At 51.3% G+C, this 115,343-nt stretch carries 112 protein-coding genes, 1 tRNA gene and 4 pseudogenes (1 of these 117 running past the window's edge); 53 read left to right on the top strand and 64 right to left on the bottom strand.

Translation table 11 applies throughout. The features are described from left to right. The 6 genes from speB to ABVN44_RS20925 form a co-directional block, all read right to left on the bottom strand. A protein-coding gene (gene speB / locus ABVN44_RS20950; protein WP_000105550.1) for an agmatinase crosses the window boundary here: on the bottom strand, positions 1–186 show its 5' end (the start). Its footprint begins 735 nt before the window's first position; the window shows 186 of its 921 coding nt (coding positions 1–186); it begins with the start codon at positions 184–186; its stop codon lies beyond the left edge, outside the window. A gap of 203 nt (positions 187–389) precedes the next feature. Beyond that, entirely contained in the window at positions 390–1,346 is a 957-nt protein-coding gene (locus ABVN44_RS20945) for an alpha/beta fold hydrolase (protein ID WP_077248420.1), read from the bottom strand. 192 nt (positions 1,347–1,538) lie between these two features. After that, the gene (locus ABVN44_RS20940) at positions 1,539–2,033 is read right to left on the bottom strand and encodes a YhcH/YjgK/YiaL family protein (RefSeq protein WP_000965540.1); all 495 of its coding nucleotides are present in this window, start codon (positions 2,031–2,033) and stop codon (positions 1,539–1,541) included. A gap of 38 nt (positions 2,034–2,071) precedes the next feature. Further along, entirely contained in the window at positions 2,072–3,079 is a 1,008-nt protein-coding gene (locus tag ABVN44_RS20935; protein WP_000104231.1) for an Ldh family oxidoreductase, read from the bottom strand. A 13-nt stretch (positions 3,080–3,092) separates the two neighbouring features. Continuing rightward, entirely contained in the window at positions 3,093–4,109 is a 1,017-nt protein-coding gene (locus ABVN44_RS20930; protein ID WP_000853913.1) for a zinc-binding alcohol dehydrogenase family protein, read from the bottom strand. Positions 4,110–4,111: 2 nt separating this feature from the next. Continuing rightward, positions 4,112–5,584: a mannitol dehydrogenase family protein gene (locus tag ABVN44_RS20925; RefSeq protein WP_000379526.1), complete on the bottom strand. Its 1,473-nt coding sequence runs from the start codon at positions 5,582–5,584 to the stop codon at positions 4,112–4,114. A 628-nt stretch (positions 5,585–6,212) separates the two neighbouring features. Between ABVN44_RS20925 and ABVN44_RS20920 the strand changes: the two are divergent. Further along, positions 6,213–6,503 (top strand): annotated as a pseudogene (locus ABVN44_RS20920) (hypothetical protein). Between the two features lie 314 nt (positions 6,504–6,817). Here ABVN44_RS20920 and ABVN44_RS20915 read toward each other — a convergent pair. From ABVN44_RS20915 to ABVN44_RS20890, 6 genes are all read right to left on the bottom strand, one after another. Continuing rightward, complete coding sequence (locus ABVN44_RS20915; RefSeq protein WP_001576357.1) at positions 6,818–7,618, bottom strand: FadR/GntR family transcriptional regulator; 801 nt, start codon at positions 7,616–7,618, stop codon at positions 6,818–6,820. A gap of 153 nt (positions 7,619–7,771) precedes the next feature. Beyond that, positions 7,772–8,503, bottom strand: a complete 732-nt coding sequence (locus tag ABVN44_RS20910) for a hypothetical protein (protein WP_000032796.1) — start codon at positions 8,501–8,503, stop codon at positions 7,772–7,774. Between the two features lie 143 nt (positions 8,504–8,646). Continuing rightward, the gene (gene speA, locus ABVN44_RS20905) at positions 8,647–10,623 is read right to left on the bottom strand and encodes a biosynthetic arginine decarboxylase (RefSeq protein ID WP_001278580.1); all 1,977 of its coding nucleotides are present in this window, start codon (positions 10,621–10,623) and stop codon (positions 8,647–8,649) included. 8 nt (positions 10,624–10,631) lie between these two features. Next, on the bottom strand, positions 10,632–10,763 hold the full coding sequence (gene yqgB, locus ABVN44_RS20900) for an acid stress response protein YqgB (protein ID WP_000729109.1): 132 nt from the start codon (positions 10,761–10,763) through the stop codon (positions 10,632–10,634). An 85-nt stretch (positions 10,764–10,848) separates the two neighbouring features. Then, positions 10,849–10,998 (bottom strand): hypothetical protein, encoded by a 150-nt coding sequence (locus ABVN44_RS20895; protein WP_001751809.1) that lies wholly within the window; start codon positions 10,996–10,998, stop codon positions 10,849–10,851. 59 nt (positions 10,999–11,057) lie between these two features. Then, positions 11,058–11,357: a hypothetical protein gene (locus tag ABVN44_RS20890; RefSeq protein WP_001543499.1), complete on the bottom strand. Its 300-nt coding sequence runs from the start codon at positions 11,355–11,357 to the stop codon at positions 11,058–11,060. A 55-nt stretch (positions 11,358–11,412) separates the two neighbouring features. Between ABVN44_RS20890 and metK the strand changes: the two genes are divergently transcribed. The 8 genes from metK to ruvX all read left to right on the top strand — a co-directional run bounded on the left by metK (position 11,413) and on the right by ruvX (position 18,803). Then, positions 11,413–12,567, top strand: a complete 1,155-nt coding sequence (metK, locus tag ABVN44_RS20885; RefSeq protein WP_001062140.1) for a methionine adenosyltransferase — start codon at positions 11,413–11,415, stop codon at positions 12,565–12,567. A gap of 492 nt (positions 12,568–13,059) precedes the next feature. Next, entirely contained in the window at positions 13,060–14,454 is a 1,395-nt protein-coding gene (gene galP / locus ABVN44_RS20880; RefSeq protein ID WP_001113171.1) for a galactose/proton symporter, read from the top strand. Between the two features lie 78 nt (positions 14,455–14,532). Beyond that, on the top strand, positions 14,533–15,030 hold the full coding sequence (locus ABVN44_RS20875) for a SprT family zinc-dependent metalloprotease (protein ID WP_000856775.1): 498 nt from the start codon (positions 14,533–14,535) through the stop codon (positions 15,028–15,030). A gap of 95 nt (positions 15,031–15,125) precedes the next feature. Beyond that, positions 15,126–15,833, top strand: a complete 708-nt coding sequence (endA, locus tag ABVN44_RS20870) for a deoxyribonuclease I (protein ID WP_023232637.1) — start codon at positions 15,126–15,128, stop codon at positions 15,831–15,833. Between the two features lie 76 nt (positions 15,834–15,909). Further along, positions 15,910–16,641, top strand: coding sequence for a 16S rRNA (uracil(1498)-N(3))-methyltransferase (gene rsmE, locus ABVN44_RS20865; protein ID WP_001675718.1), 732 nt, complete (start codon positions 15,910–15,912; stop codon positions 16,639–16,641). Positions 16,642–16,660: 19 nt separating this feature from the next. Next, positions 16,661–17,608, top strand: a complete 948-nt coding sequence (gene gshB, locus ABVN44_RS20860; RefSeq protein ID WP_023232636.1) for a glutathione synthase — start codon at positions 16,661–16,663, stop codon at positions 17,606–17,608. A 215-nt stretch (positions 17,609–17,823) separates the two neighbouring features. Next, positions 17,824–18,387, top strand: a complete 564-nt coding sequence (locus ABVN44_RS20855; RefSeq protein ID WP_001053167.1) for a YqgE/AlgH family protein — start codon at positions 17,824–17,826, stop codon at positions 18,385–18,387. Next, entirely contained in the window at positions 18,387–18,803 is a 417-nt protein-coding gene (gene ruvX, locus ABVN44_RS20850; protein WP_001285491.1) for a Holliday junction resolvase RuvX, read from the top strand. Before ABVN44_RS20855 ends, ruvX begins: the two co-directional genes overlap by 1 nt. A 46-nt stretch (positions 18,804–18,849) precedes the next feature. On the opposite strand, the gene ABVN44_RS20845 is transcribed toward ruvX, so the two are convergent. Next, positions 18,850–19,536 (bottom strand): IclR family transcriptional regulator, encoded by a 687-nt coding sequence (locus ABVN44_RS20845; protein ID WP_023202165.1) that lies wholly within the window; start codon positions 19,534–19,536, stop codon positions 18,850–18,852. Between the two features lie 129 nt (positions 19,537–19,665). Then, complete coding sequence (locus tag ABVN44_RS20840; protein ID WP_001055642.1) at positions 19,666–20,646, bottom strand: type IV pilus twitching motility protein PilT; 981 nt, start codon at positions 20,644–20,646, stop codon at positions 19,666–19,668. Between the two features lie 17 nt (positions 20,647–20,663). Here ABVN44_RS20840 and ABVN44_RS20835 point away from each other — a divergent pair, with 17 nt between their 5' ends. From ABVN44_RS20835 to hemW, 5 genes are read left to right on the top strand one after another with little or no spacing between them, the layout of a single operon-like run. After that, positions 20,664–21,368, top strand: coding sequence for a YggS family pyridoxal phosphate-dependent enzyme (locus ABVN44_RS20835; RefSeq protein ID WP_000997812.1), 705 nt, complete (start codon positions 20,664–20,666; stop codon positions 21,366–21,368). An 18-nt stretch (positions 21,369–21,386) separates the two neighbouring features. Continuing rightward, a complete protein-coding gene (locus ABVN44_RS20830) occupies positions 21,387–21,953 on the top strand; it encodes a YggT family protein (RefSeq protein WP_001094848.1) in 567 nt (188 codons plus the stop codon). After that, positions 21,950–22,240 carry a DUF167 family protein YggU gene (gene yggU, locus ABVN44_RS20825; protein ID WP_001277203.1) on the top strand — a complete coding sequence of 97 codons (291 nt, stop codon included), beginning with the start codon at positions 21,950–21,952 and terminating at the stop codon, positions 22,238–22,240. The genes ABVN44_RS20830 and yggU overlap by 4 nt, the downstream gene beginning before the upstream one ends. Positions 22,241–22,247: 7 nt before the next feature. Then, positions 22,248–22,841, top strand: a complete 594-nt coding sequence (locus ABVN44_RS20820; RefSeq protein ID WP_001174769.1) for an XTP/dITP diphosphatase — start codon at positions 22,248–22,250, stop codon at positions 22,839–22,841. After that, positions 22,834–23,970, top strand: coding sequence for a radical SAM family heme chaperone HemW (hemW, locus tag ABVN44_RS20815; RefSeq protein WP_023138753.1), 1,137 nt, complete (start codon positions 22,834–22,836; stop codon positions 23,968–23,970). Before ABVN44_RS20820 ends, hemW begins: the two co-directional genes overlap by 8 nt. 91 nt (positions 23,971–24,061) lie before the next feature. Here hemW and ABVN44_RS20810 read toward each other — a convergent pair whose 3' ends face one another. From ABVN44_RS20810 to trmB, 5 genes are all read right to left on the bottom strand, one after another. Then, positions 24,062–25,069, bottom strand: a complete 1,008-nt coding sequence (locus ABVN44_RS20810) for a DUF1202 domain-containing protein (protein WP_000252197.1) — start codon at positions 25,067–25,069, stop codon at positions 24,062–24,064. A gap of 132 nt (positions 25,070–25,201) precedes the next feature. Continuing rightward, positions 25,202–26,248, bottom strand: a complete 1,047-nt coding sequence (gene ansB, locus ABVN44_RS20805) for an L-asparaginase 2 (RefSeq protein ID WP_000394189.1) — start codon at positions 26,246–26,248, stop codon at positions 25,202–25,204. A gap of 188 nt (positions 26,249–26,436) precedes the next feature. Beyond that, positions 26,437–27,156 (bottom strand): DUF2884 domain-containing protein, encoded by a 720-nt coding sequence (locus tag ABVN44_RS20800; protein ID WP_000984827.1) that lies wholly within the window; start codon positions 27,154–27,156, stop codon positions 26,437–26,439. A 49-nt stretch (positions 27,157–27,205) separates the two neighbouring features. Next, positions 27,206–27,532, bottom strand: a complete 327-nt coding sequence (locus ABVN44_RS20795; RefSeq protein WP_001107574.1) for a YggL family protein — start codon at positions 27,530–27,532, stop codon at positions 27,206–27,208. After that, positions 27,532–28,251, bottom strand: a complete 720-nt coding sequence (trmB, locus tag ABVN44_RS20790; protein WP_000786893.1) for a tRNA (guanosine(46)-N7)-methyltransferase TrmB — start codon at positions 28,249–28,251, stop codon at positions 27,532–27,534. The genes ABVN44_RS20795 and trmB overlap by 1 nt, the downstream gene beginning before the upstream one ends. Before the next feature lie 154 nt (positions 28,252–28,405). On the opposite strand from trmB, the gene mutY reads away from it, so the two are divergent. From mutY to ABVN44_RS20770, 4 genes are all read left to right on the top strand, one after another. Continuing rightward, a complete protein-coding gene (gene mutY / locus ABVN44_RS20785) occupies positions 28,406–29,458 on the top strand; it encodes an A/G-specific adenine glycosylase (RefSeq protein WP_001148959.1) in 1,053 nt (350 codons plus the stop codon). Positions 29,459–29,485: 27 nt separating this feature from the next. Continuing rightward, positions 29,486–29,761 (top strand): oxidative damage protection protein, encoded by a 276-nt coding sequence (locus ABVN44_RS20780; protein ID WP_000091706.1) that lies wholly within the window; start codon positions 29,486–29,488, stop codon positions 29,759–29,761. Positions 29,762–29,873: 112 nt separating this feature from the next. Continuing rightward, positions 29,874–30,959 (top strand): membrane-bound lytic murein transglycosylase MltC, encoded by a 1,086-nt coding sequence (gene mltC, locus ABVN44_RS20775; protein WP_000976289.1) that lies wholly within the window; start codon positions 29,874–29,876, stop codon positions 30,957–30,959. Positions 30,960–31,175: 216 nt separating this feature from the next. After that, positions 31,176–32,432, top strand: coding sequence for a nucleoside permease (locus ABVN44_RS20770; protein WP_001049804.1), 1,257 nt, complete (start codon positions 31,176–31,178; stop codon positions 32,430–32,432). A 61-nt stretch (positions 32,433–32,493) separates the two neighbouring features. On the opposite strand, the gene ABVN44_RS20765 is transcribed toward ABVN44_RS20770, so the two are convergent. Then, on the bottom strand, positions 32,494–34,629 hold the full coding sequence (locus ABVN44_RS20765) for an ornithine decarboxylase (RefSeq protein WP_023232635.1): 2,136 nt from the start codon (positions 34,627–34,629) through the stop codon (positions 32,494–32,496). Positions 34,630–35,054: 425 nt separating this feature from the next. Between ABVN44_RS20765 and ABVN44_RS20760 the strand changes: the two genes are divergently transcribed. The 3 genes and pseudogenes from ABVN44_RS20760 to ABVN44_RS20750 form a co-directional block, all read left to right on the top strand. Next, the gene (locus ABVN44_RS20760) at positions 35,055–35,762 is read left to right on the top strand and encodes a DUF554 domain-containing protein (RefSeq protein WP_000234466.1); all 708 of its coding nucleotides are present in this window, start codon (positions 35,055–35,057) and stop codon (positions 35,760–35,762) included. A gap of 105 nt (positions 35,763–35,867) precedes the next feature. Then, positions 35,868–35,943, top strand: a tRNA-Phe gene (locus ABVN44_RS20755). Positions 35,944–36,102: 159 nt separating this feature from the next. Next, positions 36,103–36,330 (top strand): annotated as a pseudogene (locus tag ABVN44_RS20750) (Arm DNA-binding domain-containing protein); the annotation flags it as partial. Between the two features lie 273 nt (positions 36,331–36,603). On the opposite strand, the gene ABVN44_RS20745 reads toward ABVN44_RS20750, so the two are convergent. Next, on the bottom strand, positions 36,604–37,509 hold the full coding sequence (locus ABVN44_RS20745; RefSeq protein ID WP_023232634.1) for a LysR family transcriptional regulator: 906 nt from the start codon (positions 37,507–37,509) through the stop codon (positions 36,604–36,606). A gap of 100 nt (positions 37,510–37,609) precedes the next feature. Between ABVN44_RS20745 and ABVN44_RS20740 the strand changes: the two genes are divergently transcribed. The 4 genes from ABVN44_RS20740 to ABVN44_RS20725 all read left to right on the top strand — a co-directional run bounded on the left by ABVN44_RS20740 (position 37,610) and on the right by ABVN44_RS20725 (position 42,313). Beyond that, positions 37,610–38,233, top strand: coding sequence for an FMN-dependent NADH-azoreductase (locus ABVN44_RS20740; RefSeq protein WP_023232633.1), 624 nt, complete (start codon positions 37,610–37,612; stop codon positions 38,231–38,233). A gap of 25 nt (positions 38,234–38,258) precedes the next feature. Then, entirely contained in the window at positions 38,259–38,522 is a 264-nt protein-coding gene (locus tag ABVN44_RS20735) for a YdgH/BhsA/McbA-like domain containing protein (RefSeq protein WP_001027081.1), read from the top strand. 75 nt (positions 38,523–38,597) lie between these two features. Next, positions 38,598–39,917, top strand: a complete 1,320-nt coding sequence (locus ABVN44_RS20730; RefSeq protein WP_024148531.1) for a ferric reductase-like transmembrane domain-containing protein — start codon at positions 38,598–38,600, stop codon at positions 39,915–39,917. A 1,712-nt stretch (positions 39,918–41,629) separates the two neighbouring features. Then, positions 41,630–42,313, top strand: coding sequence for a LuxR family transcriptional regulator (locus ABVN44_RS20725; RefSeq protein WP_023232630.1), 684 nt, complete (start codon positions 41,630–41,632; stop codon positions 42,311–42,313). 103 nt (positions 42,314–42,416) lie between these two features. On the opposite strand, the gene ABVN44_RS20720 is transcribed toward ABVN44_RS20725, so the two are convergent. The 4 genes from ABVN44_RS20720 to ABVN44_RS20705 all read right to left on the bottom strand — a co-directional run bounded on the left by ABVN44_RS20720 (position 42,417) and on the right by ABVN44_RS20705 (position 46,350). Further along, positions 42,417–42,974: a DUF3156 family protein gene (locus tag ABVN44_RS20720; protein ID WP_023232629.1), complete on the bottom strand. Its 558-nt coding sequence runs from the start codon at positions 42,972–42,974 to the stop codon at positions 42,417–42,419. Then, positions 42,952–44,451 carry an APC family permease gene (locus tag ABVN44_RS20715; RefSeq protein ID WP_000475960.1) on the bottom strand — a complete coding sequence of 500 codons (1,500 nt, stop codon included), beginning with the start codon at positions 44,449–44,451 and terminating at the stop codon, positions 42,952–42,954. Before ABVN44_RS20715 ends, ABVN44_RS20720 begins: the two co-directional genes overlap by 23 nt. Positions 44,452–44,659: 208 nt before the next feature. Then, the gene (locus ABVN44_RS20710; RefSeq protein ID WP_000542984.1) at positions 44,660–45,034 is read right to left on the bottom strand and encodes a cupin domain-containing protein; all 375 of its coding nucleotides are present in this window, start codon (positions 45,032–45,034) and stop codon (positions 44,660–44,662) included. A 14-nt stretch (positions 45,035–45,048) separates the two neighbouring features. Next, the gene (locus ABVN44_RS20705) at positions 45,049–46,350 is read right to left on the bottom strand and encodes an FAD-binding oxidoreductase (RefSeq protein WP_001092825.1); all 1,302 of its coding nucleotides are present in this window, start codon (positions 46,348–46,350) and stop codon (positions 45,049–45,051) included. A 161-nt stretch (positions 46,351–46,511) separates the two neighbouring features. Between ABVN44_RS20705 and ABVN44_RS20700 the strand changes: the two genes are divergently transcribed. Then, entirely contained in the window at positions 46,512–47,996 is a 1,485-nt protein-coding gene (locus tag ABVN44_RS20700; RefSeq protein WP_023232628.1) for an NAD-dependent phenylacetaldehyde dehydrogenase, read from the top strand. Positions 47,997–48,132: 136 nt separating this feature from the next. Here ABVN44_RS20700 and iraD read toward each other — a convergent pair whose 3' ends face one another. The 5 genes from iraD to ABVN44_RS20675 all read right to left on the bottom strand — a co-directional run bounded on the left by iraD (position 48,133) and on the right by ABVN44_RS20675 (position 53,262). Continuing rightward, positions 48,133–48,513, bottom strand: a complete 381-nt coding sequence (iraD, locus tag ABVN44_RS20695) for an anti-adapter protein IraD (protein WP_001543513.1) — start codon at positions 48,511–48,513, stop codon at positions 48,133–48,135. Then, positions 48,513–48,998 (bottom strand): Hcp family type VI secretion system effector, encoded by a 486-nt coding sequence (locus tag ABVN44_RS20690; RefSeq protein ID WP_000338753.1) that lies wholly within the window; start codon positions 48,996–48,998, stop codon positions 48,513–48,515. The genes iraD and ABVN44_RS20690 overlap by 1 nt, the downstream gene beginning before the upstream one ends. A 724-nt stretch (positions 48,999–49,722) precedes the next feature. Beyond that, positions 49,723–50,646: a polysaccharide deacetylase gene (locus ABVN44_RS20685; RefSeq protein ID WP_000540892.1), complete on the bottom strand. Its 924-nt coding sequence runs from the start codon at positions 50,644–50,646 to the stop codon at positions 49,723–49,725. A 38-nt stretch (positions 50,647–50,684) separates the two neighbouring features. Continuing rightward, positions 50,685–51,563, bottom strand: coding sequence for a carbon-nitrogen hydrolase family protein (locus ABVN44_RS20680; protein ID WP_023232627.1), 879 nt, complete (start codon positions 51,561–51,563; stop codon positions 50,685–50,687). A gap of 394 nt (positions 51,564–51,957) precedes the next feature. Further along, entirely contained in the window at positions 51,958–53,262 is a 1,305-nt protein-coding gene (locus ABVN44_RS20675) for an MFS transporter (protein WP_000784371.1), read from the bottom strand. A gap of 403 nt (positions 53,263–53,665) precedes the next feature. On the opposite strand from ABVN44_RS20675, the gene uxuA reads away from it, so the two are divergent. From uxuA to uxaC, 3 genes are all read left to right on the top strand, one after another. Further along, entirely contained in the window at positions 53,666–54,850 is a 1,185-nt protein-coding gene (gene uxuA / locus ABVN44_RS20670; protein ID WP_000815487.1) for a mannonate dehydratase, read from the top strand. Positions 54,851–54,960: 110 nt separating this feature from the next. Beyond that, positions 54,961–56,433, top strand: coding sequence for a fructuronate reductase (locus tag ABVN44_RS20665; protein ID WP_129339428.1), 1,473 nt, complete (start codon positions 54,961–54,963; stop codon positions 56,431–56,433). A gap of 11 nt (positions 56,434–56,444) precedes the next feature. Then, the gene (gene uxaC, locus ABVN44_RS20660; RefSeq protein WP_000190180.1) at positions 56,445–57,857 is read left to right on the top strand and encodes a glucuronate isomerase; all 1,413 of its coding nucleotides are present in this window, start codon (positions 56,445–56,447) and stop codon (positions 57,855–57,857) included. 299 nt (positions 57,858–58,156) lie between these two features. On the opposite strand, the gene ABVN44_RS20655 is transcribed toward uxaC, so the two are convergent. Both ABVN44_RS20655 and gss read right to left on the bottom strand, forming a co-directional pair. After that, positions 58,157–59,215, bottom strand: a complete 1,059-nt coding sequence (locus ABVN44_RS20655; protein WP_000475246.1) for a methyl-accepting chemotaxis protein — start codon at positions 59,213–59,215, stop codon at positions 58,157–58,159. 669 nt (positions 59,216–59,884) lie between these two features. Next, a complete protein-coding gene (gss, locus tag ABVN44_RS20650; RefSeq protein WP_017466052.1) occupies positions 59,885–61,741 on the bottom strand; it encodes a bifunctional glutathionylspermidine amidase/synthase in 1,857 nt (618 codons plus the stop codon). Positions 61,742–61,967: 226 nt separating this feature from the next. Here gss and yghU point away from each other — a divergent pair, with 226 nt between their 5' ends. Next, positions 61,968–62,834, top strand: a complete 867-nt coding sequence (yghU, locus tag ABVN44_RS20645) for a glutathione-dependent disulfide-bond oxidoreductase (protein WP_023232625.1) — start codon at positions 61,968–61,970, stop codon at positions 62,832–62,834. A gap of 67 nt (positions 62,835–62,901) precedes the next feature. Here the strand turns inward: yghU and ABVN44_RS20640 are convergent, their stop codons facing one another. From ABVN44_RS20640 to ABVN44_RS20575, 14 genes are all read right to left on the bottom strand, one after another. Next, on the bottom strand, positions 62,902–63,612 hold the full coding sequence (locus tag ABVN44_RS20640; protein WP_023232624.1) for a molybdate ABC transporter substrate-binding protein: 711 nt from the start codon (positions 63,610–63,612) through the stop codon (positions 62,902–62,904). After that, positions 63,612–64,664: an ABC transporter substrate-binding protein gene (locus tag ABVN44_RS20635; RefSeq protein WP_001630770.1), complete on the bottom strand. Its 1,053-nt coding sequence runs from the start codon at positions 64,662–64,664 to the stop codon at positions 63,612–63,614. The genes ABVN44_RS20640 and ABVN44_RS20635 overlap by 1 nt, the downstream gene beginning before the upstream one ends. 75 nt (positions 64,665–64,739) lie before the next feature. Continuing rightward, positions 64,740–64,988, bottom strand: a complete 249-nt coding sequence (gene hybG / locus ABVN44_RS20630; protein ID WP_000334887.1) for a hydrogenase maturation factor HybG — start codon at positions 64,986–64,988, stop codon at positions 64,740–64,742. A 27-nt stretch (positions 64,989–65,015) separates the two neighbouring features. Continuing rightward, entirely contained in the window at positions 65,016–65,357 is a 342-nt protein-coding gene (gene hypA / locus ABVN44_RS20625) for a hydrogenase maturation nickel metallochaperone HypA (protein ID WP_000544945.1), read from the bottom strand. Further along, on the bottom strand, positions 65,350–65,838 hold the full coding sequence (gene hybE, locus ABVN44_RS20620; RefSeq protein ID WP_000004951.1) for a hydrogenase-2 assembly chaperone: 489 nt from the start codon (positions 65,836–65,838) through the stop codon (positions 65,350–65,352). Before hybE ends, hypA begins: the two co-directional genes overlap by 8 nt. Continuing rightward, the gene (locus tag ABVN44_RS20615) at positions 65,831–66,325 is read right to left on the bottom strand and encodes a HyaD/HybD family hydrogenase maturation endopeptidase (protein WP_001221960.1); all 495 of its coding nucleotides are present in this window, start codon (positions 66,323–66,325) and stop codon (positions 65,831–65,833) included. Before ABVN44_RS20615 ends, hybE begins: the two co-directional genes overlap by 8 nt. Continuing rightward, a complete protein-coding gene (gene hybC / locus ABVN44_RS20610) occupies positions 66,325–68,028 on the bottom strand; it encodes a hydrogenase 2 large subunit (RefSeq protein WP_000083044.1) in 1,704 nt (567 codons plus the stop codon). Before hybC ends, ABVN44_RS20615 begins: the two co-directional genes overlap by 1 nt. Continuing rightward, entirely contained in the window at positions 68,025–69,203 is a 1,179-nt protein-coding gene (hybB, locus tag ABVN44_RS20605) for a Ni/Fe-hydrogenase cytochrome b subunit (RefSeq protein ID WP_023232623.1), read from the bottom strand. The genes hybC and hybB overlap by 4 nt, the downstream gene beginning before the upstream one ends. Next, positions 69,193–70,179: a hydrogenase 2 operon protein HybA gene (gene hybA, locus ABVN44_RS20600; protein ID WP_001081721.1), complete on the bottom strand. Its 987-nt coding sequence runs from the start codon at positions 70,177–70,179 to the stop codon at positions 69,193–69,195. Before hybA ends, hybB begins: the two co-directional genes overlap by 11 nt. A gap of 2 nt (positions 70,180–70,181) precedes the next feature. Beyond that, positions 70,182–71,300: a hydrogenase 2 small subunit gene (gene hybO, locus ABVN44_RS20595; RefSeq protein WP_000145429.1), complete on the bottom strand. Its 1,119-nt coding sequence runs from the start codon at positions 71,298–71,300 to the stop codon at positions 70,182–70,184. A gap of 189 nt (positions 71,301–71,489) precedes the next feature. Continuing rightward, positions 71,490–71,777, bottom strand: coding sequence for a DUF2623 family protein (locus ABVN44_RS20590; RefSeq protein WP_001059119.1), 288 nt, complete (start codon positions 71,775–71,777; stop codon positions 71,490–71,492). Positions 71,778–71,861: 84 nt separating this feature from the next. After that, positions 71,862–73,505 (bottom strand): methyl-accepting chemotaxis protein, encoded by a 1,644-nt coding sequence (locus tag ABVN44_RS20585; RefSeq protein ID WP_023232622.1) that lies wholly within the window; start codon positions 73,503–73,505, stop codon positions 71,862–71,864. A 306-nt stretch (positions 73,506–73,811) separates the two neighbouring features. After that, positions 73,812–74,306, bottom strand: a complete 495-nt coding sequence (locus ABVN44_RS20580) for a TIGR00645 family protein (RefSeq protein ID WP_000439335.1) — start codon at positions 74,304–74,306, stop codon at positions 73,812–73,814. A 70-nt stretch (positions 74,307–74,376) separates the two neighbouring features. Continuing rightward, complete coding sequence (locus tag ABVN44_RS20575) at positions 74,377–74,880, bottom strand: ESA_00282 family adhesion-associated protein (protein ID WP_001534190.1); 504 nt, start codon at positions 74,878–74,880, stop codon at positions 74,377–74,379. A gap of 103 nt (positions 74,881–74,983) precedes the next feature. Here ABVN44_RS20575 and ABVN44_RS20570 point away from each other — a divergent pair, with 103 nt between their 5' ends. The 3 genes from ABVN44_RS20570 (at position 74,984) to ABVN44_RS20560 (ending at position 76,793) form a co-directional block, all read left to right on the top strand. Continuing rightward, positions 74,984–75,394, top strand: a complete 411-nt coding sequence (locus ABVN44_RS20570) for a hypothetical protein (protein WP_023232620.1) — start codon at positions 74,984–74,986, stop codon at positions 75,392–75,394. After that, a complete protein-coding gene (locus ABVN44_RS20565) occupies positions 75,381–75,785 on the top strand; it encodes a hypothetical protein (RefSeq protein ID WP_000665656.1) in 405 nt (134 codons plus the stop codon). Before ABVN44_RS20570 ends, ABVN44_RS20565 begins: the two co-directional genes overlap by 14 nt. Before the next feature lie 123 nt (positions 75,786–75,908). Beyond that, positions 75,909–76,793 (top strand): SDR family oxidoreductase, encoded by an 885-nt coding sequence (locus ABVN44_RS20560; RefSeq protein ID WP_000019032.1) that lies wholly within the window; start codon positions 75,909–75,911, stop codon positions 76,791–76,793. Between the two features lie 111 nt (positions 76,794–76,904). Here the strand turns inward: ABVN44_RS20560 and exbD are convergent, their stop codons facing one another. Both exbD and exbB read right to left on the bottom strand, forming a co-directional pair. Further along, positions 76,905–77,330: a TonB system transport protein ExbD gene (gene exbD, locus ABVN44_RS20555; protein WP_023232619.1), complete on the bottom strand. Its 426-nt coding sequence runs from the start codon at positions 77,328–77,330 to the stop codon at positions 76,905–76,907. Between the two features lie 6 nt (positions 77,331–77,336). Continuing rightward, entirely contained in the window at positions 77,337–78,071 is a 735-nt protein-coding gene (exbB, locus tag ABVN44_RS20550; protein ID WP_000527859.1) for a tol-pal system-associated acyl-CoA thioesterase, read from the bottom strand. A 251-nt stretch (positions 78,072–78,322) separates the two neighbouring features. Here exbB and metC point away from each other — a divergent pair, with 251 nt between their 5' ends. Together metC and yghB are read left to right on the top strand one after the other, a co-directional pair. Further along, positions 78,323–79,510 carry a cystathionine beta-lyase gene (gene metC, locus ABVN44_RS20545; protein ID WP_023232618.1) on the top strand — a complete coding sequence of 396 codons (1,188 nt, stop codon included), beginning with the start codon at positions 78,323–78,325 and terminating at the stop codon, positions 79,508–79,510. A 139-nt stretch (positions 79,511–79,649) separates the two neighbouring features. Beyond that, a complete protein-coding gene (yghB, locus tag ABVN44_RS20540) occupies positions 79,650–80,309 on the top strand; it encodes a DedA family general envelope maintenance protein YghB (protein ID WP_000268444.1) in 660 nt (219 codons plus the stop codon). Positions 80,310–80,372: 63 nt separating this feature from the next. Here the strand turns inward: yghB and ABVN44_RS20535 are convergent, their stop codons facing one another. Then, complete coding sequence (locus ABVN44_RS20535; RefSeq protein ID WP_001078198.1) at positions 80,373–81,272, bottom strand: AraC family transcriptional regulator; 900 nt, start codon at positions 81,270–81,272, stop codon at positions 80,373–80,375. 192 nt (positions 81,273–81,464) lie between these two features. Between ABVN44_RS20535 and yqhD the strand changes: the two genes are divergently transcribed. From yqhD to ABVN44_RS20515, 4 genes and pseudogenes are all read left to right on the top strand, one after another. Then, entirely contained in the window at positions 81,465–82,628 is a 1,164-nt protein-coding gene (gene yqhD / locus ABVN44_RS20530; protein WP_001058722.1) for an alcohol dehydrogenase, read from the top strand. A gap of 105 nt (positions 82,629–82,733) precedes the next feature. Next, a complete protein-coding gene (gene dkgA, locus ABVN44_RS20525; RefSeq protein ID WP_000013100.1) occupies positions 82,734–83,561 on the top strand; it encodes a 2,5-didehydrogluconate reductase DkgA in 828 nt (275 codons plus the stop codon). Between the two features lie 165 nt (positions 83,562–83,726). Next, positions 83,727–85,212: pseudogene (locus ABVN44_RS20520) on the top strand (DASS family sodium-coupled anion symporter). A gap of 43 nt (positions 85,213–85,255) precedes the next feature. Further along, positions 85,256–85,711, top strand: coding sequence for an HIT family protein (locus ABVN44_RS20515; protein ID WP_001527932.1), 456 nt, complete (start codon positions 85,256–85,258; stop codon positions 85,709–85,711). A 150-nt stretch (positions 85,712–85,861) separates the two neighbouring features. On the opposite strand, the gene ABVN44_RS20510 is transcribed toward ABVN44_RS20515, so the two are convergent. Together ABVN44_RS20510 and ABVN44_RS20505 are read right to left on the bottom strand one after the other, a co-directional pair. Continuing rightward, positions 85,862–86,062: a hypothetical protein gene (locus ABVN44_RS20510; RefSeq protein ID WP_023232616.1), complete on the bottom strand. Its 201-nt coding sequence runs from the start codon at positions 86,060–86,062 to the stop codon at positions 85,862–85,864. A 202-nt stretch (positions 86,063–86,264) separates the two neighbouring features. After that, positions 86,265–88,436, bottom strand: a complete 2,172-nt coding sequence (locus tag ABVN44_RS20505) for a YgiQ family radical SAM protein (RefSeq protein ID WP_023232615.1) — start codon at positions 88,434–88,436, stop codon at positions 86,265–86,267. A 487-nt stretch (positions 88,437–88,923) separates the two neighbouring features. Between ABVN44_RS20505 and ABVN44_RS20500 the strand changes: the two genes are divergently transcribed. Genes ABVN44_RS20500 through ABVN44_RS20490 form a run of 3 tightly spaced genes read left to right on the top strand, consistent with a single transcriptional unit; the run spans position 88,924 to position 91,749 of the window. Next, complete coding sequence (locus tag ABVN44_RS20500; RefSeq protein ID WP_000799371.1) at positions 88,924–89,907, top strand: TRAP transporter substrate-binding protein; 984 nt, start codon at positions 88,924–88,926, stop codon at positions 89,905–89,907. Positions 89,908–89,948: 41 nt separating this feature from the next. Further along, complete coding sequence (locus ABVN44_RS20495; RefSeq protein ID WP_001221828.1) at positions 89,949–90,431, top strand: TRAP transporter small permease; 483 nt, start codon at positions 89,949–89,951, stop codon at positions 90,429–90,431. A gap of 10 nt (positions 90,432–90,441) precedes the next feature. Beyond that, the gene (locus ABVN44_RS20490; protein WP_000345259.1) at positions 90,442–91,749 is read left to right on the top strand and encodes a TRAP transporter large permease; all 1,308 of its coding nucleotides are present in this window, start codon (positions 90,442–90,444) and stop codon (positions 91,747–91,749) included. Between the two features lie 44 nt (positions 91,750–91,793). Here the strand turns inward: ABVN44_RS20490 and ftsP are convergent, their stop codons facing one another. The 5 genes from ftsP to ABVN44_RS20465 form a co-directional block, all read right to left on the bottom strand. Then, entirely contained in the window at positions 91,794–93,206 is a 1,413-nt protein-coding gene (gene ftsP, locus ABVN44_RS20485; protein ID WP_000010658.1) for a cell division protein FtsP, read from the bottom strand. 73 nt (positions 93,207–93,279) lie between these two features. Beyond that, positions 93,280–94,017 carry a 1-acylglycerol-3-phosphate O-acyltransferase gene (gene plsC, locus ABVN44_RS20480; RefSeq protein WP_023232614.1) on the bottom strand — a complete coding sequence of 246 codons (738 nt, stop codon included), beginning with the start codon at positions 94,015–94,017 and terminating at the stop codon, positions 93,280–93,282. Positions 94,018–94,273: 256 nt separating this feature from the next. After that, positions 94,274–96,532, bottom strand: a complete 2,259-nt coding sequence (gene parC, locus ABVN44_RS20475) for a DNA topoisomerase IV subunit A (protein WP_001281856.1) — start codon at positions 96,530–96,532, stop codon at positions 94,274–94,276. A 110-nt stretch (positions 96,533–96,642) separates the two neighbouring features. After that, entirely contained in the window at positions 96,643–97,509 is an 867-nt protein-coding gene (locus ABVN44_RS20470; RefSeq protein ID WP_023232613.1) for a GyrI-like domain-containing protein, read from the bottom strand. Positions 97,510–97,580: 71 nt separating this feature from the next. Next, positions 97,581–97,973, bottom strand: coding sequence for a YgiW/YdeI family stress tolerance OB fold protein (locus ABVN44_RS20465; protein WP_000731552.1), 393 nt, complete (start codon positions 97,971–97,973; stop codon positions 97,581–97,583). 151 nt (positions 97,974–98,124) lie between these two features. Between ABVN44_RS20465 and qseB the strand changes: the two genes are divergently transcribed. The 4 genes from qseB (at position 98,125) to ABVN44_RS20445 (ending at position 101,164) form a co-directional block, all read left to right on the top strand. After that, the gene (gene qseB, locus ABVN44_RS20460; RefSeq protein WP_001221574.1) at positions 98,125–98,784 is read left to right on the top strand and encodes a quorum sensing response regulator transcription factor QseB; all 660 of its coding nucleotides are present in this window, start codon (positions 98,125–98,127) and stop codon (positions 98,782–98,784) included. After that, a complete protein-coding gene (gene qseC / locus ABVN44_RS20455; protein WP_000779328.1) occupies positions 98,781–100,130 on the top strand; it encodes a quorum sensing histidine kinase QseC in 1,350 nt (449 codons plus the stop codon). Before qseB ends, qseC begins: the two co-directional genes overlap by 4 nt. A 106-nt stretch (positions 100,131–100,236) precedes the next feature. Then, positions 100,237–100,818, top strand: coding sequence for an NAD(P)H-dependent oxidoreductase (locus ABVN44_RS20450; RefSeq protein WP_023232612.1), 582 nt, complete (start codon positions 100,237–100,239; stop codon positions 100,816–100,818). A 31-nt stretch (positions 100,819–100,849) separates the two neighbouring features. Beyond that, entirely contained in the window at positions 100,850–101,164 is a 315-nt protein-coding gene (locus ABVN44_RS20445; RefSeq protein ID WP_000958587.1) for a putative quinol monooxygenase, read from the top strand. A 124-nt stretch (positions 101,165–101,288) separates the two neighbouring features. Here the strand turns inward: ABVN44_RS20445 and parE are convergent, their stop codons facing one another. The 5 genes from parE to nudF are packed head-to-tail and all read right to left on the bottom strand — an operon-like array spanning position 101,289 to position 105,693. Continuing rightward, on the bottom strand, positions 101,289–103,181 hold the full coding sequence (parE, locus tag ABVN44_RS20440; protein WP_000195318.1) for a DNA topoisomerase IV subunit B: 1,893 nt from the start codon (positions 103,179–103,181) through the stop codon (positions 101,289–101,291). Between the two features lie 27 nt (positions 103,182–103,208). After that, on the bottom strand, positions 103,209–103,790 hold the full coding sequence (yqiA, locus tag ABVN44_RS20435; RefSeq protein WP_000105725.1) for an esterase YqiA: 582 nt from the start codon (positions 103,788–103,790) through the stop codon (positions 103,209–103,211). Beyond that, a complete protein-coding gene (cpdA, locus tag ABVN44_RS20430) occupies positions 103,790–104,617 on the bottom strand; it encodes a 3',5'-cyclic-AMP phosphodiesterase (protein WP_000444734.1) in 828 nt (275 codons plus the stop codon). Before cpdA ends, yqiA begins: the two co-directional genes overlap by 1 nt. A gap of 24 nt (positions 104,618–104,641) precedes the next feature. Beyond that, positions 104,642–105,064 (bottom strand): DUF1249 family protein, encoded by a 423-nt coding sequence (locus ABVN44_RS20425; RefSeq protein WP_000833404.1) that lies wholly within the window; start codon positions 105,062–105,064, stop codon positions 104,642–104,644. Beyond that, positions 105,061–105,693, bottom strand: coding sequence for an ADP-ribose diphosphatase (gene nudF / locus ABVN44_RS20420; RefSeq protein ID WP_023232032.1), 633 nt, complete (start codon positions 105,691–105,693; stop codon positions 105,061–105,063). The genes ABVN44_RS20425 and nudF overlap by 4 nt, the downstream gene beginning before the upstream one ends. 200 nt (positions 105,694–105,893) lie before the next feature. Between nudF and tolC the strand changes: the two genes are divergently transcribed. The 3 genes from tolC (at position 105,894) to ABVN44_RS20405 (ending at position 109,407) form a co-directional block, all read left to right on the top strand. Then, positions 105,894–107,354, top strand: coding sequence for an outer membrane channel protein TolC (tolC, locus tag ABVN44_RS20415; RefSeq protein ID WP_072103650.1), 1,461 nt, complete (start codon positions 105,894–105,896; stop codon positions 107,352–107,354). 212 nt (positions 107,355–107,566) lie between these two features. Then, positions 107,567–108,238, top strand: coding sequence for a DUF1190 family protein (locus ABVN44_RS20410; RefSeq protein ID WP_000831528.1), 672 nt, complete (start codon positions 107,567–107,569; stop codon positions 108,236–108,238). Between the two features lie 5 nt (positions 108,239–108,243). After that, on the top strand, positions 108,244–109,407 hold the full coding sequence (locus tag ABVN44_RS20405) for a glutathionylspermidine synthase family protein (RefSeq protein WP_000442833.1): 1,164 nt from the start codon (positions 108,244–108,246) through the stop codon (positions 109,405–109,407). A gap of 61 nt (positions 109,408–109,468) precedes the next feature. Here ABVN44_RS20405 and ygiD read toward each other — a convergent pair whose 3' ends face one another. Continuing rightward, positions 109,469–110,257, bottom strand: coding sequence for a 4,5-DOPA dioxygenase extradiol (gene ygiD, locus ABVN44_RS20400; RefSeq protein WP_023232031.1), 789 nt, complete (start codon positions 110,255–110,257; stop codon positions 109,469–109,471). Positions 110,258–110,397: 140 nt separating this feature from the next. On the opposite strand from ygiD, the gene zupT reads away from it, so the two are divergent. Further along, positions 110,398–111,171, top strand: a complete 774-nt coding sequence (gene zupT, locus ABVN44_RS20395) for a zinc transporter ZupT (RefSeq protein WP_000115874.1) — start codon at positions 110,398–110,400, stop codon at positions 111,169–111,171. Positions 111,172–111,237: 66 nt separating this feature from the next. Here zupT and ABVN44_RS20390 read toward each other — a convergent pair whose 3' ends face one another. Beyond that, the gene (locus ABVN44_RS20390; RefSeq protein WP_000469259.1) at positions 111,238–111,414 is read right to left on the bottom strand and encodes a hypothetical protein; all 177 of its coding nucleotides are present in this window, start codon (positions 111,412–111,414) and stop codon (positions 111,238–111,240) included. 399 nt (positions 111,415–111,813) lie between these two features. Between ABVN44_RS20390 and ABVN44_RS20385 the strand changes: the two genes are divergently transcribed. From ABVN44_RS20385 to ABVN44_RS20375, 3 genes and pseudogenes are all read left to right on the top strand, one after another. Further along, positions 111,814–113,610 carry an aryl-sulfate sulfotransferase gene (locus ABVN44_RS20385; RefSeq protein ID WP_000460259.1) on the top strand — a complete coding sequence of 599 codons (1,797 nt, stop codon included), beginning with the start codon at positions 111,814–111,816 and terminating at the stop codon, positions 113,608–113,610. 19 nt (positions 113,611–113,629) lie between these two features. After that, positions 113,630–114,301, top strand: a complete 672-nt coding sequence (locus ABVN44_RS20380; protein ID WP_000096232.1) for a thiol:disulfide interchange protein DsbA/DsbL — start codon at positions 113,630–113,632, stop codon at positions 114,299–114,301. Between the two features lie 14 nt (positions 114,302–114,315). Next, a pseudogene (locus ABVN44_RS20375) lies at positions 114,316–114,522 on the top strand (disulfide bond formation protein B); the annotation flags it as partial. Positions 114,523–114,575: 53 nt separating this feature from the next. Here the strand turns inward: ABVN44_RS20375 and ABVN44_RS20370 are convergent. Continuing rightward, entirely contained in the window at positions 114,576–115,280 is a 705-nt protein-coding gene (locus tag ABVN44_RS20370) for an IS6-like element IS26 family transposase (RefSeq protein WP_001067858.1), read from the bottom strand. Positions 115,281–115,343: the final 63 nt, after the last annotated feature.

Below are 115,343 nucleotides of genomic sequence, written 5' to 3'. Positions count from 1 at the left end.
CACCTGACGGATCGCCGCCGGGCCATGACGGCCGCCAGCGCGACCGGACGTTGCCATATCAAACGGTACGCCAGTGATCACCCAGTCGGCATCGCTGTCATACGGCTGGAAGTTCATTGGCAGACGTAAAAAACCAAACGCATTAGAAACCAGTGAGTTATCGTACTGATGACCTAAGGTGCTCATGGCAAAAACCTCTTCTTAGTCAATATAAAAAAACCCTCCCGCGTCGTTAGGCCCGACGAGGAAGGGTTTGAATTTGTTTACGGCTCAAAGTTTACTCTGACAGACCGCATTATTGAAGTCAGTTTAGCCAGGTACAGTAGACAACGCCCGAAAAAATATATATCCAGCGCAAATCAGTAGGCTCATACGTCCATCGCGGTCAGTTAAGAGGCCTTAGGGAGTTGCCGCTGTAAAAACTCAAGCACTAATGCGTAAAACAGCGGTGTTTTTCCTGGCGTCTGGAAAATGGCGTGACCGCTACCGGGAATGAGGGTCATCTCCGCCTGAGGCAGCAGCCGGTACAGCTGCGTTACCTCTTCAACGGTGAAAAATTCATCCCGGTCGCCGTCCAGTAATAGCACCGGAATGTGGATTTTTTTCACCTCTTCTTCCGTCAGCGATGTGGGCGTTGTCCACATTGGCCAGACACCTTTGAGGAACGTGCGCCAGTAGTCTTTTTGCTCTGGATGATGCATGTTCTGATAAAATTTAACCATCCCGGGCGCATCCGAAGCCATTTTATCCAGATCGCGATCCGTCAATTGCCCCTGAGGCATTCCTTTACCATAAAAAATTTCCATCCCCTGCATGTAATGGGTCGTAGCAAAGCGATGCGTTGCGCCGCCGACGATAGCAGCGCGCGCTAGATCCGGGTATCGGCTGGTTAACTTCAGAACGACCATGCCGCCATCGCTGTAACCCATCACCAGCGGTTTTTCCAGCTTCAGCGCTTTAACAAAAGCCGCCATATCTTCCGCCATCAGATCATAGCTAAACGTTCCTTGCGGGTTATTGGTTAATCCATGTCCACGACTGTCCGGCATGATGACGCGAAAATATCGAGATGCCTCTTTCGCTAATCCCTGCCAACTTTTCGCCGTCAGACCACCACCGTGAATCAACAGCAGCGGAGGCCCCTCGCCCTCTTCAACGTAATGAATTTTGATACCATTCGCTTCCACAAATTTATCTTTGTCCATCGTTGTTGCTGAAGCATTTATTAAAAATATAATATTGATAATAAAAATAAATGCTAATTTAAAAATATGATTCATAACACCTCGCCAATCACTTTCCGTGTAAAAGACCATATTATTCAGATTGAACAAAAATAACATCAAAATCGATTTGTATCATTTTCACTTATTTACCGGGGAGACCCCGCATCCTCTTTTTACAGAACGTAAAAAGCCTTTCCGCGATTAGCCTCAACGCGAAAAGGCTCTGAAGTCAGAAAAGTGCCACCTTATTCATTCTGGCTGTAATTCAGGATGACTTGAAGGTCTCTTCCTGAATTGTATTTGGCGCTTTCTTTATTCCTTCGTCTGACAGGGCAAGCTTGACTCGCTAAATGCCGTGGCCGGAATTTTCACAATCGCTTTTTTAACCGGCGCAGGTTTACCACGCGTACAAAGCGGACGGTGGATCTGGTTGGGGTAAAAAAGCGCGAAATCGCCAGGATTTAATGTAACGAACTGCTCATTAGCGACACATTCAGGAAAGATGATGTCATCAGGAAGATGCTCAAGCTCCTTTATCCTGGTATCAATTTTGTTGGAATAGCCAATCTCCTCATAACCGCTTAGTAAAATCTGAACATCGATATATTTTTTATGAAGTTCAGCTTTGCGGTTTAACGAAGAGTGCGTTTCTCCTTCGCTTATCATAAGAAATGATTCCGGGAAAGAAAGTTCATATCTACCAGCAGGCTGGTCTTCAGCTATCTTCACCGCTTCGATGATAAGTTTTTTAATAATGTTGTTAACGTAAGGTAATAAAGTAAGCTGCTCTATATTTCCATATAGCATACTATAGTTATCCTAAATAATGGTCGTGATTATAATTATCAGCCAATCAGGTACTGGTAAATACCTTCAGCCACAGGAATACCTTCTTTTAAACATTTTTCTTTATAGGCGATTTGCGGATCGTTTGGCGCCAGCACTTTATCAACACCGGGCATCGGTTTTACAGCCCTTAGCTCATTGACCATTGTGCTCATTATTGAGGAAAACAGCGGATTGCCCAACATCTGCGGATCAATAACGATAACCAGACTCGCTAACTTGCGCATCTTGTCATAGTCGCCATACATCCGAACAATATGGTTGCTAAAGTTTGCCCCCATCAGGACGCCCGTGAGCGCATCAATCGCCAGGGCAATACCAGAACCTTTGTGTCCGCCAAAGGGCAGCAGATTTTCAATTTTATGCGGATCGGTAGTGATATGTCCCTCTTTATCCAGCGCCAGACCATGACCTATTGGTTTCCCGGTTTCTTTGGCGTGCAGAATTTTACCAAACGCAATGGCGCTGGTCGCCATATCGACGATCATCGGATGGCTGTCTTTAACGGGGAAGCCGAAGGCGATTGGGTTAGTCCCCAGAAAGCGCTCCGCGCCGCCATACGGCGCAACGCAGGTATCCGTTTGCGTCATGGCGATAGCCACCATTCCCTGGCTTGTCGCCTGCTCAATGAACCACGAGAGCGCGCCGCAGTGGGACGTATTTTTGACGCTGACGAAACCCAGCCCCGTCTCTCTCGCCAGACTAATAGCGTGATCTGTCGCCTTTATCAGCGCGCAGTGTCCCATTCCATCATCAGAGTCCAGAATAGCGACTGAAGGCGAAATCTGTTCGATGCTGAATGTTGCTTTTGGATTGAGCCCGCCTGCGTTCAGGCGGGTACAATAGTGCTCTACGCGAATAACGCCGTGGGAGTGAACGCCGGTAATATCGGCATGAACCAAAACGTCGGCTACCTGCTGCGCCGTTTGCGCGTCAAGGCCCGCCTGGGTGAGTTTATTAAACGCCAGCGCTTTCAATTCATTTTCTTTGACTAATATTGTTGACATAACTATCCCGCTATTAAAATTTGATAACGCCTTTAACCAATTTTTTGTTTTCTACCACGTTCTTCTGGTACTGGTTGCCGAACGTATAGAAATCGAATTCCTGGTTTTTCATCATTGTTTCGCTAATAGCGCCCTGAGCCATTAGCTCAATGACACATTCGAAGTCTTCCCGCGTCGCGTTACGGCTGCTCAATAGCGTGGTCTCTTTTTTATGGAAGGTCGGATCGTCAATGACGAGCTCGCCGATATACAGCCCGATGAAGACGATTTTTCCGCCGTGACGAATCAGATCGACAGCGCGGCTCATGGAGGATTTATTGCCGGTGGCATCAAGCACAGTGCCGGCTAATTCACCGGAGAAACAGGCTTTCAGCGCATCAATATAGTCGTCTGACGACGGATCGAGCGTTGCAACGCCTACCTTTTCGGCGACCAGACGACGGCGTTCGGCGTCAATATCAGCTACCGCGACGCGAGCGCCTTTGGCTTTTGCTATCGCGGCGGCGGCCAGCCCAATCGGCCCGGCGCCGACCACCACAATGTTTTGCTGCGGCTTCACGTCAGCGCGGCGTACTGCATGGGCGCTGATGGCGAAACACTCAACCAGCGCGCCCGCGCTGTCGGTGAGGTTATCCGACAGTTCAACCAGATTTTGTTCACGAACGGCCAGATATTCGCTAAAGCCGCCGTCCTGGTGAACGCCATACAGCGAGACGTTCTCACAGCAGTTGGTTTTTCCTTCCCGGCAGGCTGCGCAAGCGCCGCAAGGAATACAGGGAATAACGCTATAGCGTTGGCCGACCTTCGCCGTGCTGCACGATTTACCCAACATTTCTGCCACGCCGCAAATTTCATGACCCAGCACGCGCGGATAGGCAAAAAAGGGCTGGCGGCCGGCAAACGCATGGATATCGGTGCCGCAAATACCAACCGCTTTAATTTTTAACAGTACTTCATCGTCTTTTAAATGAGGAATATCTCTTTCAATGTATTCGATATTTCCCGGATTATTACAGATAAGCGTTTTCATACTTAACCCTTTGAAGATAAACGGTGAATGGTGGCCGTGACGCCATGTAATTCAATATGGTTAAAGGCCTGCTGAATGTCGTTTAAAAAATCTGCGTTGTCGCCGGCCAGCGTTCCAAAGATGCTATTTATCTGCAGCAAAGACAGCGCTTGTTCCCATCGCGTGTTTTTATTTTTAATAGCCGCATTGAAGGTATCATTGAGCGGGTCGGCCACACTCTGCCCCTGAGAGAGCGTATTAATGACGTAATGGAGCCAGCCCGCAATCAGCGTCGCCAACGCCCTGCCCTTAACGCCGCGCGCCTGGAGCGTCAGATAAGGATCGACGGCCCGCTGAGGCAACTTCTGAGAACCGTCCATCGCAATCTGTCCGGTCTTATGTTTAATGTTCGGGTTGCTGAATCGCTCAATGAGCAACTGCGCATATTGATGTACATCTACCGCCAAATTCGGGCGCAGCGATTTTGCCTGCTCTTCCGTCATTAAATGATGTACGGCGGTTTTAAAAGCGTCGTCTTCCATGCACTGATAGATAAACTCATATCCAGCCAGGCTGCCGTTATAGGCGAGAAACGAATGGCTGCCATTCAGCATACGAAGTTTCATTTCTTCATAGGGAAGCACGTCCGAGACGAACATCGCCCCTGCTTTATCCCAGTCAGGACGACCGGCAACGAAATTATCTTCGATAACCCACTGACGGAAATCCTCGCATACGATGCCGCAGGGATCGGCAAAACCGATCTGGTCTTTAATCATGTCAAATTGCTCTGGCGTCATTGCCGGCACGATGCGATCGACCATGGTGCCAGGAAAGGTGACATGCTTCGCTATCCAGGCCGCCAGTTGCGGATCAAGATTATCGGCAAACGTAACGATCGCCGTTTTGGTCAAATGACCGTTTTCCGGAATGTTATCGCACGACAGTACACTAAACGGGGGAAGCCCTTGCTGGCGGCGTATCCGTAGCGCTTCGACGATCAGTCCGAGTGCTGACCGGGGATGTTCAGGATCGGCAAGATCGTGTTTGATGAGCGGATGGCTGAGATCGAGCGTTCTGGACCGTGGATCGGTGCAGTAACCTTTTTCCGTTATCGTCAACGAAACAATTTTTACCTGCGGCTCAGTCAGCTTCTCGATCGCCGCCTGAATACCTGACTTCGGCGTATGCAACGCGCCGGTGATGGTACGAACCAGGCGACTGTTGATGGCGCTGGCTGACGTTTCCACCACTGAAAACAGCCCCTGTTGCGCATTTAGCGCATCCACTAGCTCCGCATCGCCGAACAGATTTAGTTCAAAAATCCCCCAGCGGTTGCCGGTTATCTCATTCGTGAGATCGTTATAAACAGCCTGGTGACCACGGTGAAAGGCGCCAAATCCAATATGTACGATGTTGGCTTCCATTCCCTGACGTGAATAAGTCGTTTTGAATTGGTGCCTTGCGGCGTCTAACTGGCGAGCTATGGTGTCCATGAATTTTTCCCACTCCTGTTTTGTTTACCAATTCTGCTTAAACATCATACCAAAATCCGTGAATATGATCACAATCATGGCACCAGATTCTTTACCCTGGTATGCTGACTAATAACCAATGAATAAAAATAATTTATTTATCAATTGGTTATAAAATGCGCTTGTCAGGATAAATTTTACGATTCACAAAAGCATGATTTTGATTAGAAAAATAGGCCACGAATTGGCATACCACCCATACAACCAGTAATCATTAAACACCATGAAAAACAATATCTTATTGAATAACATGCCCGCTGCGAGCGTATATGTCACGCATGATTGGTTCAATAATTACCCGAAATACAGCAAACCAAACCTGATAATTTGTCTAGTGAATTAATGAACTCAATTTATTATCAGCATCAACGTTAACCTAAGAACATCAGTTACGGTTTTGATCATCCGGGTCGCTGCTAAAGCGATGAGGAGTGAGCCGCCTTTAGACGTAATTGGCAAATTAATCCATTGATTGAAAACAGGAAAAAATTGATGAAGACGCAGATTAGGTACGTTGAAACAAAGCTTTCAAAGCCCCTCTGGCCGAGGTCTTAGTTGACGTGAAACATGGCATAATAGCCATTTCGAACTGGTAACCACGACGATTACGCTGGAAGACGGTTCAACTGGCACCGGATATACCTATACCGGCGGAAAGGGAGGGTATGCAATTAAAGCGATGATCGACCACGATCTTGCCCCGGTACTGTCAGGGATAGATGGCGCTGCGATTGACGATATCTATGACTTTATGGAATAGCATATTCACTATGTGGGTCGCGGAGGCATCGCATCGTTTGCGATGTCTGCGGTGGATATCGCTCTTTGGGATTTGAAAGGCAAACGTGAAAAACTGCCGCTGTGGAAAATGGCTGGCTGAAGGCGGCGCGTCTGTCGACGAATGGCGGTCGTTTGGCATGCTCGCTCGGTATGCAGGAATTACACGTCAGACTGGTTTCCGCATTCGAGACTGGCTGACTGGAAGTTCACAGCTTCCCGATCGATCAATATACCAAACATCCGCTGGTGGTCGACAATTATCGCGCCGTGGCACCGGACACCTACGGCATTGGCGTAGAGTTTGACTGGGATAAACTGAGCGTTTACGAAGCCTGATTCCCTCTCTCCGGGCTTGTTTTTGGCGGCAGGCCCGGTTAATCGCTGACAAAAATGTCATCCGCCTGAAAATAGCCGTCAGGTGGCGAAGAAAAAATCATCAAAATCTTCCAGCGAATCATCCTGTTGGAAGATTTTTACCAGCTCATTTTTACTGTTTTCAAGATGGGTCCACGAGGCCTGTCTGGCCTGCTCAGCATCGCGTTTTTGCAATGCAAGGAAGATACTACGGTGATCTTCCACCCATTTCATTCTTAACTCTTTCTTATGTAAATACTTATAGTTTAACTGCTTCCAGCGCGGATTTTCGGTCCTGACAGCCCGCCACAGCTCGGCAGATTGTTTCATTAATACACGATTTTGCGTGGATTCCGCGATGATATTGTGGAACTGGCGATCCAGTTCTTCAAATTTGTCGCTGTCGCCGCCAATCTGCTTTTCCTGCTGCTCAATAATACGTTTAAGCTGCTTAAGTTCATTAAATCTTATTTGCGTAGCGGCAAAACCGGTGATGTTGCTTTCGATGACCTGCCGGGCCTGTAGCAATTCAAAGGGGCCAATGTCTGAGTAAGGCAAGAGCGCTTTTTGATTGATTTTCTCCAGACTATCAATAAAGTAAGTGCCTGCGCCTTGCTTAACCTCTACCACTCCCTTCAGCTCAAGCATAATAATCGCCTCACGAATCGTCGTGCGGCTGGTTTGAAAACGCTCGCTGAGTTCTCTCTCCGCCGGAAGTCGCTCGCCAGCTTTAAATACCCCTGAATAGAGTAGTTCTTCTATTTGCAGCCCTATATCAAAATAGCGCCGCTTGGTTAAAATTTGTTCCATGCACATACCTATGTAGACAGCAATTGCTCCACTTGAGGGTAGTGTAAACAAATCCTAATGTTTATGGTAAACAATTTCCCTGCCAGAGAGTGGTCGTTTCTTTCCCACAACCTACGGCTATGCGCGTCACACAGTCCTTCCCCACCAGACTCGGCAGGAAAGGCGCTGATTCCCATAACGCATATTTGACGTTTGATGCCGGGTTTATTTGCGGCAGGGCGGCGGCGCATACCCGTTGTTGTCCGCCGGGAAAGCCTGCGAGGAACAAGGCGGTAGCGTATTTGTTGCTTTACCCTGCAATGCAAAGGCGGCAAAGCCGATGACGCCGATGTTGCGTACATCGCCCTGCGCGGAGTGGGCCGCATAAGCGTCAGCTACGTCGGCGAACTGGAATGCCGCCTCAGTGTGTTTATCTTTGCGAAACCCTTTAATCGCCAGTGAATCGCCGGCGTTAACAATATAGCCATGATGATTCAGCGAGCCTGCTTTTCCGTTCAACACGTCCAGGCCATCAACCGTTGCGACGATTTCGTAATTGGTATCATGACTGTAATTACGGATATATAACTGATAGTTCATCCCTGATCTTGCAGGAATACTATATTGCCATTGTCCCATTGATGCGTTGTAGCGACGAGTAATTGGAATCGAATTAAAATTAGCGTCGCGCACAGCATATTCAAGATCGCTGATACGTATACTATAAACTTTATCGTAACCTGACGGATATTGAGTGGAGTAATTTATTACCACCATTTCGGCAGGTTCTCGATCGGCACGTTCTACCGAAACGCTTTGTACCGATGAATGCACGTCGCCGCCCCAGGCGGTGCCGACGTCGGATGAAGAGCCATTATTAGATTGCATTCCGCTGGAACAGCCGCCTAACAGCAAAAACAAGCCAACAATGACGGCGTTAAATTTAAATTTACTCATACTCACACCCCTTTTTAATTATTAGGGGGATTGTAGGCCCATAAAATTACATAGAGAAGCGACGCGCTGATAATTAAGAATTTATAAAATATAAAAGGGTCGATTTAAATAATTAAATCGACCCACAAGCGGAATACTCTTAATTACTCATCTTCAAGATAAGTATAACCGTACAGTCCCGCTTCAAATTCCTCAAGGAACTGCTGCTGCAACGCATCGTCCAGATCCGTCTGTTTTACCTGGTCGCGGAAATGCGTTAACAGCGTTTTCGGATCCAGTTGCACATATTGCAGCATATCCGCAACGGTATCGCCTTCGTCCGACAGCTCAACCTCGACGCTACCATCCGGGAAGACAAACACGTCAACCGCTTCAGTATCGCCAAACAGGTTGTGCATGTTACCGAGGATCTCCTGATAGGCGCCGACCATAAAGAAGCCGAGCATCGGCGGATTCTCTGGATCGTATTCCGGCATCGGCATCGTCGTGGCGATACCGTCGCCATCGATATAGTGGTCGATAGCGCCATCGGAATCACAGGTTATATCCAACAGCACGGCACGACGTTCCGGTACCTGATCTAACCCTTCCAGCGGCAGTACCGGAAAGAGCTGATCGATTCCCCACGCGTCCGGCATTGACTGGAACAGCGAGAAGTTGACGTACATTTTGTCCGCCATCCGCTCTTGCAGTTCGTCGATAATCGGACGATGCGCACGGTTTTGCGGGTCCAGTTGCTTCTGCACTTCATGGCACATGCTGAGATAAAGTTGCTCCGCCCAGGCGCGCTCCTGCAAACTAAACGCGCCGGAAGAGTAGCCGATATGAATATCGTGCAGATCCATTTGGCTATCATGCAGCCATTCACGCAGCGAGCGGCGAGTGCCAGGCTTATGCATCTCCTGCCAGGTTTCCCACAGATTTTGCAGCGCGCGCGGCGCATCTTCAGCAGGGGCAGTCGGATCCGTGTATTCGTTACGCTCCACGCCGATAATGTTAGAGACCAGTACCGTATGGTGCGCAGTGACGGCGCGGCCAGACTCGGTAATCACCGTCGGATGCGGTAAACCATGCTCTTCGCAGGCATCGCCAATCGCCCAGATGATGTTATTGGCATATTCGTTCAGGCCATAGTTCACCGAACAGTCGGACTGCGAGCGGGTACCTTCATAATCCACGCCCAGACCGCCGCCCACGTCGAAGCACTGGATATTAACGCCCAGCTTATGCAGCTCAACATAGAAACGCGCGGACTCGCGCACGCCGGTCGCGATATCGCGAATGTTCGCCATCTGCGATCCCAGGTGGAAGTGCAACAGTTGCAGACTGTCCAGACGCCCGGCGTCACGCAGGGTCTCCACCAGTTGCAGCACCTGGGTCGCCGCCAGGCCGAATTTTGATTTTTCGCCGCCGGAGGATTGCCACTTACCGGACCCCTGAGAGGCCAGACGCGCACGCACGCCCAGACGAGGAACCACGTTCAGGCGCTCGGCCTCTTCCAGCACAATCGCGATTTCAGACATCTTTTCGATGACCAGATAAACCTTATGGCCCATCTTCTCGCCAATCAGCGCCAGCCGAATGTATTCACGGTCTTTATAACCATTACAGACGATCACGCTACGGGTCATGCCGGCATGCGCCAGCACCGCCATCAATTCCGCTTTTGACCCCGCTTCCAGCCCCAACGGTTCACCGGAATGGATAAGGGACTCGATCACGCGGCGATGCTGATTGACCTTAATCGGGTAAACGAGGAAGTAGTCGCCGTTATAACCGTAAGATTCACGCGCACGCTTAAACGCCGCGTTAATTGAACGCAAACGGTGTTGCAGGATCTGCGGGAAGCAGAACAGCGCCGGCAGACGCTGACCTTGCGCTTCGCGCGCTTTCACCAGTTTGGCAAGATCGACACGCGCTTCCGGTACGTCGGGATCGGGGCATACGCTAATATGGCCCAGCTCGTTGACGTCGTAGTAGTTATTGCCCCACCAGGCAATATTGTAAGTGCGCAGCATCTTGCTGGCTTCCTGGGAGCTCATTGCAACCTCCTGCATGGAGCGTAGTACACCCTGTTCGCCTGCTGACGAAGGCGAACCCATAGACATGTCGTCAGACATAGCGAACCTCAATTTTTATTAGCAAGTGTAAAACAGTTGACTACTATCGCAATCCGAAGACGCGATAACAACCCATAGACAAGCGGATTTTCCAGCAGATAGCGCTGATGCTCCGCCTGCGCGACCGGTTTCTTTTTCATATCATTGTAAACACGTAACCGAACTCACAGATAACGGTTCGGCGAAACCACGAGAAAACTCTTGCGTTAACAAGAGCGCCCTTGTTCAGTCTTCAGCGCCATTGCCGGCTCTGGAATCCTGAGAAGCGCCGAGATGGGTATAACATCGGCAGGTATGCAAAGCAGAGATGCAGATTGCGGGGGACATGCGCGCACCAGAACGATGCGACAGATTCAGCAGAATACAACGGTTCATTATCTCGTATCACCTCCACGGCCGCCTCGTAAGACGAACCCACAAGCCAAAGCAACGTTTTAACCCGGCTGGAAGTGGCGACACGAAGAAAACGTCGTGTGCTTTTGTATGAGCCGCGCGTCGCGTTTTATACCCAGAACGCAGAAAAAAAGCAAAGCATAAATGCGCATAATGTCAGCATTATCAGAAACGTTTACCGCTTGATTTTGACCGACATTGCGACGGCCTTCAAAAAAAGCTGGAAATTGGGCGAAGAAGTGACCTAAAATAGCCGTCCAGATGTTAATCCATCCATACTGATTAACACTCAGACTGCCAGTGTCAGTAACCTTCAGACTCATGGTAGAATCTTCTGTCATGACTATTCCGCACAACAGTTTGAGCTAACTAAATTCTCCTTAGGTGAAATTAAATATGGCAAAACACCTTTTTACGTCTGAGTCCGTATCAGAAGGGCATCCTGACAAAATCGCAGACCAAATCTCTGATGCCGTGTTGGACGCTATCCTGCAACAGGATCCGAAAGCACGCGTCGCCTGTGAAACCTACGTTAAAACCGGCATGGTTTTAGTTGGCGGTGAGATCACCACCAGCGCCTGGGTCGATATCGAAGAGATTACCCGTAATACGGTGCGCGAAATTGGCTATGTGCATTCCGACATGGGCTTTGACGCCAACTCTTGCGCGGTACTGAGCGCAATTGGCAAACAGTCTCCGGATATCAACCAGGGCGTTGACCGCGCAGACCCGCTGGAACAAGGCGCGGGCGACCAGGGCCTGATGTTTGGCTACGCGACAAATGAAACCGACGTACTGATGCCTGCGCCAATCACCTACGCGCACCGTCTGGTACAGCGTCAGGCTGAAGTGCGTAAAAATGGCACCCTGCCATGGTTGCGTCCGGATGCAAAAAGCCAGGTCACTTTCCAGTATGACGACGGCAAAATCGTCGGTATTGACGCCGTGGTTCTCTCTACGCAGCACGCAGAAGATATCGACCAAAAATCGCTGCAAGAAGCGGTGATGGAAGAGATCATCAAACCCATTCTGCCGTCTGAATGGTTAAATACGTCCACTAAGTTTTTTATCAACCCAACCGGGCGTTTTGTTATCGGCGGCCCGATGGGCGATTGTGGTCTGACCGGTCGTAAGATCATCGTTGATACCTACGGCGGTATGGCGCGTCACGGCGGCGGCGCCTTCTCCGGTAAAGATCCGTCTAAAGTTGACCGTTCTGCAGCTTACGCTGCGCGTTATGTCGCGAAAAACATCGTGGCGGCAGGTCTGGCGGATCGCTGTGAAATCCAGGTCTCCTACGCTATCGGCGTAGCGGAGCCGACGTCCATCATGGTGGAAACGTTCGGTACTGAAAAAGTGCCTGCTGAACAGTTGATTCTGCTGGTGCGCGAATTCTTCGACCTGCGCCCGTACGGCTTGATTCAGATGCTGGATCTGCTGCACCCGATCTACAAAGAAACTGCGGCTTACGGCCACTTCGGTCGCGAAAACTTCCCATGGGAAAAAACCGACAAAGCGCAACTGCTGCGCGATGCTGCCGGTCTGAAATAATCGCCCGCGCCTGACGCTGTTTTTCAGTCAGGGAAACCATACCGTACTTATCAAGGCCAGCGCTCTGCTGGCCTTTATCATTGCTGATACACGCAACGTTATCAGATATTCCAGCGTGAATTTATACTGACCTTTTTGTGATGCGCAGCACAATCCACTCTCCCCTTTCGTTTCTTCGACTACACTTTTTATCATTCAGTTTCAGTCATTATGAAAGCGGTTACATTCATTTTCATTAAGAACTGACTACATCACTATCGGTATGCTAATTCTGCGATGAAAATATTACATAATTTTTCAACTTTGTCTGAATACCAGGCGATTGATATGGTTATAAGATTATTAAAACTATTATTTTTCAGATAATTAAATAATCACCGAGATAAATAGTAGTGTAAACGATTACACCATTGTGATTAGCCTCACATCTTTTTACGGCGTACTCACCTACTCTTAACATCGATAAAATTGCTAACCCAACCGGAGGGCATAATGCCTGACAATAAAAAACAAGGGCGTTCCAACAAGGCCATGACATTTTTTGTCTGCTTTCTTGCAGCCCTGGCAGGATTACTTTTTGGCCTGGATATCGGCGTTATCGCCGGTGCTTTACCCTTCATTACCGACGAGTTTCAGATTACCGCACACACTCAGGAATGGGTGGTCAGCTCCATGATGTTTGGCGCGGCCGTCGGCGCTGTCGGCAGCGGCTGGCTCTCCTTTAAGCTGGGTCGTAAAAAAAGCCTGATGATCGGCGCTATCCTGTTCGTCGCCGGTTCGCTGTTCTCCGCTGCGGCGCCTAACGTTGAAGTCCTGATTATTTCTCGCGTGCTGCTGGGTCTGGCCGTCGGCGTCGCTTCCTACACTGCACCGTTGTACCTGTCCGAGATCGCGCCGGAAAAAATTCGCGGCAGTATGATCTCAATGTACCAGCTCATGATCACCATCGGGATTCTGGGCGCTTATCTGTCCGACACCGCGTTCAGCTACAGCGGCGCATGGCGCTGGATGCTCGGCGTGATCATCATCCCGGCCATTCTGCTGCTGATCGGCGTCTTCTTCCTGCCGGACAGCCCGCGCTGGTTTGCGGCGAAACGCCGTTTCCATGATGCTGAACGCGTCCTGTTGCGCCTGCGTGACACCAGTGCGGAAGCAAAACGTGAGCTCGATGAAATTCGCGAAAGTTTGCAGGTTAAACAGAGCGGTTGGGCGCTGTTCAAAGAGAACAGCAACTTCCGCCGCGCCGTGTTTCTTGGCATTTTGTTGCAGGTCATGCAGCAATTTACCGGGATGAACGTCATCATGTATTACGCGCCGAAAATCTTCGAACTGGCGGGGTACACGAATACCACGGAGCAGATGTGGGGCACCGTTATTGTTGGTCTGACTAACGTGCTGGCAACCTTCATCGCTATCGGCCTGGTTGACCGCTGGGGCCGCAAGCCGACCCTGACGCTGGGCTTCCTGGTCATGGCGATTGGTATGGGGATTCTGGGTACGATGATGCACATCGGCATCCATTCGCCGTCTGCGCAATACTTCGCTATCGCTATGCTGCTGATGTTCATCATTGGATTTGCGATGAGCGCTGGTCCGCTGATTTGGGTACTGTGCTCCGAAATCCAGCCGCTGAAAGGCCGCGATTTCGGCATCACCTGCTCCACCGCGACCAACTGGATCGCCAATATGATCGTCGGCGCAACGTTCCTGACCATGCTGAACAATCTGGGTAACGCCAACACCTTCTGGGTCTACGCTGGCCTGAACGTGCTGTTTATCCTGCTGACTCTGTGGCTGGTGCCGGAAACCAAACACGTTTCGCTGGAACACATTGAACGTAACCTGATGAAAGGTCGTAAACTGCGCGAAATCGGCGCCCACGACTAATCCCTCCACGCTTCCTCCTGCCACAGGAGGAAGCGTTTTTCTTGCAGTCCCTCTTCCGTCGCACTATTCTCTGCCGCTATGAAAACCCCTCGTCTCCCTATCGCTATCCAGCAGGCCGTGATGCGCCGTCTGCGGGAAAATCTCGCCCAGGCGAACCTCAAGCTCGATAGACATTATCCGGAGCCGAAACTGGTGTATACGCAACGCGGCACCTCGGCGGGCACCGCCTGGCTGGAGAGCTACGAAATCCGCCTCAACCCGGTGTTACTGCTGGAAAACATCGACACCTTTATAGCAGAGGTCGTGCCGCATGAACTGGCGCATCTGTTGGTGTGGAAGCACTTCGGACGCAAGGCTCCGCATGGCAAGGAATGGAAGTGGATGATGGAAAGCGTGCTGGGCGTTCCGGCCAGACGTACTCATCAATTTGCGCTGCAATCCGTACGGCGCAATACCTTTCCCTACCATTGCCAATGCCAGCAACATCAACTCACCGTCCGCCGTCATAACCGCGTAGTACGCGGCGAAGCGGTTTATCGTTGCGTTCACTGCGGCGAACCACTGGTCGCCGGGTAGTTTCCCGAAACGTCCGGGAACTTTCCTGAGCGGACTGATTGCATACAGACACAACTTTCGTTACGTTGCGGGCTCGTTTTGCTATGGAGTGTGCAATGTACCGTAATTTCTCTTTTGCCGCTGTGTTGCTGGCCGCAGCGTTTTCAGGCCAGGCCCTGGCCGATGGCATTAACAATTTTTCTCAGGCCAAAGCGGCGAGCGTCAAAGTCAATGCCGACGCGCCCGGCAGCTTTTACTGCGGGTGCCAAATCCGCTGGCAGGGTAAAAAAGGCGTCGTAGACCTGGAGTCCTGCGGCTATAAGGTGCGTAAAAACGAGAATCGCGCCAGACGCATTGAGTGGGAGCACGTTGTCCCCGCCTGGCAATTCGGTCATCAGCGCCAGTGCTGGCAGGACGGCGGGCGAAAAAACTGCGCTAAAGACCCGGTCTACCGCAAAATGGAAAGCGATATGCATAACCTGCAACCCGCGATTGGCGAAGTGAATGGCGATCGCGGCAACTTTATGTATAGCCAGTGGAACGGCGGCGAAGGTCAGTACGGGCAATGCGCCATGAAAGTGGATTTTAAAGCGAAAATCGCCGAGCCGCCCGCCCGCGCCCGTGGCGCAATCGCCCGCACTTATTTTTATATGCGCGACCAATACCAACTGAAACTTTCCCGCCAACAAACGCAGCTTTTTAACGTCTGGGATAAGCAGTACCCCGTTACCGCCTGGGAGTGCGAGCGCGATGCGCGTATCGCGAAGGTCCAGGGTAATCATAATCCCTATGTGCAACGCGCTTGCCAGGCGCGAAAGAGCTAACCTACACTAGCGGGATTCTTGTTAACCCATGCCCTGGATAGCCAAACGCCGGGGCCATGACGCGGATTTTTTTATTATGCGTATTCCCCGCATTTATCACCCTGAATTGTTGACGTCCGGTACGCAGATTTCGTTATGCGAAGATGCGGCCAACCATATTGGTCGTGTACTGCGCATGGGAGCGGGACAAGCGTTACAGCTGTTTGACGGCAGTAATCAGGTATTCGATGCTGAAATCATTAGCGCCAGTAAGAAAAGCGTTGAAGTGCAAGTGATGAAAGGCGAAATCGACGATCGTGAATCGCCGCTACATATCCATCTGGGCCAGGTGATGTCGCGCGGTGAAAAAATGGAATTTACTATCCAGAAATCGATCGAACTAGGTGTAAGCCTCATTACGCCACTGTTCTCTGAGCGCTGCGGCGTTAAACTGGATAATGAACGTCTGAACAAAAAGCGCCAGCAGTGGCAAAAGATCGCCATCGCCGCCTGCGAACAATGCGGGCGTAACCGGGTGCCGGAAATTCGCCCGCCGATGGCGCTGGAAGCCTGGTGCGCCGAGCAAGATTCCGGGCTGAAGCTCAATCTTCATCCGCGCGCCCATGCCAGCATCAACACTCTGCCGCTGCCGGTTGAACGCGTCCGACTGCTGATCGGCCCGGAAGGCGGGCTGTCGGCGGACGAAATCGCGATGACCGCGCGCTATCAGTTTACTGATATTCTGTTAGGACCTCGCGTTCTGCGTACTGAGACAACCGCGCTCACCGCCATTACCGCGCTACAGGTGCGTTTTGGCGACTTAGGATGAAGCGTTAACGGAGAAAATAATGATCAAGCTCGGCATCGTGATGGACCCCATCGCACACATCAACATCAAGAAAGACACCAGTTTCGCTATGCTGCTGGAAGCCCAACGTCGTGGTTATGAACTTCATTATATGGAGATGGCCGACCTTTATCTGATTAACGGCGAAGCCCGCGCCCGCACGCGAACGTTGAGCGTGGAGCAAAATTACGATAAATGGTACGAGTTCGGCAGCGAGCAGGAGATTAAACTCGCCGATCTGGACGTCATTTTGATGCGCAAAGATCCGCCGTTTGATACCGAGTTTATTTATGCGACCTATATTCTGGAACGCGCTGAAGAGGAAGGGACGCTGATCGTCAACAAACCGCAAAGCCTGCGCGACTGTAATGAAAAACTGTATACTGCCTGGTTTTCCGACCTGACGCCGGAAACGCTGGTAACGCGCAATAAAGCGCAGCTCAAAGCGTTTTGGGAAAAGCACGGCGATATCATTATGAAACCGCTGGACGGTATGGGCGGCGCGTCCATTTTCCGCGTTAAGGAAGGCGATCCTAACATAGGCGTTATTGCCGAAACGCTGACCGAGCTGGGCAACCGCTACTGCATGGCACAGAACTATTTGCCCGCTATCAAAGATGGCGATAAGCGCGTCCTGGTCGTCGACGGCGAGCCGGTGCCTTACTGCCTGGCGCGTATTCCGCAGGGCGGCGAAACCCGCGGCAACCTGGCGGCTGGTGGTCGCGGCGAACCCCGTCCGTTGAGCGAAAGCGACTGGGAAATCGCCCGCCGCGTTGGGCCGACGCTTAAAGCCAAAGGGCTTATTTTCGTCGGTCTGGATATTATCGGCGACCGCTTAACGGAAATTAACGTGACCAGCCCAACCTGCGTGCGTGAAATTGAAGCGGAATACCCGATCTCTATCACCGGGATGTTGATGGACGCCATCGAAGCGCGTCTGGCGAAGTAAACGTTTATTGCCCGGTGGCGTGCGCTTACCGGGCCTGAGCAATCACGCCGCCCCGGTCGGATAAGGCGGCGCATCAGCATCGCCATCCGGCAATCTATTGCCCGATAAGGCCGCCGTCCTTTGGCAAAAGACGGCTTATATGAGTGACAACCGTCCGCTTTCCCCACATACTGAACGCTGTCGTTTTTTTGAACCAGGAAACAGAACCTCTGACAATGAATTTACAGCATCACTTTCTTATTGCCATGCCTGCGCTCCAGGACCCGATTTTCCGCCGTTCCGTGGTGTATATTTGCGAGCACAACCAGGACGGCGCTATGGGGATTATTATTAATAAGCCTTTGGAAAATCTGCAAATTGAAGGGATTCTGGAAAAACTAAAAATTACGCCGGAACCGCGCGATTCGGCAATTCGTCTTGATAAAGCCGTGATGCTCGGCGGCCCGCTGGCGGAAGATCGCGGATTTATTCTCCATACTCCGCCGTCACGTTTCGCCTCCAGCATTCGTATCTCAGACAATACCGTGATTACCACCTCCCGCGATGTGCTGGAAACGTTAGGTACCCAACAACAGCCTTCCGATGTACTGGTCGCGCTGGGCTACGCCTCCTGGGATAAAGGCCAGCTTGAACAAGAGCTGCTTGATAACGCCTGGCTTACCGCGCCCGCCGATCTCAATATTTTGTTCAAAACGCCCATTGCCGAGCGCTGGCGCGAAGCGGCAAAACTTATTGGCATTGATATTCTGACCATGCCTGGCGTTGCGGGGCACGCCTGATGAGCGACACCTTACTGGCCTTTGACTTCGGCACAAAAAGCATCGGCGTTGCAATAGGACAACGCATTACCGGCACCGCCCGTCCGCTTCCGGCAATCAAAGCACAGGACGGCACGCCCGACTGGACGCTCATTGAACGTTTGCTGAAAGAGTGGCAGCCGGACGAAATTATTGTCGGGCTACCGCTCAATATGGATGGTACTGAACAACCGCTGACGGCGCGCGCCCGTAAATTCGCCAACCGTATTCATGGGCGTTTCGGGGTAACTGTCACGCTGCACGATGAACGACTCAGCACCGTTGAAGCACGCTCTGGTCTGTTTGAACGAGGTGGGTATCGCGCGCTGAACAAAGGCAAAGTGGATTCGGCCTCCGCCGTGATTATCCTCGAAAGCTATTTTGAACAGGGGTATTAAAGCCGTTTTTGTCAGCAGGCGGATAACGCGGTCACGGTTGCCAGGCTTACTGGGCAATAAGCTGGTTTAATGCCTTCAACGCCTGTAAACGCGCAGCCGCCTCCGCCTCATCAATCCGCCACATTCCCGCAAAGGCCAGCGCTGCGGCGTGCTTGCCTAGCGGTTGCGCCATAGAAACTTCACCATCAGCGTGATGCCACAGCACGTATCCCCGCTGGCGCTGCTGCGCCACATGCGGTGCCAGATTACGCCACTGCTCCGGAGTAAAACGCTGCATTAGCGCCTCGTCGCTTTCTGCCGCCAGTAACGCCACTCCTGTTACCGACTGCCAGGCCGGGCACATGCGAAACCCCGCCAGCGCCTGACTTCCCTGCGAACCCGGCGTAGAGTGATAAATATAGATAATCTGGTCTTCCCATAGCACGCCTAATGCCACCACGATGTCTCTGGGCGCATGGCGCTCAAGGATAGGCAACGCATGGGAGAACAGCGCTGAACCGCGAATCGCCTGCGCCGCCAAAGCATGAATGCCTGGCCCGGGTAAATAGCGTCGGTGCTCATCCTGCATCGTGAGTCCAATAGAGGCCATCGTCATTAACAGGCGATTAACGCGCGTGGTATTAATATCCATCAGCCGGGCAAGCTCGCGACATCCGATAGCACGGTCGCTGGAGACCAGATATTGCAGACAGCGAATGCCATCTATCAGGCTTTGATTCGGTTGTGATGACATCGTTAAATGGCTTCGCTGTGGTTTTAACAAAGCTGCGATTTTAACGCCGGTTCGCCAGGATACAAGCCTGTATGCCGTTCAATCCACCGCGCCAGTCAACACTTCCCCTTCCCTACGCCGCCATCTTCGCTACAGCCGTCCCTGCGCCTGACGCCATTGCGCGCTCTGGGCGAATGTCATCATCCCCTGCTGCTGCCCGGTTTGTATCACGTGGGCCAACTGATGGAGTTTGCCTTCACGGATCAAATTCCCTGTGGCTGGCGTATTAATCAGTAATTCAAACAACGCCACGCGCCCATCCTGTCTGTCGACCTCCAGTTTTTGTGATAGTACGGCGCGCAGACTACCCGCCAGTTGGCTGCGTACCGGTTCTTTTTCCTGCGCCGGAAAACTATCCACTAATCTTTCCACCGCCTGCGCCGCACCGCGAGTATGCAGGGTTGCCAGTACCAGATGCCCCGTTTCCGCCGCCGTCAGCGCCAGGCGAATGGTCTCGCTGTCACGCAGCTCTCCCAGTAAAATGACATCGGGATCTTCACGTAACGCCGCGCGCAGCCCGGCGGCAAAAGTGGCGCAATGCTGGCCGATTTCCCGCTGCTGTATCAGGCAACGCTTGCTGGTGTAACGGTACTCAATAGGATCTTCCAGCGTCAGGATGTGTTTATCGGCATGTTGATTAAGATGTCCCACCATCGCCGCCAGCGTAGTGGATTTCCCGCAGCCAGTAGCGCCAGTGACCAGAATCAGTCCGTTCTCGCTGGCAAGCAGTGCGGGTACTATCGGCGGCGTCTGGATTTCCGCCAGATCAGGACAACGCTCGGGCAATAGCCGTAGCGCCAGCGACGTTCCCTGTTGATGTGTGAACGCACTGGCGCGCAGGCGCCGCGTGCCAGACAGCGAGACGGCGAAATCAAGCTGGCCGTGCGTTCGCCACTGATATTGTTGCGCATCATTAAGCCAATCAAGCAGAAGCCTGTCGACATCAGGTGCGGTAAAAGGCGCGTTCTCCATGCGTCCTTGTTTGCGCCATCGCGCAGGCCAGGCGTTACACAGGTGTAGATCCGAGACGTTATGCTTTACACTAAGCGTCACAATTTCTTCCATATTCATATAAACATCCTCGGAAAATGAACGATATCGCGCATAACCTGGCATACATCCGGGACAAAATCTCCGCCGCGGCGACGCGTTGCGGCCGCTCTTCAGAAGAAGTTACGTTGCTTGCAGTGAGTAAAACCAAACCTGCGAGCGACATCGCAGAAGCCATTGCCGCCGGACAACGGGCATTTGGTGAAAATTATGTACAAGAGGGGGTGGAAAAAATCCGCCACTTTCAGGAAGCGAAAGTGGAAGGCCTGCACTGGCACTTTATTGGCCCTTTACAGTCCAACAAAAGTCGGCTGGTGGCCGAGCATTTTGACTGGTGTCATACCATCGATCGCCTGCGTATCGCCTCGCGACTGAGCGAACAGCGTCCGGATAATCTGCCGGCGCTAAATGTTCTGATCCAAATTAATATCAGCGATGAAAACAGCAAATCAGGCATTCCGCTGGCGGAACTGGATGAGCTGGCCGCTGCGGTGGCAACACTGCCGCGTCTGCGGCTTCGCGGACTGATGGCGATCCCGGCGCCAGAGTCAGATTATGTAAGGCAGTTTGAAGTCGCACGTCAAATGGCTGTAGCATTTGCCGGGCTGAAAGCGCGCTACCCTGACGTTGATACCTTATCTCTGGGTATGAGCGACGATATGGAAGCCGCGATTGCGGCAGGTAGCACAATGGTGCGCATCGGCACCGCTATCTTTGGTGCTCGTGATTACACAAAAAATTAAGGAAAACTGAGGAACGCCATGAATACGTTGACCTTCCTGCTCTCAACGGTAATTGAGCTGTATACCATGGTGCTATTATTGCGCGTGTGGATGCAGTGGGCCCGCTGCGACTTTTACAACCCTTTCTCCCAGTTCGTGGTGAAAATTACGCAGCCCATCATCGGACCGCTGCGTCGTATTATCCCGCCAATGGGGCCGATTGACAGCGCTTCCCTGCTGGTGGCGTTTATTCTTAGCGTTATTAAGGCGATAGTGCTGTTTAAGGTAATTACGTTTCAGGCGATTATCTGGATTGCCGCTGTGCTTATCTTGCTTAAAACAATCGGCCTGCTGATCTTCTGGGTGCTGCTGGTCATGGCTATCATGAGCTGGGTGAGCCAGGGTCGTAGCCCGATTGAATATGTATTGATTCAGCTTGCCGAGCCGCTGCTCAGCCCGATTCGCCGTATACTGCCTGCGATGGGCGGCATCGACTTCTCGCCGATGGTTCTGGTGCTGCTACTGTATGTCGTTAATATGGGGATCGCTGAAGTCTTACAAGCGACAGGCAACATGTTGCTGCCGGGGCTGTGGATGGCGTTATGAGTGCTGTGACTCGCTGCGAAGACGGTCTGGTGTTACGGCTTTATATTCAGCCGAAAGCCAGCCGCGACAGTATTGTGGGCTTACATGGCGACGAGGTGAAAGTCGCCATTACCGCCCCGCCGGTTGACGGTCAGGCAAACAGCCATCTGATCAAGTTTCTCGGTAAACAGTTTCGCGTGGCGAAAAGTCAGATCGTCATCGAAAAAGGCGAGCTGGGCCGTCACAAACAGGTAAAAATTATTCACCCGCAACAGATCCCGCCGGAAATTGCGGCGTTAACTGAGTAGGTATTCCATGCAAAAAGTTGTTCTCGCAACCGGCAACGCCGGTAAAGTGCGCGAGCTCGCGTCGCTGTTAAGCGATTTTGGGCTTGATGTGGTAGCGCAAACGGAACTGGGCGTTGACTCCGCGGAAGAAACCGGCCTGACGTTTATTGAAAACGCGATTCTCAAAGCGCGCCATGCCGCTAAAATGACCGGTCTGCCCGCCATTGCCGATGACTCCGGTCTGGCCGTTGACGTTTTAGGCGGTGCGCCGGGTATCTATTCCGCGCGCTATTCTGGCGAAAACGCGACAGATCAGCAAAATCTGGAAAAACTGCTGCATACTCTACGAGATGTTCCGGACGACAAACGCCAGGCGCGATTCCATTGTGTGCTGGTTTATTTGCGTCATGCCGAAGATCCCACACCGATAGTCTGTCACGGTAGCTGGCCTGGCGTCATTACTCGCCAGGCGGCCGGAAATGGCGGATTTGGCTATGATCCCATTTTCTTCGTACCGTCTGAAGGCAAAACCGCCGCAGAACTGACCCGTGAAGAAAAAAGCGCGATTTCCCATCGTGGACAAGCGCTCAAGCTGCTGCTGGATGCGTTACGCAATGGCTAAACTACCGCCGCTCAGTCTTTATATTCATATTCCCTGGTGTGTACAAAAATGTCCATATTGCGACTTCAATTCCCATGCGTTGAAGGGCGAGGTGCCGCATGACGACTACGTCCAGCATCTGTTAAACGATCTGGACGCCGATGTCGCCTGGGCGCAAGGGCGTGAAGTAAAGACCATTTTTATTGGCGGCGGTACGCCAAGCCTGCTTTCCGGGCCGGCGATGCAAACGCTGCTGGACGGCGTGCGTGCGCGCCTGAATCTGGCGGCGGATGCGGAAATTACCATGGAAGCGAACCCCGGCACGGTCGAAGCCGACCGCTTCATCGACTATCAGCGCGCCGGCGTAAACCGGATCTCCATTGGCGTGCAGAGCTTTAGTGAGCCTAAGCTGAAACGTCTTGGCCGTATTCACGGTCCACAAGAGGCGATGCGGGCAGCAATACTGGCAAATGGGCTTGGGCTACGCAGCTTTAACCTCGACTTGATGCATGGATTGCCGGATCAAACGCTGGAAGAGGCGCTGAATGATTTGCGACAGGCGATTGCGCTTAATCCGCCGCATCTCTCATGGTATCAATTGACGATTGAACCCAACACTCTGTTCGGTTCGCGTCCGCCGGTTTTACCGGACGATGACGCACTGTGGGATATCTTTGAGCAGGGCCACCAGTTATTAACCGCCGCGGGCTATCAGCAATACGAAACGTCGGCCTATGCCAAACCCGGTTATCAGTGCCAGCATAATCTGAACTACTGGCGCTTTGGCGACTATCTGGGTATTGGCTGCGGCGCCCACGGTAAAGTCACCTTCCCGGGCGGCAGGATCCTGCGCACCACCAAAACCCGTCACCCACGCGGTTATATGCAGGGACGTTACCTGGAAAGCCAGCGTGACGTGAGTGATGACGATAAACCCTTTGAGTTCTTTATGAATCGTTTTCGGTTGCTGGAGCGCGCGCCTCGCGCCGAATTTGTCGACTACACCGGGCTTACGGAAGCGGTTATTCGTCAGCCAATCGACGAGGCTATTGCCCAGGGCTACCTGACCGAATGCGAGCAATACTGGCAGATTACCCGGCACGGTAAACTGTTTTTAAACTCTCTTCTTGAGTTGTTTCTCGCGGAATAACAAGGAATAAGCCTGTCGCGCCAGCGGGTAAAATACCTGATGGCGCGACGCTTACCGACCTGTGGCGGTTAATGCGCCGCCGGCAAGCGCATTATTTAATAACCCCTTTACGACGCAAATCGTCGGTATCTTTTTTCCAGCGCTCGTAACCGTCATTAATATCCATAATTTTCACACGGATATCACTCTGTTGCATCTGAAGTTTCTGTACCGCTATATTCAGCGGATATTGTCCTTTCTCTAACGTTATCCAGTCATTCTGCGCTTTTCGACGCAGCTCTTCTGATTTCAAAAATACCTGCCGCCGTTGCTCGTGTATGTCTAAATCTCTTTTCTGCTGAATAGCCGCTTCATTGCACGGCTCACTCTGCTTACGGCACGCGTCTAATGCCGGTTGATAGACCTCTTTTTCGTATTTCTCGGCATATACGCTGCTATCGTTGGCTTTTACATAATCATCGCGCTCTTTTAACGTCTTTTTAAACGCCTCGGCGCGGGTCAACGGTTTCCCATCAGCGCCTTTTCCCCAATACGCGTCCGCTTCTTTTTTAGCTACCGCTATTTTCTTATCCAGGGCAGAGAGTTGTTCTTCAAGACCGGGGATCGACGCTTTCTGCGCACGCCAGGAGGCTTCAATGTTGCCAAACCGATAGTTAAAGTCATCACTGTTGACGATCAGGTATTTATCATTCGTTTTAATGTCGTCAATAGCCCGGCCCTGATCGCTGGCTGCCATTTGTAATGAGTAATAGTTCACCGTCCAGCCAGAGGCTGGCGTCCCTTTACTGGTTAACATGGCAGAAAATTTAACAGGACGATCTTTGGTCCAGGTTTTTTCAACAAAATAATAATCCGCCGCCATACCAACGCCGGTATACATATCTTCACGGGAAGAAATATCCCCTTCGGCAGACCAGGTGGCCTGATTGCCCGTCGAATCAAGATTTTTTAAGGTAATGGAATCCAGTTTAAGTATGCCGTGGTACTGCTTACTAAACTGTTCTTTTAAGATGTTATCGGAGGGTTGAGCAACCTCTGCCCAACTATAGCCTGAAATCAGGGCAAACAGCGCTGCGCCAGCAATCCATTGTCGAACCACTTGTGGACCTCCCGTCCAGAGACATGACGCCCACAATTATCATAACCAGGATGATAATTAGCAAGATAATAGTGTTGGTTGTGCGAGAGGTCTTCCAAAGATGGCCCCGGCCTTCCGACCGGGGCATTATCTTTAATACTGATTGAACATCGTCTGGATCTGTTTTGGATCTTTAGTCTGGGTTAACGCCAGTTGCAGTAAGACACGCGCTTTTTGCGGGTTCAGCGTGCCGGAAGCGACAAAGCCGTATTTTGCATCGTCAACTTCCGCATCCTGCGTGGTTGCGCCAGTCGGCACACGTGAAGAACGCACCACTACCGTACCGTTGTGCGCGGCGGTCGCCAGGGTATCAAAGACCGTTTTATACAGGTTGCCGTTACCCACGCCTGCGCTCACGATCCCGTCATAACCCGCGTCTACCAGCGCTTTTGCCGGCAGATCGGACGCATTCGCATAGTTATAAACGATACCGACTTTCGGCAACGCGGTCAGCTTCGACACGTCGAACGGGGTGGAGGTGGTATGTTTACGCTCTGGCGTACGCTGGTAGTCAATTTTACCGTTGTGGATATAACCCAGCGGGCCGTAGTTAACCGCTTTAAACGTCGCCACGTCAGTCGTATTGGTCTTAGTGACGTCGCGTCCGTCCATGACGGTATCATTCATTACCACCAGCACGCCGCGGTTGGCAGACTGTTTATCAGCCGCTGTTACTACCGCATTATAGAGGTTGAACGGGCCATCTGCGCTCATTGACGTGGAAGGACGCATCGCGCCGACCAGTACCACCGGTTTATTGCATTTCACGGTCAGATCGAGGAAATAAGCGGTCTCTTCCATCGTATCAGTACCGTGGGTGATCACGAAACCGTCGGTGCTGTCGCACTCGGTATTGATTTTTTTCGCCAGCGTGAGCCAGACTTCATCGTTCATATCCTGCGAGCCAATGTTAACGACCTGCTCGCCTTTCACTACCGCAATGTCCTTCAATTGAGGAACGGCATCCACCAGATTTTCGACGCCGACTTTACCTGCCGTATAATTTGATTTTGTTGCTGAATCACCACCGCCAGCGATCGTTCCGCCGGTCGCTAAGATGGTGATATTCGGTAAAGCGAACGCTGCGCCGCTGAAACCCATTACCAGAGCAGCTAATGCCGTTTTCCTGAAAAACTCCATGTTATATCTCCAGTTATGTCAACTGGTCGCATTATCTCTATATTGCAGACGAATAATGTGACGACATACGATTAACCAGCGATATATATCCGACAGAGAGTATTTTTTAGAGATGGATAACAAAATGCAGGAAAAAACAGAATAAAAAGGCGCAGATACGATCTGCGCCATTGTTTAAAAAGGAAAGATTACTTCAGGCTGCCAACCAGCGCTTTGCGGCTATCTTCTAAGGTCACTACGCGGCTACAGACATCTTTGCCAAACTGCTGGAAATCTTTCTCCTGGTTTTTCCATTCGTTCTGGATAGCGGTTTGCAAACCACCGAGGCTGCCCATCACACCCTGTAAAGGATTACCGCCGCCTTTAAGCACCGCTTTGGCGCCCATTTCGTTAATGCTGTCCTGCAAAATACCGCCCATCGCCTGATTCACCAACTGCTGACCGTCGGCACGCACCTGGTCGATAGCCTTATAGTGGAACGTCAGGCCGTCCGTACGATGTTCGATAATGCGGTTCATTTGCGCTTTTAATTGCGCATCAAGCTTCGTCAGACGGCTACGCATGTTGCTGCTTTCGCCCACCTCTTTAGCGATAATTTTATCCAGCGCCACGCGGCCTTTTTCGACGCGCGATCGGGCTCCCTCATCAATCCACGGCAGCGCGCTTCGCAGTTCCGCCTGGTAATCTTTCGCTTGCTCGCGCTGCGCGGCGCTAAGGGTGTACTGCTTACCGTTGTACATCACATTGCCGTCCGGCGTGATCACCAGGTTGCCATTTTCACCTTTCACCTGCACCGTTTGTGGACTCAGGATCACATCGTCACGCGGCGTGACGCTGCATTTGTAATCTGCATGAGCGGCCATCGCCGTAAACGTTAGCACTGCCGCCAGCAGCGTTTTGCGCATCATAACTTTCCCTCAAGACAAAGCGGGCCGGCATTTGCCGACCCTGTACTTATTAGTCCCACCAAACGTCGAAAAGTTCGCTGGTTCGGACTTCTTCAAGGTTGCGCGCTTCCAGCCATTTACGCACAATCGCCTGATGTTCTTCGGTACATTTACCGATTTCCTGCATACAAATCAGCCCTTCCCAGGCCAGGTAGCCGCTGCCGTCAAACGCCAGTTTATTAGGCTCAATAACATCATTAATAAAGTCATCGACAGTCTTATCGACCTGCTCTTCAGATGTACCTTCCGGAAAACGCCATGCCACCGAAAATCCTAATTCCTGGAATTCGTCAATGTGCATTTTTTTACGCAGACGACGACTACGGTTCTTTGCCATTATTTCACCCTCTCGAACATTAAGTCCCATACGCCATGACCAAGACGATGGCCACGTTGTTCAAATTTCGTTACCGGGCGCGATTCCGGGCGCGGTACATAATCATTGCTCTCTGACAGATTTTTGTACCCGTCGATAGAAGACATGACTTCAAGCATGTGTTCCGCATACGCTTCCCAGTCGGTCGCCATATGGAAAACGCCGCCCAATTTCAGCTTGCTCAATACCAGTTCAGCAAACGGCACCTGAACGATACGGCGTTTATTATGACGCGCTTTATGCCACGGGTCAGGGAAAAAGAGCTGAACCATCGATAAAGAATTGTCAGGAATCATTGTATGCAACACTTCTACCGCGTCGTGGCACATGACGCGCAGGTTTTCAACGCCCTCTTCATGAGCGGACGCCAGACACGCGCCGACACCGGGTGAATGCACTTCAATGCCGAGGAAATTCTGCTCCGGGCGCGCTTTCGCCATCGCCACGAGAGACGCCCCCATGCCAAAACCAATCTCCAGCGTCACCGGCGCTTCGCGACCAAACAACGTGGCGAAATCTACCGGCGCTTCGCTGAACTCGACGCCCATCACCGGCCAGTAGTTTTCCAGCGCGTGCTCTTGCCCCTTTGTCAGTCGCCCCTGGCGACGAACAAAACTACGAATACGGCGCAGCGGGCGACCGTTTTCATCAAATTCCGGTGAAATGACGTCGTTTTTCATAAAAGTGTAGTCTGCTGTGTTTGAGTTCTGAAAACGGGCATTATCCAAAGTTAGTTGCCGGATGCAAGCATGAAGCGCACTGCGGAAAGTTCCGGTTTACACCCTGCGGCCTCTGTGCTGCAATCTTGCCCCCGGCAATAATGAATGAGTTTCCATGCAAGCGTCTCAATTTTCAGCCCAGGTTCTGGACTGGTACGACAAATACGGGCGGAAAACGCTGCCCTGGCAAATTAACAAGACGCCTTACAAAGTATGGCTCTCGGAAGTCATGTTGCAACAAACGCAGGTGACGACGGTGATTCCTTACTTTGAGCGATTTATGGCGCGCTTTCCCACGGTAACGGATTTAGCGAATGCGCCGCTGGATGAAGTGCTCCATTTATGGACCGGGCTCGGCTATTACGCCCGCGCGCGTAATTTGCATAAAGCGGCGCAACAGGTGGCGACGCTTCACGGTGGAGAATTCCCGCAAACTTTTGCCGAAATCGCCGCGCTACCCGGCGTCGGGCGTTCAACCGCCGGCGCGATTCTCTCCCTCGCGTTAGGTAAACATTATCCGATTCTTGATGGAAACGTTAAACGTGTGCTGGCTCGCTGTTATGCTGTTAGCGGCTGGCCTGGAAAAAAAGAGGTGGAGAATACGCTGTGGACGTTGAGCGAGCAAGTGACGCCCGCACGCGGCGTGGAGCGTTTTAATCAGGCGATGATGGATCTGGGCGCGATGGTTTGTACGCGTTCAAAACCAAAGTGCACCCTGTGTCCGCTGCAAAACGGTTGTATCGCCGCTGCGCATGAAAGCTGGTCACGCTATCCGGGCAAGAAACCGAAACAGACGTTGCCGGAGCGGACGGGTTACTTTTTATTGTTACAGCATAATCAGGAGATTTTCCTGGCGCAGCGCCCTCCCAGCGGTTTATGGGGCGGACTCTACTGCTTTCCGCAGTTCGCCAGCGAAGATGAATTACGTGAATGGCTGGCGCAACGGCATGTTAACGCTGATAATTTGACCCAGCTTAACGCGTTTCGCCACACATTTAGCCATTTCCACCTGGATATTGTGCCTATGTGGCTTCCCGTGTCGTCACTGGACGCCTGCATGGATGAAGGCAGCGCGCTCTGGTATAACTTAGCGCAACCGCCGTCAGTCGGACTGGCGGCCCCCGTGGAGCGCTTGTTACAGCAGTTACGTACCGGAGCGCCAGTTTAACGCCCCGGTCGATGAAGAGGATGACTTATGAGCAGAACGATTTTTTGTACTTACCTGCAACGCGACGCTGAAGGGCAAGATTTTCAGCTCTACCCTGGCGAACTGGGAAAACGTATCTATAACGAGATCTCTAAGGACGCGTGGGCGCAGTGGCAGCATAAGCAGACCATGTTGATTAACGAGAAAAAGCTCAACATGATGAACGCCGAGCACCGTAAACTGCTGGAACAGGAGATGGTGAGCTTCCTGTTCGAAGGCAAAGACGTTCATATCGAAGGTTATACGCCGGAAGATAAAAAATAGGCCCGTTGCTGAATGACGCTGCGCTTATTCGGCCTGTGAGTTATGCCGGATAAGCCCTTAGCGCCGCTGCCCGGCAACATGGCATAACGACAACACAACATGCACTCCCGGAATGATGAAAAAATTACTCGCGCTTGCTGTTATTGCGCCGTTGCTCATCTCCTGCTCCAGTTCGACCAAAAAAGGCGAGACGTATAATGAAGCCTGGGTCAAGGATACCAACGGCTTTGATATTTTGATGGGGCAATTTGCCAACAATATTGAAAATCTGTGGGGATATAAGGAAGTCCTGATCGCCGGGCCGAAAGACTACGTCAAATATACCGATCAGTTCCAGACCCGTAGCCACATCAACTTTGATGATGGGACCATTACCGTTGAAACCATCGCCGGGACGGAACCTACCGCACATCTGCGCCGGGCCATTATTAAAACGTTGCTCATGGGTGACGACCCAACCTCCGTCGATCTTTACTCCGATGTCGATGACATAAAAATTTCTAAAGAACCCTTTCTGTATGGTCAGGTCCTCGACAATACCGGCCAGCCTATTCGCTGGGAAGGCCGCGCCACGACATTCGCGGATTACTTGCTGAAAACGCGGCTCAAAAGCCGCAGTAACGGCCTGCGTATTATTTACAGCGTCACCATTAATCTGGTGCCGAACCACCTTGATAAACGCGCGCATAAATACATTGGCATGGTACGCCAGGCCTCCCGTAAATACGGCGTTGACGAGTCGCTGATTCTGGCGATTATGCAAACGGAGTCCTCGTTTAACCCGTATGCGGTCAGCCACGCGGATGCGCTGGGCCTGATGCAGGTGGTGCAACACAGCGCCGGGAAAGATGTTTTCCGTTCTCAGGGTAAGTCCGGCACGCCAAGCCGTAACTTCCTGTTCGACCCCGCCAGCAATATCGATACTGGCACAGCGTATCTGGCGATGTTGAATAATGTCTATCTGAGCGGTATTGAGAATCCGACGTCGCGGCGCTATGCGGTCATTACTGCCTATAATGGCGGCGCAGGCAGCGTATTACGCGTATTCTCGAACGATAAGATTCAGGCCGCGAATATGATTAACCGCATGTCGCCGGGGGATGTGTACCAGATATTAACCACCCGACATCCATCTGCGGAGTCGCGCCGCTATCTGTATAAGGTGAATTCCGCCCAGCGATCGTATCGCCGCCGATAAACCATCGCATCCCGCCTCTGGCTGGCAAATGACAGAGGCGGGAAAGGTAAAAGTGTTAACTCCGTCACCCTTTTGCTTTGCAATCAGAAATTGTTTGCAAATATTTGTCACAGGTAACAAAAAAAGCCCGCCTCTCATTGATAGAATCACACCAAATCACAACGGCAAATGTGCCTTTTAAAACATTCATCCGCTCTCAGGTGTGAGGAAATTAACATGAATCTTAAGCTGCAGCTTAAAATACTCTCTTTTCTGCAGTTCTGTCTGTGGGGAAGCTGGCTCACTACCCTGGGCTCGTATATGTTCGTCACCTTAAAATTTGACGGCGCATCTATTGGCGCAGTTTATAGTTCACTGGGGATTGCCGCCGTCTTTATGCCGACCTTGCTAGGCATTGTGGCTGACAAATGGCTGAGCGCGAAATGGGTCTATGCCCTGTGTCATGTTGTCGGCGCCATCACGCTATTCATGGCCGCGGAAGTCACTACGCCTGGGGCGATGTTCTTTGTGATCCTACTTAACTCGTTGGCCTATATGCCGACGTTGGGCTTGATCAATACCATATCGTATTACCGCCTGCAGTCTGCCGGCATGGATATTGTGACTGACTTCCCGCCTATCCGTATCTGGGGCACCATTGGCTTTATTCTGGCGATGTGGGGCGTGAGTTTCTCCGGTTTCGAGCTGAGCCATATGCAGCTTTATATCGGCGCGACGCTTTCCGTTCTGCTGGTACTGTTTACCTTTACCCTGCCGCACATTCCGGTGGCGAACCAACAGAAAAACCAGAGCTGGACATCAATGCTGGGCCTTGACGCTTTTGCGCTGTTTAAAAATAAGCGGATGGCGATTTTCTTCATCTTCTCCATGATGCTGGGCGCGGAACTGCAGATCACTAACATGTTTGGCAACACCTTCCTGCATAGCTTTGATAAAGATCCGCTATTCGCCAGTAGCTTTATCGTGCAGCACGCCTCGGTGATGATGTCGATTTCGCAGATTTCTGAAACGTTATTCATCCTGACCATTCCGTTCTTCCTGAGCCGTTATGGTATTAAGAACGTTATGCTTATCAGTATCGTGGCGTGGATGCTGCGTTTCGGCCTGTTCGCTTATGGCGACCCGACGCCGTTCGGTACCGTTCTGCTGGTATTGTCGATGATTGTGTACGGCTGCGCCTTCGACTTCTTCAACATTTCTGGCTCGGTGTTTGTCGAAAAAGAAGTACGCCCGGAAATCCGCGCCAGCGCGCAGGGGATGTTCCTGATGATGACCAATGGCTTCGGCTGTATCCTGGGCGGCATTGTGAGCGGTAAAGTGGTGGAGTATTACACTCAAAACGGCATTACCGACTGGCAGACCGTGTGGCTCATCTTCGCAGGCTACTCGCTGGTGCTGGCCTTCGCGTTCGTAGCCTTGTTCAAATACAAACACGTTCGCGTTCCGGCAAGTTCGCAACCCGTTGCACATTAATCCTTGCCCTGTTTCGCAGGCCGGATGAGGTGTAAATGCCTTATCCGGCCTGCAGGCAACGTTACTTTAAAACATATCCGTACAAGCGTTGAATTCCATCGGCATCGGTCTCGCTATACACTCCCTGCAATTCCGGCGAAAAACCGGGCAACAGATTGATGCCCTCTTCCAGCGCCAAAAAATAACGCTGCGCCGCGCCGCCCCAAATCTCCCCCGGCACCACGCACAGTACGCCCGGCGGGTATGGCAATGCCCCCTCGGCAGCAATACGCCCGCCCGCCTCGCTGATACGCACCAGCTCTACATCGCCGCGAATAAAGGCGCTGTTGGCATCCTGTGGGTTCATCGCCACATGCGGCAGGCTTTCTTTGCGGAACATCGCTTTTTGCAGATCCTTAACGTCAAAGCTAACGTACAGGTTGTGCATCTCCTGACATAGCTCACGCAGGGTGTAATCGCGGTAGCGCACCGGGTATTTCTGAAAAACCGTCGGCAATACATCCGCAAGCGGCGTATCGTCTTCAATGTGTCGTTCAAATTGCGCTAGCATCGCGACCAGTCGCGCCAGTTTCTCTTCGCTCTCGGCAGGTGTCAGCAAGAACAGAATCGAGTTGAGATCGCACTTCTCAGGCACAATACCGTTCTCACGCAGATAGTGGGCGAGAATGGTCGCCGGGATGCCGAATTCGGTGTACCGCCCACTATCGGCATCAATACCTGGCGTGGTCAGTAACAGTTTACAGGGGTCGACAAAATACTGGTCATCCGCATAACCCTCAAAGCCATGCCATTTCGCCCCGGGTTCAAAACTGAAGAAACGACGATTGCTGGCAATGGTCTCCGTCGGATATGCCTGCCACGGCTTGCCGTCAACCACCAGTGGAATAAAGGGCTGAAGCAGTTTGCAACGGGCGAGAATGGCTTTACGCGCGTCAATGCCCAGCGCAACGCACTCCGCCCACAGGCGGCGACCGCTCTCCCCTTCGTGGATTTTGGCATTGATATCCAGCGCCGCAAACAGCGGGTAGAACGGGCTGGTCGAGGCGTGCAACATGAAGGCGTTGTTCAGGCGTTTGTGCGGGCAAAAACGCGCCTGGCCGCGAATATGGTTATCTTTTTTGTGGATCTGCGAGGTTTGTGAGAACCCCGCCTGTTGCTTATGTACCGATTGGGTCACAAAGATCCCTGGGTCGTTTTCATTAAGCTCCAGCCGCAACGGCGAGGTATCCGCCATCATATTGATAAACTGCTCATAGCCTACCCACGCGGAGTCAAACAGAATGTAATCGCAGAGATGTCCGATTTTATCCACCACCTGACGGGCGTTGTAAATAGTGCCGTCATAGGTACCCAGCTGAATGATCGCCAGGCGGAACGGACGCGACGCATCGGCGCTTTCCGGCATCACGTCACGAATCTGGTCGCGCAGGTACGTTTCATCAAAACAGTGCGCATCAATACCACCGATAAAACCAAACGGGTTGCGCGCCGCTTCAAGATAGACCGGCGTCGCCCCGGCCTGAATCAGGGCGCCGTGGTGGTTGGATTTGTGATTATTACGATCAAACAGCACCAGATCGCCGCGCGTCAGCAGGGCGTTGGTGACCACTTTATTCGCCGCCGAAGTGCCATTCAGCACAAAGTAGGTTTTATCCGCATTAAACACTTTTGCCGCAAATTTCTGCGCGTGTTTGGCAGAACCTTCATGTATTAGCAAATCGCCAAGTTTCACATCGGCGTTACACATATCCGCACGAAACAGGTTTTCACCAAAAAAGTCATAAAAATGGCGGCCTGCGGGATGTTTTCTAAAAAACTCGCCATGCTGGTGCCCCGGACAAGCAAAGGTACTATTCCCCATGTCGACATACTGGGTCAGGGTGCCATAAAAGGGCGGCAGAAGTTCCGCTTCGTAGCGACAGGCAGCGTTTTCCAGCTCCAGCCATTCCTGCGCGTTCCCGACTATTACCGCCGTAACGCCGACAGGCGCGCTGACGGGTTCATCCGCAAGCATAAACACCGGCAGGTGAAAACCGGTGCGTTTAAGCAACGCCAGAATACCGCTACGGCTGTCGGCAGGGGTAATGACGACTGCGGCCACATCGGTAAAGTCGGTACTGTCCAGCGCCACTACGTTTCGGTGGGTGGAGAGACGGGGGATGAGTTCACCGCTGGCGGCAATATTCATTGATTTCATAAGCGCAAATACCCGTTTCGGGAGTAGAGTAACCCCAGACAAGGCCCGATGCCTTGCCCAACGAGATGCCGGGGCAAACTGGATACCAGCTCCGACCGCCAGACATCAGTAAAAACAGACTGTTTCTGATTTTACTGTTGTCCTGCAGTGAGCGTGCGCTGCCCTCACCGCATAGCGGGGATGACAAAAAAAAGGAAAGAAAGGGGCAAACCTCGCGCAGTCAGGCGACAGTGAAGACAATATAAAGGCGCTATGTTCATCCCGGCGAGCCCCATGCTGGCAGGAGAAATTTCGCGCAATCATGGCACCTTTCACCAGACGGCGCAAGGTAAAATCAGCGCTCTATACGTCACAGATAGTCAAGCTATTAACAGCTTAATCGCGTGATAATAAGGCAATTTGAAAGACAAATAACAGGAGTCATTGTGGTAATTGGACCTTTTATTAACGCTGGCGCAATTTTATTCGGCGGCGTTATTGGCGCGCTGTTAAGTCAGCGTCTGCCAGAACGGATTCGCGTCTCAATGACGTCTATTTTTGGTCTGTGCTCTCTGGGAATTGGCATTCTGCTGGTGATGAAATGCGCTAATCTTCCGGTGATGGTGCTGGCGACGCTGGTCGGCGCGCTTATCGGCGAGTTTTGTTTGCTGGAAAAAGGCATTAATGGCGCAGTCGCGAAAATCCAACAATTATTTATGGCATCGGGTAAGAAGCCGACACACGACTCATTTATTCAAAGTTACGTCGCTATCATTGTACTTTTTTGCGCCAGCGGCACCGGTATTTTCGGCGCGATGCATGAAGGGATGACCGGCGATCCAAACATTTTGATCGCTAAATCTTTTCTGGATTTTTTCACTGCCATTATTTTCGCCTGTTCGCTTGGCATCGCCGTTTCGGCGATTTGCGCGCCGATGTTGATTATCCAGTTAACGCTTGCCGCCTGCGCCACCCTCATTCTTCCTCTGACCACGCCGGCAATGATGGGCGACTTTAGCGCCGTGGGCGGACTGCTGCTGGTGGCGACCGGCTTGCGTGTATGTGGAATCAAAATGTTTCCGGTAGTGAATATGCTCCCGGCGCTGTTGCTGGCGATGCCGATTTCCGCCGCATGGGCGATGTTTTTTGCCTGATTCTGCGTGCAATAACAACAAAGTGGTGATAGATTGTGCAGTCTACGTTGATTTGAAGAAATTTCGTTGACGAAGCGAGGCGATTACGGTTTAATGCGCCTCGTTGCCCGGATAGCTCAGTCGGTAGAGCAGGGGATTGAAAATCCCCGTGTCCTTGGTTCGATTCCGAGTCCGGGCACCACCTTCCCTTTTTTATGCTTCCTTAAAAATCCCCTTGTGTTTTTAATTCAACGAGTTAGCGTGGAAATCTTTTCAGGTGCGTTTTGATTTATCCCTACGTATCCGGAAAATAGTGGGTCAGATTAAGGGTTCATTCAGTTCGATGAACGGAGAGACCCTCATGTTAACTGATAGCAAGATCTGCGCCGCGCCCCTCGAAAAACCCTACAAAAATCACCGATTCACAAATTCTGTACCTGACGGCTCTAAGCTATGGTATTTCCGCTATCGCTTCGGCGGTAAAGAAAATCGTCTGACTTTCGGCCCCTATCCGCAGGTTACGCTGGCAAAAGCCCGCGAAAAGCGCAATGCCGCGCGTAAGCTGCTGGTATCGGGTATCTGCCCTTCTCTGATGCCAGTGAGCGTCAAGGAGCGCAACGGCGTGCGGGCGGCGTATGTACATGGAGGCGCGTATGGAGATGATGCAGTGGTGGTCAGATTATCTGGACGTGAGCCGCGAGGGGGACGTTGCGCCCTATATTTATGCCCGGCAACATAGCGTATATTTAAGACTTATGAACTGATTGCAGAATGTCTAAGCCGGGATTATCTGCCACAGTCATGTCTGGTCATTTGTTACAACAACACGGCGACAGTTTCCTGCCGCTATGAATTAACCTTTTTAATGTCCTGAATTTAGTTTCTCCTGCCGCATGGTTAACTCGTCCATAAAATAGCGTGCAACTGCGGGCATTCCTTTGTTCGCTGGGAATAGTGCATAAATCTGTCTTGGCTGGCCAGACCACTCGGGGAAAAGTTGTACCAGTCCCCCGTTTTGCAATTCTTCCTTGCAGGCCGGAAACGGTAATAAAGCCACACCATTGCCGCCAGCGACTGCCTGTAACAGAACCCGCAGATTATTGGAATACAAACGGGGGGAAAATGACAGAGTGATTTCCTGACTCCCATTGATTAAATGCCACGATTGCATACGACCGTCGGCCAGTCTCACCATTGCCGGAGCTCTGTGAAGATCTCCAATGGTCTTTAAATCAGGATGTTGCTCGACCCACTGGGGGCTGGCAACCAAAATATCGTATAGCGTATTGATTTTTTTATAGTGCAACGAAGAATCAGGCAATGCCCCTGAACTTACTGATAGCGCAATATCAATACCTTCTGCAATCATATCCACCGGGCGATTGACAGCAAGGAGCTGCACATTTGCCAGCGGCCAACGGGCAATAAATTCGTTGATGAGTGCTCCCAGCCACGTTTCTGCCATGAATACCGGCGCACTGATCCGTAATGTCCCCTGTGGATACTCCTGTACCGCCTGAACAACAGCGCGGGCTCGCTCACTTTGATTTACCAGCTTCTGACACTCCTGCGCAAATTTCTCGCCGACTTTGGTCAGCGCAAGGCGTCGGGTTGTCCGCTGAATCAGATGTACACCAAGCTGTTCCTCTAATGCCGACATCCGTCGGCTTAGCACCGATTTGGACACTTGCGCACGTATTGCCGCCCGGCTGTAGCTTCCTTCTTCTGCAATCAGGGCAAAATACCAGTAATCATTCCAGTCAATCATGATTGTTCTTTTATCGCAACAATGAAGTTCAATTTCGTCTATTTAAACATCATTTTAAGAACGGTTAAACTAGCCACACGTTTTAAATGAGACGAACACCATGAAGATCCTCCACATTGACAGCAGCCCTATGCTCTGCAACTCCAGCTCACGAAAGCTGAGCCTGGCGCTGACAAAAGCTATCTGCCAGCGCTTTCCGAATGCCAGCGTGACATACCGCGATCTCGGACGGACACCGCCACCCCACTTACGCGAAGAGACATTTCTGGTGCTTGGGGGAAAGTTAATGTCTACAGACGCACAAACGCAAAGTGAAGTGGAGGGTATCAGAAACGCGATCGCGGAGTTGAGCCTCTGCGATATATTAGTAATAGGTGCACCGATGATTAACCACTCTGTCTCTTCGGGTCTGAAAACCTGGATAGATCAGGTTTGCCAGGCTGGTCTGACATTTCGTTTTACCTCTACGGGTGCAACGGGGTTACTGGCCGACAGGCCAGCATTTATTGTCTCCACGCGTGGTGGAATTTATTCAGATACCAGGCATCGGGAATTGGATCATCAGGAAAGCTATCTGCGGTCAACGTTAAATTTGATGGGGATCACTAACGTCCATATATTGCCCACCGAAGGAGTGGATAAAACCATACCAGGCAGATCTCTGGCAGAAAAAAACTCGCTGGCGCAAATTCCCTGTATGCTGGCTCATGCTTTTAATCGATAAGTTTATTAATATGAAAGGAATTCTTATGAATATCAGTAAAAAAATTGTCACCTCTTTTTTCTTACTCTCTTTATTTGGGCAGACATCCATTGCTGCAACAGAAATTAGTCATCCAGAAACAGACATGAAAGAAGTTGCTCATGTTAGTGTATCATCCATAAATACAAATCCTGAAAGCATCATACAACTCCTTCAGAATAAAACTGAAGCGTCAGGTGCTCATTATTATCGAATCACTTCATTTCATATCGATAATCAATCACACGCCACCGCTATTCTTTATAAATAATCACAATTACAATCAATCGTAATTATTATCCAGGACACGGGTAATTGCCCGTGCCTGCTAAAAAAACAGGCCATTATGAAAATAACGTATTTTGTGAGTAGCTTAACATTACTCACAGCAAGTCTTATTTTTGTCTTATCAGGTGAAATATTCCACGCCGAAACATCTAAAATCTTTTGGCTGTTTCGGCAAAACTTTCTCTTTTTTAGTGGGTGCGTCGCATGGTGTTTTATGACATTAGCTATGTGTCTGATTTTGCGTTCACCCTGGTTGAATCGGATTCTGAAAGGTCTGGATAAATCGTGGGGGTTACACAAACAAGCTGGTATTATCGCGACAGTCTTTACGCTGGCGCACTGGCTGGACGAAAAAATACCTCACTGGCTGGTGCAAAATGGCTGGCTTGCTCATCCAGGATCACTGGGAAGTATTCAGATAAGCTCATGGCAATCTCAACTGATCTATGCAGGATTGTTAGCTGCTGAATGGTCTACATACCTGATGATAGGATTGGTGCTGGTTTCTCTTGTAAAAAAAATCCCTTATAACATTTTCCATTTTATACATCGTCTGTTTCCTGTTTTTTACCTGGCTACTGCTTTCCATATTTTTACCGTTCTATTTAAAACATATTGGTGGAATTCACCTGCGGGCATTCTGCTGGTAATAGTGAGTATCCCTGGTATTTATGCTGCCGGCCTTTCGCTATTTAATATGATTGCTTATAAAAACAAACGCGTTGCGATCATCACAAACATCGACTATTACCCAAATGATATTATAGAAATAACTCTACATACTGACACCCCTCTATTGCATACACCAGGGCAGTTTTCATTTTTAACATTTCAACATGATGCAGAGGCACACCCATTCACTATAGCCTCTTATTACCAGGATAAAAAACACTTGCGTTTTGCCATTAAAGCATTAGGGGATCATACACATTCACTAAAGAAAGAATTAAAAATTGGACAGGACGTGATTGTTGAGGGCCCCTGGGGTTATTTAGACTTTAATATTCAATCTGAGCGTCAGGTCTGGGTTGCGGGAGGGATCGGTATCACTCCTTTTATATCTCAGCTGGAATATTTAAAAAACTCAGACCACCAACTCTGCCCTATTGATTTATGGTATTGCGTTGGTCAGCATGATGATTTGCAGTACCCTGTAAATCTCGATTTATTATGTACAGCAGCAGGTGTGACTTTACACCGTATCGATGCCGGGATGAAACTGGAAGCCAAACATATTATGATGGAAAGCGATAATAGCCAAAACGTTCACGTCTGGTTTTGCGGGCCAGCAGGTTTTGCGAAAAGTCTACTATCCGGACTACAAAAGTACGGGATATCAGAGAAAGCCTTCCATTATGATCGTTTTAATATGCGTTAATTATTGATGAGAAAATTCATATACATATTTTTCTCAGGCTACCTCGGTATTGGTTTACAACAAATCGAAGAAACCTAATCTCAGAAATAGCTCTGTAATTTACTTTTCGGACTACTGGCACAATGCGATCCGGATGCTGAGATAAGTAAAGAAGCTCATGAGTGGGTTAATACTCCTCTGGTCAGAAAAGGGATTATGTAAATATTTAAGGGACGCCACTACGGCGTCCCTTAGATATGAAAAAGAGGTGCGCCCCTCCACACCGTTTCCATTACTACGTAATGATCGATAAATACGGGTTATCTTCGGCTTTGTTGAATAAATCGAACTTTTGATGAGTTGAAGGATCAGTTCACAGATTACCATCCCCCCGCACTTAATGCGGGAAAAGATTAATAGTATATGATAGAATTGATGCTATTAATGGTGAACCACGATATGATAATGATGGTTTCCAGTGCTTGCCTATATCCGGGGAAGTAAAAAATATACACAATAGTTTAAACACTAATGAGATTACATTTTCAACATTGGTCACAGAAAACGGCCCCCACAAAATGATACTATCCTAAGAGAGCCGGTTTGCTATCAGGTAGCAGAAAAACCCATTAGAAATATAATTGCTCGTTTTTCTGTATTTTTATGCCCTTTCCTATTTATATATGTATTCTATCAAATGGTGAAACGTATTATCAGATTTTTTAAATGGCGACACAAAAAGAAAAACTATGAAATATAATGAAGGCACTTTTAAATATATGCTCAAAAAAATCATTGGCGCTCTCGCGTCAATTATTGGCGGGCTACTTGCTTTTTTATGTGTCTATTGGTTATTTCGTCTGGATACCTGGACAGAACGAGGGATTTATACAGGCATCTCTATATTTTTGGCTCTTATTCTCATAAAAATACTATCATTTTTCAATGATGAATAGACGGCAGGAAAAATCGTGAGTGTCTCACACCGATTCTTGCTGGATGTCAAATTTCGAAAGTCTGCTCTGCTGATACCCTATACAGAAGAACTGGTTCAACAATTATCAGACAGTAGCAGGAATCGAACCCACACCAGGCAAATCACGTAGATAATTCTGTAAGGGTTAGTTTTGTGGTGGTCTTGATAAACGGTAAAAAATAGCTTTAACAGTCCATTAGCCCAAAGGACTTCTCCAAGCCCGGGCACCAACCATTCAGATGCGGACGCCCTATGGCGTCCGTTTTTTATTTATAAAATCAACAAGTTACCCCGCTCTTCATGTTCACTACTGTTCATTAAAATATACTGGCAACCACCGCTTTTTGTGGGTAAAAACCCCGGTTTTCTGCATAGCGCATGACGCTATTGAAACGTTATGTAGCAAATCCTGTCTGAACCAGAAATTAAGTCTCTGTTAACCTGCGCTATTACAGAAAATCATAGAACAGTCGTCTCAAAAGAATATCGTCCTGAAGGACGAGAACCCACGGCATTTTCAGGAGATGAGTCAACCGCGACAGAAAAAAATTATATTAATAATTCTTAATTATTTTTTAGAAATTCAGACAAGATTTAAATTAAAAGCATTTATTTTCAATCGGTTATAAAAAATATCGCAACACACGTCACATTATTAACATGTGAATGATTGTGTTAACTGAATGTAAATTGTATGTTTCAACATACCACTATTTTACTGCGTCCCGGCGCGCTCATCCGGATGGAAGGAGATAACATGTCAGCCTTATCAACTACTGGCCATAATGACGGGATCACTCTCCATTGCCTACAGAGCATTGCGCAACTCATTCCTCTGTCGTCGGCGGTTTTTTATCGTGTTAATGCTTATTTAAAGCCAGAAGCCTATGTTTTACATAACATTTCTAATAGCACACACCAACAATATCTGGAGCATTTTCAACCATTAGACCCGCTATCGCCTTCCCGGTTCGGCCAACAGGTTGTTACCGTAGCGACGATGACGCCCGGTATTTGTGCCCGTCATCGCCATTATTATCATGAATTTATGCTACCTAATCATGTGTGCGACATGATTGAGATCTTTATTCGTCGGGGCCATCGTATTATCGCGGGCATTTCATTAATGCGCGATATACCTTTTTCCAGCGAAGAGCGTTTGCGAGCCCAGGCAGTACAACCATTACTGGGGCTGGCAATTCATGATTCTCTTCAGGAAGACAACAATCTGGCGTCAATATTGACCGCAAAAGAGCGTGAAATTGTGGGAATGGTCTGCGAAGGGGCCAGCAACAAATTGATTGCCCGTCAGTTGAATATTTCTCTCTCAACAGTGAAAACGCATTTACGTAATATTTTTGCTAAAACAGAAGTGATAAATCGCACGGAACTGGTTTCCCGAACCAGAATGTCTTCGGTACAACATTCACAGCATATGTGAAAGCGTGCTTTTTAACCCGCGTCAATTGCGGGTCTTTTCCCCATTGTCATATATGCCTGAATTAATACCACTCTCTGAGCTGATGCCGCAATAAAATGTCATATTATCTGGCGTCGGTATCCTGTTGCAGCCATTGATTCATGGCCTGATTGATCATATTTATCACACTAAGCAGAAGAACACGCTGGTGCCGCTCAAGCCGCAGATAACGGCGCAGCGGCGGCATTTTACAAACCACTTCGCTAGCAGCCCATAGCTCAATGCTGCAATACCATTCCTTATGATGTAAAACCAGCGTAAACCGACGATAATCCAGTTCACTCAGTGCCTGTTGTAAATTGGGGAAACGATTGAGATAGTTAATCAGCCCGGCGGTACTTTTGCTGCCAGTAAAAATGACGGGATAACGTTTCAGCCATCCGGGCTGATGAGCGCGAATTTTGCCCTGCAAAGGATAATTGATTGTGCCTTTCACCCTGAATTCACAACTGTGAATACTGGCCATGAATAACCGTTTTTGCTGAACATGGCAGATAACCTGGGTAAATGCATTCAGATGCAGCACGGCGCTATGTTCGGTCAATTTTTCACAACGCCAGCCGCTCAAATCACGTAACACCATGTTCATTAATGTGCTCTTAAACCAGGGGACGGAGGACATCTGGCGTCATCTCTTCATTGTTTCGCTTTTCATAATTGCCCATCGCCCGTTCCACGACCTCTTCTACCGGAAGCGGGAGGAAAGGATTAACCCGTTGCACACATAATGTCCAGAATAAGGCATAGGCGGCAGTCAATCCAAGCATAATACCGAATGGTATAAGTACATCCCGACTGTTCATTCCTGGAGGCGCGATATTAATAATGGCGATAATAATACCCACGCTCGAAATAATCTGAGGTAAGGGAAACCAGGGGGCCCGGTAAGCGCGTGGTAAATCGGGGCGCCGAATACGTAAGATAACGACCGATAACGTTACCAGCAGATAAGCGACTCCCCAGGCGCAGACCGCAGCGAGGATCAGCGGAACAATGTGGTCGATATCACCGTTCAGATACCAGGCGTGTAAACAGGGAATCGCAACACCGAATGCGATGGCGATGACCGGTGTTTTAAAGCGGGGGTGCAACCAGGTCAGAAACCGCGGCAAAGCGCCGTCCAGCGCCATGCCGTATATAATACGCGGTACTGCCGCCATCAGCGTATTAATCGTCGCACATCCCGCTAACAACAACCCCACGCCCAGCCAGTATTGCCCGACATGTCCCATGACACGATTGGCAAAGGCGGGAATAGCCATCGGCGTATCCAGTAAAAAGATATGGTTTGCCGCATCGACCACCACATTATTTACCTGCCGGTTAATCGCAGCGCCATAGAGGAACATACAACCTGCCACCGCTAAAAGGCCAAGCGCCATCGCTCTGGGAATCGTACGATGCGCTTTTTTAATTTCCGGCGCCATTGGCGTGACCAGTTCACAACCGACGAACATAAACATCGCCATGCCAATATAACCAAACAGACCAGAAAGATTACTGACATCAAGCGGTGCGCCAAACCACCCGGAATGATGAGTGACCGGGGATAACAGGATCCCGCATAAACCGAAGATGGTCAGGGTAGTCCACATACCGAATGTAAGAAACACTTCCACCTTGCCAAATACTTCAACACCAATGGCATTCAATAACCCGAAAACCACTACCATGCCGACGCCAACCATCCAGGTATTGTGCTGCATGGCCACGTGTTCGCTAACAGACTCAAAGTTCACCAGCGCCATGACGCCAGCGAGAATCGTTTCTGCCGTGCCGGCAAAAATGTGTACGATCAGGTAAGCGCAAAGCGCACCGGTGATAGCGAAAAAACGCCCCATCCCGCAGGAGATATAGTCGTAGACGGAGCCAGTCGTGGGAATGAGCGTTGCCGCTTCGGCAAAGGTGGTAATCTGCGCTTGCATCATAATAAATGCCAGTAATACCGCAAGAGCAAAGGTATCTCCCCCTGAGCCAAAACCACTGGTCACGGTCAGGATCACCGGGCTTGCCATAATCAGCCCGACGGAGCTGGCAAGCGTCGTGGGGAAACCAATAACGCCACGTTCAAGATGGCTGGCAAGTCTGTTTTTAAACATGGTCAACCTCTTCACTATTATTACAACAATAAATTACCGCTCCGGAATAACGCTTATTTATGGCAGGCAGCGCATCTAACAGGTATCGTCCTGAAGAGGGATAACGGTAAATAACGTTGTGACGCCGTCCCCGCATGCGCTAATAGCAAGTGGGGAGCGCGTTATTCTCCCCAGTGATGCCAACGCTACTGACGAACAATTAAAGGATTCAACCCTGTTTATGGCTTTCAACGTTTGCCAGATAATGTTTTACAAAACGGGGCGTTAAAACTTTCCATGCCACTTCGGTTCCCTGTTCAACAAACCAACTATCGCCCGGTGAAAAACGTATCGGTTCCTGACCCGCGACAGTGAGTTCCACTTCCCCTTCCAGCACGGTTGCGTGCTCGGTAAAGGGATAAATCATCGTGAAACCGCCGCGGGTCGATGAAAACAGTCCACAGGTAAATACGTCCTCAGGTTTACCGTAAATCATCGCAACGGCGACCTGGGGATCGCCTTCTGTTGGCAACGCCCCTAACAGGCTGACACTCCCGACTGGCTGTAATTCAGGAACAGGTTGATTGAGTTTAAAAGCGTGCATTAATGTTCTCCTGGTTAATTCCGGCCTTTCCAGAAACCGGCTGTTTGATGTATCAGTTTTCCCGCACTGACCAGCAATAGACGTAGACTGTCGCGACCATAAATTGTCGCGTGGGGAATGCTACTCATCAGACGATACCGCTCGGAACCGCCATTTATTCCTTCGGCCAGGATTTTGCATACAATATGGGAAGGCGTGACGCCAAATCCGGAATAACCCTGAACATAAAAAACATTATTGTGTTCACGAAGCGTGCCAATCTGCGGAAACAGATTCGCGCTACAGGCCATCGGTCCGCCCCAGGCAAAATCGATTTTAACGTCTTTCAAATAAGGGAAGACCTCCGTCAACAGAGTGCGGTTCCAGGCAGCAAAATCGTGCGGGGTATATTCAAGAAACCTTGTGGCGCTGCCAAAAAGCAGACGGTTTTCTTTTGTGAGACGGTAGTAATTTATCACCGGGCGGATATCACTAAAAGCCCCGCGCAAGGGACTGATCCGCTCAACAAGCTCGCTGGAGAGAGGTTCTGTAGAGACCTGATAAGAATAAGTAACCAGCGTTTTCTTATAAATTTCTGGTTCCAGATTATTGAGAAAACTATCACAGGCCCACAGCAATTTGGCCGCTTTTACGCTGCCCATCGCAGTACGTACCCGCACAGTTTTACCGTAACTGACCTCAACCACAGGTGAATATTCGAATATCTTCACCCCCAGCGAATTCGCAGCCTGAGCGGAGCCCAGCAATAAATTCAGCGAGTGGACATGCCCTCCCCCCATATGCTTGAGAACACCGCAGTAAACGTCGGAACCGATAACCTGCTGCACGTCTTTACCGGTATAGAGTTCAATATCATCTTCCGGCGTAGCGGCTTTGAATTCTTTTTCCCATTGTTGCAGCGTTTTTAACTGCCGCTGGTTGTAGGCCAGATAACCATATCCGGGGACAAAATCAGCATCAATATGGTATTTACGAATTCGCTCCCGAATAATACCTGCGCCGAGGTTCGAGATTTTAAACAGCGTCTCCATTCCCGCTGCGCCTACATATTTTTTAACGGCTTCGATGTCGTGACCTATACCGGCCATCACCTGACCGCCGTTTCGCCCGGTGCCGCCATACCCAAGATGGCGGGCCTCCAGAACGACAACATTAGTGATCCCCTGCTCCGCCAGTTCCAGCGCGGTATTGATGCCTGAAAAGCCACCGCCAATGATCACCACATCGGCATCAATATCCTCTTGCAGAGCAGGAAAATGCAACGGGTATTTTTTCGTCGCGCCGTAGTAATTCAACGCATCGATTTTTGTATTCATCGCGTTACCTTGTCATCACGCTTGACTAAGACCGCTATCACAGCACGGTAACGTTTTACAAAATATCGTCCGGAAGAATGACGTTCTTTGGAACGATATTCAGCCCCGAAAAAGTATGTTGGGATGGAAAAACGTACATTCCTGACCTACAGGCACTTCTGATGAGCGATGTGACATTACTTGCCGAAGTAACGACTTTTTTACGCCAACGACACGGACAATTTATTGCAGGTGAACGTCAGGCCGGAAACGGCACGAACTTCTCGGTCACTAACCCAGCCACCGGCAAAATCATCGCCGACGTTGTGTCGGCAACCCCTGCGCAGGCAGAAGAGGCCATGCAGAGCGCCAGACGGGCGCTTGATGTCTGGCGTAAAATGCCCACGTTACAACGCGGCGCATTACTGCTGAAACTGGCTGATACTCTTGCCGCTCATCGTGAAGAGTTAGCTCAACTGGAAAGCGTCTGTTCAGGTAAAACGATTATGCTGTCGCGCGGTCTTGAACTCGATCAGTCAGTGGCCTTCCTGCGTTACTTTGCCGGTTGGGCAGGAAAAATAACCGGTGAAACGCTGAATGTCTCCCTGCCATCAATGGGAGAAGAGAGATACACAGCGTTTACCCAACGCCAACCCATTGGCGTGGTCGTCGGTATTGTGCCGTGGAATTTCTCAATTATGATTGCTATCTGGAAACTGGCCGCAGCGCTGGTATGTGGCTGCACCATCGTCATTAAACCAAGTGAATATACCCCGCTGACACTGCTGCGAGTCGCTGAACTGGCTAAAGAGGCAGGTTTCCCTGATGGCGTAATTAACGTGGTAAACGGTGCTGGCGGTGAGATAGCGCAACAGCTGATCGCGCATCCAGATTGCGCCAAAGTGAGTTTCACCGGGTCAGTTGCGACAGGTGAGAAAGTCCGGCGTTCGGCAACATCGTCAGGAAAACGCGTTACCCTCGAACTGGGAGGGAAAAATGCGGCGCTGTTTCTCAATGATCTCTCGGCACAAGCCATGGTCAACGGTATTCTTGAAGCCGGTTATCTGAATCAAGGACAGATTTGTGCTGCCGCAGAGCGTTTTTATCTGCCCCAGGAAAAACTGGATACGGTCATGACGCTCCTCAGGCAACGGTTATCGGAGATCGTGCCCGGCTCGCCTTTAGATGAAAAAACGGTGATGGGCCCGCTGGCGAATCAGGTTCAGCTTGAAAAAGTGCTGCATCTGATTCAACGCGCACGGGAAGAAGGGGATACTATTGTTTACGGCGGTGAAACTTTACCCGGCGAAGGGTACTTTTTACAGCCGACGGCGGTAAAAGTGCGTAGTAAAAACAGTACGCTGATGCACGAGGAGACCTTTGGCCCTGTCTGTAGCTTTATCGGTTATCAGAATGAAAAAGAGGCGCTTTCGCATATCAACGCTTCGCCATTTGGCCTTGCAGCAAGTGTGTGGTCGGAAAATATTTCTAAGGCATTACGCTACGCTGAAGATATTGATGCTGGCATGGTGTGGGTCAATATGCATACCTTCCTCGATCCTGCGGTACCCTTTGGAGGGATGAAAGGATCGGGCATTGGTCGTGAATTTGGCAGCGCGTTTATTGATGACTATACCGAACTTAAATCTGTCATGGTCCGTTATTAACCATCCTGAAAATGATGCAGGCAGATCAAACCATACCGAAAGGTGGACTGTCTGCCTGATTATCAGGTTCGCTCGCTGCGTTTTATTGCTTTTGGGGTAATGTAAAACGCCCGGCCCGGCGTTCTTTTCTGCATTACTAGCGCCATCTACCGTTAGAGTAGGCTATCTCCAGTCTTAACGGTTCAGACTCATCCTGTAACATCGCTTCCAAAGACAACGCCAGCGTCTGATGATGGGCATCTTTTACACTGACTTTCAGCATGTTGATGCTCGGTTCATAACGTAAAATAGCAGCGCGAAGCTCACGGCAAAACCAGTTGAGAACCCGTTTGTCACCCACATTCACCTCGTGCCATTCCGGCATACCCCGAGTGAGCAGCGGCGGTAATGTCTCGCCACCTGCCACAGCGCAAGAGTTGAATAAACACATTAACTTGCGGCGTACCAATTCATGTGGGCTTATCCCCTCAACCAAGAGCCTGTCGAATAGCGCGACCGGAATGGTTGGCGTCATCATCATTTCCCTATCTGGTCCATCGCCAGATCCCATACTGACGTTCTGGACTCCTGTTGAGCGCCGTCTGATTTCTCGGCAGTGATTTGCCATTCGATTTTCGTGAAGTTCAGCGACATCGTTTCCACCGGCTTACCGCCGGCGCCGCCGCTAACACTGAGTTGTGATATCAGCACGTTTGTCAGGGTATAAACGATAAGCGACCGCATTTTGCCGTCGTCATTGCGGCACAACGTCAGCACCGCGGTTCTAATTAGCCTCCCGCTACAGCAGTACTCATTGAGCACAGGCGTGGCGAGGTCGACAAATTTGGTGAGCGACATTTCACCAACATGCGCGCGCCCGGAAGTCCGCTCAGTGAGGCTAACATCGTTATTTACCTGCATTGCCACATTGTGGCTATAAGACATAATCTCTATCTGATCTTCAAAGCCTTCAACCTGGCTTTCGCCTTTGATATTGTCGAGCTTTAAAAAAATCGCATCCATGATTTATCTCCTTGTTGATCAGGTGGCAGTTCAGCAGCCAGACGAATACCGGCGGCCAGCGCTTGTGACTCTTATTAAAAGCGCAACGACCAAAAAACACAGCGTGAAAAGCGCCAGGTTTGCAGGGATTTTGCCGACGTTTACCCACGTCTGATGAACGTTATTCCGCTGGTTGCAAAGCAATAGAGGGTTTTGGCCCGCTGTGGCCAAATACAATTGAGGTTATACTGAACGCTCTCTGCCATATTCAATCCCTTTTATCGCAAAGTATCCCTGGTGCCGGTATCACAGCGTCGTTATTCAAAAATTGACATTTCAGAATAATAATCAGCTATATATAAAAAACACATCAAAAAGCAAATATCAACTTAATTTTTACTTATTTAATAAAAAAATCCAAATTGATTTACATCAACTAACACATACAAAAGAATTAAAAATCAAAGCATTAAATAAAAATAATCACTATGGAAAATTTTATTTTTCTTAATACTCACATTATAAATGTTATTTGCTTATTTTCCTGTGAACACAAAAAATGATTTAAATCAAAAAACAAACTATTCTCGTTGATTAACGTTTTGACCGAAATAAAAAAGATTTTATACGTCCCGGGATAGTCTCCCTTTCTGATGGACAATATGCATTAACAAGCGGGCAAACAGGTAACTTCTGCCCGGGTAATCCGTTACCCGACTGATATTAACATTGTCATGAGGTGATATCATTTGCCTGGCCAGCCATAATCATCCGGAACCGGCGCTACGCCACGAACATCAGGACGGAGCATTTTTTGTCGATCCTCTTCGTCATCCACCCAGACACTGGCTATCTCTTCACAGGTTGCAAACCATACGCCATCATGCCCTTTAATATGTTCAATCAAACGTGACAACATCATCATATGATGCCCATGACCGATTATCTGCGGATGAAGGGCCATCGCATATAAACCGTTTTCCTGATGGTTATAAGCATAGGTAAAAATATCCTTCCAGCGTCGCAGAACACCGTCAGTATCGCTCATCCCCTCCTGGTTGCCGGTATACGCCAGTGCGGGAAAATCATCCAGATACCAGCTAACAGGAATTTCCAGAATCGCGCTGGCCGGGCCTGCGATATTTCCCGTTTCCCAATTCACCTGCCAACGTTGAGGATGGTAAGGCACAAGATCTCTCGCCATCAGGCTACTGTCATAGAGAAAACCGGCTTCCTCCAGAAGATCCAGCGTATTCTCGCTATAATCCCAATAGGGAGAACGGTATCCCACAGGGCGTATGCCGAAATGTCTTTTATAACAGGCGAACGCCAGATCCATAAGTCGGCGTTCTGTATCACGATTCACCAGCGTCGGATTTTCATGATAGTAGCCATGGTGAGCGATTTCATGCCCGGCATCAAAAATCGCTTTACTGATTTCCGGGAAGGTGTCTACAGTGTGTCCGGGAATAAAAAAGGTGGTTTTGATATTATTTTCTTTGAACAATTTCAGAAGCCTTGGTACGCCAACTTGTGCACCAAACTCTCCTCGTGACATAAAGGATGGCGACGGTCGATTAAATCCGCCCAGCCATAAAGACTGAGCATCTACATCGACACCAAGATTGACCGCAATCCTTTTACCCTCAGGTAATTTTAAATATCCCATAACGACCTCCAGCTAATACATAGAAGGGACACATTCTGTTATTTAATGTGTGATGGCCAGATATTATATATGCCTGCTTTTCTGCGTCTGTCCTTGAACGTTGTTGCTGCCCCCCCAAGTCTATTTTCATATAGAACATCGAGGTTAATTTCTCCTGAAATGACATCCTCTTGATTGACGTGCGCCTCTGCGATAATACCTTGTGGATTTTTCCACACGACATCACAGGGGCTTAAAATTGAACTTCGGGCCCAGCAGCCTGGCAGTGGCCCGCCCGGGTTTCCGCCCAGGCAACAGTGAACAAGATAAATTTGATTTTCAATACAACGTGCGTGGCAACAATGCCTGGCTCGCCAAAATCCCTGTTCAGTAAACGTAGCGGAAGGCGTTAAAATTAACTCAGCACCCTGTTCCGCCAGCGTCGCAGCACACTCCGGTATTTCTGCTTCATAACAAATATTAAAACCCACCTTTGCAAATGGCAGTTGAAAAACAGCCATTTTATCGCCTTCCTGAGTATACCAACCCCGTTCAGCCGGGAAGATATGCGTCTTACTGTGAGCATAATGTTCGCCATCGGGTCCCCATATATGCGCAACATTCTCATAGCGATCTGCTCCAGTCTGCTCCAGATGAGAGCCAGCAATAATGAACTGTCCTCTTTCTTTCGCTTCCTGTTGAAAAAGCTGCTTATAGGCATCCGTAAACTGATCAATTAAAGTTAGGTGTGAAATGGGTCTTTCTTGCCATTTTTTCAATAGTGTAAATAGCTCAATGGTAAATAGCTCCGGGAAGATAACGACATCAGCCCCCTGACTTTTATTAAGAAGCATCCTTACCTTTGTTATGAAATCTTCAAAAGTGTTTATTTCGGTAACAATATACTGACAGGCTGAAACAGTAAAATTACGTGACATCGTGATATCCCCGGCATGAAATTTAAACTTAAATTAACGTATAGCGCATGGAGAATATTAGGGAGTGGACATTACGACATCAGGTTATTTTTTGTGAAGCTGCGCAAAATATATGGAGAAAAGAGTAGAAGCATTGAACCTTTATTTACATAAAGGGACTTTATCGATGATCGCAGCGAGACAGAGAGTCGATAAAAATCCAGGCGAAAAACAATAACCCTTACCACAATATTATTTTCAGCATCTGAAAATAATCAGGCAAACTAAATGATAACGCGCTGGTATAAAACCAACGCGTATTTTTACCGATAAGGGTAATGAAGACGGCCACCCGAAGGTGGCCGTTAGAACCCGGTAGCGCTTCGCTTATCAGGCCAGTGAAACCGAGACAGCTTTAGCGGTGAGACGCCAGCGGCTGTTCCGTCATTGGCGGGTGGTGCTTTTCTGGATCTTTAATCAGTACCCACAGGATGATGGCGCCGATAATATCGAACAGACTGAGTGCAATGAAGAACGGGCCGTAACCGATAATAGCGACCAATGCCCCCATAAACAGGTTGAAGCTTAACTGTCCCATCCATGCCGCAGATCCTGCCAGACCGGCAACCGTCGCGACCTCATTTTTCTTGAACAGGTCAGCGCTCATGGTAATCACGACGGTAGACAGCGTCTGGTGCGCAAAACCGCCAATACTCATCAATGCAATGGCGACATACGGGTTAGTCGTAATGCTGACAAAACCGATCGAAATCATCAAAACCGCGCCGATGGTAAAGCTACAACGACGCGCATTGATAGTGGTCATGTGCATCTTTTCCATGAAGAACTTCGCCAGGAAACCGCCTGCAACGCAGCCAAAGTCCGCCGCCAGGAACGGCAGCCAGGCAAACATGGCGATCTCTTTTAACGGCAGATGCATCACGTTAATCAGATACAGCGGCATCCAGAAACTCAGCGTTCCCCATGCCGGGTCAGCCAGAAAACGGGTAATCGCCAACGCCCAGAAGTTACGCTTTTTAACGATCTCTTTAACGGCCGGTTTTTTATTATCGTCCTGGAGATAGCTTTCCTGGCCGTCTTCGATATAACGCAGCTCTTTGTGGGTGATCCACGGGTGTTTATTTGGCGAGTTATAAATCAGGAACCAGGTGATGGCGAACAGCACGCCGATCCCACCGGTAATCACAAACGCCATTTCAGTACCGATGCCGCTATCAGCAAAGGTCAGCATCGCCCAGACCACCAGCGGCGGCGCCAGCATCGCACCAATCGAAGTACCGATATTAAACAGGCCCCCCGCAATACCGCGTTCTTTCGTCGGGAACCATTCGGCGCTAGCTTTAATCCCGGCCGGAATCGCTGACGCTTCGGTTAGCCCCATCAGACCACGCAGAAATGCCAGACTTATCCAGCCGCCGGCCAGCGCGTGCGCCATGTTGATCAGCGACCACAACAAGGCAAAGATAAAGAAGCCGATTTTCAGTCCGATGACATCCATCAAATAGCCGGTGATCGGCTGCGCAATGGTGTAACAAAGCTGGAAGGCGCTCACCACCCAAGAATATTGTTGCTCATCAAAATGGAGTTCTTTCATCATCGCTGGCGCCGCAACGCTAAGCGAGCTACGGGACAGGTAGTTTACGATGGTCCCTACGCAGACCAGGCCGATAATCCACCATCTTAATTTTGTCATCTTCATGATAAAGCCTCGTTAAAAAACATTAGCTCCGCGCCGTCTGACCTGTAGCGGGAAAACTGAAATCACAAAATTGGTTGACCAATCAATATTTTCTCATCCGGACCGGTCAAAATCTGGCGGCAACTCCCGCCCTTAATATTCTTGAAATAAATACATCAACTCATTTCAAGTTGAATGGTGAATGCTTTTCACCCAGCAAAAATTGACACAGATCAAATAAATAAAATTGGCAGACCGTGAATGATGATATTTGTGATTTGGTTAGCCAATTTAGACAATAAGGTTGACATGAGAAAAATTTTGGTTGAATTTAGGGGGCAGAACGGGTTTACAAAGCACGTTTCGAAGTTGGCTGGCAATGGGTCAACCACGAAGACGTTATCGCAAGAAGAGGAAACGAGATATGAAACAAACCTGGCGCTGGTACGGACCTAACGACCCGGTAACGCTGTCAGATGTACGCCAGGCTGGCGCAACCGGCGTGGTAACGGCGTTACACCATATCCCGAATGGAGAAATTTGGTCGGTAGACGAGATCCAGAAACGTAAAGCTATCGTTGAAGAGGCGGGTCTGGAGTGGTCTGTGGTAGAGAGCGTACCTATCCACGAAGACATCAAAACCCACACCGGTCAGTACGATTTATGGATCAAAAACTACCAGCAAACGCTGCGTAACCTGGCGCAATGCGGTATCTATACGGTTTGCTATAACTTTATGCCGGTGCTGGACTGGACACGTACGGATCTGGAATACGTATTGCCGGATGGTTCAAAAGCGTTGCGTTTTGACCAGATTGAATTCGCCGCGTTCGAACTGCATATCCTGAAGCGTCCGGGAGCAGAAGCCGACTATACGGCAGAAGAGATTGCTCAGGCAGAGCGGCGTTTCGCCACCATGAGCGAGGAAGACAAAGCACGTCTGACCCGCAACATTATTGCCGGTTTACCTGGCGCGGAAGAAGGCTATACGCTGGATCAGTTCCGTCAACACCTGGCGACATATAAAGATATCGATAAAGCAAAACTGCGTGAACATTTTGCCTATTTCCTGAAAGCCATTATTCCGGTTGCCGACGAGGTTGGCGTGCGTATGGCCGTTCACCCTGACGATCCGCCGCGCCCTATTCTCGGCCTGCCGCGCATTGTCTCTACCATTGAAGACATGCAATGGATGGTGGAAACCGTTAATAGCATGGCGAACGGCTTCACCATGTGTACCGGATCTTACGGCGTGCGCGCTGACAACGATCTGGTTGATATGATCAAACAGTTTGGTCCGCGCATCTACTTTACGCATCTGCGTTCTACGCTGCGCGAAGAGAATCCGAAGACCTTCCACGAGGCCGCCCATTTGCACGGCGATGTGGATATGTATGAAGTCGTTAAAGCGATTGTGGAAGAAGAGCACCGTCGTAAAGCCGAAGGTAGCGACGATCTGATCCCAATGCGCCCGGACCACGGTCATCAGATGCTGGACGATCTGAAGAAGAAAACGAATCCGGGTTATTCCGCCATTGGCCGTCTGAAAGGGCTTGCGGAAGTCCGCGGCGTCGAACTGGCTATCCAGCGCGCTTTCTTTAGCAAATAACCTTCTTTCGCATGGCGCGACGCGTCATGCGATTTCCCCTACTCAATGCAATAGCAACATGCCTCGCCCCGGAGATCGCGGGCGAAGACGTCGAATGACAGGAGTTTGCAATGGAACAGAATATCGCCACCGCCCAGGTTTCCGTCGCCCGCCCAAACTGGGACAAATCACGTCTGGTATCCCGTATTGTGCATCTGGGCTGCGGGGCGTTTCACCGCGCGCACCAGGCGCTCTTTACCCATCATCTACTGGAAAAGAGCGACAGCGACTGGGGCATTTGTGAAGTGAACCTGATGCCGGGTAACGACGCGCGGCTGATCGCGAACCTGAAAGCGCAAAATCTGCTGTACACCGTTGCAGAACGCGGCGCAGAAAGCACCGAACTGAAAATTATCGGTTCAATGAAAGAAGCGCTGCACCCTGAATTCGACGGCCATGCAGGGATTCTGGCGGCAATGGCGCGCCCGGAAACCGCCATCGTCTCCTTAACCGTGACCGAAAAAGGCTACTGCACCGACCCCGCCAGCGGCGAGCTTGATGTCAATAACCCGCTGATCAAAAACGATCTTGCCCATCCACAGCAGCCTAAATCCGCCATTGGCTATATTGTCGAAGCGCTAAACATGCGCCGGGAGCAAGGACTGAAAGCTTTTACCGTGCTGTCGTGTGATAACGTACGCGAGAATGGTCACGTCGCGAAGGCTGCCGTCCTCGGCCTGGCAAAAGCTCGCGATGCCGCCCTCGCCGCATGGATTGCCGACAATGTGACCTTCCCCTGCACCATGGTTGACCGCATTGTTCCGGCGGCGACCGAAGAGACGCTACAACTGGTTGCCGACCAGTTAGGGGTTTATGATCCTTGCGCTATCGCCTGCGAACCCTTCCGCCAGTGGGTCATCGAAGATAACTTTGTGAATGGTCGCCCGGACTGGGACACCGTCGGCGCGCAATTCGTTGCAGACGTCGTACCGTTTGAAATGATGAAGCTGCGTATGCTTAACGGCAGTCACTCTTTCCTCGCCTATCTGGGTTATCTCGGCGGGTATGACACTATCGCCGATACCATGACCAACTCGGCTTACCGGCGCGCGGCGCTGGCGCTGATGCTTGATGAACAAGCGCCGACGTTGTCAATGCCGGAAGGCACCGATCTGGAAGGGTATGCGAATTTGTTGATCGCGCGTTTCACTAACCCCTCGTTGAAACACCGCACCTGGCAGATCGCGATGGATGGCAGTCAGAAACTGCCGCAGCGTTTGTTGGACCCGGTGCGCCTGCACTTGCAACAGGGCGATGACTATCGCCGCCTGACGCTGGGCGTCGCCGGATGGATGCGTTACGTCGGCGGTGTCGATGAGCAAGGTAAAACCATTGATGTCGTCGATCCGCTGCTCGCGCAGTATCAGGCGATTCATCAGCAATATCAGACACCGGAAGAACGCGTTCGCGGGCTACTGGCCATCGAGTCTATCTTTGGCAACGACCTGCCGAAGAACCACGAATTTGTGCAAGCCGTTACCGACGCTTACCAACAGCTATTGCAGAATGGCGCGAAAGCCACGGTAGAAGCGCTGGCTAAGTAAGGAGATAAATCATGGCTACGTTTATGACTGAAGATTTTCTACTTAAAAACGACATTGCCCGCACGCTGTACCATAAATACGCCGCGCCCATGCCGATTTATGACTTCCACTGCCATTTAAGTCCGCAGGAAATCGCCGACGATCGCCGTTTCGATAACCTCGGTCAGATCTGGCTGGAAGGCGACCACTATAAATGGCGAGCGCTACGAAGCGCAGGCGTGGATGAGTCGCTGATCACCGGCAAAGAGACCAGCGATTATGAAAAATATATGGCCTGGGCCAATACCGTACCAAAAACGCTGGGCAATCCGCTGTATCACTGGACGCACCTTGAACTACGCCGTCCATTTGGCATTACAGGTACGCTGTTCGGACCGGATACCGCGGAAAGTATCTGGACGCAGTGTAATGAGAAACTGGCGACGCCGGCCTTTTCCGCGCGCGGTATTATGCAGCAGATGAATGTGCGGATGGTCGGAACCACCGACGACCCGATAGATTCTCTGGAATATCACCGCCAGATAGCCGCCGACGACAGCATTGATATTGAAGTCGCGCCAAGCTGGCGCCCCGACAAAGTTTTCAAAATCGAACTGGACGGCTTTGTCGATTATCTGGGGAAACTGGAAGCGGCGGCAGATGTCAGCATTACCCGTTTCGACGATTTACGTCAGGCGCTCACTCGCCGTCTCGACCATTTCGCCGCCTGCGGCTGCCGCGCGTCCGATCATGGCATTGAAACGCTGCGATTTGCGCCGGTGCCCGACGACGCGCAGCTTGACGCCATTCTGGGCAAACGTCTGGCTGGCGAAACGCTGAGCGAACTTGAGATCGCCCAGTTTACCACGGCGGTGCTGGTCTGGCTGGGCCGTCAGTACGCCGCGCGCGGCTGGGTGATGCAGCTACATATTGGCGCGATCCGTAATAATAATACCCGGATGTTCCGCCTGCTGGGGCCGGATACCGGCTTTGACTCCATTGGCGATAATAACATTAGCTGGGCGCTCTCCCGTTTGCTCGACAGTATGGATGTGACCAATGAACTGCCCAAGACTATCCTCTATTGCCTGAACCCACGTGATAACGAAGTCCTGGCGACCATGATCGGTAACTTCCAGGGACCGGGAATTGCCGGAAAAGTGCAGTTTGGTTCCGGCTGGTGGTTTAACGATCAGAAAGACGGGATGCTGCGCCAACTGGAGCAACTGTCGCAAATGGGACTGTTAAGTCAGTTTGTCGGGATGCTGACCGACTCCCGCAGTTTCCTTTCTTATACGCGACATGAATATTTCCGTCGTATTCTCTGTAACCTGCTGGGACAGTGGGCGCAGGACGGAGAGATTCCTGATGATGAAGCGATGCTAAGCCGTATGGTTCAGGATATCTGCTTCAATAATGCCCAGCGTTATTTCACGATTAAATAATCGCTATTAATCTGTGAGCACAGGTCTCAGGTATTTCGAGGGGCAGGAAGGCGGTAAGAGAGTGAGAAATTTAGCAGTAACGCACTTTTCCAGCCAAAGTCTGGCCGCCGATAAAAAGCAAAGATGTTGCTGATTAATCCCGAATCACTTACTAAGGTAAGTGATTCGGGTAAACAAACACAGCCATCTTCTGCGTCATGCTTTTTTTCTCTGTCCGGAATAACTCCAGTGCAGAAAGTGTGATACATCAGTCCTGTTGATGATGGATCCTGTTGGTTATACGGTAATAACTTATGACTTCACAGTGTGGTTTCTTTTAACAAATCGACAGCCAGCATTTCCAGCTGGTTAACCACCTCATTACTGGATCGCTCCATTCTGTCGAGTTCTTGCGACATCGCATTCATATCGCCTGCGGCAAAATAGTTCAGCGCAGAGTGGCCAGCGGTATGCACCTCTTTATGAGGCGCTTCCAGACTACGGAAACTGTAGTAATTGCTAAACTGCTGTCCTTCAAAGCCGTAGTACCATTTCCCCAGCCGACACTGATCGTGCATCGTTATTTTACTGTTTATGTCTTTATTTAAGAGTAATTTGTAGACTTCCATTTTCCAGATAACATGGTCAACTTTGACAATATTCAAAAACTGCACCGTAGAGATGTACTGCATGACCGATTTCATGCTCAGCGATTTATCGATGACGATGCCAATAGACTCCACAATTTGATTTATGTTAGTCGTAATATTATCAATAACCGGCTGTTGGTTATCCAGTACCTCACTCACTCTGGCCGTATTATCTTTGATTACAGAGGTTAACGTACTGACGCTTTTCGAACTGTGTTTAACATCTTCGGACAGGTTTTTCACCTCTTTCGAAATAACGCTAAAACCACGCCCGGCATCCCCTACGCGCGCGGCCTCGATCGCGGAGTTAATCGCTATCAAATTGGTCTGGTTAGCGATCTTCTGTATCTCTTTAATACACGCATTAATTTGCGTTAAGGAGGTATTTAAGTCGCCCATACGACAGCCAATATCCGATGAAGTCGTGCCAATTTCGGTGATAAATTCCACGAGCGATTTTAATGAACTTCTGGCTTTATCATTCTGTTCGTTAAGTTCATTAATGCGTTCTTTTTCAATGTTGAGCTGCTCACAGGATTTAATGATGGCATTACGAATGATATCGATCGTCGAGATCCCCATCAGAATTTTTTGACACAGTATCCGCTCATAAGGCTCAGGAGTATCCACCACCACGTCAGACGCATTAGCGCCAGATTCTGCTGCTGGCGGCGGTATTTTTACAACATTATTATTCCAGTGGCGCAAGCCTAATACTTTTTTAAACATATACCATTCTCCTTATTATATGTGGACATCCTGATCTATGCCTGGATAAAGTATTATCGACTCATGCTAACATAATGAAAAATCGGCTGTCATCTGCCATAGCCATACGCTCACCAGAATAAGACAAAACGTCCACCAAACTTAAATAATTACAAAGTAAACTATTCAACAATACCATTAATAGTCATGATGGAAGTCGCTTCACTTTATACGAAAATATCATTTACAAGGCTGACAACAATAGCTGAATAATAATTAACTGCATTTACTTAGGTGTATCTATATCTCGCCACGAAGATTGCAGACAGGGTTTAAACGCAAACTTTTGCAATAGAAAAATAACCTAACGTAAACTTTTTATATGACCAATAATATCATTTGGACTCATCAATATATTATGCTGTCCGTTTACCAGCCAAACAGGCATGACCTAAATCCAAAGGAATGGGGGCAGCGTAACCAGCCGCAAAAAGTATCGATTAGTCGAAAATCAGGAAACGGATGCGCCAACGCGGCGAGCGTCACCGCCTGCGTCAGAAAAGTTAAGAATAATTTGTGATATTATTTCTCATATGTTACCAGTAAATGGCAGGCTGATAGCCGTTCGCTGGTAAACACAACAGGCGGGATATCGGCACCCACGCCGATATCCCGACGAGAATGACCCCGTTACGCTTTGATGACGATTAACGGTTCAATATCGCTCTCTTTTTTAATGACTAATGAATCATCGCCGCGCAGGCACGTACCGCCGTAGTTACCGCCCACGGTAAACGTACAGACCTGAATATACTTCCCGGCGACCTTCGGCAGGCACCACAACTGCTGATAGATATTTTTCTGCGTGGCGAACTTGCCGCTGGTTTTATCCAGGAGCTCTTCCTGATGGCTCACCAAATCAATATTACTACCGCAACGTCCGGCAATCGGTTTTACCGCATAGCCGGTCTGCACCAGCTCATCGTTAACGGTAAAATCCGTGTCGAGCAAATAGCGATGATGCGGGAAGAGCGACCACAGGATGGGCAGGATCGCTTTGTTACCCGGGATCACCGTCCACAGCGGTTCAAACACCAACACTTCCGGGCGCAGTAATACATCAATCAGCCGGACTTCATTTTCCGGGTGCCCGGTACGAATAGGCACTGCGGCATACTCCGTCTCGCTGACTTCGCGTATCTGCTCCATCGCCGTTTCCCACGCCCAGGTTTTCCAGACACAATTCACCAGCCGCCCGTCGCCATCGATCAACTGCCCGGCGTCATCCCAGCGCAACTCGCCCAGCCCGCGGAGAATTTTGCTCGCGAAACCAGCCTGATGCAGCGCCTGCTGCATAAACTGCGCGTGATAGTCCTCCTCGATATCATCATCCTGCATGATATGGACGAAAGGACGCGCTTTACTGTGTTTCCAGGCGCCTGCCAGCTCGTTAATTAAGCCCTCTGCCGGGTTATGCCCTTTACCGGTATAGCCCTGCTCAGCCCATTTTTCGAGAATTAATCCCGCTTCGGTATGGCATGATGCGGAATCGGCATTGTATTCATAGACTTTCAGCCCGCGTTCATCCATGCAGAAATCCATACGACCGGTGATCATATGGTGACGACGGCGCTGCCAGGAGAGACGCAGGCGCGGCCAAAGAATTTTGGGGATATCGAATAGCGCCAGCAGATTATCGTCTTTTAAAACTTTGTCCGTGGCGTGCAGGTACATCAAATGCAACTCATTGGTCGCTTTGATAAGCTCCTGTTCAGCGCTCTCGGTGATGGTAAAATACTGGTACGGGTCCTGATTGATAACGTGTCCGTTCGCCTGTACATAGGCTTTTTGTAACGGATCGCGCTCATCCAGCCACGGACCGTCAAACTGACCTTTCTCTGGCAGTCTTGCGCTGCGAATCGCCAGCGACTGATTCGCGATGTCAGGCTGTGACAAACTGTATTGCGTGTCGTCGGTCTGGATCATCCAGCCTAAAATCGTCGTGTCATCAAAGGTGTCGCGCAGGGTGTAACACCCGTTTTCTACGACCATTTCCAGTTCGCGAGTCCACTGCTGCCCTGGCGGCAATGGCGTGTGGATAACGTTTTGCTCAGCAATACGAATTTTGTTATCCAGGAGCTGGGTGATAATCGCAACGTGCCCGGTTTCGTTAAACTCGCCGCCCTTTTGCCAGATGAGCAGCGCCCCGGCCTCCGGCGCGCGCGGCGAACCGTTCGGGAAGGCCTGCAAAGGCAAAATATTGTCATTCACGACCTCGCGCAGAAAACGCAGCGAGAAAATTTCCCAGGCCATGCCGACGTCAGTAAAAACAACGCCATAATTCAGAAAGAGAAAACGGCGGGCAAATTCCACGCACTGCCATTTATGCCCCATGTATTCATCGTCGATGTAGCTACGAAAAGCTGCGTCGTCGTCGTCCCACGGATCGAGGGAATTGTAATCTGAAGAGTAGATCGCTACGCCGCCGGGGGCGTAACCCAATAATGTCCCGAAGGGGGCATCCTGACTGGTGGTTCCTTTGCTCATGCACTTACCTCAAAACAAGACCGCCTGAGCAGCCTGGCGTGATTTCGCTCTGATTGTCTGCTCTGTGACACTAACCGGACAGAGGTCGACATAATCATACACCTCAATAAGGCACACTGAGTCCAGAAGGTTAAAATTTCACTCGGCGGAATGTCCCAATCGGTTAAATGTCAGGTTAGCAAGCTGCTACACTGCTTCAACACCACCACTGTGAAGGCAGGTCAATATGGCAGATAATACTTATCAACCCGCAAAAGTCTGGACGTGGGATAAATCCGGCGGCGGCGCGTTCGCTAACATTAATCGCCCGGTTTCCGGCCCGACGCACGACAAAACGCTGCCCGTCGGCAAACATCCGTTACAGCTTTATTCGCTGGGGACGCCTAACGGCCAGAAAGTGACCATTATGCTGGAAGAACTCCTGGCGCTGGGCGTAACCGGCGCCGAATATGACGCCTGGTTGATTCGCATCGGCGAGGGCGAGCAGTTCTCCAGCGGCTTTGTTGACATCAATCCGAACTCAAAAATTCCGGCGCTGCGCGATCACTCACACAACCCGCCGATTCGGGTTTTTGAGTCGGGCGCAATTCTTGTTTATCTGGCGGATAAGTTTGGCCATTTCCTGCCGCAGGATCTGGCTAAGCGCACAGAAACCCTTAACTGGTTGTTCTGGCTACAGGGCGCGGCGCCGTTCCTCGGCGGCGGTTTCGGTCATTTCTATCATTATGCGCCGGTAAAAATTGAGTACGCCATTAATCGCTTCACCATGGAAGCCAAGCGTTTGCTGGACGTGCTGGATAAGCAATTAGCTCACCACCCGTATGTCGCGGGGGAAGAGTACACTATTGCCGATATGGCCATCTGGCCGTGGTTCGGCAACGTGGTGCTGGGGAATGTCTATGATGCAGCGGAGTTTCTGGATGCCGGAAGTTATCAAAACGTACAACGCTGGGCGAAACAGGTAGCCGAACGTCCGGCGGTAAAGCGGGGGCGCATTGTCAACCGGACCAACGGCCCATTGAACGAACAGCTTCACGAACGCCATGACGCCAGCGACTTCGAAAACCATACCGAAGATAAACGTCAAAGTTAAACCATAATGCCGGATGAGGTAGTAATGTCGTCATCCGGCATGGTATTCCCTGCTGACGATTCGCTTATCAGTTCTGCGAGTGTGTCATATTCGGCGCTTCACTAAACCCATGTTGCATGAGAATCAACCTCGCCCATGCTGACAGTAAAAAGTCGGCAAGCGTTTTTCCCTGCTCGCTCAGGCAGGCAAAGCCATATTCAGCCACGGGATTATAAGGTTCCGGGATATCAACCACTCGCAGCGAATTAACCTGCCGTAGCCTGGGAGCATAGCTGGCATAGCCGATAAAGATATCGGTGTAATCATGATTGATGAGCCATTCCGCCGCCAGCCGGCCCGCCGGTAACGGCAAAGTCTGTCTGCCGCCAACCAGCGCTACCGCGCGTTTTCGGATCGCTTCGCCCTCCTTGCCCATCCGCGAAAAAAGCTGCTGCGTATAATCGCCGGAAGGATCGCAACCTGCTGTTGAGGTGCCGATCCGCAGATCCCGCCGGGTTAATAGCGACAGCCAGTCCTCGCCTTCACGCATCGCCTGAGCCCGCACGCTCAGACACAAACGGTTCGTCGTAAAAGGCGCGACCCGCAGCGCCCGCCCGCTTTCCAGCAGCGCCTGCGGATGCGCCAGGTTCGCCGAAGCAAAAAAGTCGCACGCTTCGCCCGCTTCGATGCGTTCACGTAACAGCCCCGCCGGACCGAAATCACATACCGCATCCGCCTGAAACGCCGCCATTAGCTGCGGCCAGACGACGCGCAAGCTCCCCGCAGCCAGTATTCGCATCACTGTACGCCCTGATAGTCAGTACGGTAAAAACGTTGATACCAGTCGTTAGCGGCCTTTTGCATGTCAATATCGTGGAATTTTTCCGGATAGAGTTTTTTCGCCATCCACAGTTCGCCGATTCCCACCGCCTCCGGCATCGGATATCCCCAGGCTTTGGCATAATCTGGCATCAGGTAAACCCGATGATGCTTCACCGCGTCAATGACCTGCCACTGGGGATTGTGCAGGATCTCATTGACGACCTTTGGATAGCGATTCTGGACAAAGATCACCTGCGGATCCCAGGCGATCACCTGCTCCATTGTCACCTGCTTAAAGCCTTTCACCGAGGATGCCGCTACATTCAGCGCCCCCGCATGGGCCATCATCAGACCGGTATATTTACCGGAACCGTAGGTGGTCAGCTCCGGATTCGCCATATAGGCACGAACTCGCTCATTTTCAGGAACCGACTGCAAACGGTCGCTGACCATCTTGCGACCTTTATCCATCGCCTCAATCAGCGCTTTCGCCTCCTGCGGTTTATTGACGATATCGCCAATCAGCGTTATTCCTTCACGCAGCCCGCGATTATAAGCCTGCTCTTCATCGGCCAGGGTCGGGTTCATTTTAGCCTGCTCGCCAGCAACATCATGGCGCAGCGAAATCGCCACCACCGGAATGCCAAGACGGCTGATCTTGTCGATCATCTCCTGCGGAGCGTAATTCGTGACAAACACCACCTGCGGGCGCAGCGCCACCAGTTTTTCAGGATCAACGTGCGTTAGATCGCCCAGCGAGGCTTTTTGCGCCAGTTCCGGCGCCAGACGCGCATAGCCGTCGCCTAATTGCTGTTTCCAGTTCGCCATGACCCCAACGATTTTGTCAGTGGCATTCATCTGTACAAGGAGATTGAGCGTTTGATGCTGGAGCACCACCACTCTGTCGACGGTGTCGGGAACCGTGACCTGGCGGCCAATTTGATCGGTAAAAGTACGCGCCGCTTGTGACATTAACGGCCAGCAAAAAAGCAACGCCAGCAGAGAGAGCTGGCGCAAAAATTTATTCATAGGTTTCGCCCCACAATCGATATATAAATAATTATACAACGATTATAGAGCGATATAATAGAGGTGATTAAGGGATCACGCGCTGGTGATGTCGTACTCCATGCGGCGCAGCGCATCTAACGTGGCTTTCGCTTCGTCTTCGTCAATGATGCTCATCGCAAAACCAACGTGTACCAATACCCATTGCCCTATCAGATCGGCTGGCTTACCTTCACAAATCAGAGCAATATTGACATCACGTTTGATGCCACACACTTCCACCTGCGCAAGCTGGTGAATATCATCTCCGACGGCCAGCACCTGACCGGGGACGCCAATACACATAATTAACCACCTGAAATAAAATGCGGGTTATTCGACCTCAATACTTTTTACTTTCAACGAATCGCCGGTATCCACCCGCAGGCGATCGCCATGACAATGCGGACATTGCGCGTCATGCCTGAGAATTTCCACCACCTGACTGCAATCCCAGCACCAGGCCTGGGCCGGTCTGTAGTCGATGTGCAATTCGCACCCTTGCGCTAAAGTCCCCTGGCAGGCGATGTCAAAGCTGAAACGAACCGCGCGCTCTTCAACGCACGAAAGCGCGCCTATCTCCAGCCATACGCCGGTGACGCGCGCCACGCCGTGCTGTTCTGCCTGCTGCTGAATAATTTCAACGGCGCTTTGGCAAAGAGACAGCTCATGCATTCTCACAGCTCCGACGGCCAAACAGCAACGCACGCCGGCTTGTCTGCGGCGCATCAGGATTGCTTACCGGCAGGGATAACAGCATCCGCGCGCAGTCATCCGCCAGCCGGACGCCCTCTTCCGGCGACAGGCTACGGGAAAGCGGCGACATCAACGAGCAGGCAAGATATTGCGAAACGCCTTCCAGTTCGCCAACGGTAAAGGTCATCGTGCCATAAGGCAGTTGCAGACCGAGTTTTTCACCGACGGTACGCCCGGGCCAGATCTGGTCCGGGCCAGGGAAGATTAATGCGCTTAACATCCACGGCGTAATTACCGTGCCCGTCCATTGTCCTTCAAACAACGTAAAATCAGAGACATGCACAGGCATAGTCGGATGCAGAAACGAAAGATCGTGCATCGAACGATGGGCTATCTCTTCAAATGCCGCCTGAACCCGGGCGACGGGCGCCGTGTCGAATCCGGAAAACGTTTCAGACATGCGCCGTCTCCTTAGGAATTGCTTCGACGCCGGACTCACGCAGCGCAGCAAGAACCTGCTCAAGCGCAGGTTCAATCATCGCTTCTACGGTTGGCGTTAAGCCGATGTGCGGTTCCAGCGACTGTGGAATAACGCCGACCAGGGTCAGTTTCTTCGGAAACTCGCCGGTAAAGCGGAGGGCCGACAATACGTCGGCCAGTCCAAGCTGATGGGGGGAGATTTTGTTGGTGAACAACGCCGGAACTTCATCGTCGCGCAGTACCATAATGGTTCCCGGCGCGTTCTTTTTCGACACGATGGCGTCGGCAATGATCAAATGATCCCGATTCGCCATATCGCCAAGAAGTTCCATTCCCGCCGTACCACCATCCAGAATCTCAACGAAATCCGGCAGGGTGTATCGTTGCTCTAACGCTTCAACAATACGCACCCCGATGGCTTCATCGGTCAGCAAAATATTGCCGACCCCTAAGACTAATATCCGCATTACAAAACCTTCACCGAGACCACTTCATTGCCATCGGCGTCCACCACGTGTACCGCGCACGCCATGCAAGGGTCGAAGGAGTGGATGGTACGTACCACTTCCAGCGGCTTCGCCGGATCGGCGATCGGCGTACCGACCAGCGACTGTTCGTACGGCCCCACGTCATCGTTGAAGTTACGCGGACCTGAGTTCCAGGTCGATGGCACCACCGCCTGATAGTTACTGATAATACCGTCTTTAATCACCATCCAGTGAGACAGCATACCGCGCGGCGCCTCCAGGAAGCCCACGCCTTTGAACTCGCCCGTCGCCGGAATGTTCGGCTTCACAAACGTGGTGTAATCGCCTTTGCCGATATTTACAATCAGCGCGTTGTATTGATCCTGCAATATGTTTTGCAGTTCACAACAGTGAACGGTACGCCCGATGATACGACCCAGCGTAGAGTGAAGTTGCGCCATTTCCAGCGTTTTGCCGGTCAGCTTCTGATAAAGCGCAATGATTTCATTGAGCTTGGTCTGCGTGGATTCACGACCTGCAGCCAGTTTACACAGCATGTTCGCCAGCGGCCCGACTTCGACGGTTTTGCCGTAGAATGTCGGCGACTTGACCCATGAGTATTTACCGTCATCCGACCAACCGTCGTAAGCCGGGATCGTGGTGCCTTCCCACGGCGCCTGCGGCGCTTCATCTTTATACCAGGCGTGCTTCGCGCTCTCCTGAATACCTTTAATCAGGAATTCGTCGGAGTGAGAGGTGATCGGACGGTATGTCGACAGATCGGCATTGGTAATGTAACCGCCCGGGAACAGGAAACTGCCGTTTTTACCGTCGGTCGGGAATTCCGGCGCGCTCAGGTAGTTCACCGCGCCTTTGCCGCGCTCCAGCCATTCCGGATAGTAGGCCGCGATGACTGCGGTATCCACTTTATACACCTGCTCGACAAAATCGCTCAGCTTATCGATAAACGATTTGATGTACATCAGGCGTTCAAGGTTCAACGTACCGATGCTGTCGAGATTGATCGGGTTCGCCACCCCACCGACCGCCAGGTTCTGGATATGCGGCGATTTACCGCCCAGCAACGCCACCACGCGGTTAGCGTCACGCTGACATTCCAGCGCCTGCAGATAGTGGGCGACCGCAATCAGGTTGACCTCCGGCGGTAACTGCATTGCCGGGTGCCCCCAGTAGCCGTTGGCGAAAATACCTAACTGACCGCTGGCGACAAGATCCTTGATCTTGTTCTGAACTTTCGTGAACTCTTGCGCGCTGTTCAGGTGCCAGCTCGACACACCATCCAGCATCGCGGAGGCTTTTTCCGGATCGGCTTTCAGCGCAGAGGTAATGTCCACCCAGTCCAGCGCAGAGAGCTGGTAGAAATGGACAATGTGGTCATGGGTGGTATGCGCCGCCAGAATAATATTACGGATATACTGCGCGTTGACGGGAACATCAATATTCAGCGCGCTTTCTGCCGCACGAACGGAGGAGATCGCGTGAGTTGTCGTACAAACGCCGCAAATACGCTGCACAATCATCCACGCATCGCGCGGATCGCGGTTCTTCACAATCTCTTCCATACCGCGCCACATGGTGCCGGACGCCCATGCTTTGGATACGACGCCGTTCTCAATTTCGCAGTCAATGCGTAAATGACCCTCAATACGGGTTACCGGATCAATAGTAATTCTCTGGCTCATGCTTTGCTCGCCTCATGACGATTATGATCGTTTTGTTTTAAAGGAGGAAGTATCGGCAGTAGACGAATGAGTACGATGTATGCACAAATCTCAATAGCCACAAAACCAATAGAAATCAACAGCTCTTCCCAGGTTGGGAAGTAGTGGTAGCCGCCACCCGGGTTGAATGCCACCAGCGAATAGGTCAGACGCCACGTCGCGCAGCCCAACAGCGCGCTCAGCGCCGACAGGTACAGCATACGAGAGTCATTACGCAGTTTCGCCACACGCAGCACCACTAACGGGAAGACCATCAGGACGACTTCAATCCAGAACATAGCGGAGTAAAAATCGCCGGCAAACGCATAGGACAGCTTGTCGCGATAAATCAGTTCGCCAAAGCGCAGGACGACGAAAATCGCCAGCAGCACGCTGATGGTATTCGTCAGCTTAACAAACAAATTTTTCTCATCCGGACCGCTTCCTTTCAGGCCAGCCTGAACCAGCGAACCCTCAAATATGACAATAGAGAAGCCCATGATAAACGCGGTCAGAACCGAGAACAGCGGCAGCATTTCATAGCTTTGCCATAGCGGATGCACTTTATAGCCCGCCGAGATCATCAATGACCCCATTGAGGACTGGTGCATCGTCGGCAGCAGCGCGCCCAGCGCGATAATAAAGAACATCACCTTATTCAGACGCTTGAGCGACACTTTCCAGCCCAGACGTTCAAACAGGGCAGGCGCAAACTCCAGCGCCATCACGCCGATGTAGATGGTCATACAGACCGCCGTCTCAAACAGTACCGAGTTCACGTTGAAGTGACCTGGAATGTAGAAGTACGGCAGGTTCCAGTAACGACCGACGTCGATAGTGATCGACAGGCCGCCCAGCGAGTAACCAAACAAGCTTGCCAGCAACGCCGGGCGCACCAACGGATGGTATTGCCCACGGTTAAAGACATACACCGCCCATGCCAACGCCCAACCGCCGCAGGCAAAGCCGGTGCCGATCAACAGGTCAAAGGCAATCCAGACGCCCCACGGGAAACCGCCGTTCAGGTCGGAAACGGAGCCCAACCCGAAGACCAGACGCTTCACGATAAGGAGCATACACAGGACGATTAACGGTCCAAAAATAATGACCGGTTTACTGATGATTTTTCCGCCCAGCGGTTTTGGATCATGACTCATGATCGTCTCCTCCATCGTGATGGTCGTTTTTGCTATTACGACGAACCAGCACGGTTAAGCCCGCCAGCGCAGCCAGGGGTAGTATCATGCCTTTATAAAGCGTGTGTTGAACATGCTCGGAGCGCGCTCCGGTTGAAAGGTCATCCAGCTTCGGCAGATCCAGATCTTCATAAGGAACGCCTGTCAGCACCAGCACCTGAGTACCACCGCCCTCTTTTTCACCGTAGAGGTGTGGGTAGTATTTAGGCACCGTATGCAGATAGGTGTCGTCCGTTTTCAACGTCTGGCGCGGATAGTGATATTCACTGCCTGGTTTGAGGGCCAGACGTTTTTTCGCTTCCGCCATCAGCTCTTCACGAGTACCGAAAATGACGGCCCCTGCCGGACAAACTTCCACACACCCAGGCAAACCGCCTTTATCCAGACGCTCAACGCCTTTCTGGTTACACAGCTCACATTTGTGAAGCGCGCCAAACGGGTTGTTGTAGTCGTACTTAGGTACGTTGTACGGACAGGCGACCATACAGTAACGGCAGCCGGTGCAGACATCTTTGTCATAGTGGACGATGCCGGTTTTCGGATCTTTTTTCAGCGCCGACACCGGGCAAACGGAAACGCAGTTAGGATCGACGCAGTGCATACACTGTTTCTTGATGTAGGCATAGCCGTTCTCTTCCTGATCTTTGTTCACGCCCGTACCGCTACGCCATACCTGAATAATGTTATTGGTATACGGCGACAGCTTGTCGTTGTTCGACCAGGTCTGCTCCCCTTCCGGGTTACGCGCCGGGAAGTTGATATCCTGACACTTTGTGACGCAGGCCTGACAGCCCACGCACAGAGTGGAGTCATACAGCATGCCCAGCGAACCTGGAATCGGCGGACGGTTTTCTGCAGCCGCATGGCTGACAGACGGCGCGGCGCCCAACAGCAATGCTCCACCGGAGGCTGCTTTAATAAAGTCACGTCTGTTCACGGTTATTCTCCCCGTGAGTCAGCGTTATCTTTCTTCTGCTGACGCCCCAGTTCACGTACCGCCATCACGCTGACGCCGGCAACCAGACCGACTACGCCGCCAAGCAGACCGACAGCGCCCGCAGAGATATTGCCGCCTTCTTTCATATTGACGTCAGGTTTCTCTGAACGCGGAGTTTGGTTTTCGACATGAGCAAGCTGGTGAATGCCCTTATGGAAGCCGATACCTTCTTCGTTACAGCCATAGCAAGGATGACCGATCGCCACTGGCCAGACGCCGCCAACGTCACAGAACTGTAACGTAGAACAGTTGCCCCAGGTTTCCGGCCCTTTACAGCCAAGATGGTAGAGACACCAGCCCTGACGGTGGCCTTCGTCGCCAAATTCTTTGGCAAAACGGCCTGCGTCGAAGTGTGGACGACGTTCGCAATGCTCATGAATCAGACGGCCATAGGCAAAGGTTGGACGATTTTTCGCATCCAGCTTCGGCGGCGTGCCGTAAGTGATGATATGCGCGACGGTCGCCAGGAAGTTATGCGGGTTTGGCGGACAACCTGGAATATTGATAACCGTTTTGCCCGGTAAGACTTCCTGCAGACTGACAGCGCCGGTTGGGTTTACGCCAGCCGCAGCAACGCCACCCCATGCCGAGCAGGAACCGATAGCGATAATCGCGGCTGCGCCGTCGGCGGCTTTGCGGATGTGATCCACGATCGGCTCGCCGGCAACCATGCAGTAGATACCGTTATCTTTTAGTGGGATAGAACCATCCACCACCAGAACATATTGCCCTTTATACTTCTCCAGAGCGTTATGTTTGTTTTCTTCGACCTGGTGACCGAATGCGGCGGAAAGCACCTCGTGGTATTCCAGAGAGATGGTCTCCAGAACGAGGTTTTCAACGGTTGGGTGTGTAGCACGAAGCAGTGATTCGGTACAACCGGTACACTCCTGAGCGCCAATCCAGATAACGGGCGGACGCTGTGGATTGGATACCGATTCAGCCATTTCTGCGGCGGCTTTGCTACTGAGCCCCATAGTAGCGGCCAGTGCTGCACAAAGCTTCATGAAATCACGACGGTTAATGCCGTGAGAAGTGATGAGAGTATTATCTCCAGTCATTTTATAGTTATTCCGTTACGAAGACCTGGCTTTTATTTTGCACTGTTCGCGAAGAAGTTATTGCGATCGGTACGCCATTTACCACACTTTTTTTATGGTTATGTGCGCCATAATACTTCGACGGAACAGTAAAACGAAGGGAAGAGGCGATAGTGTAATTAATTAAAGCAAGATAATACCCCTGTTGGATCAACCTTCGAGTCGATAACCGGCCATAAAGAAGCGAACCGCCATCCCGGAATGATTCTCTTTAAAGAAATCCATCACCATTTCTTTATCCAGACCATAGCGACGCGTCAGAATTCCGGCCTCCCACGCGCTAAGTTGACGATCGCCGGTCTTTTCGAACATACGGTGTGTAAAACCCAATACAAAGCCACGTTTATACTCAGAACAGAAATTCACCGCATGATGCGCGCTATATGCATATGGCGCGTGCAACCCAGCCATTAACCCTTTCCCAAAATGATTATTCATCTGACCTCCTTAGTCGCTATATAATAAATTATATAGCGACTAGTTAAATGAAGGCCAGCGCATTACGCGCTTTTTTGCTTCACATCAGAAGGAAACCCATTCATCAGTAGACTGTGCGGGAGTCGACGCCATTCTCTGAACGCCAGGCGCCGCTTTCGCCGTTACGCGTTGTTGCGGCTCACTAGCGGAAAGCCGGAACTGCTGTACGGAGCGTTGCAAATCCTCCGTCTGCCGTTCCAGCGCCGCCGCCGCCGCGGAAACCTGCTCAACCAGCGCGGCGTTTTGTTGCGTAACGCTATCCATTTGCGTGATCGCCACGCCAACCTGAGAAATACCTTTACTCTGTTCTTCGGAGGCGGACGCGATCTGTTTCATAATCGTCGTCACTTCCGTGACGCCGCGCAGGATGGCGTCCATCGTCGCGCCGGTCTCCTGGACCAACTGCGCGCCCTGCGCTACGCGACGTACCGATTCGCCAATTAAAGCTTCAATTTCTTTCGCCGCCCCCGCGCTGCGGCTGGCCAGGTTACGTACCTCACCGGCGACCACCGCGAAGCCGCGTCCCTGCTCGCCCGCTCTGGCCGCTTCTACCGCTGCGTTCAAGGCCAGAATATTGGTCTGGAAAGCAATACTATTAATCACGGTAGTAATTTCGGCGATCTGCTGCGAACTGGCGGAAATACCGTTCATTGTTTCTACCACATCGGAAACCAGTTCACCGCCTTTTCCTGCCGTTAGCGAGGCGGCATCCGCAAGCTGACTCGCCTGGCGAGCGTGTTCGGCGTTCATTTTCACCGTTGCGGTAAGCTGTTCCATGCTGGCGGCCGTCTCTTCCAGCGCAGCGGCCTGTTCTTCCGTTCGGGAAGAGAGATCGTTATTACCGGTAGAAATTTCCGTCGCGCCGCGCCAGATATTGTCGCTTCCGGCGCGGATCGTACTCACGGCTTCGCGTAAACTGTCCTGCATCGCGCGCAGTAGCGGCACCAACCGGCCTACGCAGTTACGCCCCAACGCTTCAATCGGCTGGCTAAGATCGCCCTGCGCGATGCGCTGAAATTGCTGGCGGATGCGCTCCAGCGGTTTCACCATCATTGTAACCAGATAGCGATCGGTAAAAATCAGGATGGCAATGCCCAGAATCACCGCCGTGATAAGCAGGATGCGGATGGTATAGGTTTTACCATCGACCATCACACGTGTGTTATCCAGCATGGCGCCAGCTTCATGACTAAACCGTTCCGCGCTGGCGCCGAACGCGCGACTGAGTGCGGGCGTGACCGTACTGGCATGTTCGCTCCAGGCGGTTAGCGATCCTTGCTGCGCCAGTTGCATTTGAGGAACGACGCCTTTCTCCAGCAAGGCCTGCCAGTTGGACAAGACCTCCCTTGAGATATCAGGGTTCATCGGCCCTGGCGATAGCGCTTTCATCTCCTCCAGCTTCTGACGCATATTCTCGAGCGACTGCCGGGCGGGCGCAAAATCGGGCGTGCCGCCGCCGATTTTTACATCCATCGCGCGGCTAAGGCGGGTAACAAAGCGGAAATATTGATCGTTACCCTGGCTTAGCACCGTCATTTGCCGCACAAGATGCCGGTCAATATCATTTCCTTCCGAAACTTCGGATAAAGCATGGACGCTGTATAACCCCACCCCCGACCAGAGTAGACAAAAAAGTCCCAGTATCGTCAGCATGACCATACGAATAGTAAAGTTTTGCAGCAAACGCATATGAATTTCCTTGCTGAATATAAGAGATTAGTCATCAGACGATGACGCACTCTCGTTATCGGCAAGGCGCGGAGAATATATAATGCATTCTCCATTTTTTTACAGTTATCGCCGTTTACGTACCCGCAGATGTTATATATCTGTGAACGCAGAGAAAATCTTTTAGTCTTATTACTGAGTAAATGAATAGATGTAGTAAAAATATTGCGTAAGGCTGCAGGGAGGCGGTTATCCGCCGTTAAAGAAGCGCTGTTTTACAGCCGGGCTCAGCGTCCTTTGCCCGACTGCCCCGCCGTTGACGGCGGCTCAATGGTTATGCCGCGTCAATCTGTCCAGATAGCCCATCACGAACGCCGACAGGACAAAGGTCAGATGGATGATGACATACCACATTAATTTGTTATCCGGGACGTTTTTCGCATCCATAAACACGCGTAACAGGTGAATGGAAGAGATAGCGACTATCGATGCCGCCACCTTATTTTTTAGCGACGTCGCATCCATTTTCCCCAGCCAGTTCAGCTTCTCCTTGCCCGCAGAGATATCCAGCTGAGAGACAAAGTTTTCATACCCGGAGAACATGACCATTACCAGCAATCCGCCAACCAGCGTCATATCAACCAGCGATAACAGCACCAGAATCAGATCGGCCTCCGCCAGGGCAAAAACGTTCGGCAGAACGTGTAGAATTTCCTGGAAAAATTTTAGCGCTAAAGCGATCAGCGCCAAAGAGAGGCCAAAATACACCGGCGCGAGCAGCCAGCGAGACGCATACATTACATTTTCAAGAAAGCGTTCCATAGGGACCTGTCAGGTAACTAAAACCAGCAACAGTATATCTCAACCATGCAACATCAGATCAACATGTCAGTTAAATCTCATCCGGTTTAACCTGTGGTCGCTGATATTCCGGCCATACCAGCGCGACCAACGCCGGGTAGGCTTCAAGACTGAACTCACGAAAACACTGGCGTAAATTAAGGACGTCCAAATCCGAATACGGCACCTTTTCTCCGTTCAGACAACGCTTCTTTATATTGTCGTAATACTTATAAACGGCAGAGTTAAGGTCGCTGCAACGACGCTGTGCGTCAAATAATCCAGGCGTTTCATTCAACTCAGTCATTGTCATTCGTTTTATCGTTGCATGAAGGAAATCGATATATTCATGGTTAACGCGCCAGTACCATACCGGCGTTATCGAATTCATTAATACTGAGAAATGATCTTCGCCCTCTTCCTTTGTCATGGGTTCAGTTTGATTTAAATTTACGACTTTTCCACCAGGACGTTTTTTATTAACCTCCCACATCAGGAAGAGTATCGCGCCGGTCAGTAATAGCAATATAATAACAGAATAAAAAATACTGTTCATAGCAGGCTCCATTTTTTTTGATTTTAAAATTACGCCATGTTATTGTCAACGAAACCTACACTATTAAAAATAGTATACCACTGATCGTAAAGGATATTTAGTCATGCTTCCTGAGCATCTGGTTTCCTCTCATTTTCGCCTGTCATCGCCGCCCCCTGAAGCCACAGAAAACAGTAAAAATTTGCCTAAGGGAAAGACAAAACTCAGCGATTTCGAGCCCGATATTTTAATTAGCGCTAACGCTGCCGGGCAACACAGAAACGTATTATTTGAAGAACGCGACCGTCATATTAAAGAACGTCTGTATTGTGTGGCTAAAATTGAAACGTTTGCCCGCCTGATAAACGCACTACAGTCAGAAGGCGATATTGATGCCCAAACGCTAAGTAAAATACTGGCGGATAAAACCGCAATGATAAATGAAAAAGGCAATGCCATTTGGCTTAATTTAATCACTCGCGAAACCAATATGCCGCTATTTTATTCACTGGAAGATAAAGATGAAAGAAGTTGAAGACAATAACGTTTATTTGGCTTTAGACAACCATAAAAGTGATGAATTTATCTTAAAGCAAAATCTTGCAGCGCTAATCGCCAGTAAAAATGCCACCCTGGAAAAGGTAACGCAGGAGGTGGTATCCATACCGGCGGCGTTAGTGCGCCTGAAGTGGCAAAACCGACGGGAGATGTATGCGTTACAGGTCAAAGAGGAGATTTATGGCGCGACCATCAATGCCATTATCGAGCAGCATCCTGAATTACGAGACAAAATTATGTCTCGTCTTGAAAGTGACTGGCAGCATCTGCTGGCTCGCGAGACGGCAACCTTACGTCTGATGCGTAAGCTTTCCGATGGCGACTACCGGACGCGCAACGTCACCACCGTCGCACGGCAAGAAAAATAACCTTCATGGCTAGTTAACTCTGTTGTGAATACGGGCGAAGCATAAGGATCGTTCTGATTCTCCCTCTTACGGTAGTAAAAGTGTCTACGCTTAAAGGGTGTTCAACCTGAAGGGAGAAGCTCAATGTCTCATCTATACGACCCTACCACGCAGTATTACACCGGCGAGTATCCTAAGCAAAAACAGCCGGCGCCCGGCGTCCAGGCGAAAATGACGCCTGTTCCTGACTGTGGTGAAAAAAGTTATGTCGGCAGTGGTCGCCTTAAAGATCGTAAGGCGCTGGTGACAGGGGGCGACTCCGGGATTGGGCGCGCTGCCGCTATCGCTTACGCGCGTGAAGGCGCAGATGTCGCGATCAACTATCTGCCAGCGGAAGAAGAGGACGCCCAGCAGGTTAAAGCGCTGATTGAGGAGTGCGGCCGTAAAGCGGTGTTATTGCCAGGCGATCTTAGCGACGAATCTTTCGCCCGTTCGCTGGTCCATAAGGCGCGTGAAGCGCTGGGCGGTCTGGACATTCTGGCGCTGGTGGCCGGTAAACAGACGGCAATCCCGGAGATAAAAGATCTGACCAGCGAGCAATTTCAGCAAACCTTCGCCGTTAACGTTTTTGCCCTGTTCTGGATAACCCAGGAAGCGATTCCGCTGCTGCCAAAAGGCGCCAGTATTATCACGACGTCGTCTATCCAGGCGTATCAGCCCAGTCCGCACCTGCTGGATTATGCGGCAACCAAGGCGGCAATCCTCAATTACAGCCGTGGCCTGGCGAAACAGGTGGCGGAAAAAGGAATCCGTGTGAATATTGTCGCGCCTGGTCCTATCTGGACAGCGCTGCAAATTTCCGGCGGTCAAACCCAGGATAAAATTCCGCAGTTTGGTCAGCAGACGCCAATGAAGCGGGCCGGCCAACCGGCAGAGCTGGCGCCGGTGTATGTCTATCTGGCAAGCCAGGAATCCAGTTACGTTACCGCAGAAGTGCACGGCGTGTGCGGCGGGGAACATTTAGGCTAACGATGAAGTCGATTACGATGGCGCACTTCTGTTAAGCAAGGCGCCATCTTATGCAATAAAAAAGCCGGGTGGCGACTTCGCCTTACCCGGCCTACAGCATCAGCAAAATACTTATTTCGCTTTCGCGGTCTCTTCGCCGACCAGACCAATCTTGAGATAGCCCGCCTGATGCAGCATATCCATCACTTTCATCAGGGTTTCATACTCTACGGTTTTATCCGCGCGGAAGAAAATCGTAGTATCCTTTTTCCCTTCCGTCAGGGCCGTTAGCTCGGCAATCATCGTATCATCCGTCACCGGATCGTTACCGATAAACACGGTGTTATCCGCTTTCACCGACAGATAAACCGGTTTTTCCGGACGCGGCTGTGGCGTACTGGTAGAAGCTGGCAGATTCACCTTGACGTCCACCGTCGCCAGCGGCGCAGCCACCATAAAGATAATCAGCAGAACCAACATGACATCGATAAACGGCGTCACGTTGATTTCATGCATTTCGCCGTTGTCATCCAGGTTCTCGTTAAGACGCATTGCCATGACGCATTACCCTACCCGTAATTTCTGCGCGGCGCGTACCGGCTGCGCACTGGCGCTCGCATTCAGATCAAGATCGCGGCTTTGCAGCAGCAATACCTGCGCCGCCACGTCGCCCAGCGTTGCTTTATAACTGCCTATCTGACGTGCGAAGATGTTGTAAATGACGACCGCCGGGATCGCGGCTACCAGCCCAATCGCCGTCGCCAGCAGCGCTTCCGCAATCCCAGGAGCAACCACCGCCAGGTTGGTGGTCTGCGTTTGCGCAATACCGATGAAGCTATTCATAATGCCCCATACGGTGCCAAACAACCCGACGAAGGGGGAAATGGCGCCGATCGTCGCCAGATAACCGTTGCCTCGTCCCATGTAGCGGCCAACTGCCGCGACGCGACGTTCCAGACGGAAGCCGGTACGTTCTTTAATCCCTTCGTTATCTTCGCTGCCCTGAGAGAGTTCCAGTTCATTCTGCGCTTCATTGATGAGTTGTGCGCTGAGGCTTTTTGCGCTGAAACCTGCCGCAATGTCGGAAGCCTGATCTAAGGAGCGCGCATCGGCTAATTGCAATTGTTCGCGCTTTAAGCGGCGCTTTTGCGTGAAAAATTCAACGCTTTTACTGAAGAAGATAGCCCAGGTGACGACTGACGCCAGAATCAAACCAATCATCACGCACTTCACGACAATATCGGCGTGCTGATACATGCCCCAGACGGAAAGATCCGTCTGCATCAAATTATTACCCACTCTGTATCTCCAGGACGCAAATCACAAAATCTGAGCATAATAATATCAAAACAACGTCGAATTGATAGTCGTTCTCATTACTATTTACATACTGCCGCACCTTTACTGCTTTTTCTTTGCGCTTACGCATTAAAAAAGCCACCTGTTTTTATTTTGGCAAAATTTTCATCTGTATCACACGTCGCCAGGGTGCAGATGGTTATATTCATGCTAGTTTAGACATCCAGACGGTTAAAATCAGGAAACGCAACATGACGGATAAACAGTTGGATACCAAACTGGTAAACGCAGGACGCAGCAAAAAATACACGCTTGGCTCAGTGAATAGTGTGATTCAACGCGCTTCTTCACTGGTGTTTGACACCGTCGAGGCCAAAAAACACGCTACCCGCAATCGCGCCAACGGCGAATTATTTTACGGACGCCGGGGAACGCTGACCCACTTTTCGCTCCAGGAAGCCATGTGTGAACTGGAAGGCGGCGCCGGATGCGCGCTCTTCCCGTGCGGCGCGGCGGCGGTCGCCAACACCATTCTGGCATTCGTTGAGCAGGGCGACCACATCCTGATGACCAACACAGCCTATGAACCCAGCCAGGATTTCTGCAGCAAAATTCTCGGCAAACTGGGCGTGACGACAAGCTGGTTCGACCCGCTCATCGGCGCTGATATCACGCAACATATTCAGCCGAACACGAAAGTCGTTTTTCTGGAATCCCCCGGTTCTATTACCATGGAAGTACATGATATTCCGACCATTGTCAGTGCGGTCAGACGCGTCGTGCCAGAAGCCGTCATCATGATTGATAATACCTGGGCGGCTGGCGTTCTGTTCAAAGCTCTGGAGTTCGATATTGATATCTCTATCCAGGCGGGCACTAAATATCTGATTGGTCATTCTGATGCGATGGTCGGGACTGCCGTTGCAAATGCGCGCTGCTGGGAACAATTGCGGGAAAACGCCTATCTGATGGGGCAAATGCTCGACGCCGACACGGCTTATATGACCAGCCGCGGGCTGCGCACGCTCGGCGTCCGACTGCGCCAACATCAAGAAAGCAGCCTCAAAATCGCCGCGTGGCTGGCGAACCATCCTCAGGTCGCGCGCGTTAATCATCCGGCCCTGCCGGGTAGCAAAGGTCATGCGTTCTGGAAACGAGACTTTACAGGCAGCAGCGGCCTGTTCTCCTTTGTGCTCAATAAAAAGCTGACCGAGGCAGAATTATCAGCCTATCTGGATAACTTTTCGCTGTTCAGTATGGCCTACTCCTGGGGAGGCTACGAATCGCTGATTATTGCTAATCAGCCGGAACAGATCGCCGCGATTCGTCCCGCAGGCGGCGTAGATTTTACCGGTACGCTGGTTCGGGTGCATATTGGTTTAGAGAGTGTTGATGATTTGATCGCTGATTTAGCCGCCGGCTTCGCCAGAATTGTGTAAAGTTGCCGGGGATGGACATATATGCAGACAATTTCCGTGGAAAAGTCTGCGTTTGTTGCGTCCGGGATCAAGGCATCCCGGACGATTCAGGAGTACAATAGGCGAATAAAAGCATAAATGCTGTTCCACAGGAAAGTTCATGGCTGTCATTCAAGATATTATCGCTGCGCTCTGGCAACATGATTTTGCCGCGCTGGCGAATCCACACGTTGTTAGCGTCGTCTACTTTGTCATGTTCGCCACGCTATTTTTAGAAAACGGTCTGCTGCCAGCATCATTCTTACCTGGCGATAGTCTGCTGCTACTGGCAGGCGCGTTGATCGCCCAGGATGTGATGCATTTTTTGCCGACGATTGGCATTCTCACCACCGCGGCCAGTCTCGGCTGCTGGCTAAGTTATATCCAGGGACGCTGGCTCGGTAATACGCGTACCGTCAAAGGCTGGCTGGCGCAGCTTCCGGCAAAATATCATCAGCGCGCCACCTGCATGTTTGACCGCCACGGTTTGTTAGCGTTGCTTGCCGGGCGCTTTCTGGCGTTTGTCCGCACTCTGCTGCCAACAATGGCGGGTATTTCCGGCCTGTCCAACCGCCGGTTTCAGTTTTTTAACTGGTTAAGCGGCCTGCTGTGGGTGACTGTCGTGACCAGCTTCGGCTACGCGCTCAGTATGATCCCGTTTGTTAAGCGCCATGAAGACCAGGTAATGACATTTTTAATGATCCTTCCCGTCGCGCTACTGGTCGCCGGACTGTTAGGTACGCTGGTCGTGGTGATTAAAAAGAAATACTGTAACGCCTGACGTATCCATAATCGGCCAGGATGGCCCGGTTACGCTTCGTTGACCCGTGGCGGGATGCCCCACTTAGCTCCCTTGCATTGTCCGCATTCTTGCCGCATCTTCGCCCGGCGTAACGCCAAAATAACGTTTAAACTCCCGGCTAAACTGCGATGCGCTCTCATAGCCGACCCGCATCGCCGCGGCGCTGGCCTTCATACCGTCGTGAATCATCATCATTCGCGCTTTATGCAGTCGGTAGCTTTTTAAATACTGCAACGGCGAGGTGCTGGTGACCGCCTTAAAATTATGGTGAAACGCCGACACGCTCATGTTCGCTTCTGCCGCCAGTTGCTCAACATTCAGGTTCTCGGTGTATTTCATTTCGATCTGTTTAAGTACGCGACTGATCAGGCTAAAGTGCGTCTGGCGACTAACCAGTGCAAGCAGCGCCCCGCCGCGCGGCCCCATCAGCACATGATAAAGAATTTCGCGAATAATTTGTTTTCCCAGAATCCGCGCATCCAGCGGGCGCTCCATCACATCCAGTAATCTTTCCACCGCGCATAAAATCTCGTCCGACAGCGTGGCGGAGTTAATCCCACTGGCCGCCATCGGCAACTGGAAACGCTCATCTTCGCCAATGTCCATGAGCAACTCTTGCAGTTGCAGCACATCAATGTCGAGCCGAATACCGGCCAGCGGTACCTCCGGCGTTGCCCAGGTCTCGCATTCAAAAGGGAGCGGCACGGTCAGTAAGAGATATTCATTAGCGTCATAACGAAACTTGCGCTTGTTAATATAGCCAATTTTATGGCCGGAAAAGAGAAATATGATGCCAGGCTGATACATGACCGGCGTGCGCGGCCCCGGTTCAACACCATACAACAGACGAATGCCCGCCAGCCGCTCGCTGATTATTTTATCATTATTTTTTAAATGATTAATTTTATCCGCCAACTGTAAGCAAATTGCTTCACGATTCATAACGCGCCATTTTTTCATCAAATCCACTCCGCTGGATTGTGCGCATTTTTAGCGATTTTCTCCAGCATTCTGGAGAAATAGGCAAAACATTGGCAGAAATGTGCATTGAGAGACATCCCTCACAAGACCACAATGATGACCATCAGGCAGACAGCCGCCTGCCCTCTTTTTACCCACATAAGGGAATGAGCAATGAACAATTTCAAATTACATACCCCTACCCGCATTCTGTTTGGTAAAGGCGCTATCGTCGATCTTCGCGATCAGATCCCGCAGGACGCCCGCGTGCTGATTACCTATGGCGGCGGTAGCGTGAAAAAGACCGGCGTACTGGCGCAAGTTCAGGAAGCGTTAAAAGGACTGGATGTTCGGGAGTTTGGCGGTATTGAACCGAACCCGTCCTATGAAACGCTGATGAAGGCCGTGCAGCTTGTGCGCGACGAAAATATTACCTTCCTGCTGGCCGTTGGCGGCGGTTCCGTACTGGACGGCACCAAATTTATCGCCGCAGCGGCGCAGTATACGGACGGCGTCGATCCGTGGCACATTCTGGAAACCGGCGGTACTGAGATTCGTAGCGCAATCCCGATGGGGTCTGTGCTGACCCTACCGGCAACCGGCTCAGAATCGAACGCCGGCGCAGTCATTTCCCGTAAAACCACTGGCGACAAACAGGCCTTCCACTCCTCGTTCGTGCAACCGGTGTTTGCCGTACTGGATCCGGTCTACACCTATACATTGCCGCCACGCCAGGTTGCGAACGGCGTCGTGGATGCTTTCGTCCATACCGTTGAGCAGTACGTCACTTACCCGGTTAACGGCAAAATTCAGGATCGTTTCGCCGAAGGCATTTTACTCACACTGATCGAAGAAGGTCCCAAAGCGCTGCAAGAGCCTGAAAACTATGACGTCCGCGCTAACGTGATGTGGGCCGCTACTCAGGCGTTAAATGGCCTGATTGGCGCTGGTGTTCCGCAGGACTGGGCGACGCATATGCTGGGCCATGAGCTTACCGCGATGCACGGTCTCGATCATGCCCAGACGCTGGCTATCATTCTGCCTGCGCTATGGAACGAAAAACGAGACGTTAAACGTGCAAAACTCCTGCAATATGCTGAACGTGTATGGAATATCACCGACGGTTCCGACGACGAGCGTATTGATGCCGCCATTGCCGCCACCCGCCGTTTCTTTGAACAGATGGGCGTGCCTACCCGTCTGTCCGATTACGGTCTGGATGGCAGCACTATTCCGGCGCTACTGGCTAAACTTGAGGCGCATGGATGCACAAATTTAGGTGAAAATCAGGATATTACGCTGGATGTCAGCCGTCGGATTTATGAAGCGGCGCGCTAAGGTTTTTTCGCCTCTGACTTTCGTTTTTGGCCATTTCGTCCAGACTTAAGTCACTTAGTCTCGCCGGACCCGACTCCGGCGAGCCAATTAAAAGAGGAACACATCATGGCTAATCCAACCATTATCAGGCTACAGGATGGCAACGTAATGCCACAACTTGGGCTGGGAGTCTGGAAAGCAAGCAATGAAGAGGTGATCGCGGCGATTCATAAAGCGCTGGAGGTGGGCTATCGATCGATTGATACCGCCACAGCATATCAGAATGAAGAAGGCGTCGGCAAAGCGCTAAAAGCAGCGAGCGTAGCGCGGGAAGAGCTGTTTATCACCACCAAGTTGTGGAATGACGATCAAAAACGTCCCCGCGAAGCCCTGCAGGAGAGTCTGAAAAAACTGCAGCTTGATTATCTCGATCTCTATCTGATGCACTGGCCCGTACCGGCTATCGATCACTATGTCGACGCCTGGAAGGGCATGATCGCGCTGCAAAAAGAGGGGCTGGTAAAGAGTATCGGGGTCTGTAACTTTCAGATCCATCACCTCCAGCGTCTGATCGATGAAACCGGCGTTACCCCTGTGATCAACCAGATCGAGCTTCACCCCTTGATGCAACAGCGCCAGCTACATGCGTGGAATGCGACGCATAAAATCCAGACCGAGTCCTGGAGCCCGCTGGCGCAGGGCGGCGAAGGCGTATTCGATCAGAAAGTGATTCGCGAACTGGCGGATAAATACGGCAAAACGCCCGCCCAGATTGTTATTCGCTGGCATCTGGACTGCGGGCTGGTCGTCATTCCGAAATCCGTCACCCCTTCCCGTATCGCGGAAAACTTTGCTGTCTGGGATTTCCGTCTCGATAAAGATGAATTAGGCGAGATCGCAAAACTGGATCAAGGAAAACGCCTCGGCCCCGATCCGGATCAGTTCGGCGGTTAAGCCGGATTTATCGCACGCCATGCCCGACGATGTCGTCGGGCTTTTTTGCATTCCGAAACATTAAGAAACAATTACGCGCATTTAACAGTATATTTCCCCCACACACAAGCGCAGAATTATTCTGATTTTGTGAATATTTATTCATATTTATTATGAATTTACTTAATACATATAAAATATTTATGGATGTGTGATTGTGGCGGAAAAAAAATCTCAGGGCGTCAAATGGCTCCCATTAATTCTTATTCTGGTTATCGCCGCCGGACTGTGGCAGCTAACGCCCCCTTCCGGGTTAAGCGCGCCGGCCTGGCATTCCGCGATTATTTTTGTCGCAACGATCGCCTCTATCGTGGCGAAAGTGCTGCCTATTGGCGCGGTCGGTATTATTGGTATCACCGTCTTTGCGCTCGCCTATGCTGCCGGCGACAAAACGGCCAGCGGCGCGATTACCACGGCGTTGAGCGAGCTGAACAGTTCGCTGATCTGGCTTATCGTCGTCGCCTTTATGATTGCCCGTGGGTTTATCAAAACCGGGCTGGGTCGGCGTATCGCCCTACAAATGATCCGTCTGTTAGGTAAACGAACGCTGGGTCTGGCTTATGGTCTGGCGTTTGCCGATCTGATCCTCTCCCCCGCGATGCCCAGTAACACCGCGCGCTGCGGCGGCGTGATTTACCCGATCGCCGACTCGCTGGCGCGCAGCTTTGATTCACATCCGGAAGATGAGTCTCGCAGCAAAATCGGTACCTTTCTGATCACCTGTATTGGCAATGTTAACGACGTCACCGCCGCACTGTTTATGACCGGTTATACGGGTAACCTGCTGGCGGTAAAACTGGCGGCGAACGCCGGCGTTACGTTGAGCTGGGGAAGCTGGTTTATCGCCGCGCTCCTGCCTTGCCTGGTCTCTTTTCTTATCGTCCCGCTGCTGGTCTACTGGCTGACGCGTCCGGAAATTAAACATACGCCGGATGCGCCGGATTTGGCACGCAAAGAGCTGGCGCAAATGGGCAGTATGACGCGCGGCGAGTGGCTCATGCTGGCGACCGTCGGCGTGTTGCTGGTGCTATGGATTTTTGGCAGCTCGCTCGGCGTGGATGCCACGACGGCCTCTTTTGTCGGTCTCTCGATTTTATTACTGAGCGGCGTGCTCACCTGGGAAGACGTTAAAAGCGAAAAAGGCGCCTGGGATACGTTGATTTGGTTTGCCGCGCTGCTGATGATGGCTAACCAGTTGAAGAAACTAGGATTCACCAGCTGGTTTGGCAACCTGATTGGCGACAGCATCGGCAGTACGATGCATGGAACTAGTTGGATAATCATTCTGCTGCTGCTTAACGCAGCCTATTTTTATACCCACTATTTTTTCGCCAGCGGCAACGCGCAAATCGCCGCGCTGTATGCGGTGTTTCTGGGTGTCGGTCTGCATCTGAATATACCGGCGGCGCCGATGGCGCTTATGCTGGCGTTTACCAGCAGCCTGTACTGCTCTCTTACGCAGTATACCCACGCACGCGGCCCCATTCTTTTTGGCGCCGGATATGTACCGACGGGCGTCTGGTGGCGAACGGGATTTATTATCAGCCTCTTTAATCAGGCGGTCTTTTTGACAGTCGGCCTCGCATGGTGGAAAGTGTTAGGGTTGTATTAAACGCTTAACGCATCGATAAGCCCTCGGTTAACGGAGAAATGGAATGACCTGCATTTTCTGTCAAATAGTTGAAGGTAAAGCACCTTGTCATAAAGTTTGGGAAGATGAGCATCACCTGGCTTTTTTGTCGATTTTTCCGAATACCGATGGGTTTACCGTAGTGATCCCGAAAAAACATTACCCCAGCTACGCGTTCGATCTACCGCCGCAGGCGTTAGCGGACCTGATGCTGGCGACCCAAAAAGTGGCGAAGAAACTGGATAAGGCTTTCCCGGATGTCAGTCGTACGGGAATGTTCTTCGAAGGTTTCGGCGTAGACCATGTGCACAGTAAATTAAGCCCCATGCACGGTACTGGCGATTTAACCCACTGGAAACCGATTGAATCGCGGCAGAATAAATTTTTCGAACAGTATGAAGGATATCTGTCGTCACACGATCATGAACGGGCGGATGATGAAAAACTGGCCGCGCTGGCGGCCAGAATTCGTGCGGCATAAATACGGAGCACTTCTGCCGGATGGCGGTGTAAGCACCTTATCCGGCCTACAAAACTGTGCTATTCATAAGCCTGATAAGCGCAGCGCCGTCAGGCATTATACCTTAGATTATATACTTCTTATCTATTTTAATATATCAACCCTGGTAGGTTAAATATTACGGCGCGTGGCTAAATATTTCGTACAAAACCATCCAGGAATAGCGGCAATAACACCCATTAAAATTATCCCTGCAAGAGTCATTTGCCTGTCTTCACGTTTTTCCATACTACATGCTTTAATAGCCATTATGAATATAACAACAGCTATTATAGCAATTACAATAAAACAGGGAATAATAATCATACCCATGATATCCCCTCCTCTGGGGCTGTATACAAGCATCATGCCTTAATCATTAAGGTAATATATAATTAATTTATACAATCAATAACATTGAAATAAAATATAAAGTTCCCCATAATTTAGCAATTACTAAAGACCGACACAATATATTTAGATGTCTGTTACTTCCAGAAACATTAGCTTCCAGAAGCAACAGATTCAAAGGTAATTAACGCCCTGCGCCTTTCCCGCGCCTCTTATTCGCAGCAAGCCCCTGCCGCTGATGTTCCACCGGCGTATGCTTGGTCAACGCCGGGCGCGTGTTGCGGTTCTGGCGACGCGCTTCGCGCATCTCTTCAATGGTCGGCGCAGGCACCAGACACTCACGGCGACCGCCAATCAAATGCTTTTTCCCCATCGCTTCCAGCGCCTGGCGAATCAGCGGCCAGTTCGCCGGATCGTGATAACGCAGCAGCGCCTTATGCAGGCGACGTTGCCTGTCTCCCTTCGGCACCACCACATCTTCACTCTTATAACCAATTTTACCCAGCGGGTTTTTGCCGGTGTAATACATGGTGGTCGAATTCGCCAACGGCGACGGGTAGAAGTTCTGCACCTGATCCAAACGGAAGCGGTGGCGCTTGAGCCACAGCGCCAGATTCACCATATCCTCGTCCCGCGTGCCCGGATGCGCGGAGATAAAATACGGGATCAGATACTGCTCTTTTCCGGCCTGTTTAGAGTAAAGGTCAAATAACTCTTTAAAGCGATCGTAGCTGCCCATACCCGGCTTCATCATTTTCGACAGCGGACCTTCTTCAGTATGCTCCGGCGCAATCTTCAGATAGCCGCCCACATGATGGCTTGCCAGCTCTTTAATATAGCGAGGATCTTCTACGGCGATGTCGTAGCGCACGCCGGAGGCAATTAAGATTTTCTTAATGCCTTTCAGTTCACGGGCGCGGCGATAAAGATTGATCGTCGGCGTATGGTCAGTATCCATATGCGGACAGATATCCGGATAGACGCATGACAGGCGACGACAGGTCTGCTCCGCACGCGGCGACTTACAGCGCAGCATATACATGTTCGCGGTAGGACCGCCCAGATCGGAGATCACGCCGGTAAACCCCGGCACCGTGTCGCGGATCGCTTCGATCTCGTTGATAATAGAGTCTTCCGAGCGGCTCTGAATGATGCGCCCTTCATGTTCAGTGATCGAGCAGAAAGAGCAGCCGCCAAAGCAGCCACGCATGATATTGATCGAAAAGCGGATCATCTCATAGGCCGGAATACGGGCATTGCCGTAAGCCGGGTGCGGCACACGCTGATACGGCAGCGCAAACACGCTATCCATCTCTTCAGTGGAGAGCGGTATGGCGGGCGGATTGATCCAGACATAGCGGTCGCCGTGTTTTTGCATCAGCGCCCGCGCGCAGCCAGGGTTAGTTTCGTGATGCAGAATACGCGACGCATGGGCGTACAGCACCTTGTCGCCTTTCACCTTTTCAAAGGATGGCAGCAGGATATAGGTTTTTTCCCACGGCTTCGGACGCGGCGGCTGCACGGTAATCGCTTTAGCTTCCTGCTTTTTCGGCGCGACCGGCTTGTTATCCGCGCACGGCAGATCCTCGCCATAGGGATGGGGAATTGGATCGATTTTACCCGGCGTGTCCAGACGAGTGGAGTCGACGCCGCTCCAGCCTGGCAGCGCTTCTTTAACCATAATCGCAGTGTTACGCACATCACGAATCTGATCGATGGTTTCGCCCATTGCCAGACGATGCGCCACTTCCACCAGCGGACGCTCGCCGTTGCCAAACATCAGCATGTCGGCTTTGGAATCAACTAACACTGAACGACGCACAGTATCAGACCAGTAGTCGTAATGCGCGGTACGGCGCAGACTGGCCTCAATGCCGCCAAGGATCACCGGGACATCTTTCCACGCTTCTTTGCAACGCTGGGTATAGACCAGCGTGGCGCGGTCCGGGCGTTTGCCCGCGACGTTATCTGGGGTGTAGGCGTCATCGTGGCGCAGCTTACGGTCAGCGGTGTAACGGTTGATCATCGAGTCCATGTTGCCGGCGGTGACGCCGAAGAACAGGTTCGGTTTGCCCAGACGCATAAAGTCGTCTTTGCTGTTCCAGTCAGGCTGGGCGATGATCCCCACACGGAAGCCCTGCGCTTCCAGCATACGACCGCAAATCGCCATGCCGAAGCTCGGATGGTCGACGTAAGCGTCGCCGGTTACCAGAATAATGTCGCAGCTATCCCAGCCAAGTTGATCCATCTCGTCACGTGACATCGGCAAAAACGGCGCCGGCCCAAAGCAGGCGGCCCAGTACTGCGGCCAGGAGAAAAGGTCGCGATCCGGTTGGATCAGGGAGATAGCGCTCATATTGCTTCCAAAACGATTGGCAAAAAAATAATCAAAGGTCGGGGATTATAAGCCGTATCTATAGCGAAAATGAAGGAGATTATCGCCTTATATGCAGGGCTGGCGCGAAATAGAAACAACTTTCAACGGCCTGGCCTGAGGTGTTTGAAATTGGTCTTATGAATATCTTCAAATTGGTATGCAATTAATTATACCCACGTCTAAAAACGTGGTATCATCATAACAACAAAAAGTAAAAAAACATCATATTATCAGCAATATATAAAAAAACTTCGCTGAATTGCTCACGATACTGTTTTTATCATGACTTTCTTCTGTGAACCAGATCTCTTTCTTTGGTCTATTGATTAAATTAAATTGGCTGACAGAATTCAGGGGATAAAGAACACCATCACCACGCCTTTCCCCTACGCAATACCTTACGTATCAGCAGGTTATTAATTAATCAACGATAACCACAGGAATCCCAACCTATAAGGAAGCAGATATGAAAAACACACGTTCATTCACAACATCAGCGGTATTACTGGCCGGCTGTTTGCTGCTGGCATTTCCAACGCTCGCCAAAACGACGCTGAAACTGAGCCACAATCAGGATAAAAGCCACGCCGTTCACAAAGCGATGAGCTATCTGGCCGACAAAGCGAAAGCCTATTCGGACGGCGAATTAAATATTCGTATTTACCCCAACGCCACGCTGGGCAACGAACGTGAATCGCTGGAATTGATGAACTCCGGCGCTCTGCAAATGGTGAAAGTCAATGCGGCATCGCTGGAGTCTTTTGCGCCGGAATATAGCGTGTTTAGCCTGCCGTTTTTATTCCGCGACCGCGATCACTACTACAACGTACTGAAAAGCGACTTAGGGAAACGCATTCTCGCGTCCTCCGAAAGCAAAGGCTTCGTCGGCTTAACCTGGTACGACGGCGGCGCCCGCAGTTTTTACGCTGGTAAGCCCATCACTCAACCCGACGATTTAGCCGGTATGAAAATCAGAGTGCAGCAAAGCCCCAGCGCTATCGCGATGGTGAAAGCGCTCGGCGGCGTGCCGACGCCGATGGCGCAAGGCGAACTCTATACCGCGCTCCAGCAAGGCGTGGTCGATGGCGGCGAAAACAACCCCGTGGTTTATGCCGATATGCGTCATGCGGAGGTGGCGAAATTCTATTCCCGCGACGAGCACACGATGGTGCCGGATGTCCTGGTCATCAGTACCAAAGTACTTAACAAATTGAGCGATAAAGAGCGGAAAGCGTTATATAAAGCCGCAGATGAATCCATGCAGCAAATGAAAGACGTCATCTGGCCCGCCGCGGAAAAAGAGGCTTATGAGAGCATGAAGGCCATGAACGCGACTGTTGTTGATATTGATAAATCCGCGTTCAAACAGCGTGTTAAGCCCTTGTTTGATGAGTTCCGCGCAAAAGACGCTCAGTCAGCGAAGGATCTGGAATACATCGAGAATATGTAAATCTGCCGGGCAGGGTTCTCCTGCCCTTTACAGGATGTAATATGCGAATACTCACCAATGCACTGAACAAAATACTGGCCGGGTGCTGCTGTATTATTCTGGCGGTCATGGTTGCCTGCGTATCCTGGCAGGTGGCGGCGCGCTTTATATTCAACGCGCCAAGCAGCACGCTCGACGAATTCACCCAGATTCTTTTTATGTGGATGATTCTGTTAGGCGGCGTCTATACCGCCGGATTAAAAAAACATTTAGCTATCGATTTGTTAGCGCAAAAACTCTCCCGAACGCCCGCCCTCGTGCTCGACAGTATCATTCAGGTGATTATTACCGTGTTCGCGCTGATTTTTATGGTGTACGGCGGTGATATTATTGTTGAAAAAGCGGCGCACGTCAGCCAAATGTCCCCGGTATTAAAATGGCCTATGGATAAAGTCTATTGGGTCATGCCGATTAGCGGCGTCATCCTGGTGTACTACACCATTGTGAACGTTATTGATAATTATCATCAGCGCCATCTTCGCTAACGAGGGATATATGGACTTTGAATATATTTACCCAATAATTGTTTTATTTGGCAGTTTTGCCATTATGCTGGCGGTCGGCGTTCCTATTACATTCGCTATCGGGCTGTCGTCCTTATTCTCAATCCTGATAGCCCTTCCCCCGGATGCGGCAATCTCGGTTATTTCACAAAAAATGACCGTCGGTCTCGATGGCTTTACGCTGCTGGCGATCCCCTTTTTTGTGTTAGCCGGCAATATCATGAATACCGGGGGAATCGCCCGGCGCCTGGTGAATCTGGCTCAGGCGTTAGTTGGCCGCCTTCCCGGTTCGCTGGCGCACTGCAATATTCTGGCGAACACCCTGTTTGGCGCGATATCCGGCTCGGCTGTCGCTTCTGCGGCCGCGGTGGGCGGCATCATGTCGCCATTACAGGAAAAAGAGGGCTACTCTCCGGCGTTCTCTACGGCGATCAACGTCGCTTCGGCGCCGATTGGCTTGATGATCCCGCCCAGCAACGTGCTAATTGTCTATTCGCTGGCTAGCGGCGGCACCTCTGTCGCCGCCCTGTTTTTGGCGGGCTACCTGCCCGGCATCTTAACCGCGCTGGCTTTAATGACGGTAGCGGCGCTGTATGCCCATCGCCACCATTACCCGGTTGCCGAACGCATCAACCTGCGGCAGTTTCTGTCGGTATTCCGCGATTCGTTGCCCAGCCTGTTGCTGATATTTATTATTATCGGCGGCATTATCGGCGGCGTATTTACGCCAACAGAGGCCTCTGCGATCGCGGTAATCTATAGCCTGGCGCTGGCGGCCATTTATCGAGAAATTAATGTGAGTAAGTTGCGCGATATTCTGCTGGATTCGGTAGTAACCAGCTCTATTGTTCTCTTACTGGTCGGCTGCTCAATGGGAATGTCATGGGCGATGACCAATGCTGATGTTCCTGAACTGATTAATGAAATGATTACCAGCGTGTCCGAAAATAAATGGGTCATCTTGCTGATTATCAATCTCATTTTGTTATTCGTCGGGACGTTTATGGATATTACCCCGGCTATTCTAATCTTTACGCCTATTTTCCTTCCCATTGCTCAACATCTGGGAATCGACCCTGTCCATTTTGGCATTATTATGGTTTTCAATTTAACCATCGGACTGTGTACGCCCCCGGTAGGCACTATTTTGTTCGTCGGTTGCAGTATCGGCAAAATCAGTATTGATAAAGTCGTCAAACCGCTATTACCGATGTTTCTGGCACTCTTTGTGGTCATGGCGATGATTTGCTACTTCCCGCAGTTGAGTCTGCTGCTTCCCACGCTGTTTGCTCCTTCCTGAAAACCCTGACGGGTCTGCGCTATTCAGACCCGTACTCGGACGCTTTACGACGCCGGATTCACCAGCATTTGCCCAATCGAGCCGCGGTCAGCCATTTCCAGCGTCTGGCTGTTGAAATAGAACGGGAAGTGCGGCCAGGACGGCTGACCGTAGTAGACCAGCAATTCGACTTGCCCATCCACCCAGACGGTATCTTTCCAGCCTCTATCTTCCGGGAACGGCATAGCGCCGTTGACGTTACGAATCAGGAAAGAGACGCCCTCAATATGGAACGACTGCGGCATATCGGCGCGTACCGTCCAGCGCTCCCAGGTGCCTTGTTGGGCGGTAATATCAATGCGATTCACATCCCACAGTTGGCCGTTAATCCCCGGATCGTCGCCAAGACTGATGTCCCGACTGCGGACAGGCGCGCCGCTCATGATCTCCGTCGGCAACAGACGCATCGGCAGATTATCGGTCACCAGCGGCAGCAATCCGGTTGGCCGTAACGTCAGCACCAGGGTAGAAACCAGAATACTGGAAGGCTCAAAGAAACCGCGAATCCGATCGACTATGCTGGCCGCCTCCCCGCAGGTGATCGAGACTTCGTCGCCGTTGGTCATATCAACCAGGATTTCACGTCGCTCGCCGGGCGCCAGTGACAACTGTTTGACGGAAACCGGCGCAGGTAAAAAGCCCTGATCGCCTGAAATCACATGCAGCGCCCGGCCATCGCTCATCTGAAGCTGATAGCGCCGCGAGTTCGAGGCGTTCAACAACCGTAACCGCACCCACCCGCGGGACACTTCGACATAGGGGCTTTGCGCGCCGTTCACCAGCAGCGTATCGCCGACAAAACCACCGCTTCCCGGTTCGCTGTACTCCGGCGTCCCAAAGTTATCCAGCCGTTTATCCTGGATAATGACGGGAAAATCATCCACGCCGTAATGGTTCGGAATGGGCAGCGTTTTACTGATGTCGTCTTCGACCAGCCACATTCCTGCCAGGCCGTTATACACCTGCTGCGCGGTGCGGTTAGGCGTGTTAGCGTGATACCACAGCGTCGCGGCGCTCTGACGAATCGGCAACACCGGCGCCCAGTCCGCGTTCGGCGACATCATACGCGCCGGGCCACCCATCAGCGGCCCCGGAACCAGTAAACCAGCAACCGTCATGGAGACATTTTCCGCCAGGCGGTTGCTATAGATGAGTTTAACGTCATCGCCTTTCCAGACGCGGATTGTCGGCCCCAGATAACGACCGTTCACTCCCCAGACCGGCGCGCGCGTGCCTTGCGTAAAGGACCAGTGCGCTCGCTGTAGCGTCATAAACAACGGCTGCCCGCGACGGGACTCCAGCAACGGCGGAACAGGCAACGGCTGTTGCTGACCGGCAGCATTCGCCCTGAGGGGAATCGCGCCTGCACATAGTGCGATTCCCGATGCCTGAAGAAACTGACGCCGACTGAATGACATATAAGCTCCATGTAAAACAGGCTAAAGAGTTGTGCCTGAAAAAATGATTTCTACAATAACAGAGTAAGGCTGCTTAAACCTTACCGGTCGCTTCACGTTCCGCAACCTCTTTATCAAGTTCCGCGATTTTTTGCTCCATTAACGCACGGCAGTGGGCCGCCAGCTCGCGAACCTGATCTTTACCATATTCGCTGACGTCGACTGGCGGCAGCATTTCCACAATAACCAGTCCGTTGTTCAGGCGGTTTAGATTGACTTTGTTAGAGGTGTTGGAAACGCAGACAGGAATGATCGGCACACCAGCCGCGATAGCCGCATGAAACGCGCCGGTTTTAAACGGCAGCAGACCGCGTCCCCGGCTACGCGTACCTTCAGGGAACATCCAGATAGAAATACGGCGCTTTTTAAAATGGTTAACCACTGCCGCAATGGTGCTATGCGCTTTGGCGCGGTTATTACGGTCAATCAACAGATTACCGGTCAGCCAGTACAGTTGCCCAAAAAACGGGATCCAAAGCAGGCTTTTTTTCCCCACCGTCACCGTTGGCGGCTGCACAATATTCGCCGCCGTGACCATATCATAATTATTCTGGTGGTTAGCAATATAGATAGCATTGCCATAGTTTACCGCGTCGGCGGGTTTGCGGCACTCCACTTTCAGGCCAAACAGCGGGGCCAGACGGCCGAACATATGCCCAAACGTCGCCACGTGTTTTGGGTTACGTGGGCTGAAAAGGCAGTAAATAGAACCGAAAACACAGACCAGAATGGAGTAAATAACGGTAACAATAAGACGAAAAATATATAGCATAACAACCTCTGAAGGCCTAAGAGCCCGGCATTCTACGTCACCTGAAATTCAGGTTAGGATTTTGGTAAGTGTGGCTCTCTGGAAAAACGTATTGTTAATCGCAATGCACGAATAAACAACGGTTTTACGGGAAATTTTAATGTTAATCCGATCTGAAACCGTAGGCCGGATAAGACGCTACTGCGTCGTCATCCGGCAACGGCAGAGCGCCGGATGGCAGCTTAAATGCCTTGTCCGGCCTACGGGCGCCCCTCTCTTACTCTTCGCTGTCGCCATGACTTACGCGATGCGGCGAATCAATCTCAATGCGATCGATACGCTGCAGGCCGCGCATTAATGTGCCACGGCGTCCGCGTTCGCCGACCACCTTCTGTAACTCTTCAGGGCGCAGTTTGATTTTGCGCTTCCCGACATGGATAGTCAGAGTGCTTTGTGGCGGCAGCACGTACAGGTGCGCCAGTCCATCATCGCCTTTCGCCGCTTCTGCAGAGGGGATATTAATGATCTTATTCCCTTTGCCTTTCGACAGCTGCGGCAGAGAGTCTACCGGGAACATCAACATCCGTCCGGCCTGGGTAATCGCCAGCAGCATATCGTGCTCGTCTTCAATCACCAGCGGCGGCATGACGTGCGCATTTTCCGGCAGTGTAATCAACGCCTTACCGGCACGGTTACGGGCAACCAGATCGTTAAACGTACAAACGAAGCCGTAGCCCGCATCCGACGCCATCAGCAGTTTCTGGTCATCGCCTTCCATCAGCATATGCTCTACGGTCGCCCCCGGCGGCAGCGTGAGTTTGCCGGTCAGCGGCTCGCCCTGCCCACGCGCCGAGGGAAGCGTAATGGGATCAATAGCATAGCTGCGCCCGGTGGTATCAATAAACACCACCGGTTGATTGCTCTTACCTTTCACCGCGGCTTTAAAGCTGTCGCCCGCTTTATAGTTAAGCCCCGGCGCATCAATATCATGACCTTTGGCGCTGCGCACCCAGCCCATCTGCGACAGCACGATAGTCACCGGTTCGGACGGCAGCATGTCGTGTTCGCTCATCGCTTTAGCTTCTTCGCGCTCACGCAGCGGAGAACGGCGATCGTCGCCATAGGCATCGGAATCTGCCTGTAGCTCTTTTTTCAGCAAGGTATTCATTTTGCGTTCGGACGCGAGAATGCCCTGCAACTGGTCACGCTCTTTTTCCAGCTCGTCCTGCTCGCCGCGAATTTTCATCTCTTCCAGTTTGGCGAGATGGCGCAGTTTCAGTTCGAGAATCGCTTCCGCCTGGGTTTCGCTGATGCCGAAACGCGACATCAGCGCGGGTTTCGGCTCGTCTTCGCTACGGATAATCTCAATCACTTCGTCGATGTTGAGAAACGCCACCAGCAGACCTTCGAGGATATGCAGGCGTTTAAGCACTTTCTCCAGACGATAGTTCAGACGACGGCGTACCGTGTCGCGACGGAACGCCAGCCACTCGGTGAGGATCTCCAGCAGGTTTTTCACCGCCGGACGACCATCCAGACCGATCATGTTCAGGTTAATACGGTAGCTTTTTTCCAGATCGGTGGTGGCGAACAGATGGTTCATCACCTGCTCCATATCCACACGGTTGGAGCGCGGGACAATCACTAAACGCGTCGGGTTTTCGTGATCTGATTCATCGCGCAGATCGTCCACCATCGGCAGTTTTTTATTACGCATCTGCGCAGCAATCTGCTCCAGCACTTTCGCGCCAGAGACCTGATGCGGCAGCGCGGAAATTACCACGGCGCCGTCTTCTTTGGTCCATACCGCGCGCATACGCACGGAGCCCCGCCCGTTTTCGTAAATTTTACGAATTTCCGCACGTGGGGTAATGATCTCCGCTTCGGTCGGGTAATCCGGCCCCTGGACGATATCCAGCAACTGATCCAGCGTCGTTTTCGGCTGCTCAATCAGCGTAATCGCCGCTTTCGCCACTTCGCGCAGGTTGTGCGGCGGGATATCTGTTGCCATCCCCACCGCAATACCGGTGGTGCCGTTCAGCAGGATGTTCGGCAGACGCGCCGGTAACATTTTCGGTTCCTGCATCGTGCCGTCGAAGTTTGGCACCCAGTCCGCCGTCCCCTGGCCGAGTTCGCTTAACAGCAGCTCGGCATATTTGGACAGGCGAGATTCGGTATAACGCATTGCCGCGAATGACTTCGGATCATCCGGCGCGCCCCAGTTTCCCTGGCCATCGACCAGCGGGTAACGGTAAGAGAACGGCTGCGCCATCAGCACCATGGCTTCATAGCAGGCGCTGTCGCCGTGCGGATGATACTTACCCAGTACGTCACCGACGGTACGGGCGGATTTTTTAAATTTAGCGCTGGCGTTCAGCCCCAGCTCTGACATCGCATAGACGATGCGGCGCTGTACCGGCTTCAGGCCGTCGCCAATAAACGGCAACGCACGATCCATGATCACGTACATGGAGTAGTTTAAGTAGGCGTTTTCCGTAAATTCATGTAGCGCAAGGCGCTCTGCCATATCGCTCATTAACAGGGGATCCTCAATCTGCATGCTGACCGTTCGGACGGCAATATTGCCGCAGATAATACCCTATCTCACGGTCTGAGTCACAAACCGTGAGACAGGTTGCGAGGAAGTTAACGAAGCGGCAGATAGATATCCGTCAGCAGCTCATGTTCCGCCACCTCATTGACGAAATTCAGGTACTGGAAGAAGACCGGAAAATCGCGCAGCGTCTCGCCGCTGGCCGGTAGCCATTCGCGGAATAAATACCACACGCTCTCCGGGAGGCTGTCGAGCGATCCCTGATGGCGCACCACCGCGCAGCGCCCGCCAGGAATCTCGCTATTCACCACGCCAACGTCATTTTCGGCTATCGGCTGGCGGACGCTGCCGCAGATATCAAAGCGGAATTGATCCGGCGGCGTCGTCTGCGGGTCGTGCCAGGCAATACCAAAAGTTTGACTGCTGGCAATCGGCGACTGGCCCGTTTCGCGCCGCCATGCAATAAATTTCGCCGCGCTGGCGTTGACTTTATCCGGATGCCCCAGATGCGTCAGCATCGCGACGCGGGTAGGTGGAAATTCAACGATTTTTACGTCCATGACATGCTGCTCCTGTAACGCAAGTTTAGGAACGCGTTGGTGCCAGGCCAGCCAGTCCGGCGATTGCCGAAACCGGCGCGGGCTTTGACCAAACGCGGTTTTGAAAGCACGTGTGAACGACTCCGGATTCTGGAACCCGGCATCCAGCGCGATATCGATAACTTTATCCTGCGGGTTAAACGCCAGCCGCCATGACGCACGGCGCAAACGCAGCCACTGGATATAGCGATAGAGCGGAAGCCCGCTCCAGGCGGTAAACTGCCGATGAAAATGAAACGGCGAGCTGTGCGCCATCCGGCTTAACGCCTCAATCGACAGAGGCTCATCCAGATGACGCTCAATGTGGTCGCAAACGCGCCGCAGACGTTCGGAATAAGCCGCGCTGATCAGGCCATTCATCACTGCCTCCTTGTGGCCTATTCTGCCCACCGGGCGGCTGTGAATCCTGACCGATCTTGCGCAATGTGGGATTACGGATTCACTTTACGAATCTGTTTTACGTCGATTTCGACAGAGTTCCAGTCTTTATCCACTTCACCCTGAATTTCAACGGTATCCTGCGGGGTTACGGTCAGGCCGTTCCAGCGCTTGTGGTCAATATCCACATTGATAGTACCGGTCGCATCTTTAAACACATACAGGTCGTCGGAAATGCGCTCGACGATATTCCCGCGCAGCGTTACCCACGCATCGTCACGCAGCGATTTAGCGCTCTCTACCGTCGTGCTGCTGCCGTTCGGGCCGACAAATCCGCCGCCTTGCGTTTGCGTCGCCGACGGGCCGGAGAAACCGCCCTGCTGAGCCGCCAGAACCGGGGTAGAACACAGTGCCATAACGGCAACGATTGCAGCTAATTTTTTCATGATTACTTTTCCCTTTCATGTCGTTTCAGATCCATTTAATAAGGTAATCCTTAACAACTTCTTAAGGCAAAAAAAGAATCTTTTTTTCTGTACATCGCCTGCGGCGACAAGGTTAACTGACGGCAACGCGAGTTACCGCAAGGAAGAACAGATGCGAATTTTACTGGTAGAAGATGACACACTTATTGGCGATGGCATAAAAGCGGGCCTGAGTAAAATGGGTTTCAGCGTCGACTGGTTTACCGAGGGACGTCCGGGCAAAGAGGCGCTTTACAGCGCGCCTTATGATGCGGTTATTTTAGATTTGACGCTGCCAGGCATGGACGGACGGGATATTTTGCGCGAATGGCGCGAAAAGGGTAAACAGGAACCGGTACTGATCCTGACGGCGCGCGACGCGTTAGCAGAGCGCGTCGAGGGGCTACGTCTGGGCGCCGATGACTATTTATGTAAACCTTTCGCGCTCATTGAGGTCGCCGCCCGTCTGGAGGCGCTGGTACGCCGCGCCAGCGGTCAGGCCAGTAGCGAATTGCGCCACGGCCAGGTGACGCTCAATCCAGGCAATCTCGTCGCGACGCTTGCCGGCGAACCGCTGGCCCTAAAACCAAAAGAGTTCGCGTTGCTGGAACTCTTACTGCGCAACAAAGGTCGCGTGCTGCCGCGCAAGCTTATTGAAGAGAAGCTGTATAACTGGGATGACGACGTGTCCAGCAATGCAGTGGAAGTCCATGTTCATCATTTACGCCGCAAGCTCGGCAGCGAATTTATTCGCACCGTACACGGCATCGGCTACACCCTGGGTGACGCATGAAATTGACGCAACGTCTCAGCCTGCGCGTCAGGCTGACGCTTATTTTCCTGATTCTGGTCTCCATCACTTGGGCAATTTCCAGTTTTGTGGCCTGGAGAAAGACGACGGATAATGTCGACGAGCTGTTTGACACACAGTTGATGTTGTTCGCCAGACGGCTTAGCACCCTTGATCTTAACGAGATCAACGCCCCGCAGCGCATGGCGCATACGCCAAAGAAATTAAAACATGGGCATATCGATGACGATGCGCTGGCGTTCGCCATCTTTTCCGCTGACGGCAAAATGTTGCTGCATGATGGCGACAACGGCCAGGATATTCCGTATCGCTATCGTCGGGAAGGTTTCGACAATGGCTATCTGAAGGATGACAACGACCTCTGGCGTTTTTTGTGGTTGAACTCGGCGGACGGCAAGTATCGTATCGTCGTCGGTCAGGAGTGGGATTACCGCGAAGATATGGCGCTGGCGATCGTAGCGGCGCAATTAACGCCGTGGCTGATCGCCCTTCCCTTCATGCTACTGATTTTATTGCTCCTGCTTCACCGCGAGCTCAGACCGTTGAAAAAACTGGCGCAGGCGCTACGCTTCCGGTCGCCGGAATCGGAAACGCCGCTCGACGCCAAAGGCGTACCGAGCGAGGTTCGCCCACTGGTCGAAGCGCTTAATCAGCTTTTTAGCCGCATCCACTCCATGATGGTGCGCGAACGGCGATTTACCTCCGACGCCGCCCATGAATTGCGCAGCCCGCTGGCCGCGCTGAAAGTACAAACCGAGGTGGCGCAGCTCTCGGGCGACGATCCGCTATCGCGTGATAAAGCGCTGACCCAGCTCCATGCGGGGATCGATCGCGCCACGCGGCTGGTCGATCAGCTACTGACGTTATCGCGTCTCGACTCGCTCAATAATTTGCAGGATGTAGCGGAGATTTCGCTGGAAGAGCTGCTGCAGTCCGCGGTAATGGATATTTATCATCCGGCGCAGCAGGCGAATATCGACGTGCGTTTACAGCTTAACGCCCATGACGTCATACGTACCGGCCAGCCGCTACTCTTAAGCCTGTTAGTGCGTAACCTGCTGGATAATGCGATTCGCTACAGTCCGCAGGGCAGCGTCGTCGACGTTACCTTACATGCCCGCAGCTTCACCGTCAGAGATAATGGCCCCGGCGTAGCGCCAGAGATTCTGACGCATATCGGCGAGCGTTTTTACCGCCCGCCTGGCCAAAGTGTGACCGGCAGCGGTCTGGGATTATCAATCGTCCGCCGCATCGCTACGCTGCACGGCATGACGGTATCGTTTGGCAACGCCGCGGAAGGTGGATTTGAGGCCGTAGTAAGTTGGTAACAGAGACTTTTGCCAAAAACGCAAAAGACTTTGCACATTTTGCTAATTTCACCGCACCGCCCGTGAGCGTAGAATCAGCAGCAAATGCATTTCTTGAGGACACAAAATGAGTAACATCCTGATTATCAACGGGGCGAAAAAATTCGCGCACTCCAACGGCCAGTTAAATGACACCCTGACCGAAGTTGCCGATGGGCTTCTGCGCGATCTGGGTCATCAGGTTAAGATCGTCCGCGCCGACAGCGACTATGACATTAAAGAAGAGGTGCAGAATTTCGTCTGGGCTGACGTGGTGATTTGGCAGATGCCAGGCTGGTGGATGGGCGCGCCATGGACAGTAAAAAAATATATGGATGATGTCTTTACCGAAGGTCACGGTACGCTCTATGCCAGCGATGGCCGCACGCGTTCCGATGCCGCTAAAAAGTACGGTTCCGGCGGTCTGGTGCAGGGGAAAAAATATATGCTGTCACTGACGTGGAACGCGCCGATGGAAGCATTTACCGAAAAAGATCAGTTTTTCCACGGTGTAGGCGTAGATGGCGTCTATCTGCCATTCCATAAAGCCAACCAGTTCCTGGGCATGGACGCGCTGCCAACGTTTATTGCCAACGACGTGATTAAAATGCCGGATGTTCCGCGCTATACCGCAGAATATCGCAAGCATCTGAGCGAAATTTTTGTTTAACTGGTCATCCTGGAATTAGAAGGAGTTAACCATGCTTACCGTCATTGCCGAAATTCGCACGCGTCCGGGCCAACATCACCGTCAGGCCGTCCTCGACCAGTTTGCGAAAATTATTCCAACCGTTCTTAAAGAAGAGGGGTGCCACGGTTACGCACCGATGGTGGATCATGCCGCGGGCGTGAGTTTTCAGACTCTGGCGCCTGACTCGATCGTGATGATTGAACAGTGGGAAAGCGTTGCGCACCTTGAGGCGCATCTGCAAACCCCGCATATGAAAGCCTACAGCGACGCGGTAAAAGACGATGTGCTGGAAATGAATATTCGTATTCTGGAATCCGGCGTTTAAGTTATTACCCTCGTCTGACGTCGCCCTGATGCGATGCGCAAGTGTCGCCATCAGGCTGCGGCGTCATGTCGGATTCGCTTATCCGGCCTGCGCCACGCAGACCAGATAAAGCGTGCAACAACCGTTACACGTCGAGATCCGCGAGATCGCCTTTTTCCTGTAGCCAGTTGCGTCGATCTTCAGAACGTTTCTTCGCCAGCAGCATATCCATCATCGCGTTAGTACGCTGATCGTCTTCATCGCTAATGGTGAGCTGCACCAGGCGGCGAGTATTTGGATCAAGCGTGGTTTCGCGTAACTGCATCGGGTTCATTTCACCCAGGCCTTTGAAACGCTGTACGTTCGGCTTGCCTTTCTTACGCTTCAGTTGTTCCAGTACGCCCGCCTTCTCTTCTTCCGTCAGCGCGTAATAGACCTCTTTACCCAAATCGATACGGTATAGCGGCGGCAGCGCGACGTAGACATGACCATTCTTCACCAGCGCGCGGAAATGTCTGACAAACAGCGCGCAAAGCAGAGTAGCGATATGCAAACCATCGGAGTCCGCATCCGCCAGGATACAGATCTTGCCGTAGCGCAGCTGACTCAGATCGTCGCTGTCCGGATCGATACCGATCGCCACGGAAATATCATGCACCTCTTGCGAGGCAAGCACTTCATCGGAAGAGACTTCCCAGGTGTTAAGGATCTTACCTTTGAGCGGCATGATCGCCTGATATTCGCGATCGCGCGCCTGCTTGGCGGAACCGCCTGCCGAATCCCCTTCCACAAGGAACAGCTCGGTCCGATTAAGATCCTGCGCGGTACAGTCCGCCAGTTTCCCCGGCAACGCCGGACCGCTGGTGAGCTTTTTGCGCACCACTTTTTTTGCGGCGCGCAGTCGCCGCTGCGCGCTGGCAATCGCCATCTCTGCCAGTTGTTCCGCCGCCTGCACGTTCTGGTTCAGCCACAGGCTGAAGGCATCTTTCACCACGCCGGAAACAAATGCCGCACATTGACGCGACGACAGACGCTCTTTGGTCTGCCCGGCAAATTGCGGGTCCTGCATTTTCACGGAGAGCACATAAGCGCAGCGATCCCAGATATCTTCCGCCGACAGTTTGACGCCGCGCGGCAGAATATTGCGATATTCGCAAAATTCGCGCATCGCGTCGAGCAGGCCCTGGCGCAGACCGTTGACGTGCGTCCCCCCCTGCATGGTCGGGATCAGGTTGACGTAGCTTTCTGTCAGTAATTCGCCGCCTTCCGGCAGCCACAATAGCGCCCAGTCAACCGCTTCCGTTTCACCGTTAAAATTACCGATAAACGGTTTTTCCGGCAGCGTCGGCAGGCCGTTTACCGCTTCGCCCAGATAGTCGTTCAGACCATCCTGGTAGCACCAGCGCTGCTCGCTGTTATTCACTTCATCTTTAAAAGTGATTTCCACACCGGGACACAGCACCGCTTTTGCTTTCAGAACGTGCATTAAGCGAGAGACAGAAAAACGCGGGCTGTCGAAGAAACTTTCGTCGGGCCAGAAATGGACGCTGGTGCCAGTATTACGTTTACCGCAAGTGCCGACAACCTGCAAATCCTGCACTTTTTCGCCGTTTTCAAACGCGATGTTATAGACCTGACCGTCGCGGCGCACGGTCACTTCCACGCGCTTTGACAGGGCATTCACGACCGAAATCCCCACCCCATGCAGACCACCAGAGAACTGATAGTTCTTATTGGAGAATTTACCGCCGGCATGAAGTCGGCAAAGGATCAGTTCTACCGCCGGAACCCCCTCTTCCGGATGGATATCCACCGGCATCCCGCGTCCGTCGTCAATCACTTCCAGCGATTGATCGGCATGTAAAATGACATCCACGCGTTTGGCGTGACCTGCCAGTGCTTCATCCACACTATTATCAATCACTTCCTGACCCAAATGGTTGGGGCGGGTCGTATCGGTGTACATCCCCGGGCGGCGGCGTACCGGCTCAAGCCCAGTGAGTACCTCAATGGCATCAGCGTTATAAGTTTGCGTCATGGTTTAATTAGCAATTCGAATTGATTGTCAGCAACTGTGCAGTCCAAGAAAATCGACAATCTGGTTGAAATAATCTTCGAAGCCCGTGAATGCGTGATTACCCCCCTCGGTCACTGTCTGACGGCAGGAGGCGTAATATGCCACCGCCTGGCGGTAATCCAGCACTTCATCGCCCGTCTGTTGCAGTAGCCAGATCAGGTCCGGCGCTTCCAGCGGGTCAATCTGCATGACTTTAAGATCATAAATATGGCGAGACTCTAGCACATATTGCTGCCCGGTGTAGGGGTTCTCGTTCTGACCGAGATAGTCGGTCAGTAATTCAAAGGGCCGCACGGCGGGATTCACCACCACAGCCGGCAGCATAAAACATTGCGACAGCCAGGTGGCGTAATAACCACCCAGCGACGATCCTACCAGCCCTAATGGCGCACCGCCATGCTCAAGCACGAGAGATTCCAGCAACTCCGCCGCATCGGCAGGATACGGCGGTAGTTGAGGGACGATCATCTCAACATGCGGATGACGCTCCGCCAGCCAGTTTTTTAGCTGGCACGCTTTTGCCGAGCGAGGGGAACTGTTGAATCCGTGCAAATAGAGAAGCGTAGACATCAGTATCCTTCCGAAGCGGTATCGGGTCGGAACCGGGTATCCTGCAGGCGATGCACTTCCGTCTCCAGGACGCCGTTCGCCTGGAGCTCCAGCGTACGCCAGCCCGGCGCGATAGTATCCAGCGTAAAGTTCGCGCAGTGCGGTTTGAACTGTACGCAGGTTGACGGCGACGCCAGCAGACGGCGACCGTTCCAGTCAAGATCCAGCTCCTGGTGAATATGTCCGCATAACAGATATTTTACACGCGGGAAATTCGCCAGCACGCTATCCAGCTCACCGGCATTACGCAAGCTGTGCTGATCCAACCAACTGCACCCTGCCGGCAACGGATGGTGGTGCAACAGGAGCAATGTCTGTCTCTCTGGCGCATCGGCGAGCTTACGCTCAAGCCATTCCAGTTGGAACTCGCTCAGTTCGCCATGCGGAACGCCAAACACCTGGCTATCCAGCAACAAAATCTGCCATTGTTCACCGATTAACACGCGTTTAGCCGGGGAAATCCCCGCCTCTTGCAGCGCGCTGTACATTGCCGGCTGAAAATCATGATTGCCCGGTAGCCAAACGCAAGGCGCGCGAAAGCTTGCGATACCCTCAGCAAAATGCTGATAAGCCGCAGCGGATTGATCCTGCGCCAGATCGCCGGTGGCCACGATCAGATCATATTCATACTGTTGCGCCCGAATAGCCTCCAGCACGGCCTGGTAACTTTCCCAGGTATTGACGCCTAACAGCGTTTCATGCTTTTCGGCAAACAGGTGAGTATCTGTAATTTGTAAAATCCTGACTCGGGCCTCACCAGCCAGAGGTAGGGTTAACAGGCTTTCCAAATGGTGTCCTTAGGTTTCACGACGCTAATAAACCGGAATCGCCATCGCTCCATGTGCTAAACAGAATCGTAGCCAGTCGGCCAGAAACTGATTAATTTGATGCTTTTCGTCGCGTTGATGCAACTTTTTATTTGGATAATCATACCGCGCTTTGAAGCGAAAGATCTGCTGGCTTGAACACACTTCAGCCACCATCGCATCATGGTAGAGGCGCACCGTCAGCGACGGCAGGCTCCAGTAGGTGATGGCTGGCGCCGTTTGCTCGATCGTTACAAGCGTAGTGTATCGGGTCGATTCCACAATCGTTAACCGATATTGTACGTTGCCCACCTGATAGCTCACCGTTTCACCGGGGGCGTCATTGCGCGGCAGCAGGCGGCGCAATTGCGAAAAATTGGTTTCGCACAAACGCATCATTTCTGGGAAGTCAGGTGTATAACGCTTCATTTTTTCCACTCGTTTTTTAACTCTTGATGATGCAACTGAAGCCATTGCAAAGCGATGACTGCGGCTGCGTTGTCGATTTTCCCCTCTTCTACCCACTGGTATGCCTGTTCCCGGCTTACCACATGAACCCGAATATCTTCGTTTTCATCCGCCAGACCATGAATACCTGCCGCGGTCGTGGCGTCCACTTCACCCACCAGAATAGATGAGCGCTCGCTGGTTCCTCCTGGACTCGCCAGGTAACTGATGACCGGTCGGGTGCGGCCCACGGTCAGCCCCGCTTCTTCCATCGCCTCCCGCCGGGCGACCGACTCAATGGTTTCGCCTTCTTCTATCATGCCGGCGACCATCTCCAGCAGCCACGGCGTAACGCTTGTGTCATACGCGGCAATACGAATCTGTTCGACCAGCACCACCTCGTCGCGTTCAGGGTCAAAGGGTAGCAAGACGGCGGCGTGCCCGCGCTCAAAAATTTCGCGCTTTACCTCGCCACTCATTTCTCCGTTGAATAAACGATGGCGGAATCGATACACATCCAATGAAAAAAAACCGCGATAGCGCGTTTCCCGTGCAATAATTTCTACATCGCTTTTGGTGAAAGTAACTGGCAAGTTGTCTGATTTACGCATTGTGCTGCCCTGCTAGCAATAATGATTAAATGATGAATTTCAAGGGTGGTTGACTGCTGTTTTATCACCCTTGTGGTAAATTGGTGCCAATTAAGGCTCGTATGGCACGTAACGCCAACTTTTTGCAGTGGCGGATTCTGCTAGAATCAGCAATTATTTTTACAAATTGATCAGCGCTAAATACTGCTTCACAACAAGGAATGCAAATGAAGAAATTGCTCCCCATCCTTATCGGCCTGAGCCTGTCGGGGTTCAGCACACTAAGCCAGGCAGAGAACCTGATGCAAGTTTATCAGCAAGCACGCCTGAGCAACCCGGAATTGCGTAAATCCGCTGCCGATCGCGATGCTGCATTCGAAAAAATTAACGAAGCGCGTAGTCCTTTACTGCCGCAACTGGGTTTAGGTGCCGACTACACCTACAGCAACGGTTATCGCGATGCGAACGGTATCAACTCCAATGAAACCAGCGCTTCCCTGCAATTAACGCAGACGCTATTTGATATGTCGAAATGGCGTGGGCTCACCCTGCAAGAAAAAGCAGCAGGCATTCAGGATGTCACCTATCAGACCGATCAGCAGACGCTGATCCTCAATACCGCGAACGCGTATTTTAAGGTATTGAACGCTATTGATGTGCTTTCCTATACCCAGGCGCAAAAAGAGGCTATCTACCGTCAGTTAGATCAAACGACGCAACGTTTTAACGTGGGTCTGGTCGCCATTACCGACGTGCAAAACGCCCGTGCGCAATATGATACCGTACTGGCGAATGAAGTGACTGCCCGCAACAACCTGGATAACGCGGTAGAAGAACTGCGCCAGGTGACCGGCAATTATTACCCGGAGTTGGCGTCGCTTAACGTCGAGCATTTTAAAACCGACAAACCCAAAGCTGTTAATGCGCTGCTGAAGGAAGCGGAAAACCGTAACCTGTCGCTGTTGCAGGCGCGTTTAAGTCAGGATCTGGCGCGCGAGCAAATCCGTCAGGCGCAGGATGGTCATCTGCCGACGCTGAATTTAACGGCCTCAACCGGCATTTCTGATACCTCTTATAGCGGTTCTAAAACCAACTCCGCCCAGTACGACGATAGCAACATGGGGCAGAATAAAATCGGCCTGAACTTCTCCCTGCCGCTGTATCAAGGCGGGATGGTTAACTCGCAGGTAAAACAGGCGCAGTATAACTTCGTCGGCGCAAGCGAACAGCTGGAAAGCGCGCACCGTAGCGTGGTGCAGACCGTACGTTCTTCCTTTAACAATATTAACGCCTCCATCAGTAGCATCAACGCGTATAAACAGGCAGTCGTTTCCGCGCAAAGTTCTTTGGATGCAATGGAAGCCGGTTACTCGGTCGGTACACGTACCATTGTTGACGTACTGGATGCCACCACCACTCTGTATGATGCCAAGCAGCAACTGGCCAACGCGCGTTATACCTATTTGATTAATCAGTTAAATATCAAATATGCGCTCGGTACGCTGAACGAGCAGGATCTGCTCGCGCTTAACAGTACGTTGGGTAAACCTATCCCGACGTCGCCGGAAACGCCAGAGCAGGATGCTGCCGCAGACGGTTATAATGCTCATAGCGCCGCGCCGGCAGTACAGCCGACCGCCGCTCGCGCCAACAGCAATAACGGCAATCCATTCCGGCATTGATAAGTTATTCGCTGGCGCTGCGTTTATCAGACCTATGCCCTTGTAGGTCTGGTAAGCGCGGCGCTACCTGTCATAAAGCCGCGCCTGAACGTAAGACAACGTAAAGATCCTGCTATTCCGCCGCATTCTCGCCTTTTCTCGCTTCAATTTCGACCAGTCATCCTCTATTCTGAACGCATGTTGTATTTACCACTGGGTCCTGGAAGACAAATATGAAACGGACAAAATCCATCCATCACGCATCATTTCGCAAAAGCTGGAGCGCGCGGCATTTAACGCCGGTCGCCCTGGCGGTTACGGCTGTTTTTATGCTGGCTGGCTGTGAAAAAAGCGATGAAACCGTATCGCTGTATCAAAACGCTGATGACTGTTCAGCGGCGAATCCGGGCAAAAGCGCGGAGTGTACAACCGCGTATAACAATGCGCTGAAAGAGGCCGAACGTACTGCGCCTAAGTACGCTACACGCGAAGATTGCGTCGCTGAGTTTGGCGAAGGCCAGTGCCAGCAAGCGCCCGCACAGGCTGGCATGGCGCCGGAAAATCAGGCGCAGGCCCAACAATCCAGCGGCAGTTTCTGGATGCCGCTTATGGCAGGTTACATGATGGGGCGTCTGATGGGCGGCGGCGCAGGCTTTGCGCAACAGCCGCTGTTTAGCTCGAAAAACCCGGCCAGCCCTGCATACGGCAAATATACCGATGCGGCAGGTAAAAACTACGGCGCGGCGCAACCGGGCCGGACAATGACCGTACCGAAAACCGCGATGGCGCCGAAACCGGCCACCACAACAACCGTTACCCGCGGCGGTTTTGGCGAATCCGTCGCCAAACAGAGCACCATGCAGCGTAGCGCTGCCGGTACTTCAACACGTTCGATGGGCGGCTGATACGCATGGAAAGAGTCAGTATTACCGAGCGCCCGGACTGGCGCGATAAAGCGACTGAATACGGGTTTAATTTTCACACTATGTATGGTGAACCGTACTGGTGTGAAGACGCTTATTACAAGTTAACGCTCGCCCAGGTGGAAAAACTGGAAGACGTTACCGCCGAGCTGCACCAGATGTGCCTCAAGGTAGTAGAACGCGTCATCGCCAGCGATGAGCTGATGACGAAGTTTCGTATTCCAAAACATACCTGGGGTTTTGTTCGCCAGTCCTGGCAAACGCAACAACCGTCGCTCTATTCCCGCCTCGATCTGGCCTGGGACGGCATCGGCGAGCCTAAGCTGCTCGAAAATAATGCCGACACGCCAACATCGCTGTATGAAGCGGCGTTTTTTCAGTGGATTTGGCTGGAAGATCAGATCAACGCGGGCAATCTGCCGGAAGGCAGCGATCAGTTTAATAGCCTGCAGGAAAAGCTGATTGAACGCTTTGCTGAACTTCGCGAGCAGTACGGTTTTCAGTTGCTGCATCTCACCTGCTGTCGCGATACGGTTGAGGATCGCGGCACCATTCAGTATTTACAGGACTGCGCGGCCGAAGCGGAAATCGCCACCGAATTTCTCTATATCGACGATATTGGTCTGGGGGAAAAAGGCCAATTTACGGATCTGCAGGATCAGGTCATTGCGAACCTGTTCAAGCTCTATCCGTGGGAATTTATGCTGCGCGAGATGTTTTCCACCAAGCTGGAAGATGCCGGCGTGCGCTGGCTGGAACCGGCCTGGAAAAGCATTATCTCCAATAAAGCGTTGTTGCCGCTGTTGTGGGAGATGTTCCCTGACCATCCGAATCTGTTGCCTGCGTATTTCGCCGAAGACGAACATCCGCCAATGGATAAATATGTCGTGAAACCGATCTTCTCCCGCGAAGGGGCGAACGTATCGATTATTGAGAACGGTAAAACGATCGAATCCGTGGAAGGCCCGTATGGCGAAGAGGGTATGATCGTGCAACAGTTCTATCCGCTGCCAAAATTCGGCGACAGTTACACCCTGATTGGTAGCTGGCTGATTAACGATCAGCCCGCCGGAATTGGTATCCGTGAAGATCGGGCGCTGATCACCCAGGATCTCTCCCGCTTCTATCCGCATATTTTTGTCGAAGGATAGATTCTCCTGTAAGCCCGATGCGCGTAGCGCCATCGGGCAATCATTCCGCGCCTTATCCGGCCTACCCCACCTGCACCGACAACATACTTATACTGCCCATCTCAATACCGTCGACCGGGATGGTGATAGGTTCCTTGCCGTCCCAGGCGCCAAGTACATACAGCAAAGGTAAAAAGTGCTCCGGCGTCGGGTTCGATAAGGCGCCCCCTTCATGTTGCAGATAATTCACCAGCGGGTGCTGTTCTACCGGCCCCTGCCACGTCAGGTTAGCTTTCACAAAGTCATTAAATGACGCCGCCCAGGGATACGGTATATTGTCACCGTGCCAACGCACAGTCCGCAGATTATGAACTACATTCCCGCTGGCCACCAGCATCACGCCTTCGTCACGCAGCATCGCCAGCTTACGGCCCACCTCAAAATGCCATGCCGCCGGTTTGGTACTATCAACACTAAGCTGCACCATCGGGATATCCGCATTCGGGTACATCTTGATCAATACGCCCCAGGAGCCGTGATCAAATCCCCACGCCTCTTTATCGAGCGCGACGGGAACAGGAGCCAACAGTTCAACCAGACGCTGCGCCAGCGCAGGCGATCCCGGGGCCGGATAATGCGTGTCATACAGCGCCTGCGGAAAACCGCCAAAATCATGGAGAGTTTGCGGCCTTTCCATCGCTGTGACGCCCGTCCCGCGGGTATACCAATGCGCCGACACCACCACTATCGCCTGTGGTCGCGGCAGGGCTTCCCCCAATCGCCGCCAGGCGCGGGTATAATCATTATCGTCCAGCACGTTCATCGGGCTGCCATGCCCCAAAAACAATGCTGGCATACACGTTAAAGACATGATGTTATCCTTACAGGAAAGACATTTTGTTAACATCACCATACGCTTTCTTCACAGAGGAAGAACTCAGATAACTATGATGAAGATCATCAGTTATTTTGAAGGTCAGGTTCGGACGGCAAATTGATAAGGAGTAATGGATGTCAGTACCACTTATTCTGACCTTACTGGCGGGCGCCGCCACCTTTATTGGCGCGTTTCTTGGCGTTCTCGGCCAAAAACCGTCTAACCGCGTGCTGGCTTTTTCGCTGGGCTTCGCCGCAGGGATCATGCTGCTCATCTCGCTGATGGAGATGCTGCCCGCCGCGCTTGATACCGAGGGGATGTCGCCTGTACTGGGCTACGGAATGTTTATTATCGGCCTGTTGGGCTACTTCGGGCTGGACCGCCTGCTTCCTCACGCTCATCCGCAGGATCTGGTGCAAAAGAGGCAGCAGCCGCTTCCCGGCTCGATAAAACGCACTGCGATTTTATTGACGCTCGGCATTAGCCTGCACAACTTTCCGGAAGGGATCGCCACCTTTGTCACTGCCAGCAGCAATCTTGAACTGGGTTTCGGCATCGCACTGGCGGTGGCGTTGCACAATATTCCTGAAGGTCTGGCGGTTGCCGGCCCGGTTTATGCCGCGACGGGCTCAAAACGTACCGCGATTTTTTGGGCCGGTATCTCCGGCATGGCGGAAATTCTTGGCGGCGTGCTGGCGTGGCTGATTTTGGGCAGTCTGGTTTCGCCAATCGTTATGGCGGCTATCATGGCGGCAGTCGCCGGTATTATGGTGGCGCTCTCCGTCGATGAACTGATGCCGCTGGCAAAAGAGATCGATCCTAACAATAACCCCAGCTATGGCGTGCTTTGCGGTATGTCCATCATGGGGCTCAGTCTCGTCATTTTGCAGACGATAGGTATCGGTTAAGAGAAACGTCGCGCCGGATGCAGGCCTTTAGCCAGGCAACATCCGGCTGCCCGTCAAGGATATGCGCTATTTCTGCTCATTCATCACGCTGTCGCCTTCGCTCGTCTGGCGAAAACGTTTCGTTCGCGCTTCAAGTAATGCATCTCTGTCCTGCCGAAACGCTCTGCAATAACGCTTCATATGGCAAATATACCCTACTACCACCAGAACGATTAATATTATCCAATACCAGGCAATAAACATCCTTTTTACCCTTAAAATTTAACATCACTAAACATTTAACGTTAAAATTTTACATACCCTTATTTTGACGTATTCATATACTGGCATATTTGTGGAACAAATAAATGATTTTGATCATATAAATCAGTGGTGAAACACAATAATGAAAGAGGTATTAAGCAGAAAACAATGTCGATAAGATCACACTTCGTACTAATTTATATTGTTCTTAAAATATCACACTCCTACTATCGACTCACTCAGGCAATTAAAAAATATTGATACAGAATATACTTTAAAATAAGTAATAGCATTATGACTTATATTTAAAGACCAATCATTTACCTCATTTATCATTCATAAAAACATAGTATATTCAGAAGTATTATATTTAGAAGTTGTATATAAGGAGATATATCCATGTTTGACCAATACCGGAAAACAATACTTGCCGGCGCCGTCGCACTGACATGCGGACTCACCGCAGCCAGTACATTTGCTGCAGGTTTTCAACCGGCGCAGCCCGCAGGGAAATTAGGCGCAGTCGTTGTCGATCCTTACGGTAATGCCCCTCTCACCGCACTGGTGGAATTAGATAGCCATATTATTTCAGACGTTAAAGTTACTGTACATGGTAAAGGGGAAAAGGGCGTTCCTGTTACTTATACCGTTGGGAAAGAATCTTTAGAAACCTATGACGGTATTCCTATTTTTGGCCTTTATCAGAAATTTGCCAACAACGTCACGGTAGAATATAAAGAAAACGGCAAAGCCATGAAGGATGACTATGTGGTGCAGACGTCCGCCATCGTCAACCATTATATGGATAACCGTTCTATTTCAGATCTCCAGCAAACGAAAGTTATTAAAGTCGCGCCAGGATTTGAAGATCGCCTTTATCTGGTAAATACCCATACCTTTACGCCGCAGGGCGCTGAATTTCACTGGCACGGCGAAAAAGATAAAAATGCGGGCATTCTTGATGCCGGTCCGGCGGGCGGTGCTTTGCCTTTCGATATCGCCCCTTATACGTTTGTGGTCGACACCCAGGGTGAATACCGCTGGTGGCTGGATCAAGATACCTTCTACGACGGCCACGATATGAATATCAACAAACGCGGCTACCTGATGGGTATTCGTGAAACGCCTCGCGGCACCTTTACCGCGGTGCAGGGCCAACACTGGTACGAGTTTGACATGATGGGGCAAATTCTTGCCGATCATAAACTGCCGCGCGGGTTCCTGGATGCGTCTCATGAATCCATCGAAACCGTGAACGGCACCGTACTGCTGCGCGTCGGCAAACGCGATTACCGCAAAGAAGACGGCATACATGTTCATACTATTCGTGACCAAATCATTGAGGTCGATAAGTCTGGCCGCGTAGTAGACGTTTGGGATTTAACCAAAATCCTCGACCCTATGCGTGATGCGCTGCTCGGCGCGCTGGATGCGGGCGCAGTATGCGTGAACGTCGATCTGGCCCATGCCGGACAGCAGGCGAAACTTGAACCGGATACGCCGTATGGCGATGCGCTTGGCGTTGGTGCCGGTCGTAACTGGGCGCACGTCAACTCTATCGCTTATGACGCGAAAGACGACTCCATCATCCTTTCTTCCCGCCATCAGGGTATTGTAAAAATTGGTCGCGATAAGCAGGTGAAATGGATACTGGCACCGTCTAAAGGCTGGAATAAGCAGCTAGCCAGTAAATTGCTGAAACCGGTAGACGATCATGGTAAGCCGTTGACCTGTGACGAAAACGGCAAGTGTAAGGACACCGATTTCGATTTCACCTATACCCAACATACGGCATGGCTTTCCAGCAAAGGCACGTTAACGGTCTTTGATAACGGCGATGGTCGCGGCCTGGAGCAACCGGCTCTACCGACCATGAAATATTCCCGTTTTGTCGAATATAAGATCGATGAGAAGAAAGGCACCGTACAACAAGTTTGGGAATACGGTAAAGAACGTGGATATGATTTCTATAGTCCTATTACCTCGGTTGTTGAATATCAAAAAGACCGCGACACCATGTTCGGCTTTGGCGGTTCTATTAACCTGTTCGACGTTGGTAAACCCACAGTCGGCAAACTGAATGAGATTGACTATAAAACGAAAGAAGTGAAAGTTGAAATTGATGTGCTGTCGGATAAACCCAACCAGACTCACTATCGTGCGTTACTGGTTCATCCAACGCAAATGTTTAAATAAATCACGGGAAGGAATTAATATGTCATCTAAATGGATTACCTCTTTATTTAAAAGCGTAGTATTAACCGCGGCATTGGTCACTCCTTTTGCGGCATCGGCTTTTACCGAGGGCACAGATTATATGGTTCTGGAGAAACCGATTCCTAATGCGGATAAAACGCTGATTAAGGTATTTAGCTACGCCTGCCCTTTTTGCTACAAATATGACAAAGCCGTAACAGGTCCGGTTTCTGACAAAGTAGCCGATCTCGTTACGTTCACCCCGTTCCACCTGGAAACAAAAGGTGAATATGGCAAACAGGCCAGCGAAGTATTTGCAGTCCTGATCGCCAAAGATAAAGCTGCCGGGATTTCGTTATTTGATGCTAAATCACAATTCAAAAAAGCGAAGTTCGCCTGGTATACGGCTTACCATGATAAGAAAGAGCGCTGGTCAGATGGGAAAGATCCGGCGGCATTTATTAAAACCGGGCTGGACGCCGCAGGCATGAGCCAGGCTGATTTTGAAGCGGCGCTGAAAGATCCTGCCGTTCAGGAGACTCTGGAAAAATGGAAAGCCGCCTATGACGTTGCCAAAATTCAGGGTGTTCCGGCTTACGTCGTCAACGGCAAGTACCTTATCTATACCAAAAACATCAAATCCATCGATTCTATGGCTGAACTCGTTCGGGAACTGGCCACTAAAAAATAAGCAGGGAAACGATTATGGATTTTATTAAGGGATTATGGCGAGACCTACGCGCAAGACCAGTAGATACGCTGGTGAGATGGCAGGAACAGCGCTTTCTATGGCTGTTAATGGCCATCGCGATGGGAGGATTAATTATCCTGGCGCACTCGTTCTTCCAAATCTATCTCTACATGGCGCCGTGCGAACAGTGTGTTTACATTCGTTACGCGATGTTTGTGATGGGGCACTGTTGCAAAGTTAGCGATGAGGCAGCCTTTTGTCTTATTCAAAGGCCTTACATTTCAAAAACTCTGCTTACCAGGCGCATTTCGCCCAGGGGATCACCATAATAAAATGCTGAGGCCTGGCCTTTGCGTAGTGCACGCATCACCTCAATACCTTTGATGGTGGCGTAAGCCGTCTTCATGGATTTAAATCCCAGCGTGGCGTTGATTATCCGTTTCAGTTTGCCATGATCGCATTCAATCACGTTGTTCCGGTACTTAATCTGTCGGTGTTCAACGTCAGACGGGCACCGGCCTTCGCGTTTGAGCAGAGCAAGCGCGCGACCATAGGCGGGCGCTTTATCCGTGTTGATGAATCGTGGGATCTGCCACTTCTTCACGTTGTTGAGGATTTTACCCAGAAACCGGTATGCAGCTTTGCTGTTACGACGGGAGGAGAGATAAAAATCGACAGTGCGGCCCCGGCTGTCGACGGCCCGGTACAGATACGCCCAGCGGCCATTGACCTTCACGTAGGTTTCATCCATGTGCCACGGGCAAAGATCGGAAGGGTTACGCCAGTACCAGCGCAGCCGTTTTTCCATTTCAGGCGCATAACGCTGAACCCAGCGGTAAATCGTGGAGTGATCGACATTCACTCCGCGTTCAGCCAGCATCTCCTGCAGCTCACGGTAACTGATGCCGTATTTGCAGTACCAGCGTACGGCCCACAGAATGATGTCACGCTGAAAATGCCGGCCTTTGAATGGGTTCATGTGCAGCTCCATCAGCAAAAGGGGATGATAAGTTTATCACCACCGACTATTTGCAACAGTGCC

The organism is Salmonella sp. SJTUF15570, assembly GCF_043357055.1.
Classification (GTDB): Bacteria; Pseudomonadota; Gammaproteobacteria; order Enterobacterales; family Enterobacteriaceae; genus Salmonella; species Salmonella enterica.
Note: the sequence above shows the minus strand (reverse complement) of the source record. Positions and strands in the feature narration are given on the sequence as shown.

Bases quoted from the DNA above. Each gene is read 5' to 3' on its own strand.
- ABVN44_RS20800 (WP_000984827.1), bottom strand. From the start codon at position 27,156: ATGATGCGCAAAACGCTGCTGGCGGCAGTGCTAACGTTTACGGCGATG.
- ABVN44_RS20450 (WP_023232612.1), top strand. From the start codon at position 100,237: ATGAGTAACATCCTGATTATCAACGGGGCGAAAAAATTCGCGCACTCC.
- hybG (WP_000334887.1), bottom strand. From the start codon at position 64,988: ATGTGTATTGGCGTCCCCGGTCAGGTGCTGGCCGTCGGAGATGATATT.
- ABVN44_RS20500 (WP_000799371.1), top strand. From the start codon at position 88,924: ATGAAAAACACACGTTCATTCACAACATCAGCGGTATTACTGGCCGGC.
- ABVN44_RS20495 (WP_001221828.1), top strand. From the start codon at position 89,949: ATGCGAATACTCACCAATGCACTGAACAAAATACTGGCCGGGTGCTGC.
- ABVN44_RS20820 (WP_001174769.1), top strand. From the start codon at position 22,248: ATGCAAAAAGTTGTTCTCGCAACCGGCAACGCCGGTAAAGTGCGCGAG.
- dkgA (WP_000013100.1), top strand. From the start codon at position 82,734: ATGGCTAATCCAACCATTATCAGGCTACAGGATGGCAACGTAATGCCA.
- zupT (WP_000115874.1), top strand. From the start codon at position 110,398: ATGTCAGTACCACTTATTCTGACCTTACTGGCGGGCGCCGCCACCTTT.
- rsmE (WP_001675718.1), top strand. From the start codon at position 15,910: ATGCGTATTCCCCGCATTTATCACCCTGAATTGTTGACGTCCGGTACG.
- ABVN44_RS20935 (WP_000104231.1), bottom strand. From the start codon at position 3,079: ATGTCAACAATATTAGTCAAAGAAAATGAATTGAAAGCGCTGGCGTTT.
- ABVN44_RS20405 (WP_000442833.1), top strand. From the start codon at position 108,244: ATGGAAAGAGTCAGTATTACCGAGCGCCCGGACTGGCGCGATAAAGCG.
- ABVN44_RS20470 (WP_023232613.1), bottom strand. From the start codon at position 97,509: ATGAATGGCCTGATCAGCGCGGCTTATTCCGAACGTCTGCGGCGCGTT.
- ABVN44_RS20565 (WP_000665656.1), top strand. From the start codon at position 75,381: ATGAAAGAAGTTGAAGACAATAACGTTTATTTGGCTTTAGACAACCAT.
- ABVN44_RS20735 (WP_001027081.1), top strand. From the start codon at position 38,259: ATGAATATCAGTAAAAAAATTGTCACCTCTTTTTTCTTACTCTCTTTA.
- ABVN44_RS20685 (WP_000540892.1), bottom strand. From the start codon at position 50,646: ATGGGATATTTAAAATTACCTGAGGGTAAAAGGATTGCGGTCAATCTT.
- ABVN44_RS20930 (WP_000853913.1), bottom strand. From the start codon at position 4,109: ATGAAAACGCTTATCTGTAATAATCCGGGAAATATCGAATACATTGAA.
- ABVN44_RS20680 (WP_023232627.1), bottom strand. From the start codon at position 51,563: ATGTCACGTAATTTTACTGTTTCAGCCTGTCAGTATATTGTTACCGAA.
- iraD (WP_001543513.1), bottom strand. From the start codon at position 48,513: ATGATGACGCCAACCATTCCGGTCGCGCTATTCGACAGGCTCTTGGTT.
- yqgB (WP_000729109.1), bottom strand. From the start codon at position 10,763: ATGAAAAAGAAACCGGTCGCGCAGGCGGAGCATCAGCGCTATCTGCTG.
- exbD (WP_023232619.1), bottom strand. From the start codon at position 77,330: ATGGCAATGCGTCTTAACGAGAACCTGGATGACAACGGCGAAATGCAT.
- ABVN44_RS20895 (WP_001751809.1), bottom strand. From the start codon at position 10,998: ATGAACCGTTGTATTCTGCTGAATCTGTCGCATCGTTCTGGTGCGCGC.
- trmB (WP_000786893.1), bottom strand. From the start codon at position 28,251: ATGAAAAACGACGTCATTTCACCGGAATTTGATGAAAACGGTCGCCCG.
- ABVN44_RS20840 (WP_001055642.1), bottom strand. From the start codon at position 20,646: ATGAATATGGAAGAAATTGTGACGCTTAGTGTAAAGCATAACGTCTCG.
- yggU (WP_001277203.1), top strand. From the start codon at position 21,950: ATGAGTGCTGTGACTCGCTGCGAAGACGGTCTGGTGTTACGGCTTTAT.
- ABVN44_RS20590 (WP_001059119.1), bottom strand. From the start codon at position 71,777: ATGAATAATCATTTTGGGAAAGGGTTAATGGCTGGGTTGCACGCGCCA.
- ABVN44_RS20635 (WP_001630770.1), bottom strand. From the start codon at position 64,664: ATGAATAAATTTTTGCGCCAGCTCTCTCTGCTGGCGTTGCTTTTTTGC.
- ABVN44_RS20715 (WP_000475960.1), bottom strand. From the start codon at position 44,451: ATGTTTAAAAACAGACTTGCCAGCCATCTTGAACGTGGCGTTATTGGT.
- plsC (WP_023232614.1), bottom strand. From the start codon at position 94,017: ATGCTATATATTTTTCGTCTTATTGTTACCGTTATTTACTCCATTCTG.
- ABVN44_RS20710 (WP_000542984.1), bottom strand. From the start codon at position 45,034: ATGCACGCTTTTAAACTCAATCAACCTGTTCCTGAATTACAGCCAGTC.
- gshB (WP_023232636.1), top strand. From the start codon at position 16,661: ATGATCAAGCTCGGCATCGTGATGGACCCCATCGCACACATCAACATC.
- ABVN44_RS20505 (WP_023232615.1), bottom strand. From the start codon at position 88,436: ATGAGCGCTATCTCCCTGATCCAACCGGATCGCGACCTTTTCTCCTGG.
- ABVN44_RS20425 (WP_000833404.1), bottom strand. From the start codon at position 105,064: ATGAAGCGTTATACACCTGACTTCCCAGAAATGATGCGTTTGTGCGAA.
- ABVN44_RS20675 (WP_000784371.1), bottom strand. From the start codon at position 53,262: ATGAAGATGACAAAATTAAGATGGTGGATTATCGGCCTGGTCTGCGTA.
- ABVN44_RS20410 (WP_000831528.1), top strand. From the start codon at position 107,567: ATGAAACGGACAAAATCCATCCATCACGCATCATTTCGCAAAAGCTGG.
- endA (WP_023232637.1), top strand. From the start codon at position 15,126: ATGTACCGTAATTTCTCTTTTGCCGCTGTGTTGCTGGCCGCAGCGTTT.
- ABVN44_RS20380 (WP_000096232.1), top strand. From the start codon at position 113,630: ATGTCATCTAAATGGATTACCTCTTTATTTAAAAGCGTAGTATTAACC.
- hypA (WP_000544945.1), bottom strand. From the start codon at position 65,357: ATGCATGAGCTGTCTCTTTGCCAAAGCGCCGTTGAAATTATTCAGCAG.
- metC (WP_023232618.1), top strand. From the start codon at position 78,323: ATGACGGATAAACAGTTGGATACCAAACTGGTAAACGCAGGACGCAGC.
- ABVN44_RS20665 (WP_129339428.1), top strand. From the start codon at position 54,961: ATGGAACAGAATATCGCCACCGCCCAGGTTTCCGTCGCCCGCCCAAAC.
- speA (WP_001278580.1), bottom strand. From the start codon at position 10,623: ATGTCTGACGACATGTCTATGGGTTCGCCTTCGTCAGCAGGCGAACAG.
- parE (WP_000195318.1), bottom strand. From the start codon at position 103,181: ATGACGCAAACTTATAACGCTGATGCCATTGAGGTACTCACTGGGCTT.
- ABVN44_RS20730 (WP_024148531.1), top strand. From the start codon at position 38,598: ATGAAAATAACGTATTTTGTGAGTAGCTTAACATTACTCACAGCAAGT.
- ABVN44_RS20705 (WP_001092825.1), bottom strand. From the start codon at position 46,350: ATGAATACAAAAATCGATGCGTTGAATTACTACGGCGCGACGAAAAAA.
- ABVN44_RS20890 (WP_001543499.1), bottom strand. From the start codon at position 11,357: ATGACAGAAGATTCTACCATGAGTCTGAAGGTTACTGACACTGGCAGT.
- ABVN44_RS20445 (WP_000958587.1), top strand. From the start codon at position 100,850: ATGCTTACCGTCATTGCCGAAATTCGCACGCGTCCGGGCCAACATCAC.
- ABVN44_RS20575 (WP_001534190.1), bottom strand. From the start codon at position 74,880: ATGAACAGTATTTTTTATTCTGTTATTATATTGCTATTACTGACCGGC.
- hybC (WP_000083044.1), bottom strand. From the start codon at position 68,028: ATGAGCCAGAGAATTACTATTGATCCGGTAACCCGTATTGAGGGTCAT.
- ABVN44_RS20385 (WP_000460259.1), top strand. From the start codon at position 111,814: ATGTTTGACCAATACCGGAAAACAATACTTGCCGGCGCCGTCGCACTG.
- ABVN44_RS20845 (WP_023202165.1), bottom strand. From the start codon at position 19,536: ATGTCATCACAACCGAATCAAAGCCTGATAGATGGCATTCGCTGTCTG.
- ABVN44_RS20910 (WP_000032796.1), bottom strand. From the start codon at position 8,503: ATGAGTAAATTTAAATTTAACGCCGTCATTGTTGGCTTGTTTTTGCTG.
- ansB (WP_000394189.1), bottom strand. From the start codon at position 26,248: ATGGAGTTTTTCAGGAAAACGGCATTAGCTGCTCTGGTAATGGGTTTC.
- ABVN44_RS20745 (WP_023232634.1), bottom strand. From the start codon at position 37,509: ATGATTGACTGGAATGATTACTGGTATTTTGCCCTGATTGCAGAAGAA.
- ABVN44_RS20535 (WP_001078198.1), bottom strand. From the start codon at position 81,272: ATGAATCGTGAAGCAATTTGCTTACAGTTGGCGGATAAAATTAATCAT.
- yghU (WP_023232625.1), top strand. From the start codon at position 61,968: ATGGCAGATAATACTTATCAACCCGCAAAAGTCTGGACGTGGGATAAA.
- yghB (WP_000268444.1), top strand. From the start codon at position 79,650: ATGGCTGTCATTCAAGATATTATCGCTGCGCTCTGGCAACATGATTTT.
- ABVN44_RS20465 (WP_000731552.1), bottom strand. From the start codon at position 97,973: ATGAAAAAATTAGCTGCAATCGTTGCCGTTATGGCACTGTGTTCTACC.
- hybE (WP_000004951.1), bottom strand. From the start codon at position 65,838: ATGTCTGAAACGTTTTCCGGATTCGACACGGCGCCCGTCGCCCGGGTT.
- parC (WP_001281856.1), bottom strand. From the start codon at position 96,532: ATGAGCGATATGGCAGAGCGCCTTGCGCTACATGAATTTACGGAAAAC.
- uxaC (WP_000190180.1), top strand. From the start codon at position 56,445: ATGGCTACGTTTATGACTGAAGATTTTCTACTTAAAAACGACATTGCC.
- ABVN44_RS20390 (WP_000469259.1), bottom strand. From the start codon at position 111,414: ATGTTTATTGCCTGGTATTGGATAATATTAATCGTTCTGGTGGTAGTA.
- gss (WP_017466052.1), bottom strand. From the start codon at position 61,741: ATGAGCAAAGGAACCACCAGTCAGGATGCCCCCTTCGGGACATTATTG.
- ABVN44_RS20570 (WP_023232620.1), top strand. From the start codon at position 74,984: ATGCTTCCTGAGCATCTGGTTTCCTCTCATTTTCGCCTGTCATCGCCG.
- ABVN44_RS20615 (WP_001221960.1), bottom strand. From the start codon at position 66,325: ATGCGGATATTAGTCTTAGGGGTCGGCAATATTTTGCTGACCGATGAA.
- hemW (WP_023138753.1), top strand. From the start codon at position 22,834: ATGGCTAAACTACCGCCGCTCAGTCTTTATATTCATATTCCCTGGTGT.
- ABVN44_RS20640 (WP_023232624.1), bottom strand. From the start codon at position 63,612: ATGCGAATACTGGCTGCGGGGAGCTTGCGCGTCGTCTGGCCGCAGCTA.
- hybB (WP_023232623.1), bottom strand. From the start codon at position 69,203: ATGAGTCATGATCCAAAACCGCTGGGCGGAAAAATCATCAGTAAACCG.
- ftsP (WP_000010658.1), bottom strand. From the start codon at position 93,206: ATGTCATTCAGTCGGCGTCAGTTTCTTCAGGCATCGGGAATCGCACTA.
- qseB (WP_001221574.1), top strand. From the start codon at position 98,125: ATGCGAATTTTACTGGTAGAAGATGACACACTTATTGGCGATGGCATA.
- yqhD (WP_001058722.1), top strand. From the start codon at position 81,465: ATGAACAATTTCAAATTACATACCCCTACCCGCATTCTGTTTGGTAAA.
- ABVN44_RS20490 (WP_000345259.1), top strand. From the start codon at position 90,442: ATGGACTTTGAATATATTTACCCAATAATTGTTTTATTTGGCAGTTTT.
- ABVN44_RS20795 (WP_001107574.1), bottom strand. From the start codon at position 27,532: ATGGCAAAGAACCGTAGTCGTCGTCTGCGTAAAAAAATGCACATTGAC.
- ABVN44_RS20740 (WP_023232633.1), top strand. From the start codon at position 37,610: ATGAAGATCCTCCACATTGACAGCAGCCCTATGCTCTGCAACTCCAGC.
- ABVN44_RS20835 (WP_000997812.1), top strand. From the start codon at position 20,664: ATGAACGATATCGCGCATAACCTGGCATACATCCGGGACAAAATCTCC.
- galP (WP_001113171.1), top strand. From the start codon at position 13,060: ATGCCTGACAATAAAAAACAAGGGCGTTCCAACAAGGCCATGACATTT.
- ABVN44_RS20725 (WP_023232630.1), top strand. From the start codon at position 41,630: ATGTCAGCCTTATCAACTACTGGCCATAATGACGGGATCACTCTCCAT.
- tolC (WP_072103650.1), top strand. From the start codon at position 105,894: ATGCAAATGAAGAAATTGCTCCCCATCCTTATCGGCCTGAGCCTGTCG.
- metK (WP_001062140.1), top strand. From the start codon at position 11,413: ATGGCAAAACACCTTTTTACGTCTGAGTCCGTATCAGAAGGGCATCCT.
- ABVN44_RS20765 (WP_023232635.1), bottom strand. From the start codon at position 34,629: ATGAAATCAATGAATATTGCCGCCAGCGGTGAACTCATCCCCCGTCTC.
- ABVN44_RS20655 (WP_000475246.1), bottom strand. From the start codon at position 59,215: ATGTTTAAAAAAGTATTAGGCTTGCGCCACTGGAATAATAATGTTGTA.
- ABVN44_RS20580 (WP_000439335.1), bottom strand. From the start codon at position 74,306: ATGGAACGCTTTCTTGAAAATGTAATGTATGCGTCTCGCTGGCTGCTC.
- ABVN44_RS20940 (WP_000965540.1), bottom strand. From the start codon at position 2,033: ATGCTATATGGAAATATAGAGCAGCTTACTTTATTACCTTACGTTAAC.
- yqiA (WP_000105725.1), bottom strand. From the start codon at position 103,790: ATGTCTACGCTTCTCTATTTGCACGGATTCAACAGTTCCCCTCGCTCG.
- ABVN44_RS20770 (WP_001049804.1), top strand. From the start codon at position 31,176: ATGAATCTTAAGCTGCAGCTTAAAATACTCTCTTTTCTGCAGTTCTGT.
- ABVN44_RS20515 (WP_001527932.1), top strand. From the start codon at position 85,256: ATGACCTGCATTTTCTGTCAAATAGTTGAAGGTAAAGCACCTTGTCAT.
- ABVN44_RS20720 (WP_023232629.1), bottom strand. From the start codon at position 42,974: ATGTCCTCCGTCCCCTGGTTTAAGAGCACATTAATGAACATGGTGTTA.
- ABVN44_RS20700 (WP_023232628.1), top strand. From the start codon at position 46,512: ATGAGCGATGTGACATTACTTGCCGAAGTAACGACTTTTTTACGCCAA.
- ruvX (WP_001285491.1), top strand. From the start codon at position 18,387: ATGAGCGACACCTTACTGGCCTTTGACTTCGGCACAAAAAGCATCGGC.
- ABVN44_RS20830 (WP_001094848.1), top strand. From the start codon at position 21,387: ATGAATACGTTGACCTTCCTGCTCTCAACGGTAATTGAGCTGTATACC.
- nudF (WP_023232032.1), bottom strand. From the start codon at position 105,693: ATGCGTAAATCAGACAACTTGCCAGTTACTTTCACCAAAAGCGATGTA.
- ABVN44_RS20780 (WP_000091706.1), top strand. From the start codon at position 29,486: ATGAGCAGAACGATTTTTTGTACTTACCTGCAACGCGACGCTGAAGGG.
- hybO (WP_000145429.1), bottom strand. From the start codon at position 71,300: ATGACTGGAGATAATACTCTCATCACTTCTCACGGCATTAACCGTCGT.
- mutY (WP_001148959.1), top strand. From the start codon at position 28,406: ATGCAAGCGTCTCAATTTTCAGCCCAGGTTCTGGACTGGTACGACAAA.
- ABVN44_RS20875 (WP_000856775.1), top strand. From the start codon at position 14,533: ATGAAAACCCCTCGTCTCCCTATCGCTATCCAGCAGGCCGTGATGCGC.
- ABVN44_RS20585 (WP_023232622.1), bottom strand. From the start codon at position 73,505: ATGCGTTTGCTGCAAAACTTTACTATTCGTATGGTCATGCTGACGATA.
- ygiD (WP_023232031.1), bottom strand. From the start codon at position 110,257: ATGTCTTTAACGTGTATGCCAGCATTGTTTTTGGGGCATGGCAGCCCG.
- ABVN44_RS20560 (WP_000019032.1), top strand. From the start codon at position 75,909: ATGTCTCATCTATACGACCCTACCACGCAGTATTACACCGGCGAGTAT.
- ABVN44_RS20370 (WP_001067858.1), bottom strand. From the start codon at position 115,280: ATGAACCCATTCAAAGGCCGGCATTTTCAGCGTGACATCATTCTGTGG.
- ABVN44_RS20855 (WP_001053167.1), top strand. From the start codon at position 17,824: ATGAATTTACAGCATCACTTTCTTATTGCCATGCCTGCGCTCCAGGAC.
- ABVN44_RS20925 (WP_000379526.1), bottom strand. From the start codon at position 5,584: ATGGACACCATAGCTCGCCAGTTAGACGCCGCAAGGCACCAATTCAAA.
- qseC (WP_000779328.1), top strand. From the start codon at position 98,781: ATGAAATTGACGCAACGTCTCAGCCTGCGCGTCAGGCTGACGCTTATT.
- uxuA (WP_000815487.1), top strand. From the start codon at position 53,666: ATGAAACAAACCTGGCGCTGGTACGGACCTAACGACCCGGTAACGCTG.
- ABVN44_RS20510 (WP_023232616.1), bottom strand. From the start codon at position 86,062: ATGGGTATGATTATTATTCCCTGTTTTATTGTAATTGCTATAATAGCT.
- ABVN44_RS20690 (WP_000338753.1), bottom strand. From the start codon at position 48,998: ATGGATGCGATTTTTTTAAAGCTCGACAATATCAAAGGCGAAAGCCAG.
- mltC (WP_000976289.1), top strand. From the start codon at position 29,874: ATGATGAAAAAATTACTCGCGCTTGCTGTTATTGCGCCGTTGCTCATC.